Annotated in this window: 105 protein-coding genes, 2 tRNA genes, 1 other RNA gene and 2 pseudogenes (2 of these 110 running past the window's edge); 67 read left to right on the top strand and 43 right to left on the bottom strand. The window is 71.3% G+C overall.

Annotated features, from left to right (window positions below; translation table 11 throughout):
• Positions 1-853, bottom strand: the start of a protein-coding gene (locus tag ACIBSV_RS16425; RefSeq protein WP_395863403.1) for an FHA domain-containing protein. The gene continues 1,778 nt to the left of window position 1, outside the view; 853 of the gene's 2,631 nt are visible here — the first part of the coding sequence; its start codon is at positions 851-853; the stop codon falls past the left edge of the window.
• Between the two features lie 345 nt (positions 854-1,198).
• Here ACIBSV_RS16425 and ACIBSV_RS16420 point away from each other — a divergent pair, with 345 nt between their 5' ends.
• The 3 genes from ACIBSV_RS16420 to prfB all read left to right on the top strand — a co-directional run bounded on the left by ACIBSV_RS16420 (position 1,199) and on the right by prfB (position 6,058).
• On the top strand, positions 1,199-2,692 hold the full coding sequence (locus ACIBSV_RS16420) for a serine/threonine-protein kinase (RefSeq protein WP_395863401.1): 1,494 nt from the start codon (positions 1,199-1,201) through the stop codon (positions 2,690-2,692).
• A 149-nt stretch (positions 2,693-2,841) separates the two neighbouring features.
• Positions 2,842-4,908, top strand: coding sequence for a protein kinase (locus tag ACIBSV_RS16415; RefSeq protein WP_395863399.1), 2,067 nt, complete (start codon positions 2,842-2,844; stop codon positions 4,906-4,908).
• 37 nt (positions 4,909-4,945) lie between these two features.
• Positions 4,946-6,058 (top strand): peptide chain release factor 2, encoded by a 1,113-nt coding sequence (gene prfB / locus ACIBSV_RS16410; RefSeq protein ID WP_395863397.1) that lies wholly within the window; start codon positions 4,946-4,948, stop codon positions 6,056-6,058.
• Between the two features lie 339 nt (positions 6,059-6,397).
• Here prfB and ACIBSV_RS16405 read toward each other — a convergent pair whose 3' ends face one another.
• Together ACIBSV_RS16405 and ACIBSV_RS16400 are read right to left on the bottom strand one after the other, a co-directional pair.
• Positions 6,398-7,285, bottom strand: a complete 888-nt coding sequence (locus tag ACIBSV_RS16405) for a hypothetical protein (protein WP_395863395.1) — start codon at positions 7,283-7,285, stop codon at positions 6,398-6,400.
• 494 nt (positions 7,286-7,779) lie between these two features.
• Positions 7,780-7,968, bottom strand: a complete 189-nt coding sequence (locus tag ACIBSV_RS16400) for a hypothetical protein (protein WP_395863393.1) — start codon at positions 7,966-7,968, stop codon at positions 7,780-7,782.
• A 236-nt stretch (positions 7,969-8,204) separates the two neighbouring features.
• On the opposite strand from ACIBSV_RS16400, the gene ftsE reads away from it, so the two are divergent.
• The 5 genes from ftsE (at position 8,205) to ssrA (ending at position 12,356) form a co-directional block, all read left to right on the top strand.
• Positions 8,205-8,894 carry a cell division ATP-binding protein FtsE gene (ftsE, locus tag ACIBSV_RS16395; protein ID WP_020553326.1) on the top strand — a complete coding sequence of 230 codons (690 nt, stop codon included), beginning with the start codon at positions 8,205-8,207 and terminating at the stop codon, positions 8,892-8,894.
• Between the two features lie 56 nt (positions 8,895-8,950).
• Positions 8,951-9,856, top strand: a complete 906-nt coding sequence (ftsX, locus tag ACIBSV_RS16390) for a permease-like cell division protein FtsX (RefSeq protein ID WP_395863391.1) — start codon at positions 8,951-8,953, stop codon at positions 9,854-9,856.
• A 163-nt stretch (positions 9,857-10,019) separates the two neighbouring features.
• Positions 10,020-11,273, top strand: a complete 1,254-nt coding sequence (locus ACIBSV_RS16385) for a peptidoglycan DD-metalloendopeptidase family protein (protein WP_395863389.1) — start codon at positions 10,020-10,022, stop codon at positions 11,271-11,273.
• A gap of 93 nt (positions 11,274-11,366) precedes the next feature.
• Positions 11,367-11,846 carry an SsrA-binding protein SmpB gene (smpB, locus tag ACIBSV_RS16380; RefSeq protein WP_395863485.1) on the top strand — a complete coding sequence of 160 codons (480 nt, stop codon included), beginning with the start codon at positions 11,367-11,369 and terminating at the stop codon, positions 11,844-11,846.
• Between the two features lie 140 nt (positions 11,847-11,986).
• Positions 11,987-12,356: a transfer-messenger RNA gene (gene ssrA / locus ACIBSV_RS16375) on the top strand.
• 51 nt (positions 12,357-12,407) lie between these two features.
• Here the strand turns inward: ssrA and ACIBSV_RS16370 are convergent.
• Positions 12,408-13,022 carry a TetR/AcrR family transcriptional regulator gene (locus ACIBSV_RS16370; protein WP_395863387.1) on the bottom strand — a complete coding sequence of 205 codons (615 nt, stop codon included), beginning with the start codon at positions 13,020-13,022 and terminating at the stop codon, positions 12,408-12,410.
• A 125-nt stretch (positions 13,023-13,147) separates the two neighbouring features.
• Between ACIBSV_RS16370 and ACIBSV_RS16365 the strand changes: the two genes are divergently transcribed.
• The 3 genes from ACIBSV_RS16365 to ACIBSV_RS16355 all read left to right on the top strand — a co-directional run bounded on the left by ACIBSV_RS16365 (position 13,148) and on the right by ACIBSV_RS16355 (position 16,568).
• On the top strand, positions 13,148-14,206 hold the full coding sequence (locus ACIBSV_RS16365; protein WP_395863385.1) for an ABC transporter permease: 1,059 nt from the start codon (positions 13,148-13,150) through the stop codon (positions 14,204-14,206).
• A gap of 438 nt (positions 14,207-14,644) precedes the next feature.
• A complete protein-coding gene (locus tag ACIBSV_RS16360) occupies positions 14,645-16,051 on the top strand; it encodes an NAD-dependent malic enzyme (protein WP_395863383.1) in 1,407 nt (468 codons plus the stop codon).
• A 235-nt stretch (positions 16,052-16,286) separates the two neighbouring features.
• A complete protein-coding gene (locus ACIBSV_RS16355; RefSeq protein WP_355539945.1) occupies positions 16,287-16,568 on the top strand; it encodes an HU family DNA-binding protein in 282 nt (93 codons plus the stop codon).
• A 158-nt stretch (positions 16,569-16,726) separates the two neighbouring features.
• Here the strand turns inward: ACIBSV_RS16355 and murA are convergent, their stop codons facing one another.
• Complete coding sequence (gene murA / locus ACIBSV_RS16350; protein WP_395863382.1) at positions 16,727-18,070, bottom strand: UDP-N-acetylglucosamine 1-carboxyvinyltransferase; 1,344 nt, start codon at positions 18,068-18,070, stop codon at positions 16,727-16,729.
• Positions 18,071-18,222: 152 nt separating this feature from the next.
• On the opposite strand from murA, the gene ACIBSV_RS16345 reads away from it, so the two are divergent.
• The 12 genes from ACIBSV_RS16345 to ACIBSV_RS16290 all read left to right on the top strand — a co-directional run bounded on the left by ACIBSV_RS16345 (position 18,223) and on the right by ACIBSV_RS16290 (position 33,334).
• On the top strand, positions 18,223-18,597 hold the full coding sequence (locus ACIBSV_RS16345; RefSeq protein ID WP_395863380.1) for a hypothetical protein: 375 nt from the start codon (positions 18,223-18,225) through the stop codon (positions 18,595-18,597).
• Between the two features lie 4 nt (positions 18,598-18,601).
• On the top strand, positions 18,602-19,159 hold the full coding sequence (locus ACIBSV_RS16340) for a YqgE/AlgH family protein (protein WP_395863378.1): 558 nt from the start codon (positions 18,602-18,604) through the stop codon (positions 19,157-19,159).
• 97 nt (positions 19,160-19,256) lie between these two features.
• Positions 19,257-19,571 (top strand): DUF3039 domain-containing protein, encoded by a 315-nt coding sequence (locus ACIBSV_RS16335; RefSeq protein WP_395863376.1) that lies wholly within the window; start codon positions 19,257-19,259, stop codon positions 19,569-19,571.
• 275 nt (positions 19,572-19,846) lie between these two features.
• Positions 19,847-20,680: an FAD binding domain-containing protein gene (locus tag ACIBSV_RS16330; protein ID WP_395863483.1), complete on the top strand. Its 834-nt coding sequence runs from the start codon at positions 19,847-19,849 to the stop codon at positions 20,678-20,680.
• Positions 20,677-21,246: a (2Fe-2S)-binding protein gene (locus ACIBSV_RS16325; protein WP_395863374.1), complete on the top strand. Its 570-nt coding sequence runs from the start codon at positions 20,677-20,679 to the stop codon at positions 21,244-21,246. The genes ACIBSV_RS16330 and ACIBSV_RS16325 overlap by 4 nt, the downstream gene beginning before the upstream one ends.
• A 30-nt stretch (positions 21,247-21,276) precedes the next feature.
• Positions 21,277-23,448 (top strand): xanthine dehydrogenase family protein molybdopterin-binding subunit, encoded by a 2,172-nt coding sequence (locus tag ACIBSV_RS16320; RefSeq protein ID WP_395863372.1) that lies wholly within the window; start codon positions 21,277-21,279, stop codon positions 23,446-23,448.
• Positions 23,449-23,586: 138 nt separating this feature from the next.
• Positions 23,587-24,993, top strand: a complete 1,407-nt coding sequence (locus ACIBSV_RS16315; protein WP_395863371.1) for an MFS transporter — start codon at positions 23,587-23,589, stop codon at positions 24,991-24,993.
• A gap of 253 nt (positions 24,994-25,246) precedes the next feature.
• Positions 25,247-27,616 (top strand): hypothetical protein, encoded by a 2,370-nt coding sequence (locus ACIBSV_RS16310; RefSeq protein WP_395863370.1) that lies wholly within the window; start codon positions 25,247-25,249, stop codon positions 27,614-27,616.
• On the top strand, positions 27,613-28,626 hold the full coding sequence (locus tag ACIBSV_RS16305; protein WP_395863368.1) for a phosphotransferase family protein: 1,014 nt from the start codon (positions 27,613-27,615) through the stop codon (positions 28,624-28,626). Before ACIBSV_RS16310 ends, ACIBSV_RS16305 begins: the two co-directional genes overlap by 4 nt.
• Positions 28,627-29,323: 697 nt before the next feature.
• Positions 29,324-31,105, top strand: coding sequence for a DEAD/DEAH box helicase (locus ACIBSV_RS16300; RefSeq protein ID WP_395863367.1), 1,782 nt, complete (start codon positions 29,324-29,326; stop codon positions 31,103-31,105).
• A 691-nt stretch (positions 31,106-31,796) separates the two neighbouring features.
• Positions 31,797-32,468 carry an IclR family transcriptional regulator gene (locus ACIBSV_RS16295; RefSeq protein WP_395863365.1) on the top strand — a complete coding sequence of 224 codons (672 nt, stop codon included), beginning with the start codon at positions 31,797-31,799 and terminating at the stop codon, positions 32,466-32,468.
• A gap of 86 nt (positions 32,469-32,554) precedes the next feature.
• Positions 32,555-33,334, top strand: a complete 780-nt coding sequence (locus ACIBSV_RS16290) for a PDZ domain-containing protein (protein WP_395863363.1) — start codon at positions 32,555-32,557, stop codon at positions 33,332-33,334.
• A 229-nt stretch (positions 33,335-33,563) separates the two neighbouring features.
• On the opposite strand, the gene ACIBSV_RS16285 is transcribed toward ACIBSV_RS16290, so the two are convergent.
• From ACIBSV_RS16285 to ACIBSV_RS16270, 4 genes and pseudogenes are all read right to left on the bottom strand, one after another.
• The gene (locus tag ACIBSV_RS16285) at positions 33,564-33,722 is read right to left on the bottom strand and encodes a hypothetical protein (protein ID WP_395863487.1); all 159 of its coding nucleotides are present in this window, start codon (positions 33,720-33,722) and stop codon (positions 33,564-33,566) included.
• Positions 33,704-34,498: pseudogene (locus ACIBSV_RS16280) on the bottom strand (ABC transporter ATP-binding protein); the annotation flags it as partial. The gene ACIBSV_RS16285 and the pseudogene ACIBSV_RS16280, both read right to left, overlap by 19 nt.
• The gene (locus ACIBSV_RS16275) at positions 34,491-35,132 is read right to left on the bottom strand and encodes an ABC transporter permease (RefSeq protein WP_395863481.1); all 642 of its coding nucleotides are present in this window, start codon (positions 35,130-35,132) and stop codon (positions 34,491-34,493) included. The gene ACIBSV_RS16275 and the pseudogene ACIBSV_RS16280, both read right to left, overlap by 8 nt.
• 193 nt (positions 35,133-35,325) lie before the next feature.
• Positions 35,326-35,796: an Lrp/AsnC family transcriptional regulator gene (locus tag ACIBSV_RS16270; RefSeq protein WP_395863361.1), complete on the bottom strand. Its 471-nt coding sequence runs from the start codon at positions 35,794-35,796 to the stop codon at positions 35,326-35,328.
• A gap of 72 nt (positions 35,797-35,868) precedes the next feature.
• On the opposite strand from ACIBSV_RS16270, the gene ACIBSV_RS16265 reads away from it, so the two are divergent.
• Both ACIBSV_RS16265 and ACIBSV_RS16260 read left to right on the top strand, forming a co-directional pair.
• Positions 35,869-37,236 carry an FAD-binding oxidoreductase gene (locus ACIBSV_RS16265; protein WP_395863359.1) on the top strand — a complete coding sequence of 456 codons (1,368 nt, stop codon included), beginning with the start codon at positions 35,869-35,871 and terminating at the stop codon, positions 37,234-37,236.
• Positions 37,237-37,990: 754 nt separating this feature from the next.
• The gene (locus tag ACIBSV_RS16260) at positions 37,991-38,881 is read left to right on the top strand and encodes a helix-turn-helix domain-containing protein (protein WP_395863357.1); all 891 of its coding nucleotides are present in this window, start codon (positions 37,991-37,993) and stop codon (positions 38,879-38,881) included.
• Positions 38,882-39,009: 128 nt separating this feature from the next.
• Here ACIBSV_RS16260 and alaS read toward each other — a convergent pair whose 3' ends face one another.
• A complete protein-coding gene (alaS, locus tag ACIBSV_RS16255) occupies positions 39,010-40,302 on the bottom strand; it encodes an alanine--tRNA ligase (RefSeq protein ID WP_395863355.1) in 1,293 nt (430 codons plus the stop codon).
• A gap of 220 nt (positions 40,303-40,522) precedes the next feature.
• Here alaS and ACIBSV_RS16250 point away from each other — a divergent pair, with 220 nt between their 5' ends.
• The 4 genes from ACIBSV_RS16250 to ACIBSV_RS16235 all read left to right on the top strand — a co-directional run bounded on the left by ACIBSV_RS16250 (position 40,523) and on the right by ACIBSV_RS16235 (position 43,888).
• On the top strand, positions 40,523-40,885 hold the full coding sequence (locus tag ACIBSV_RS16250; protein ID WP_395863353.1) for a hypothetical protein: 363 nt from the start codon (positions 40,523-40,525) through the stop codon (positions 40,883-40,885).
• 109 nt (positions 40,886-40,994) lie between these two features.
• Positions 40,995-41,801 (top strand): SDR family NAD(P)-dependent oxidoreductase, encoded by an 807-nt coding sequence (locus ACIBSV_RS16245; RefSeq protein WP_395863351.1) that lies wholly within the window; start codon positions 40,995-40,997, stop codon positions 41,799-41,801.
• 106 nt (positions 41,802-41,907) lie between these two features.
• Positions 41,908-43,212 carry a nicotinate phosphoribosyltransferase gene (locus ACIBSV_RS16240; protein ID WP_395863349.1) on the top strand — a complete coding sequence of 435 codons (1,305 nt, stop codon included), beginning with the start codon at positions 41,908-41,910 and terminating at the stop codon, positions 43,210-43,212.
• 52 nt (positions 43,213-43,264) lie between these two features.
• On the top strand, positions 43,265-43,888 hold the full coding sequence (locus tag ACIBSV_RS16235; protein ID WP_395863347.1) for an isochorismatase family protein: 624 nt from the start codon (positions 43,265-43,267) through the stop codon (positions 43,886-43,888).
• A 312-nt stretch (positions 43,889-44,200) separates the two neighbouring features.
• Here ACIBSV_RS16235 and ACIBSV_RS16230 read toward each other — a convergent pair whose 3' ends face one another.
• Complete coding sequence (locus tag ACIBSV_RS16230) at positions 44,201-45,997, bottom strand: immune inhibitor A domain-containing protein (RefSeq protein ID WP_395863345.1); 1,797 nt, start codon at positions 45,995-45,997, stop codon at positions 44,201-44,203.
• Positions 45,998-46,188: 191 nt separating this feature from the next.
• Between ACIBSV_RS16230 and ACIBSV_RS16225 the strand changes: the two genes are divergently transcribed.
• Positions 46,189-46,392: a hypothetical protein gene (locus ACIBSV_RS16225; RefSeq protein ID WP_395863343.1), complete on the top strand. Its 204-nt coding sequence runs from the start codon at positions 46,189-46,191 to the stop codon at positions 46,390-46,392.
• On the opposite strand, the gene ACIBSV_RS16220 is transcribed toward ACIBSV_RS16225, so the two are convergent.
• Both ACIBSV_RS16220 and ACIBSV_RS16215 read right to left on the bottom strand, forming a co-directional pair.
• Positions 46,376-47,119: an RDD family protein gene (locus ACIBSV_RS16220; RefSeq protein ID WP_395863341.1), complete on the bottom strand. Its 744-nt coding sequence runs from the start codon at positions 47,117-47,119 to the stop codon at positions 46,376-46,378. The two genes, ACIBSV_RS16225 and ACIBSV_RS16220, sit on opposite strands and share 17 nt — an antisense overlap.
• A 119-nt stretch (positions 47,120-47,238) precedes the next feature.
• Positions 47,239-48,177, bottom strand: coding sequence for an RDD family protein (locus tag ACIBSV_RS16215; RefSeq protein ID WP_395863339.1), 939 nt, complete (start codon positions 48,175-48,177; stop codon positions 47,239-47,241).
• Positions 48,178-48,293: 116 nt separating this feature from the next.
• Here ACIBSV_RS16215 and clpS point away from each other — a divergent pair, with 116 nt between their 5' ends.
• The 7 genes from clpS to ACIBSV_RS16180 all read left to right on the top strand — a co-directional run bounded on the left by clpS (position 48,294) and on the right by ACIBSV_RS16180 (position 53,001).
• Positions 48,294-48,584, top strand: coding sequence for an ATP-dependent Clp protease adapter ClpS (clpS, locus tag ACIBSV_RS16210; RefSeq protein ID WP_391588984.1), 291 nt, complete (start codon positions 48,294-48,296; stop codon positions 48,582-48,584).
• Between the two features lie 73 nt (positions 48,585-48,657).
• Complete coding sequence (locus tag ACIBSV_RS16205; RefSeq protein WP_395863337.1) at positions 48,658-49,257, top strand: DUF2017 domain-containing protein; 600 nt, start codon at positions 48,658-48,660, stop codon at positions 49,255-49,257.
• 114 nt (positions 49,258-49,371) lie between these two features.
• Positions 49,372-50,781, top strand: coding sequence for an amino acid permease (locus ACIBSV_RS16200; protein WP_395863335.1), 1,410 nt, complete (start codon positions 49,372-49,374; stop codon positions 50,779-50,781).
• Between the two features lie 84 nt (positions 50,782-50,865).
• Positions 50,866-51,279 carry a Mov34/MPN/PAD-1 family protein gene (locus ACIBSV_RS16195; RefSeq protein WP_395863333.1) on the top strand — a complete coding sequence of 138 codons (414 nt, stop codon included), beginning with the start codon at positions 50,866-50,868 and terminating at the stop codon, positions 51,277-51,279.
• A gap of 204 nt (positions 51,280-51,483) precedes the next feature.
• The gene (locus ACIBSV_RS16190; RefSeq protein WP_395863480.1) at positions 51,484-51,594 is read left to right on the top strand and encodes a putative leader peptide; all 111 of its coding nucleotides are present in this window, start codon (positions 51,484-51,486) and stop codon (positions 51,592-51,594) included.
• A 175-nt stretch (positions 51,595-51,769) separates the two neighbouring features.
• Positions 51,770-52,051 (top strand): MoaD/ThiS family protein, encoded by a 282-nt coding sequence (locus tag ACIBSV_RS16185; protein ID WP_395863331.1) that lies wholly within the window; start codon positions 51,770-51,772, stop codon positions 52,049-52,051.
• Positions 52,051-53,001, top strand: coding sequence for a PLP-dependent cysteine synthase family protein (locus tag ACIBSV_RS16180; RefSeq protein WP_395863329.1), 951 nt, complete (start codon positions 52,051-52,053; stop codon positions 52,999-53,001). Before ACIBSV_RS16185 ends, ACIBSV_RS16180 begins: the two co-directional genes overlap by 1 nt.
• A gap of 536 nt (positions 53,002-53,537) precedes the next feature.
• Here ACIBSV_RS16180 and ACIBSV_RS16175 read toward each other — a convergent pair.
• The gene (locus tag ACIBSV_RS16175; RefSeq protein WP_395863326.1) at positions 53,538-53,987 is read right to left on the bottom strand and encodes a MarR family winged helix-turn-helix transcriptional regulator; all 450 of its coding nucleotides are present in this window, start codon (positions 53,985-53,987) and stop codon (positions 53,538-53,540) included.
• 59 nt (positions 53,988-54,046) lie between these two features.
• Here ACIBSV_RS16175 and ACIBSV_RS16170 point away from each other — a divergent pair, with 59 nt between their 5' ends.
• The 9 genes from ACIBSV_RS16170 (at position 54,047) to ACIBSV_RS16130 (ending at position 61,178) form a co-directional block, all read left to right on the top strand.
• Positions 54,047-54,442 (top strand): hypothetical protein, encoded by a 396-nt coding sequence (locus ACIBSV_RS16170; RefSeq protein ID WP_395863324.1) that lies wholly within the window; start codon positions 54,047-54,049, stop codon positions 54,440-54,442.
• Positions 54,443-54,881: 439 nt separating this feature from the next.
• Positions 54,882-55,697 carry a glutamate racemase gene (gene murI, locus ACIBSV_RS16165; RefSeq protein WP_395863322.1) on the top strand — a complete coding sequence of 272 codons (816 nt, stop codon included), beginning with the start codon at positions 54,882-54,884 and terminating at the stop codon, positions 55,695-55,697.
• Positions 55,694-56,449 (top strand): MBL fold metallo-hydrolase, encoded by a 756-nt coding sequence (locus tag ACIBSV_RS16160; protein ID WP_395863320.1) that lies wholly within the window; start codon positions 55,694-55,696, stop codon positions 56,447-56,449. The genes murI and ACIBSV_RS16160 overlap by 4 nt, the downstream gene beginning before the upstream one ends.
• Before the next feature lie 54 nt (positions 56,450-56,503).
• Positions 56,504-57,229, top strand: coding sequence for a ribonuclease PH (gene rph, locus ACIBSV_RS16155; protein WP_395863318.1), 726 nt, complete (start codon positions 56,504-56,506; stop codon positions 57,227-57,229).
• Between the two features lie 237 nt (positions 57,230-57,466).
• On the top strand, positions 57,467-57,865 hold the full coding sequence (locus tag ACIBSV_RS16150; RefSeq protein ID WP_395863316.1) for a hypothetical protein: 399 nt from the start codon (positions 57,467-57,469) through the stop codon (positions 57,863-57,865).
• A gap of 60 nt (positions 57,866-57,925) precedes the next feature.
• On the top strand, positions 57,926-58,528 hold the full coding sequence (gene rdgB, locus ACIBSV_RS16145; RefSeq protein ID WP_395863314.1) for an RdgB/HAM1 family non-canonical purine NTP pyrophosphatase: 603 nt from the start codon (positions 57,926-57,928) through the stop codon (positions 58,526-58,528).
• 316 nt (positions 58,529-58,844) lie between these two features.
• On the top strand, positions 58,845-59,954 hold the full coding sequence (locus ACIBSV_RS16140; RefSeq protein WP_395863312.1) for a PucR family transcriptional regulator: 1,110 nt from the start codon (positions 58,845-58,847) through the stop codon (positions 59,952-59,954).
• A gap of 124 nt (positions 59,955-60,078) precedes the next feature.
• Positions 60,079-60,732 carry a hypothetical protein gene (locus ACIBSV_RS16135; RefSeq protein ID WP_395863310.1) on the top strand — a complete coding sequence of 218 codons (654 nt, stop codon included), beginning with the start codon at positions 60,079-60,081 and terminating at the stop codon, positions 60,730-60,732.
• A gap of 263 nt (positions 60,733-60,995) precedes the next feature.
• Positions 60,996-61,178 carry a hypothetical protein gene (locus ACIBSV_RS16130; RefSeq protein ID WP_395863307.1) on the top strand — a complete coding sequence of 61 codons (183 nt, stop codon included), beginning with the start codon at positions 60,996-60,998 and terminating at the stop codon, positions 61,176-61,178.
• On the opposite strand, the gene ACIBSV_RS16125 is transcribed toward ACIBSV_RS16130, so the two are convergent.
• Positions 61,157-61,888, bottom strand: a complete 732-nt coding sequence (locus ACIBSV_RS16125) for a GNAT family N-acetyltransferase (protein ID WP_395863305.1) — start codon at positions 61,886-61,888, stop codon at positions 61,157-61,159. The two genes, ACIBSV_RS16130 and ACIBSV_RS16125, sit on opposite strands and share 22 nt — an antisense overlap.
• Before the next feature lie 187 nt (positions 61,889-62,075).
• On the opposite strand from ACIBSV_RS16125, the gene ACIBSV_RS16120 reads away from it, so the two are divergent.
• Entirely contained in the window at positions 62,076-63,638 is a 1,563-nt protein-coding gene (locus ACIBSV_RS16120) for a molybdopterin-dependent oxidoreductase (protein ID WP_395863303.1), read from the top strand.
• Between the two features lie 109 nt (positions 63,639-63,747).
• Here ACIBSV_RS16120 and ACIBSV_RS16115 read toward each other — a convergent pair whose 3' ends face one another.
• Complete coding sequence (locus ACIBSV_RS16115) at positions 63,748-64,788, bottom strand: LLM class flavin-dependent oxidoreductase (protein ID WP_395863478.1); 1,041 nt, start codon at positions 64,786-64,788, stop codon at positions 63,748-63,750.
• Positions 64,789-65,045: 257 nt separating this feature from the next.
• On the opposite strand from ACIBSV_RS16115, the gene ACIBSV_RS16110 reads away from it, so the two are divergent.
• Entirely contained in the window at positions 65,046-66,497 is a 1,452-nt protein-coding gene (locus ACIBSV_RS16110; protein ID WP_395863300.1) for a catalase, read from the top strand.
• Positions 66,498-66,608: 111 nt separating this feature from the next.
• On the opposite strand, the gene ACIBSV_RS16105 is transcribed toward ACIBSV_RS16110, so the two are convergent.
• From ACIBSV_RS16105 to ACIBSV_RS16080, 6 genes and pseudogenes are all read right to left on the bottom strand, one after another.
• The gene (locus ACIBSV_RS16105; protein WP_395863298.1) at positions 66,609-67,274 is read right to left on the bottom strand and encodes an RICIN domain-containing protein; all 666 of its coding nucleotides are present in this window, start codon (positions 67,272-67,274) and stop codon (positions 66,609-66,611) included.
• Between the two features lie 266 nt (positions 67,275-67,540).
• Positions 67,541-67,843 (bottom strand): co-chaperone GroES, encoded by a 303-nt coding sequence (locus ACIBSV_RS16100; RefSeq protein WP_052173837.1) that lies wholly within the window; start codon positions 67,841-67,843, stop codon positions 67,541-67,543.
• A 218-nt stretch (positions 67,844-68,061) separates the two neighbouring features.
• Positions 68,062-68,547: a DUF3618 domain-containing protein gene (locus ACIBSV_RS16095; protein WP_395863296.1), complete on the bottom strand. Its 486-nt coding sequence runs from the start codon at positions 68,545-68,547 to the stop codon at positions 68,062-68,064.
• 109 nt (positions 68,548-68,656) lie between these two features.
• Entirely contained in the window at positions 68,657-69,418 is a 762-nt protein-coding gene (locus ACIBSV_RS16090; RefSeq protein ID WP_395863294.1) for an energy-coupling factor ABC transporter ATP-binding protein, read from the bottom strand.
• Positions 69,419-69,473: 55 nt separating this feature from the next.
• Positions 69,474-70,235 carry a cobalt ECF transporter T component CbiQ gene (gene cbiQ / locus ACIBSV_RS16085; RefSeq protein ID WP_395863292.1) on the bottom strand — a complete coding sequence of 254 codons (762 nt, stop codon included), beginning with the start codon at positions 70,233-70,235 and terminating at the stop codon, positions 69,474-69,476.
• Positions 70,236-70,237: 2 nt separating this feature from the next.
• Positions 70,238-71,277: pseudogene (locus ACIBSV_RS16080) on the bottom strand (energy-coupling factor ABC transporter permease).
• 240 nt (positions 71,278-71,517) lie between these two features.
• Here ACIBSV_RS16080 and bcp point away from each other — a divergent pair.
• Together bcp and proP are read left to right on the top strand one after the other, a co-directional pair.
• Positions 71,518-71,994, top strand: coding sequence for a thioredoxin-dependent thiol peroxidase (gene bcp, locus ACIBSV_RS16075; RefSeq protein ID WP_395863290.1), 477 nt, complete (start codon positions 71,518-71,520; stop codon positions 71,992-71,994).
• Between the two features lie 134 nt (positions 71,995-72,128).
• Positions 72,129-73,544, top strand: a complete 1,416-nt coding sequence (gene proP, locus ACIBSV_RS16070; protein WP_395863288.1) for a glycine betaine/L-proline transporter ProP — start codon at positions 72,129-72,131, stop codon at positions 73,542-73,544.
• 15 nt (positions 73,545-73,559) lie between these two features.
• On the opposite strand, the gene ACIBSV_RS16065 is transcribed toward proP, so the two are convergent.
• Positions 73,560-75,203, bottom strand: a complete 1,644-nt coding sequence (locus ACIBSV_RS16065; protein ID WP_395863286.1) for an amidohydrolase — start codon at positions 75,201-75,203, stop codon at positions 73,560-73,562.
• A 66-nt stretch (positions 75,204-75,269) separates the two neighbouring features.
• The gene (locus ACIBSV_RS16060; RefSeq protein ID WP_395863284.1) at positions 75,270-76,718 is read right to left on the bottom strand and encodes a purine-cytosine permease family protein; all 1,449 of its coding nucleotides are present in this window, start codon (positions 76,716-76,718) and stop codon (positions 75,270-75,272) included.
• Between the two features lie 199 nt (positions 76,719-76,917).
• Here ACIBSV_RS16060 and ACIBSV_RS16055 point away from each other — a divergent pair, with 199 nt between their 5' ends.
• The 3 genes from ACIBSV_RS16055 to ACIBSV_RS16045 all read left to right on the top strand — a co-directional run bounded on the left by ACIBSV_RS16055 (position 76,918) and on the right by ACIBSV_RS16045 (position 78,496).
• On the top strand, positions 76,918-77,553 hold the full coding sequence (locus ACIBSV_RS16055; RefSeq protein WP_395863282.1) for a TetR/AcrR family transcriptional regulator: 636 nt from the start codon (positions 76,918-76,920) through the stop codon (positions 77,551-77,553).
• A gap of 204 nt (positions 77,554-77,757) precedes the next feature.
• Positions 77,758-77,841, top strand: a tRNA-Leu gene (locus ACIBSV_RS16050).
• Between the two features lie 97 nt (positions 77,842-77,938).
• Entirely contained in the window at positions 77,939-78,496 is a 558-nt protein-coding gene (locus tag ACIBSV_RS16045) for a hypothetical protein (RefSeq protein ID WP_395863281.1), read from the top strand.
• A 105-nt stretch (positions 78,497-78,601) separates the two neighbouring features.
• Here the strand turns inward: ACIBSV_RS16045 and gndA are convergent, their stop codons facing one another.
• The gene (gene gndA / locus ACIBSV_RS16040) at positions 78,602-80,038 is read right to left on the bottom strand and encodes an NADP-dependent phosphogluconate dehydrogenase (RefSeq protein ID WP_395863279.1); all 1,437 of its coding nucleotides are present in this window, start codon (positions 80,036-80,038) and stop codon (positions 78,602-78,604) included.
• Between the two features lie 360 nt (positions 80,039-80,398).
• Between gndA and ACIBSV_RS16035 the strand changes: the two genes are divergently transcribed.
• Positions 80,399-81,052, top strand: coding sequence for a hypothetical protein (locus ACIBSV_RS16035; protein ID WP_395863277.1), 654 nt, complete (start codon positions 80,399-80,401; stop codon positions 81,050-81,052).
• 57 nt (positions 81,053-81,109) lie between these two features.
• On the opposite strand, the gene ACIBSV_RS16030 is transcribed toward ACIBSV_RS16035, so the two are convergent.
• The gene (locus ACIBSV_RS16030; RefSeq protein ID WP_395863275.1) at positions 81,110-81,745 is read right to left on the bottom strand and encodes a TetR/AcrR family transcriptional regulator; all 636 of its coding nucleotides are present in this window, start codon (positions 81,743-81,745) and stop codon (positions 81,110-81,112) included.
• A gap of 35 nt (positions 81,746-81,780) precedes the next feature.
• Here ACIBSV_RS16030 and ACIBSV_RS16025 point away from each other — a divergent pair, with 35 nt between their 5' ends.
• A complete protein-coding gene (locus ACIBSV_RS16025) occupies positions 81,781-82,107 on the top strand; it encodes a rhodanese-like domain-containing protein (RefSeq protein WP_395863273.1) in 327 nt (108 codons plus the stop codon).
• A gap of 112 nt (positions 82,108-82,219) precedes the next feature.
• Here the strand turns inward: ACIBSV_RS16025 and ACIBSV_RS16020 are convergent, their stop codons facing one another.
• The 4 genes from ACIBSV_RS16020 to ACIBSV_RS16005 all read right to left on the bottom strand — a co-directional run bounded on the left by ACIBSV_RS16020 (position 82,220) and on the right by ACIBSV_RS16005 (position 86,849).
• The gene (locus tag ACIBSV_RS16020) at positions 82,220-82,681 is read right to left on the bottom strand and encodes a hypothetical protein (RefSeq protein WP_395863271.1); all 462 of its coding nucleotides are present in this window, start codon (positions 82,679-82,681) and stop codon (positions 82,220-82,222) included.
• Positions 82,682-82,885: 204 nt separating this feature from the next.
• Positions 82,886-83,326, bottom strand: a complete 441-nt coding sequence (locus ACIBSV_RS16015; RefSeq protein WP_395863269.1) for a DUF6325 family protein — start codon at positions 83,324-83,326, stop codon at positions 82,886-82,888.
• A 230-nt stretch (positions 83,327-83,556) separates the two neighbouring features.
• Positions 83,557-86,142, bottom strand: a complete 2,586-nt coding sequence (locus ACIBSV_RS16010) for a serine/threonine-protein kinase (RefSeq protein ID WP_395863267.1) — start codon at positions 86,140-86,142, stop codon at positions 83,557-83,559.
• Between the two features lie 65 nt (positions 86,143-86,207).
• Positions 86,208-86,849: a hypothetical protein gene (locus ACIBSV_RS16005; protein WP_395863265.1), complete on the bottom strand. Its 642-nt coding sequence runs from the start codon at positions 86,847-86,849 to the stop codon at positions 86,208-86,210.
• A gap of 781 nt (positions 86,850-87,630) precedes the next feature.
• Here ACIBSV_RS16005 and ACIBSV_RS16000 point away from each other — a divergent pair.
• Positions 87,631-88,161 (top strand): cell division protein SepF, encoded by a 531-nt coding sequence (locus tag ACIBSV_RS16000; RefSeq protein ID WP_395863263.1) that lies wholly within the window; start codon positions 87,631-87,633, stop codon positions 88,159-88,161.
• 61 nt (positions 88,162-88,222) lie between these two features.
• Here ACIBSV_RS16000 and ACIBSV_RS15995 read toward each other — a convergent pair whose 3' ends face one another.
• Together ACIBSV_RS15995 and ACIBSV_RS15990 are read right to left on the bottom strand one after the other, a co-directional pair.
• A complete protein-coding gene (locus tag ACIBSV_RS15995; RefSeq protein ID WP_395863261.1) occupies positions 88,223-88,810 on the bottom strand; it encodes an NTP transferase domain-containing protein in 588 nt (195 codons plus the stop codon).
• Between the two features lie 259 nt (positions 88,811-89,069).
• Positions 89,070-89,143 (bottom strand) — tRNA-Lys (locus tag ACIBSV_RS15990).
• 206 nt (positions 89,144-89,349) lie between these two features.
• On the opposite strand from ACIBSV_RS15990, the gene ACIBSV_RS15985 reads away from it, so the two are divergent.
• From ACIBSV_RS15985 to ACIBSV_RS15950, 8 genes are all read left to right on the top strand, one after another.
• The gene (locus ACIBSV_RS15985) at positions 89,350-90,693 is read left to right on the top strand and encodes a hypothetical protein (protein WP_395863258.1); all 1,344 of its coding nucleotides are present in this window, start codon (positions 89,350-89,352) and stop codon (positions 90,691-90,693) included.
• 44 nt (positions 90,694-90,737) lie between these two features.
• Entirely contained in the window at positions 90,738-92,783 is a 2,046-nt protein-coding gene (locus ACIBSV_RS15980) for an AAA family ATPase (RefSeq protein ID WP_395863256.1), read from the top strand.
• Positions 92,776-94,050 (top strand): hypothetical protein, encoded by a 1,275-nt coding sequence (locus ACIBSV_RS15975; RefSeq protein WP_395863255.1) that lies wholly within the window; start codon positions 92,776-92,778, stop codon positions 94,048-94,050. The genes ACIBSV_RS15980 and ACIBSV_RS15975 overlap by 8 nt, the downstream gene beginning before the upstream one ends.
• Positions 94,051-94,057: 7 nt before the next feature.
• A complete protein-coding gene (locus ACIBSV_RS15970; RefSeq protein ID WP_395863253.1) occupies positions 94,058-94,519 on the top strand; it encodes a hypothetical protein in 462 nt (153 codons plus the stop codon).
• The gene (locus ACIBSV_RS15965) at positions 94,519-95,400 is read left to right on the top strand and encodes a hypothetical protein (protein WP_395863251.1); all 882 of its coding nucleotides are present in this window, start codon (positions 94,519-94,521) and stop codon (positions 95,398-95,400) included. Before ACIBSV_RS15970 ends, ACIBSV_RS15965 begins: the two co-directional genes overlap by 1 nt.
• Positions 95,397-97,964 (top strand): Hsp70 family protein, encoded by a 2,568-nt coding sequence (locus ACIBSV_RS15960; RefSeq protein WP_395863249.1) that lies wholly within the window; start codon positions 95,397-95,399, stop codon positions 97,962-97,964. Before ACIBSV_RS15965 ends, ACIBSV_RS15960 begins: the two co-directional genes overlap by 4 nt.
• A gap of 1 nt (position 97,965) precedes the next feature.
• Complete coding sequence (locus ACIBSV_RS15955; protein WP_395863247.1) at positions 97,966-98,373, top strand: hypothetical protein; 408 nt, start codon at positions 97,966-97,968, stop codon at positions 98,371-98,373.
• A gap of 68 nt (positions 98,374-98,441) precedes the next feature.
• Complete coding sequence (locus ACIBSV_RS15950; RefSeq protein WP_395863246.1) at positions 98,442-99,005, top strand: Uma2 family endonuclease; 564 nt, start codon at positions 98,442-98,444, stop codon at positions 99,003-99,005.
• 14 nt (positions 99,006-99,019) lie between these two features.
• Here the strand turns inward: ACIBSV_RS15950 and ACIBSV_RS15945 are convergent, their stop codons facing one another.
• The 6 genes from ACIBSV_RS15945 to ACIBSV_RS15920 form a co-directional block, all read right to left on the bottom strand.
• The gene (locus ACIBSV_RS15945) at positions 99,020-99,943 is read right to left on the bottom strand and encodes a M56 family metallopeptidase (RefSeq protein ID WP_395863244.1); all 924 of its coding nucleotides are present in this window, start codon (positions 99,941-99,943) and stop codon (positions 99,020-99,022) included.
• Positions 99,944-99,947: 4 nt separating this feature from the next.
• Positions 99,948-100,331, bottom strand: coding sequence for a BlaI/MecI/CopY family transcriptional regulator (locus tag ACIBSV_RS15940; RefSeq protein ID WP_395863242.1), 384 nt, complete (start codon positions 100,329-100,331; stop codon positions 99,948-99,950).
• A 45-nt stretch (positions 100,332-100,376) separates the two neighbouring features.
• Entirely contained in the window at positions 100,377-101,426 is a 1,050-nt protein-coding gene (locus ACIBSV_RS15935) for a cation diffusion facilitator family transporter (RefSeq protein WP_395863476.1), read from the bottom strand.
• Positions 101,427-101,464: 38 nt separating this feature from the next.
• Positions 101,465-101,710: a hypothetical protein gene (locus ACIBSV_RS15930; RefSeq protein WP_395863240.1), complete on the bottom strand. Its 246-nt coding sequence runs from the start codon at positions 101,708-101,710 to the stop codon at positions 101,465-101,467.
• The gene (locus ACIBSV_RS15925; protein ID WP_395863238.1) at positions 101,670-102,059 is read right to left on the bottom strand and encodes a hypothetical protein; all 390 of its coding nucleotides are present in this window, start codon (positions 102,057-102,059) and stop codon (positions 101,670-101,672) included. Before ACIBSV_RS15925 ends, ACIBSV_RS15930 begins: the two co-directional genes overlap by 41 nt.
• A 348-nt stretch (positions 102,060-102,407) precedes the next feature.
• Positions 102,408-103,610, bottom strand: coding sequence for an amidohydrolase family protein (locus tag ACIBSV_RS15920; RefSeq protein WP_395863236.1), 1,203 nt, complete (start codon positions 103,608-103,610; stop codon positions 102,408-102,410).
• A 212-nt stretch (positions 103,611-103,822) separates the two neighbouring features.
• Between ACIBSV_RS15920 and ACIBSV_RS15915 the strand changes: the two genes are divergently transcribed.
• Positions 103,823-104,833 carry an acetamidase/formamidase family protein gene (locus tag ACIBSV_RS15915; RefSeq protein WP_395863234.1) on the top strand — a complete coding sequence of 337 codons (1,011 nt, stop codon included), beginning with the start codon at positions 103,823-103,825 and terminating at the stop codon, positions 104,831-104,833.
• Positions 104,834-104,916: 83 nt separating this feature from the next.
• On the top strand, positions 104,917-105,618 hold the full coding sequence (locus ACIBSV_RS15910; RefSeq protein WP_395863232.1) for an endonuclease V: 702 nt from the start codon (positions 104,917-104,919) through the stop codon (positions 105,616-105,618).
• Between the two features lie 200 nt (positions 105,619-105,818).
• Here the strand turns inward: ACIBSV_RS15910 and ACIBSV_RS15905 are convergent, their stop codons facing one another.
• The 3 genes from ACIBSV_RS15905 to ACIBSV_RS15895 all read right to left on the bottom strand — a co-directional run bounded on the left by ACIBSV_RS15905 (position 105,819) and on the right by ACIBSV_RS15895 (position 110,493).
• Entirely contained in the window at positions 105,819-108,386 is a 2,568-nt protein-coding gene (locus tag ACIBSV_RS15905) for an ABC transporter permease (protein WP_395863230.1), read from the bottom strand.
• Positions 108,387-108,408: 22 nt separating this feature from the next.
• Positions 108,409-109,167, bottom strand: coding sequence for an ABC transporter ATP-binding protein (locus ACIBSV_RS15900; RefSeq protein ID WP_395863474.1), 759 nt, complete (start codon positions 109,165-109,167; stop codon positions 108,409-108,411).
• Positions 109,168-109,500: 333 nt separating this feature from the next.
• Complete coding sequence (locus ACIBSV_RS15895; protein WP_395863228.1) at positions 109,501-110,493, bottom strand: helix-turn-helix transcriptional regulator; 993 nt, start codon at positions 110,491-110,493, stop codon at positions 109,501-109,503.
• 63 nt (positions 110,494-110,556) lie between these two features.
• Between ACIBSV_RS15895 and ACIBSV_RS15890 the strand changes: the two genes are divergently transcribed.
• Entirely contained in the window at positions 110,557-111,054 is a 498-nt protein-coding gene (locus ACIBSV_RS15890; protein ID WP_395863226.1) for a pyridoxamine 5'-phosphate oxidase family protein, read from the top strand.
• Positions 111,055-111,227: 173 nt separating this feature from the next.
• On the opposite strand, the gene ACIBSV_RS15885 is transcribed toward ACIBSV_RS15890, so the two are convergent.
• Together ACIBSV_RS15885 and ACIBSV_RS15880 are read right to left on the bottom strand one after the other, a co-directional pair.
• Positions 111,228-112,871 (bottom strand): ABC-F family ATP-binding cassette domain-containing protein, encoded by a 1,644-nt coding sequence (locus tag ACIBSV_RS15885; protein WP_395863224.1) that lies wholly within the window; start codon positions 112,869-112,871, stop codon positions 111,228-111,230.
• Between the two features lie 231 nt (positions 112,872-113,102).
• Positions 113,103-113,521 carry the 3' portion of a YoaK family protein gene (locus tag ACIBSV_RS15880; RefSeq protein ID WP_395863222.1) on the bottom strand. Its footprint extends 382 nt past the window's final position, so only the last 419 of its 801 coding nucleotides appear in the window; its start codon lies off the right edge, out of view; it ends in the stop codon at positions 113,103-113,105.

Genomic DNA, 113,521 nt, shown 5'->3' with positions numbered 1-113,521 from the left:
GGCCGGGCTCGCCGGTGGCCAGCGCGTCCAGGAGCAGGGTCGCCGGATCGGGCGACTGGTCCCGTCGCCAGCGCACCTCGTCGAGCAGCGCCGAGCGGGCGGCCGCCTCGATCGTCTCCCGCTCGGTCCCGGCGGCCCGGCGGCGCAGCGCGAACGGGCGGCGCCGGCCCGCCGTCTCCTCGGGCAGTTCGAAGCGGGCGCGGGCGGGCACCGGCAGTTGTGCGCGGGCGGTGCGACGCACCTCGATGTGCCCGGTGCCGTCGGCCCGGGCGCGGGCTCCGGAGCCGTCCTCGGGCGAGCCGTAGGGCGGCGGCAGGAAGGTCTGGAGGGTGGATTCGCCGACCCGCAGCAGCGAGCCCGGCGGCAGGTCGACCGGTTCGCGGCCGATCGGCATCCCGTCCACGGTGGTGCCGTTGGTCGAGCCGAGGTCGGCGACGCGGATCCGGCCGGGCTCTATCCACAACTCGGCGTGCAGGCGGGACAGATCGGGGTCGCCCAGGCGCACCTCGGCCTCGGGCGCGCGGCCGATCCGTACCCCGCCCTGGTGCAGCAGGTGCACGCCACCCGCGTCCGGCCCGCCGACCACCCGCAACTGCGGGGATCCGGCGGAGGGCGAGGGGGAGCCGAGCGCGTCGACGGTGACCAGCGCGCCGTCCACCAGCGGCGGTCGGCCCACGGGGGTGTCGTCGCGCAGCCGGATGTCGCCCACCCAGAAGCGTTGGCCCTCGGTCCCGGAGGCGGTCCGCAGCGCGCCCGCGATGCCCGCGAACGTCGTCCCGGACGGCGCGGTGACGAGCACGTCGGCGCCCGGTCCGGTCCGCTGCGGTCCGTGCACGGTGAGCCGGATCTGCATGCGCGCCTCCCTCCTCCGAGCAGAAAACAAGAGGCATCCTCGCACCCGCGACCGTCATGTCGCCTACAGCCGGACAGACGATGGATCTTGTCCGAATTTCGACCGAAAAAGACCGAGTCGCCGGCGAATCGCCCGAACACGATGCCGCCGTCGAGTCGCTCCGCGTCATCGAGTATCCGCCGCGCGGGCCCGGCTTGGATCCGGTCCGGGTTCGGCCCGGGTTCGGCCGGGTTCGGACCGACACCGCCTCGGGTTCGGCCGCGACGTGGCGAACCGTACCTGGGGTCGATGCGTCTGTAGCCGAGTACCACCTAGGGTGGACGGCAACCCGGCACCACCGCCCAGGTGGCGGACAGGACAGTGGGGAGCGTCGTGGACCGGCCGGTCGGCAGCAAGTATCTGCTTCAGGAAACCCTGGGGCGCGGAGCCAGTGGCACCGTCTGGCGCGCGAGCGTGCGCGATTCGGGCGAGACGGTCGCGGTCAAGGTGCTGCGCGAGGAGTTGGGCACCGACCCGGACGTGGTCACCCGCTTCCTGCGCGAGCGCTCGCTGCTGCTCAATCTGCGCCACCCCAACCTCGTGCACGTACGCGACCTCGTCGTCGAGGGCGAGACGCTCGCCCTGGTGATGGACCTGATCGACGGCCCGGACCTGCGCACCTACCTGCGTGACAACGGCCCGCTGCCGCCGGCCGCCGCAGCCCTGACGATGGCTCAGATCTGCGACGCGCTGAGTGTGACGCACGCGGACGGGGTGATCCACCGGGACCTGAAACCGGCCAACATCATGCTCGCCCGCAACGGCGACTCGCTCTACCCGATGCTGACCGACTTCGGCATCGCCCGGCTCGCCGACTCGCCCGCGCTCACCCGCACTCACGAACTCGTCGGCACCCCCAGCTACGTCGCGCCCGAGACCGCCGAGGGCCGACCGCTCACCCCGGCCGTGGACGTCTACGCCGCGGGTGTCGTGCTCTACGAACTCGTGGCCGGGCACCCGCCCTTCCGGGACACCAACCCGATCGCGCTGCTGCACCACCACCTGACCGAGGCGCCGACCCGCCCGGTCGGCATGCCCGACGCGTACTGGCTGATCACCGAGCGCTGCCTGGCCAAGCAGCCCGAGATTCGGCCGGACGCGGCGGGTCTGGGCCGCGCGCTGCGGCTGGCCGCCGACATCGTCGCCGGCGTACGGCCCGACGACGGCTCGCTCGCCCAGGTGCTGGCCGCGAGCGCGTTCGGCGCCCGCCCCGGCGCCGGCGACCCCACCCGGGTCATCCCGCAGGCGCAGAGCGGCTATCCCGCGCCGCCGCCCACACCGCCGAGCACACCGCCGCCGAGCCCGCCCAACGCGACCCGGGTGATGAGCACGCAGCCGCCCGGCTACCCGCAACCACCGCGGCAGTACCCGCCGCAGCCGGCGTACGCCGAGCCGGTGCGACAGGCCGCCGCGCCGCCCGCCCCGCCGCTCGCCGATCCCGGGCCGCCGCCACCCCCGCCGCCGCGCTATCGGCGCGAGGAGGCACCCGAACGCGAGCCGCGCCGCCGGGAACGGCCGGCGCGCGAGCCGAGGGAGCGCGAGCCGGAACCGCGCGAGCGCGAGCCGCGCAGGCGACGCGGGTTCCGGCTGACCAGCATCCCGGGAGTGGGCTGCACCATCGGCTGCCTGCTCCGGCTGGTGATCATGGCCGCGATCCTGTTCGCCATCTACTGGTTCAGCCCGCTGCGCGACTGGGTGAACTCCGCTATCGACTGGTTCGATACCGTTCGAGGCTGGTACGACAACGTCAAGGACTTCGTCTCCGGCAACGACGGCGGCGGCGGTGACACCAAGAACTGACGCATAATCATCCCCCGGTCGCCCGTGTCGAGGACGACCTCGTACACGCCGTCCTGCCCGACGGTCCCCGGATCCGGGGGTCGGCCGCGTAGGGTGCGGTCGGGGAAGTCCGCTGTGAGCACCACGCTCGCTGGGTCCACGGAGCTGCTTTGGCACGCAAGATCGGTAGCCGATACGTCGCCCTGAAGGTGCTCGGGCGCGGCGCCAGCGGGACCGTCTGGCAGGGCGAGGGACCCGAGGGACCCGTCGCGATCAAGCTGCTGCGCGAAGACCTCGCGTCCGACCAGGTGTTGGTCGCGCGCTTCGTGCAGGAGCGCACCGCGCTGACCAGCCTGGACCACCCCAACATCGTGGGGGTGCACGACCTGGTCGTGGACGGTACCGACCTCGCGCTGGTGATGGACCTGGTCATCGGTCCCGACCTGCGGGCCCGGCTGGAGCGCGAACGTGTGCTCACCCCCCGACTGGCGGCCGCGATCGTGGCCGACGTCGCGGACGGGTTGTCCGCCGCGCACGCCGAGGGTGTGATCCACCGCGACGTCAAACCCGAGAACATCCTGATCGACAACTCCGCCGGGGTCTCCCGGGCCCGCCTCACCGACTTCGGCATCGCCCGCCTGGTCGACGCGCCGCGCCGCACCCGGGCCACCCGGATCATCGGCACGCCCGACTACCTGGCGCCCGAGATCATCGAGGGCCTGCAACCCACCGCCGCCGTGGACGTGTACGCGTTGGCCACCGTCCTGTACGAACTGCTCACCGGGTGGACGCCGTTCGGCGGCGGGCACCCCGGCGCGGTGCTGCGTCGACACGTCACCGAACCGGTGCCGGGCATCCCCGGCCTGCCGGATCCGCTGGCCGCGGTGCTGGCGTCCTGCCTGTCCAAGGCGCCCGCCGCCCGGTTGACCGCCCGCGAGTTCGGCGAACGGCTGCGCTCCGCGCTGCCGTCGCTGATCGGCCTGCCCGCGTTCGACGTGCCCGACCCCAACGGGAACGTCGGCCGCCAGGACACCCCCGTACCGCGCCCGGCAGGCGTGGTCCCGCTGGTCTCGGGGACCTCGGAGGCCGCCGACGGCAGCCGGGACACGCACACCAACCTGACCCGCCCGGTGTTCGACGACGCGGCCCCGGTGCAGTCGCACCGCCGGAGCAAACCGGCCCGCCGCGCAGGCGCCGCGCGCCGCCGACTGATCCTGGTGATCTGCGGTGTGCTCGCCATCGCGGCGGTCTGCGCGGTCGCGGTGTGGTTCACCCGGGACAAGGGCACCTCGACCCGACCCGCCGGGCAGACCTCCGGCGTCACGCAGCAGAGCACCCCGGGTCCCGCGGGCGGCTCGGGTGGCCCCGCCCCGCAGCGCGCCGGCGCCGGCTACGCGTGGCCCGCGTTCGTGCCGCTGCCCGCCGCGCCCGTGCTGCTCCAGGGCGGCCCGGCGGCGGCCCGGGCGGACGCCGAACACGCCTGGGTGGTGCAGCGCGACGGCGAGGGCGGGCTCTGGTACATCGGCGGCGAAGGCCCGCGCTGGGGGGAATGGCGCCGGCTGCCCACCTTCCGCACCACCGACGATCCCGCCGCGGTCAGCGCCGCACCCGGACGCCTGGACGTGTTCGCGGTCGGCGCGACCGACAAGTTGCTCTACCGCTCGACCCTGGCCGACGGCCGGTTCGGCGAGTGGACCAGGACGGACGCCAAGACCAAGCTCGGCGGCGCGCCCGCCGCGGTCGCCACCGGCGATCGCATCGACATCGTCGCGCGCACGAGCACCGACGGCCTGGCCGCCGGATCGCTCACCGGGACCTCCTGGAGCGGCTTCACCACGGTGCCCAGCGCGGGCCGGATCGAGGCCGCGCCCGCGCTCACCGCCGGCGCCCCCGGCACGCTGGCCGCGTTCGTGGTGCGCGCCGGCGACCACGCGGTGCTGCACATCCCCTTCCTCGACGGCACCTGGCGCGAGCCCGAGCGGGTCGGCCTGGCCGCGTCCGCCCGCCCGGCCGCCGCCTACACCCAGGGCCGGGGCCTGCTCGTGCTCGCCCGCGACGGCAACGGCCGACTGCTCGGCGCGGTGCCCGGCGAGGGCGGCTGGCGGCCGGTCGACCCGAACACCGCCACCGCCGACGCCCCGGCCGCGACGGCCGCCGGAACCGACCGGGTGGACGTGTACATCCGCGCCGACAACGGCCGGGTCCAGGCCGCCGGGTCGAGTCCGGACCCGGGCTGAGTCCGAGACCGGGCCGCGATCCACTTAGGATGGTGGCGTGGCTGCCGTTGATCCTTCCGAAGAGCTCAAGTCCGTCGAGTCGACCATGACGTCGATCGAGGCCGTCCTCGACCTCGACAAGATGCGGGCCGATGTGGCCGCGCTCAACGAAAAGGCGGCGGCGCCGGATCTTTGGGACGACCCCGAAGCCGCCCAGAAGGTGACCAGCCGGCTCTCCTTCCTGCAGGGTGAGCTGCGCCGCGTCGAGGACCTGCGCCGGCGTCTGGACGACGTCAACGTCCTGTTCGAGCTCGCCGAGGCCGAGGACGACGCGGACACCCGCACCGAGGCCGAAAACGAGCTCGCGGCGGTGCACAAGGCGGTCGGCGAACTGGAAGTGCGCACGCTGCTCTCCGGCGAGTACGACTCGCGCGAGGCGCTGGTGACCATCCGATCCGAGGCCGGTGGCGTGGACGCCGCCGACTTCGCCGAGATGCTCCTGCGGATGTACACCCGCTGGGCCGAGCGGCACGGCTACCCGACCGAGGTCTACGACACCTCCTACGCCGAGGAGGCCGGCATCAAGTCGGCCACCTTCGCGGTCAAGGTGCCGTACGCCTACGGCACGCTGTCCGTCGAGCAGGGCACGCACCGCCTGGTGCGGATCTCGCCGTTCGACAACCAGGGCCGCCGACAGACCTCGTTCGCGGGCGTCGAGGTGCTGCCGGTCGTCGAGCAGAGCGACCGCGTCGACATCGACGAGTCCGAGCTGCGGGTGGACGTCTACCGCTCGTCCGGTCCCGGTGGCCAGGGCGTCAACACCACCGACTCGGCGGTGCGCATCACGCACATCCCGACCGGCATCGTGGTGTCCTGCCAGAACGAGCGCTCCCAGATCCAGAACCGCGCCTCCGCGATGGCGGTGCTCTCGGCCAAGCTGCTCGAGCGCCAGCGCCAGGAGGAGCAGGCCCGGATGAACGCGCTCAAGGGCGAGGGCTCGTCCTGGGGCAACCAGATGCGTTCGTACGTCCTGCACCCGTACCAGATGGTCAAGGACCTGCGCACCGAATTCGAGGTGGGCAACCCGCAGTCGGTGCTCGACGGCGAAATCGACGGCTTCATCGAGGCCGGAATCCGCTGGCGCAAGCAACAGCAGACCGCCGCCGCGTAGTCGCCGCGAACGGCGGGGTCCGCCGAGCGAAAAGCCGGTTCATACCCGATTCACGAGCACGAAGACCCCCACGTATTCGCGGGGGTCTTCGTGTTGTGACGCGTTGCGCTTTCGTGCCGATTTTCGCGGCGAATCGGAATTAACCCCGCAACCCTCTCCGAACGCCCTTGACGCGGCATCCGCCCGGTTACCAGTCTGAACGGCGGCATTGCCGCGACGCATCCGATCGGAGTCCGAGTGCCATCCACGGATGGCACGGGCGCGCGTCGAAGTGATGCCCAACGGCGTTTGGGACCCCACCCGCGCCGGCGCGGATACGGGGATCCCACCAACTGGGGGTTAATTGATGACAACCAAAATGCGCGTCCGGACGGCTCGGATAGCCGCCGCCGCGCTGTTCGCGGCGGGCGCGTCCTTCGCGGTCGCGGGCGTCGCGAGCGCGGCGGACCCGGGTCCGGACGACGGGTGCGAGCAGACGCACACGTGCCCGCCCGGCGAGACCTCCGGCAGCACGACCGGTACGACCACGGGCACCACCACGGGTACGACCACCGGTGGCACCGTCGTCGGCGCAACCACCGGCGGCACGATCGTGGGCGCCACGACCGGCAACACGTCGGGCTCGACCACCGGTACGACCACGTCGGGTTCGACCACGGGTACGACCACGTCGGGTTCGACCACGGGTGAGACCACGTCGGGCTCGACCACCGGTACGACCACGTCGGGTTCGACCACGGGTACGACCACGTCGGGCTCGACCACGGGTGAGACCACGTCGGGCTCGACCACGGGCACCACCACCTCGGGTTCGACCACGGGCACGACCACGTCCGGTTCGACCACCGGTACGACGACGTCGGGTTCGACCACCGGCACTACCAGCTCGGGCAGCTCGAGCGGTACGTCCTCCGGCTCGCAGGGCACTTCGGCCGGATCCACGGGGACCTCGTCCTCGGGCTCCACGAAGGGCAACTCGGGCGGTTCCGGGACCACCACGAAGGGCAACTCGGGCGGCAGCACCGGTGGCGGCAACACGTGTGACGCCACGCACGCCACCGGCGGGCTCGACCTGAACTGCGGCGGCGACGGGAACACCCGGACGAGCAGCGGCAACGGCGACCAGCAGAACGCCCCCGTTCGCGACTTCGGCGGCGGCGACACCGCTCCGGCGGCGCAGCAGCCCGCGAACAAGGAACTGGCCTCGACCGGCTCCGGCGCCAACATGGCGTTCCTGGTCGTCGGCGGCGCCGCGATGGCGGCCGGTGGCTTCACCTTCACCGTGCTGCCGGCGCGGCTCAAGCGCCGTCAGCAGGCCTCCGCGGCCTGAGTCGAAGACTTGTGCCCCGGCGCGGCGGTGCCGGGGCACTGAATCCGCCGTCCAGCCGTTCCGGGCCGGGCGCACCGCGTCATCGCGAGTGCGTCTGTGAAACGGTCGGCTCGGAATCACGGACGGTGGGCGGCACCGCGGTACGACGCCGGGCCCTGTGCCCGGCCTCGACAACGGGGCGCCCGCTCGGTTCGGTCCGCGTCGGACAGCTGCCGACAATGCCCGATCCGGGTTCCGGAAGCCGCGGAATGCCGCTGTACGACGCGAAGGCCCTGGGGGCACCCAGGGCCTTCGTGTCGTTTCGCAGTTGTTCGGGGATGGTGGGGGTCCTGCTCGGGCGAGCGGGGCCGCATCCGGCCCGGCTCCGGCCCGGCGACTCGTGCTCCGCGGCTCAGCCGCCCACGCGGGCCAGCAGCAGCGCGCACACCAGGACCAGCAGTGCGAGTGCCGCGAGCATCGCGGGTTGGAGATTGAATCCACCGGAACGCTGGAGCCGTTCACGACTGGCCCGGCACGTCGGGCAGCGACCCTCCGCGACCAGGCCGGCACAGTTCGCGCACACCAGGCGGTCCAAGGTCATCTCGACGCCTCCGCCTCGATTGCTCCGCTATCACGCATCGACACGCATAACGCTCACGACGCGGTGGGAAGTTCCCGTCCCCTTCCACTGTGCCGCTTACACTCACGGAATGGCCATGCCCGACGACCACTCCGTTCGAGCCTGGGCGCCCGGCTCGCGACGGCGTGGTCCCTTGGCCACACCTGTGCCCCCGGCCGGATGCCCTGCCCCCTACACTGGCGCACCGTGATGCAACCGTGATCCGATTCGACAACGTCAGCAAGACCTACCCGAAGCAGCCGCGCCCCGCGTTGCACGACGTCTCCCTCGAAGTGGAGAAGGGTGAGTTCGTCTTCCTCGTCGGGTCCTCGGGCTCGGGTAAGTCCACCTTTCTGCGGCTGGTCCTCAAAGAGGAGCGGCCGTCCCTAGGCAACATCTTCGTGGCGGGCAAGGACCTCGGCCGGTTGTCCAACTGGAAGGTGCCGGCGCTTCGCCGCCAGGTGGGCACCGTCTTCCAGGACTTCCGCCTGCTGCCCAACAAGACGGTTTATCAGAACGTCGCGTTCGCGCTCGAGGTGATCGGCAAGCCCCGAGGCACGATCCGCAAGGTGGTACCGGAGGTGCTGGACCTGGTGGGGCTGGGCGGCAAGGAAGACCGCATGCCCGGCGAACTGTCCGGTGGTGAGCAGCAGCGTGTGGCGATCGCCCGTGCCTTCGTGAACCGGCCGATGATCCTCATTGCCGACGAGCCGACCGGCAACCTCGACCCGCAGAACAGCGTCGGCATCATGAAGCTGCTCGACCGGATCAACCGGACCGGCACCACGATCCTGATGGCCACACACGACCAGGCGATCGTGGACCAGATGCGCAAGCGCGTGATCGAGCTGGAGCAGGGCCGCCTGGTCCGCGACCAGTCTCGCGGCGTGTACGGCTACCAGCACTGATCCACCGGACCACCACGGCGCGGCAGTCCGGCCGCGCCCCTAGCGACTAGGACATCATGCGCGCCCAGTTCGTCCTCTCGGAGATCGGAGTCGGTCTCCGCCGGAACCTGACCATGACGATCGCGGTGATCGTCAGTGTCGCGCTGTCCCTCACGCTGGCCGGAGCGGGTGCGCTGCTGCGGGTTCAGGTGAACGAGATGAAGGACTACTGGTACGACCGGGTCGAGGTCTCGATCTTCCTGTGCGGCAAGAGCGACCACGACGCCGGATGTGCGGGCGGCGAGGTCTCCAACGAGCAACGCGATGCGATCAAGGCCGAGCTCAGCCGAATGCCGCTCGTGGAGAAGACCTACCAGGAGTCCAAGCAGGAGGCGTTCCAGCACTTCAAGGAGCAGAACAAGGAATCCCCGCTCTCCGGCAGCGTCACCGCCGACCAGTTGCCGGAATCCTTCCGGGTCAAGCTCAAGGACCCGACCAAGTACAACGTCGTGGCGAGCGCGTTCGCCGGCAGACCGGGCGTGCAGTCCGTCCAGGACCAGCGCAAGATCCTGGAGCCGTTCTTCAAGCTGCTGAAGAACGCGCAGTACGCGGCCTACGGCGTGATGGGATTCATGCTCCTGGTGGCGATCCTGCTGATCGTCAACACGGCGCGGGTGTCCGCGTTCAGCCGGCGGCGGGAGACCGGCATCATGCGGCTCGTCGGCGCGTCGAATCTGTACATCCAATTGCCGTTCATCATGGAATCCGCCATCGCCGGCCTGCTGGGCGGTGTGCTGGCCTCCGGCCTGTTGAGCACCGGGTTCTTCTTCGGCGTCGAGAAGGGCCTGGGTCAGCAGTTCAACGCATTCGAGTTGATCGGCTGGGGACCGGTGCTGGCGACCCTGCCGCTCTTGATCCTCTTCGGGGTGCTGATGTCGGCGATCGCGTCGTTCTTCACGCTCCTGAAGTACCTCAAGGTCTGACCCGGGATCCGTTCGCGGAACTCGACCCGACGGCCCCGACGGCCCCGTTCCGCCACCGCGGAACGGGGCCGTCGAACGTTTGTACGCAGCCGGATGGGTTCGTATTACTTCCATACCGGTGTGGGTCGTGGCAATTTCTGGCAATTACGCGTTTCTTGTGATCATGCGCAGAATTCGGACCAGGCGACTCGGCTTCTCCGCGCTCGTGGTGATCACGGCCGCGGTCGGTTTCGTGCCCGCGTACGCCGACGGCGACGGCGGTGACGCGCGGGCCCGTCGGCAGCGCGCCGACGCCGCGGCCCGGGGCATGCGGGCCGACCTGGACGCGTCACTGGCCCGCCTGGCGACCGCGGAGACCGCGTACGCCGAGGCCGAGGCGGCCGGGCCGGGCGCCCGAGCCGCCCTCGAGGCGGCCCGGGCGCGCGTGGCCGAGGCGCGAACCCGGACGGCCGACCTGAGCCACGGCGTGGAGCTGGCGGAGGCCGCGGTGCGCACGGCGGAGGCCGAGCTGCACGACGTGGCGGCCTCGACCCAGGCGGTGCGCGACGACGTGACCCGGCTGGTGGGCCGGGCCTACCGCAACGGCGCGATGGCGCAGTTGTCGATGATCCTGCGCGCGCAGACCCCGGCGGAGCTGCTCAGCAGCCTCCAGAGCTATCGGCAGATGCTTCAGGCGGACCACGAGACGATCGCCCGGCTGGAGCGCACCCGGGACGCGATCGACGCCCGCCGGGCCGAGCTGGAGCGGCGTCGCGCGGAGGCCCGGGTGCGGCACACCGAGGCCACTCGGCAACTCGCCGAGGTGGTCGCCCTGGAGAAGACCGCGACCGACGCGGAGGCGAAGGTGGCCGCGCTGGCGAAGCAGCGCGAGGCCGCGCTGGCGACCGCGCGCGAGGAGAAGGCGGCCGACCAGCAGCGCTACGAGGCGACCCGGTCCGAGCAGAAGCGGTTGACGGAGCTGGCGAACCGGAGCAACGCTCCGGCGGGCGCGGCGGGCAGAGCGTCCTCGTCCGCGAAGCAGGGCGGTGCGCTCTCCTATCCGGTGCGCGGGCCGGTCAGCTCGGGCTTCGGGATGCGCTACCACCCGATCCTGGAGTACACGAAGCTGCACACCGGCACCGACTTCGCGGTCCCGCAGGACACCTCGGTGACCGCCGCCCGCGCGGGCACGGTGGTGCAGACCGGCTACAACGCGGCGTACGGCTACCGCGTGGTGCTCTCGCACGGGCGGGTCGGCGGGGTCGCGCTGACCACGACGTACAACCACCTGTCCCGGATCACCGTGCGCGAGGGGCAGCGGGTGGCCCGCGGCGACCAGGTCGGCCGGTCCGGCAACACCGGCTGGTCCACCGGCGCGCACCTGCATTTCGAGGTGCTCGTGGATGGCGAGTTCGTCGACCCCGCGCTGTGGTTGTGACAGCGGACCCGGGGCCGCGACGGAATCGGATCGGAAAGGCCGGCCACCCGGGCGGGTAATGAGCTTGCGGCCATGCGCGAGAATGCAGGGATCATGGCGAAAGAGACCGGGCGCAAGCTCATCGCGCAGAACAAGAAGGCGCGGCACGACTACCTCATCGAGGACACCCTCGAAGTCGGCCTCGTCCTGACCGGCACCGAGGTCAAGTCGTTGCGAGCCGGCAAGGCGTCCCTGGTGGACGGCTACGCGAGCATCGACGGCGGCGAGGTGTGGCTGCACAACGTGCACATCTCGGAGTACTCGCAGGGCACGTGGACGAACCACGCGGCGCGGCGCAAGCGCAAGCTGCTGCTGCACCGCCACGAGATCGAGAAACTGGTCCAGGCGACCCAGGAAACCGGTCACACCCTCGTGCCGCTGAGCCTGTACTTCAAGGACGGTCGGGCCAAACTCGAACTGGCGCTGGCCAAGGGCAAGAAGAACTACGACAAACGACAGACCCTGCGCGAACAGCAGGACCGGCGCGAGACGGAACGCGTGATGTCGAAGTACGTGCGCGGCCGTCGAGGATGACGCGCCGGGAATGAAGTGGACCGGTCCGACGTTGGACCGTACGATGTGGCTGGTTCGGGCCGAGCAAGTGTGGCGGTTCGGGCCGTCGAGCAGGGCACCAGGGTTCCTCGGAGCCTCGGTGGTTGCTTGAAAACTCAATAGGGGGTGATCGGTTTCGACTGCGGCTGTCGAAGCAGAGGAAGCGAGCCGAGGAAGCGACAATGATCTCGTTAACCACCTGTCGCAAACAAATAATCGCCGATACCAAGCGCGATTCCTTCGCCCTCGCTGCCTAAGCGAGTATCCGAAGGTGTCAGACCGGGTGCGTCCCCGCCCCGGACCCTGGCATAATCTAGGGGACTCCACCGCAAGACCCGGTTACGGGGTCGTGCGGGACAAAAAACAGTAACTGGGCCCGTCGGTGTCTTGTCCACGTGAACACCGGGGCCGAGAAAATCGTTGTGGACTGCGCTCGGAGAAGCTCTGGTTCCGCACCGTAGGACGCGGGTTCAATTCCCGCCACCTCCACCCCTGTTGACGAGAAGGCCCGGTGTGCTCGCACACCGGGCCTTCTCGCGTGTGTCACATGTCGTCGCGCGCGCCGAGCAGCGCGCGGATGCCCGCCTTGAAGTCGGCCTCCGAGGTGTGGCCCAACACCGTGCGCTGGATCGTGAAGCCCTGGAGCAGTGCCATCACGGCCAGTGCGACGACCTTGGGATCCACGGTCGGGGGCAGTGCGCCGGCGTCGAGGTAGAGCGCGCAGACCGCGACGAGGCGATCGAGTACGGCGTCGTACTCGGTCCGCACGTGCGTCCTCAGTCGCGGGTCGCGGATGGCCTCGCCCCAGACCTGGATCGCCACTCGGCCGATGCCCTCCTGGCCGTCGAGTTCGACGACGGCGTCGACGAGCCGATCCAGAGTCGCCGCGAGCGGGGGCGGTCCGACGTCCCCTTGCGCCAGCGTGTGCGGGTCCGGTAGCGCCGCGGCCACCGCCTGTAGTGCGTCGGTGCAGCAGGCGGCGATCAGTTCGTCCTTGCCCTTGAAGTAGCGATAGACCGCGCCCGCGGACAGCCCGGCCTCGGCGAAGACGTCGGGCATCGACGTGCGGTGGAAACCGTTGCGCGCGAAGCAGCGCCGCGCGGCCTCCAGGATCTGGCGGTGGCGGGCGTCGAGGTGTTCCTGGCTGACCTTGGGCATGGCTCGATAATAAAACGAACATTCGTCTTGACAGTACGCCGGCGCGCGCTCAGGATCGGATTCATCGATCGATGAATTGCCCGGATCCCGATCGGGGATCGTGCGCGAGGGAGCGTGGAGTCGCCATGCCGTACAACGCCTCGGAGGAGCGGACTCCGGGAACGGCCGAAGAGATGGCGCCCGCGGAATCGGGGTCGGGCCCCGAGACGGCGCCGCGGAGCGCGCGACCGACGTCGCCGGTGCGGATCGCGGCCGCGGTCGCGGTGGGGCTCGTGGTTCTGCAACTGCTGATGGTGACGCTCTTCGCGTGGCCGGGCGCCCGCAGCGAGCCGCGGGACCTGCCGATCGCCGTGGCGGGTGCGCCGGCCGAGGCGAGCGCGCTGGCCGATCGCCTCGAACGCGCGCATCCGGGCGCGTTCACGGTGCACGCGGTGGCCGACGAGGCGGCGGCGCGGGCCCGGATCGAGGATCGCCGGGACTACGGCGCGATCGTGCTCGGCCCGGCCGGACCGCGCCTGCTGACCGCCTCCGCCGCGAGCGCCACGGTGGCGCAGTCGCTGCCGCGATATGTGGCCGCGGTGCACGAGGGCCGGCCGGTACCCGTGGTCGACGTCGTACCGGCTCCCGCGGACGATCCGCGCGGCGCGGGCCTGGGCGGCGCGGTGCTGCCGCTCGTGATGACCGGGATGTTCAGCGGGATCTTCCTGACCCTGTTCGTGCCCCGGCTGCGGCTGCGACTCGCGGGAGCGGCGCTGTTCGCCGCGCTGGGCGGGCTCGCGGCCACGGGATTGCTCCAGGGGTGGGTCGGTGCGCTGTCGGGCCCCTACGCGGTCGACGCCGGTGCCGTGGCGCTGCTGCTGCTCGCGGTCAACCTGCCGATCATCGGCCTGGCCGCGGTGCTGGGCAGGCCGGGCATCGTGCTCGGCGCGGTCACCATGTTCCTGATCGGCAATCCGCTGTCGGGCGCGACGAGCGCACCGGAACTGCTCCCCCAGCCGTGGGGCACGCTCGGCCGACTGTTGCCGCCCGGCGCGGGCGGCAACCTGCTGCGCTCGACCGCCTTCTTCGACGGCAACGGCGCCGGCGGGCACCTCGTGGTGCTCGGCGCGTGGATCGCCCTGGGCGCCGTGCTCTCGGCCGCGAGCGGCCTCGGCCTCGGCCTCGGGCGAACGCGCGCGGCATGAGCGTCACCGCGGCCGACTCGCCGACGAGCGCCGGACCGCGGCCGGTGAGCGGCGCGAGGCGCGTCGGGCGTCGTGGGGGTGTCGGCGGGACGAGGCCGCGCATACGAAACCGGCGGCCCCTGGGGGCCGCCGGTGTGATGTCGAGGACACCGACCCGCCAATGCTCGCCTCTCGGCAAGTGGTCCCTCGTAGGGACTAATGGTTGGGCCCGGGGGCTTGGATCGAGCCGGTGTCGTAAAACAGCGTAACCGACCGGCCGCCCGGCGCCGGAATGAACGGCGAAGGACGAGGATCACAGTTTGCGGCGGCGCCCGGCCCGGGTAAGGCGGGCGCCCGGGACGGCCCGCGGACCCGCTCGTGTCCACGAAGTGAGACCATCGGGAGCGATGCGGCGCCGTGGCAGACGGGGTGCCGCAGCGATCGGAGGAGAAAGAGTTCATGCCCGCAGCGCCCAGCGCCTCGTACTCGATCACGGCTCGACTGGAGGTCCCCGCGGGGGGCCGATCGGTCAGTCGACTCACCAACACGGTCGAATCCGCCGGGGGGTCGATCACCGCGCTCGACGTCACCGCGTCCGGCCACGAGCGCCTGCGGATCGACGTCACGATCGCCGCGACCTCGACGGAGCACGCCGACCGGCTCGTGGAGGCGGTCCGGGAGATCGAGGGCGTCAGCCTCGGCAAGGTCTCGGACCGAACCTTCCTGATGCACCTCGGCGGCAAGATCGAGATGCAGTCCAAGCATCCGATCCGCAACCGTGACGACCTCTCGATGATCTACACCCCGGGCGTGGCGCGGGTGTGCATGGCGATCGCGGAGAATCCGGACGACGCGCGCCGGCTGACCATCAAGCGCAACACCGTCGCCGTGGTCACCGACGGCTCCGCGGTGCTCGGCCTGGGCAACATCGGCCCCAAGGCCGCGCTGCCGGTGATGGAGGGCAAGGCGGCCCTGTTCAAGCGCTTCGCCGGGATCGACGCGTGGCCGATCTGCCTGGACACCCAGGACCCGGACGAGATCGTGCGGGCCGTCCAGGTGATGGCCCCGGGCTTCGCCGGGATCAACCTGGAGGACATCTCCGCGCCGCGCTGCTTCGAGATCGAGCGCCGGCTGCGCGAGACGCTGGACATTCCGGTCTTCCACGACGACCAGCACGGCACCGCGATCGTGGTGCTCGCCGCGCTCACCAACGCGCTGCGGGTGGTCGGCAAGAAGATCGAGGATGTGCGCATTGTCATGTCCGGCGCGGGCGCGGCGGGCACGGCGATCCTCAAGCTGCTCCTGTCCGCGGGCGCCGGCCACGTGGTGGTCGCGGACGTCCAAGGCGTCGTGCACACCGGTCGCACCGACATGGGCGAGGACCTGCGCTGGATCGCGGAGCACACCAACGAGCAGGGCCTCACCGGCACGCTCAAGGAGGCCGTGGTCGGCGCGGACGTCTTCGTCGGGGTGTCGGCGCCGAACGTACTCGCCGGCACCGACATCGCCGCGATGGCGCCGGACTCGATCGTGTTCGCGCTGGCCAACCCGGATCCCGAGGTGGATCCGGCGACGGCCCTGGAGCACGCCGCGGTGGTCGCCACCGGCCGCAGCGACTTCCCCAACCAGATCAACAACGTGCTGGTCTTTCCGGGTGTCTTCCGCGGTCTGGTGGACGCGCAGAGCCGGCACATCACCAACGACATGCTGCTCGCCGCCGCGCGGGCGCTGGCGTCGGTGGTCTCCGACGACGAAGTCAACCCGAACTACATCATTCCGAGTGTTTTCCACCCGGAGGTGTCCGCCGTGGTGGCCGCGGCGGTGCGGGACGCGGTGTTGGCGGAGCGTCAGAACCCTGCGGGATGATCGTCGTACTGTCCGTACGTATCCCGGTTGCAGGGGCCCCCTAACGGCCCCGTAATCTGCCGGAACCGCGAAATCACGGGGCTTTCCCAGTGATTTGGCGTGTCCTTGATTAGCTTCCGGGCATGGATGAGTGCAGGATTCGTCCCCGGGGCAAGAACAGCGAGTTGGACTGAACCACGTTTGCGACCACGTTCCGTGGTCGTCGGCGGAGGTCAGCAAGACACGGGAGTGACACATGAACCGCAGTGAGCTGGTGGCCGCCCTCGCGGAGCGCGCCGACGTGACCCGCAAGGACGCGGATGCCGTACTGAGCGCGCTCGCCGACGTCGTCGGCGAGATCGTCGCCAAGGGTGACGAGAAGGTCTCCATCCCGGGCTTCCTCACCTTCGAGCGCACCCACCGCGCCGCCCGCACCGCGCGGAACCCGCAGACCGGCGACCCGATCGACATCCCGGCCGGCTTCGGCGTCAAGGTTTCGGCGGGCTCGAAGCTCAAGGCCGCGGCCTCGGGCAAGTAAGTCCGTAGCGCCCCGGTAGAAAACCGGAAGGGCGGCTTCCCCTCGGGGAAGCCGCCCTTCCGGCGTCGTCGGGCCCACCGGGGCCGTTTGCGGGCCTCCTCGGGCCCCTGTGGCCCCGGGAAGAGGGCACTGGGGCCCGCGGAGGCCCGGGAAACGGCTTAGGCGACGCTCTCGGCGACCCTCATCGGCAGCTCCACGCGGGCGCCCAGGGCCTCAAGCTTGGCCTGGAAGTCCTCGTAGCCGCGCTCGATCAGATCGATGCCGGTGACCCGCGAGGTGCCCTCGGCGGCCAGCGCGGCGATCAGGTACGAGAAGCCCGCGCGCAGGTCCGGGATCTCCAGGTCGGTCGCGTGCAGCTTGGCCGGGCCGGAGATGACCGCGGAGTGCTGGAAGTTGCGCTGGCCGAACCGGCACGGCGTGCCGCCCAGGCACTCGCTGTAGAGCTGGATCGTGGCGCCCATCTGGTTGAGCGCGGAGGTGAAGCCCAGCCGCCGCTCGTAGACCGTCTCGTGCACGATGGACAGGCCGGTGGCCTGGGTCAGCGCGACCACCAGCGGTTGTTGCCAGTCGGTCTGGAAGCCCGGGTGCACGTCGGTCTCCAGCGCGATCGCGTTCAGCGGGCCGCCCGGGTGCCAGAAGCGGATGCCCTCGTCGTCGATCGAGAACGCGCCGCCGACCTGACGGAAGACGTTCAGGAAGGTCATCATGTCCAGTTGACGGGCGCCGCGGACGTAGATGTCGCCGTGCGTGGCCAGCGCCGCGCAGCCCCAGGACGCGGCCTCCAGGCGGTCCGGCAGGGCACGGTGGTCGTAACCGCCGAGCTTGGACACGCCGGTGATCCGGATCACCCGGTCGGTGGTCACCGAGATGATCGCGCCCATCTTCTGGAGCACGCAGATGAGGTCTATGATCTCCGGCTCCACCGCCGCGTTGGACAACTCGGTGGTGCCCTCCGCGCGCACCGCCGCGAGCAGCACCTGCTCGGTGGCGCCCACGCTCGGGAACGGCAGGCTCACCTTGGTGCCCTTGAGGCCGTTGGGCGCCTCGATGTAGAGACCCTCGGGACGCTTGGTGATCACCGCGCCGAACTCGCGCAGCACGCTCAGGTGGAAGTCGATCGGCCGGTCGCCGATCATGCAGCCGCCCAGGTCCGGGATGAACGCGCGGCCCAGTCGGTGCAGCAGCGGTCCGCAGAGCAGGATCGGGATCCGGCTCGAACCCGCGTGCGCGTCGATGTCCGCGACGTTGGCCTGCTCGACCTGGGTCGGGTCCATCAGCAACTCGCCCGGCTCGTCGCCCTCGCGCACCGCCACACCGTGCAGTTGCAGCAGGCCCTTGACGATGCGTACGTCGCTGATCTCCGGGACGTTGCGCAGTCGGCTCGGCGCCTCGCCGAGAAGCGCCGCCACCATCGCCTTCGGCACCAGGTTCTTGGCGCCCTTGACGCGAACCTCGCCCTCAAGCGGGGAACCGCCGTGAACCAAGAGCACGTCGTCTTGCATGAATCCTCGCACTTCTGTGGGTACCGAAGCCGACAGGGGAGATGGGCCGACAGCGCTACACGGTAGTCGGACACCCACCGCTCCCGTTGCCGGCTCGCGGCGCCGAAGGGCCCGGGACAAAGGGTCGTTCGGCCCGTGGACGAAGGGTTGGGATGGCCGCCAACAAGCTTGCGTACTGGGCGTTCGCGGGAGCGGTGCTGGTGAACCTGGTACTCCTGTTCAATCCGGGCAGCCCGGGCGACCCGGCGCCGATAGTTCCGCATCGTGACAAGATCGTGCATTTTCTCTCGTTCGCCGCCATTGCCTGGACCGGTCGGCGTGTCGGAATCGGTCCGACCGTGCTGGGTGTGGCGCTCGCGGCACACGCGGTGGAGAGTGAATTGATCCAGCACTTCGTGCTCCCGCATCGCAGCGGCGACCCGTGGGACGTGGTCGCCGACCTGCTCGGTACCTCCTGCGCGCTGCTCCTGGCCGGGCGACTTCCTCGCCGGGTGGCGCACCACGACCCGGCGGTTGCGGGATCATGAGCGCATGACCGAGGTATCGCTCACCGGACGCCTGCTCGTGGCCACGCCCGCGCTGGCCGATCCCAACTTCGACCGGTGTGTGGTCTTCCTCCTGGAGCACGACGAGGACGGCACCCTGGGCGTGGTGATCAACCGCCCCAGCCCGGTGGACGTCAACGACGTGCTCGTGCCGTGGTCCAAGATCGTCAGCGAGCCGCCGGTGGTGTTCCAGGGCGGCCCGGTCGCGATGGACTCGGCGCTGGCCATCGCGTCGGTACCGGGCGGCGCGGAGCCGCTGGGCTGGCGCCGGGTGCACGGCGGGCTGGGTCTGGTCGACCTGGACGTGCCGCCGGAACTGGTCGCCGCCGACTTCGGCTCGATGCGGGTCTTCGCGGGCTACGCGGGCTGGGGACCGGGGCAGTTGGAGACCGAGCTCAAGTCGGGCGCGTGGTACGTGGTCGACTCCGAGCCCGGCGACGCGTTCTCGCCCACGCCGGATCGGCTGTGGCGGGCGGTACTGCGGCGGCAGGTGGGCGAGTTGGCGATGGTCGCCACGTACCCGGAGGATCCGACGCTGAACTGACCTCGGGCCGGCGCCCCGACCGACCTCGGGCGGGCGCCTCGCCGGCACGATCCAACGCGCCGTTCGGCGCCGCCGGTGTCTGGCTATCCTGGTGGGCATGACCACTCCCCAGAGCTTCCCGGAGCCGGAGCACGGGACGGGCACCGGCACGCTGATCGAGGAGACGCCGAAGCTCTCCCACGGCGACGGTGACCACGAGCGCTTCGCGCACTACGTCCAGCGCGACAAGATCATGGAAAGCGCGATGTCCGGGAGCCCGGTCATCGCTTTGTGCGGGAAGGTCTGGGTACCGGGTCGCGACCCGAAGAAGTACCCGGTCTGCCCGATGTGCAAGGAGATCTACGAGACGATGCCGGCCGGCGGGGCCGGTGGGGACAAGGACAAGAGCGGTGGCAAGAGCGGCGGCAAGTAGTCGCTGAGGGTGCGTTGACGGTTGCGGAGGCGTCGGTTGCTTTGGCCGGCGCCTCTTGCGTCGCGTCTTGGCCGGCTCGGGAGTGTTCACCCACTCGCCCACCCGTTTCGTTTTGGTTCGAGGCTGGGGTTTTACGGCTTCGGGGTGGGTCTGTGGGGGCCTGGTGGGCCTCCGGGCGGGGTGGGGTTTCGGGTTGGCTCAAATCTCGGTCCAAGCGGTCCGTTCGCGGGGTGCGTGGCAATAGGGTGGGCGGCGCTGTGGACGCGACGATCTTGATGCCGCTGTCGCTCGACGAGGCCGTTGAGGCCCTCGCGCGCGATCCCCGGGCACTGCCGGTGGCCGGGGGGACCGACCTCATGCCCCGCGTCAACGCCGGAACGGTGCGACCGCCGGCCCTGGTGGGTCTGGCGAAGGTCGCCGACCTGCGGCGGTGGGGTTACGAGGACGGCTTCGCCATGCTCGGTGCCGGGCTCACCTGGGCCCGGCTCGCGGACGCCGACCTGGCCTCGCTCGTGCCCGCACTGGCCGCCGCCGCCAACGAGGTGGGCACCGCGCAGGTGCGCGCGATGGGCACTCTCGGCGGCAACATCCTCAGCCGCGGCGCGGCCGCCGACTCGCTGCCCGTACTCGCGGCCCTGGAGGCCACCGTGTCGTGCCGTTCGCCGGGCGGAGTGCGTGAGGTCGCCCCGCATCTGCTCGCGCCCAAGGAAGGTGCGATCGCCGAACAACTGCTGCGTCCGGGGGAGTTGATCACCGGCGTGCGGGTGCCGCTGCTGCGCGGCGTACAGGAGTTCGTCAAGGCGCCGGTGGGCGGCGGGCGATACCTGACCCTGGCCCTGGTGGCCGGCCCCGTGGTCGGCGACGTGCGCTGCGCGGTCGGCGGGGCGCACCCCGGCCCGGTTCGCGCGTTCGAGGCCGAACAGTGGTTGGCGGGGCGGATGGACGCGCACACGGGGCGGCTCCTGGACGCGCGCGACGCGGCCGACTTCGGCCGGTTGGTCGCGGACGAGGTCCGACCCGAGGCGGAACAGCGCGCCGCCCGGGCCCACCTGCGGCACGTGGTCGCGGTGTGCGCGCGACGCGCGGTACAACGGGCGTTCGGCGGATGAGCGGCCTCGGGTTCGACGCCGACGCGACCCCGACGACGTCGTACGTCCTGCGCGTCAACGGCGAGGCGCGGCTGATCGAGAACGCCTGGATCGGCGAAAACCTGCTGTACGTGCTGCGCGAGCGGCTGGGCCTGCCCGGTGCCAAGGACGGCTGCGGTCAGGGCGTGTGCGGGACCTGCACGGTGCACCTGGACGGAGTCGCGGTGTCCGCCTGTCTGATCGCGGCGGCCACCCTGGGCGACCGCGAGGTGCGCACCATCGAGGACCTGGACAACGACCCGGAGACCGTCGACGTGCAGCGCGCGCTGGTCGAGTCCGGCGCGGTCCAGTGCGGCTACTGCGTGCCGGGAGTGGTCGCGTCCGCGTGCGCGCTGCTGGCCCATGTGGCGGAGCCGGGCGAGGTGGAGATCCGGCGCGCGCTGGACGGACACCCGTGCCGATGCGCCGGACCGCATCCGATGGTGGACGCGGTTCGCTCGGCGGCGCGCAGGCGGGCGCCGCGGGAGACCCACACGACGATGATGTTCAACGTGATCGCGCCGCCGACGGCCGGCGGCAACGAGTGATCGGCGAGAACGAGTGATCGGCGTGAACCGGTGATCGGCGAGTCCGCACCGCGTCCGGACGGGGACGCCAAGGCACGGGGACGTTTCTCCTACACCGGCGACCTGTGGGCGCCGGGCCTGCTGTGGTGCGTGCTGGTGCGCTCGCCGCATCGACACGCGCGGATCCTGGGCGTGGACGCGGCCCCGGCCTACACCGTGCCGGGGGTGCGCGGTGTGGTCACCGCGGCGGACCTGCCGCCGGGCGCGTGCCACGGTGCGATCGTGGCGGACCGGCCGGTGCTCGCGGACGGCGTGGTGCGCTTCGCCGGCGAGGCGGTCGCGGCGGTGGCGGCCGAGACCCTCCAGGCGGCGCGGGCCGGCGCCGCGGCGGTGCTCGTGTCGTACCAGCCGCTGGAGATCGCCTCGGATCCCGAACACGCTTTCGCGGGGCCGCCGTTGCATCCCGACGGCAACGTGCTGCGGCACATCGCGCTGCGCCACGGCCGGCCGGTCAAGCTGCGCCGGGACGGCACGCCGGTGGAGGAGGTGGTGGTCGAGGGGCTGTACGAGGTGCCCGCGCAGTACCAGGCCAACCCGGCCACCGATGCCGCGCTCGCGCTGCCCTCGCCGGACGGCGGGGTCGAGCTGCACGTGGCCTCGCCGTACCCGCACGCGGACCGCGACCAGGTCGCCGAGTGCCTGGGGCTGCCCGCCGGCATGGTCCGGCTGATGCCCACCGGCGCGGGCGGCTCCTCCGGCACGCGCGAGGACATCGGGCTGACCGCGGTGGTCGGGCTGCTGGCGCTGCGCACCGGGCGGCCGGTCAAGGCGGTGCTCGATCGGGACGAGTCGTTGCGGGTCGGCGGGCATCGGCACGCGGCGCGGATGAAGTACACCCACCGGGCGGACCGGGACGGTCGGCTGCTCGCGGTGGAGGCGCAGATCATCCTGGACGGCGGCGCGTACGCGGGTGTCTCGCCGGAGGTGATCGGGCGGCTGATCGGGTGCGCCGCCGGGCCGTACATGGTGCCGTACGCGGTGGTCGACGCGTGGGCGGTGCGCACCAACAACCCGCCTGCGGGGGCGATGCGCGGGCCCGGCGCGGTGCAGGTGTGCTTCGCGCACGAGGCGCAGATGGACAAGCTCGCGGACGCGCTCGGGATGGACCCGGTGGAGCTGCGGCTGCGCAACGCGCTCAGCTCCGGAACGATGTTGACGACGGGTCAGGTGCTGGACGGGCCGGTTCCGGTGGGGGCCGCGCTGCGGGCGGTGGCCGAGGCGGCACCGCCGGCCGCGCCGCCGGCGCCCGGGACGTTGCGCGGGACCGGGTACGCGGTCGGGCTGATGCCGTTGCTCGGGATCGAGGGGGCCGACGAGTCCTCGACGGCGACCGTGCGGCTCGACGGCGGCGTGGTGACGGTGACCTGCGCGGCGGTCGAGGTCGGGCAGGGCTTCGTGACGCTGGTCCGGCAGATCGTGGACGAGGTGCTGGGCGTGCCGGACGCGATCGTGCTCCAGGCGGGCACCGCGTTGCCGACGGCGGGGGCGCCCGGGGTGGGGCGACACACGTGGCTGACGGCGGGGGCGGTGGAACAGGCCGCGCGGGAGATCCGCGAGCGGTTGTTGGCGCCGGTGGCGGCGCGGTACGGGATGACGGCGCGGTTGTTGGATGTGCGGGACGGGCGGATCAGGTCCTACGACGGCTTGATCGACCTGTCGGTGGACGTGATGTACCAGGACACCGCGACGGTGACCACGGCGGGCGCGTGCCGGGCGCCGAGCACCGAGCCGCTGGACGACGCGGGGCAGGGCAACGCGTATCCGGCGGTGGCCTTCTCGGCGTGTCGGGTGGTGGTCGACCTGGATCCGGAGCTGGGCACGATCCGGGTGGTGGACGTGACCGGGGCATACGACGCGGGGCGGGTGCTGGACCCCGCGCAGGCCCGGGTGCGGGTGGAGAGCTCGGTGGCGATGGGGGTCGGGCTCGCGCTGATGGAGGACATCGAGTCGGCGTGGACGCCGCCGGGGACCTGGGACGTGCCGCCGGTGCGGGTGGCCGCGTGGATCGAGGAGCCGCAGCCGGGCGCGCCGTTCGGCGCGAAGGGCCTGGGCGACGCGGCGATCGTGCCGGTCCCGGCGGCGGTCGCGGCGGCGGTCCGGGACGCGACCGGGTTGGAACTGCCGCGATTGCCGCTGCGGCCTCGGGATGTGGTGTTGGACTAGGGCGTGTGCGTTCCGCGGGCCGGCGGGCGGGCGTTCCGCTTGCCTGCCGGGCCTGCGTTCCGTGCCCGCCGGTCGGCCCGAGAGGTGGGCGGATCGTATTGATAAGTACTTCCATATGGCAGGGTCTAGGCTGTCTCGGTGACAGCCCTGGGAGAGTCGAAGTCCGCACGACGCAGTGTTGGGAAATCCGACGACGGGGAGCCCGGTGTACTGACCCGGCCCTATCTCCACCTCACCCTCGGGATCGTGTCGGTCGTCCTGCTGATCGCCTTCGAGGCGATGGCGGTCGGCACCGCGATGCCGGTGGCGGTCGAGGAACTGGACGGCGTGCCGCTGTACGCCCTGGCCTTCTCCGCGTTCTTCACCACGAGCCTGCTCGCCATGGTGGTCTCCGGCGAATGGTGTGACGCGCGTGGACCCCGGCTGCCGCTGTTCGGCGGGATCGGGGCGTTCGCGGCCGGACTCGTGTTGGCCGGCACCGCGCAGTCGATGTGGCCGTTCATCGTGGGCCGGGCCGTGCAGGGCCTCGGCGGCGGGCTCGTGATCGTGTCGCTGTACGTGGTGGTCGGCAAGGCGTACCCGTCCGCGCTGCGCCCCCGCGTGTTCTCGGCGTTCTCGGCGGCGTGGGTGCTGCCCTCGATCGTCGGGCCGCCGGTGTCCGGCCTGGTCACCGATCACCTGGGCTGGCGCTGGGTGTTCCTGGCCATCCCGGTGCTCGTGGCGCTGCCGATCGTGATGATGTTGCCGCAGCTCAAGCGGATGGCGAGCGAGCCCGACCCGGACGCGCGGATGAACCGCCGCCGGATCGGCGCGGCGGTCGGCGCCTCGGTGGGCGCGGGCATGTTGCAGTACGGCGGCCAACACCTGAGCGTGGTGGGCGTGTTGCTGCTGGTCGCGGGTTTGGCGCTGATGGCGGTGACGGTACCCCGGCTGCTGCCGGCGGGCACGCTGCGCGCGGTACGCGGATTGCCGACGGTGATCCTGTCCCGGGGCGTGCTGGCCGGTGCCTTCTTCGCGGTCGAGTCGTTCGTACCACTGATGCTGATCAGCGAACACGGCCTGTCGCCGACCCAGGCGGGACTGACCTTGACCGTGGGCGCGTTGTCCTGGGCGGTCGGCTCCTGGTACCAGGGCCGCTCACCACACGAGCGCCGGCCGCGCCTGGTCCAACTGGGCTTCCTGTTCGTGGCGATCGCGATCGGCGGGGCGCTGCTGGCCCTGATCCCGGGCATGTCCCCGTACACGGTCACCGTGGGCTGGTTCTTCGGCGGCGCGGGCATGGGCATGGCAGTCTCCTCGGTGAGCGTGCTCACCCTCGACCTGTCCACACCCGAGGAGTCCGGCACCAACTCCTCATCGCTCCAGGTCGCCGACTCGCTCGGCACGATCGTCATGGTCGGCCTGGCCGGCGCCATCTTCGCCGCACTCCACGAGGGCACCGGCCAGGACGCGGGCGTCTTCACCCTGATCTTCGCCATCATGCTCACCATCTCCCTCCTCGGCGCCCTCCTGGCCCCCAGAGTCCGCCCCCACACCCCCTCCTGACCGAACCCAAGCCACGCGGGAAGCCGGCGGGGAGGCGTTGATCGAGGGGCGAATTCGTTACGGTTCCCGGACTGCGCGACTACCCTGAGTCCCGGGTGCCTGCTGCGGTGCGGGCTTCGGGGATGGGGACCTCATGCCATTGCAACCGCGATTTCGTAGGTCGGCGGGTTCTCAGCGCCGGTTCGTCGATCGGGAAGAGGCGACGGCGGTCTTCGAGGGCGCGTGGGATGCCCGTGGGGACGGTCTACGGGTCGTGAACGTGACCGGCGTCGGCGGGATCGGGAAGTCGCGGTTCCTGCGCGAGTGTCAGTCACGACTGGAGTCCGAGGCTCGAACGGTGCTGCTCGACCTCCAGATCCCGGCGTTGCGTGAGCAGGACGCGGCGCTCGCGGTGCTGCGCTCCAATCTCGGCGCCCAGGGCGCCTCGTTTCCGCGATACGACCTCGCATATCTCGCCCTGTGGCAGCGCCTGCACCCCCACCTGCAGATTTCCCTCGCCGATGTGGCGGCCCGACAGCAGAGCGAGGTTCTGGCCGATCTCGCGGACGCGGTGGGCGGGCTGCCGATCTTTCGGACCGTGGGCGGACTGCTCCGCGTCGCCGGTCGGTCATCCGAGAGGTTCAGGCGGTGGCGATGGCTCAAGAACGACGAGACCCTGCACCGGCTCGACGAACTCGACCCCGCCGAACTCGCCGACGCCGCCACGTTCCTGTTCGCCGAGGACCTGCGCAGCGCGAGCGCGGAGCGGCCATACCTCGTCTGCGTCGACGCGTACGAGGCGTTGGTGGGCGGGAGCACCCGAGCGGGGCGGACCGCAGGGCTCGACGCCTGGTTGCGGGACCTCGTGTCGCAGTTGGACCGAGGCCTGGTGCTGATCGCGAGCCGAGAGCCGCTGGGCTGGGAGGCGTACGACAGCCAGTGGACCGCGCATCTGATCCCCCTGCCCCTGGACGGGCTGCCCATGACTGCGCGCGTCGAACTACTCGAAGCGCACGGGGTATCCGACGTCCGCGCACGCATCGCCCTGGCCAGGGCCAGTTCCGGTGTGCCGTTCTACCTGAACCTGGCCCTGGACGCGGACACCGGCGCGGATCGGGGCGACAGCGCGTTGACGCCGGCCGTGTCGGGGGAGGAGATCCTCGAACGGTTTCTCCAGCACGTGGACGCGCAAGAGGTCCGGCTGCTCGAAGTCCTCGCCGCGGCGCGCACGATCGACTACGACATCTTCCGCACGGTCGCGGCGGCGTTCGGGCTGTCGGCGGATCGGCGGACCTGGGAGACGTTGACCGCGTACTCCTTCGTCCAGCCGGCGGGTGCCGAGCGGTTCCAGTTGCACCAACTGATGGCGACCGAGCTGAGGGCACGCCAGACGACGGCGACGCGTCAGGCCGTACATCGCGTGTTGCGGGCCCTGTGGCGGGCCCGGGCCGACAACGTGGCGACGGGAGTCGCGAGCACGCGTCGCACGACGGGCGTGCACCTGCGCGAGGTGGCCTTCCACAGCATGTACGCCGGTGAGTTCGGGCCCGGTGATCTGCTCACGCTCGCGGCGGAGATCGCCGCGAGCGGCGGCATTCGGTCCCTGGGCGGAGTCGTCGAGGACGTTCGGCGGTTCTGTGCGGCGGACGACCGACCGCGCGCCGAACTGGAGATGGCCGCGCGCTGCGTCGAGGCCGAGACCGCGATCCTGGTCGGAGACGCCGAGCATGCCGAGGTCTTGACCCGGGGGTTGGCGGGTGTCGAGGGCGGCAGTTCGGCCCAGGTGCGGCTGGCACTGGCCGGCGCGGACGCGTTGCGGATGCTCGGACGGACCTCGGAGGCGCTCACCCGGTACTCGTCGTTGTGGCAGCAGGCCACGGTTCCCGAGGCCCGAAGCGCGGCGTTGTGGGCAGCCGACCTCTACATGGCCGGCGGGCGCTTTCTCGACGCGGAGAACGTGGTCAACGGGCTCACCGCCACACTGCATCGCGACGAGCACCTGTTGCGTGGGGACACGGCGAGGCTGATCCACCTGGGTCGGCGGTTCGCGTTCGACTTCCCGGCCGCCCGCAGCAACCTGGATCAGGCACAACTGCACTACCTGGAAGCCGGATCCGCGGTCCGCCTGGCGAATCTGGTGGTCAATCGCGCCGAGTTCCTGGCCTGGACCGAACCCGAGCACGCCGGTGACGTGGCGGACGAGGCGATCGCGGTGCAGCGCGACATCGGCGCCCTGCACGAGTTGGGCAAGGCGTACACGGCCAAGGCGCTGGCTCTGCTTCGGTGCGGGCGCGTCGTCGAGGCCGAGGCGTCGTCGGACACCGCCCTGGAGGTCCTCGGACGTGCGCGTTACCGTTCGGGCACCGCCCGCGCCCAACTGGTCCGGGCCCTCGTGCTGCTCCGCCGCGGCGAATCCGAGAACGCCCGCGGTACCGCGGAATGGGCGATTCGTGAATTCGAGGGTGCCGAGGTGTATCCGACCCTTGTGCTCGCTTCCTTGCAGGTGCTGCGCAGAGCCGGCCTGGAACGACCGGTTCACGCGGCCTCTCTCGCGCGAGCCCGCGCGGCGATCCGTCCGGTCGACTCCCTGGAGGCGTTGGAGGGAAGAGTCGACGCATGGGTCGCCACCATCCTGGGGGAATGAGCATGAAGCCGGATCCGCTGACGCTCTATCGCACGGCACGTGAATCGGGAATCAGTGCTTCCGGGTTCTACAACGACAACGTGCGATCCGAGACGGACGACGGGCCGGTGATCGTCCGGATCCCGATTCACGGTGCGGACGGCATGGATCTGCGCGTGTGGCCGGAACAGGACGTGATCCGGGCGGTCGCGCCGTGGATCTCGGTGATCCCCGACGTATTGCACGTCTCGGACGATCCGGCGTTCCAGATCCACCGGTTCATCCCGGGTGACGTGCTGGACGTGCTCGCGCCACGCGGGCGGTCGGTGCCCGTGCACCTGGCGGGAGACGTGGTGGGCTTCTTCCGGGACCTGTCCAGGGTGCCGCTCGACGTGCTTCCCGCGTTGCCCGCGGATTGGCCCAAGGACGGGGACACCGCCGGGTTCGGGGCGCGTCTCTCGGCGGTCACCGCCGACGTCTGGCGGCGCTTCCGAACGCCTTATGCGTCGCTGTACGCGGCGTTGGGGGTCCCGGCGGATCCGCTCGCCCGGGTGGAAGCGGACTTGTCCGCCCTGACGTGTCGGCCGTTTCGCGCGTTGCACTGTGACGTCCATCGCAAGAACGTCATCGTGGCCGCTGGTCGGACCTACTTCCTCGACTGGGAACTCGCCCTCTGGGGGGACCCGTTGTACGACCTGGCCGTACACCTGCACAAGATGGACTACTTCCCCGACGAAGCCGACGCGGTGCGGAGCGGCTGGTTCGCGGCGATGCCCGACGACGTACGCACCGAGGCCCTCGCGGATCTTCCCGTGTACATCCGGCACGAACGCGTCAAGTCGGCTCTCGTCGACACGGTGCGGTACTCCAAGTTGATCCTGGCCGCGGTCGACGCGGCGACCGAGGCCCGGCTCGTGGGTTCACTGACCACGAAACTCAACCGGGCCCGGGTCGTGTGGGGCGTGGGCGACCCGCTGGACCCCGGGGAGATCCGGCGCATTCTCGTCGTGCACGGTCCTGTGCGGGAGTGAGCTCGGCGGGCGGCGGAGGTGGTCGGTGAGGAGGAAGCCGACACGGGCTCCGGCGCCGAAGAGGCTGTGGAAGGCGGGGAGGGGCCGGCGATGGTGGCGCCCGAGGCGATCGTGGAGGACACCGCGTTGCCGGTGAGGTGGTCGGTTTTGCGGAGTTGGCGGGCGAGCAGTGGGTGGGTGTCGGGTTGGGCGCGGGAGTGCGGGTCAGGGGCGTCGTGAGCGGGCCGGCGTGCAGGTCGATGGACGGGGGTTTCGTGAGGGGTGTGGGGGATCGTGTCGAGGGGGCGGGCGTGTGAGGAGGGCGTTCCGGAGGGCGAGGCGGGCGGGGGCGCGGCCTCGTGCGGCAGGCGGCCGAGGGCGATCGCGGCGAGTGCGCCGGGCAGGGCAGGCGGGTATGTGGGCGCGCGGTCCTGGGGGCGGAGCGGGCGAAGCGGCCGGGTGGCTCGCGCTCGGGGCGAGGCGGGGCGGGCGTGGGTGAGTGAGTCGTGGTTTGTCGGGGCGTGGTCGGGACGCGCCGGAGATCGGCCGGGAGGGTGGGTTCGAGGGGCCGGTCTGGTCGGTGTTCCCAGTGGAATCGCCGTTCGGTGGCCCGGGTTTCGGGGCGTGGGAGTCGTGGGCGCGCGGAATCGGGCAGGGGCTCGGGTAGCCTGATCGCTTGCCCTCGATCGCCCCCTCGGCCTGGAGCAGACCCGTCGCAGTGAGTACCGCAGCCGCGTCCCATCTGTCCCCGGCCTTCCCGAACCGTGCCTCCTGGGGCACCGCGAACAAGCTGCGCGCATGGCAGCAGGGGGCCCTCGACACCTACCTCGCACGCCAACCGCGCGACTTCCTCGCGGTGGCCACGCCGGGCGCCGGCAAGACCACGTTCGCGCTGCGGATCGCCTCCGAACTGCTGGACGCGCACGTGATCCACCAGATCACCATCGTCGCGCCGACCGAGCACCTCAAGAAGCAGTGGGCCGAGGCCGCCGCGCGCATAGGCCTGCGGATCGACCCGAACTATTCGAGCTCGTCGGGCCCGGTGTCCCGCGAGTACCACGGCATCGCGGTCACCTACGCGGGCGTGGGCGTGCATCCCATGTTGCACCGCCGCCGGGTGGAGAACCGCAAGACGCTGGTGATCCTGGACGAGATCCACCACGCGGGCGACAGCAAGTCGTGGGGCGAGGCGTGCATGGAGGCGTTCGAGCCGGCCACCCGCCGGCTCGCGCTGACCGGCACGCCGTTCCGCTCGGACATCAACCCGATCCCGTTCGTCGCGTACGAGGAGGGCAAGGACGGGATCCGCCGCTCGTCCGCCGACTACACCTACGGCTACGGCCACGCGCTCTCGGACGGCGTGGTGCGCCCGGTCATCTTCCTGTCGTACTCGGGCGACCTGCGCTGGCGGACCAAGGCCGGCGACGAGATCGCGGCCTCGCTCGGCGAGCCGATGACCAAGGACGCGATCAGCCAGGCCTGGCGTACCGCGCTGGATCCGCAGGGCTCGTGGATGCCGCAGGTGTTGCGGGCCGCCGACAAGCGGCTGGGCGAGGTACGCAAGGCCATCCCGGACGCCGGCGGCCTGGTGATCGCCACCGACCACGAGTCGGCTCGGGCGTACGCGCGGATGATCCGCGAGATCACCGGACAGGGCGCCACCCTGGTGTTGTCCGACGACGTCGGCGCGTCGAAGAAGATCGAGGACTTCTCCGCGTCCGAGGACCGCTGGATGGTCGCGGTGCGGATGGTGTCCGAGGGCGTGGACGTACCCCGCCTCTCGGTGGGCGTGTTCGCCACCACGATCTCCACGCCGCTGTTCTTCGCGCAGGCCGTGGGGCGCTTCGTCCGGGCCCGACGCCGGGGCGAGACCGCGTCGGTGTTCCTGCCCTCCGTGCCGACGCTGCTCCAGCACGCGAACGAGATGGAGATCGAGCGCGACCACGTGCTGGACCGCCCGAAGAAGGAGGGCGGGATGTACGACGAGGAGGACGCCCTCCTCGCGCAGGCCAACGCGCAGAAGGACGAGCCGGGGCAGCAGGAGGAGTTCGCGTTCGAGGCGCTGGAGAGCGAGGCGCGCTTCGACCGGGTGTTGTTCGACGGCGCGGAGTTCGGGCTTCAGGCGCACGTGGGCAGCGAGGAGGAAGAGGAGTACCTCGGCCTTCCCGGGCTGCTCGAACCCGACCAGGTCCAGATGCTGCTCCAGTCCCGGCAGGCCAAGCAGGTGGCCAAGAGCCGGCGCAAGCCGGACCACCAGGCCGACCTGTCGGAGAAGCCGGCCGACCAGCGCCCGGTGGTGACGCACCGTCAGATGACGGCGATGCGCAAGGAACTCAACACGATGGTGGCCGCTTGGCACCACCGCACCGGGCAGACCCACGGGCAGATCCACAACGAGCTGCGCCGGGTATGCGGCGGGCCGGCGGTGGCACAGGCGTCGGCCGGACAGTTGGAGGCGCGGATCGGCAAGATCCGCGAGTGGGCCACGTCCGGGCGCTGAGTCGCGCGGGGGCGGGTTGCCGGGTGGCCGGGGTCGTCACGGGGGCGTCGGGTCATGGGTCAATCGGTCGTCGGGTCATGGGCCGCGGTTGAGGGTCGCGGGTCACCGGATCATTGGCCACCGGATCGTTTGTCGCTGGATCATCGGTCACCAGATCATCGGGTCGCGATCTCGGGCTCGATTGTGCTTTGGTGCCCGGGTGTCGGTACGAGTCCGGTCCGGATGCGATCTGGCTGCGGGTTCGGGGCCGATTGCGGTCGATCCGGGTGTTGATCCGGGTGTCGGTCGAGGTGTCGGTCGAGGTGGCTATCTCATTGGTTGGGACGGTGTGTCCGACTGGTGAGTACGGAGTCGTCCGGCCATGCTCTCGGGAGGACGTGGCGAGGATCGCATTTGGCGAATTACACATTACGTGCTATATGTCCCGAAAGATCTGTTATTTTTCCTGTCCGTATCCCGGATATCCGGTGCCAAAAGTGCCCCCTCTGGTTAGCGTGATCCTCCGACGCGCCGAGCAGGAGAAACCGTCCTGCTCGGACGTGGGAATCCGTTCGGCCTGCCCGCCGAGTGGTGACGAGTACGTGTCCTGGCCCCATGACCTGGCGCCGCACAGCCTCGCGAATGTGGCGTTCCGTTCGGGGATCGAGCGCCGCTGGACGTAATGCAACGTCACGCGAAGGGAGGGGGGCCGGTGGTCGCCGAAACGTCACAGACCCTGGACCGAGGGCTCAAGGTCCTCGAACTGCTCGCCGATGCCTCGGACGGATTGTCGGTACACGACATCGCCGCCGCACTCGGCGTCAACCGCACCGTCGTCTATCGCATCCTCGCCACACTCGAACAGCACGGCCTGGTCCGGCGCGACGACAGCGGCCGCACCACACTCGGCCTGGGCGCGCTGCAACTGGCCCGGCGGGCGCATCCGCTGGTCCGCGACGCGGCGGTGCCGTGTCTGCGCCGGCTCGCCGAGGAGACCGGGGCCACCGCGCACCTGACCATCGTGGACGGCATGGAGGCCCTGGTGGTCGCGGTGGCCGAGCCCACCTGGACCGACTATCACGTGGCCTACCGGGTCGGTTCGCGGCATGCGCTGGACGCGGGCGCGGCGGGACTGGCGATCCTGGCCGCGCGCCGGGTGGTGGCGGGGCTGGACGGGCCCAGGTCCTACGTGTACGCGCCCGGCGACGGTCGGCACACGGTGCCCGGGATCGCGGCCCCGGTGCCCGGTCTCGCCGCCGTCGAGTCGAGCGTCGGGATCGTCTCGCTGGGCAACCTGGACACCGAACGACTGGGCCGCCGGGTGGCCGAGGCGGCGGCGGAGCTGTCCAACGAACTGGGCGGAATGCGCGTCTCCGCCGCATAGGTCGGACGGCGCGACGCGGCGGACGGCCCGGGTCGCGGCGCGGGTGGGGCGAGTCCGGTACGGCGCGTCGGGCGGGGCCGTGTTTAATGCCAGGCGTGGCCCGTACCAAGCTCACCCTCCCGGTGTCTCTGCTCCTCGTCGCGATCCTGTTCGGCTTCGCGTTTCTGGTGCCGATGCCGTACGTCCTGATCACTCCGGGATCGGTGGCCGACACGCTCGGCGACGACGCGGGGCGGCCGGTGGTCGAGATCTCCGGCCCCGCCACGGTGTACCCGACGACCGGGCACCTGTTGTTGACCACGATCCACGCGAGCGGACGCGACGAGAAGCACCGGTTGGCGTCGCTGCTCGGTGCGTGGTGGGACACGGAAGAGGCGGTTGTCCCGAGGAAGTCCGTCTACCCGGACGGCAAATCGATCGAGCAGGTCGTCGAGACCAACACCAAGGACATGGTCAAGTCGCAGGACAGCGCGACCGTCGCGGCGCTGAAGTACCTCGGCAAGACGCCGGACCAGGTCAAGGTCACGCTGCATCTGAGCGATGTCGGCGGGCCGAGTGCGGGACTGTTCTTCGCGCTGGGCATCGTGGACAAGCTGACCGAGGGTCAACTGACGGGCGGGCGGACGATCGCCGGCACGGGGTCGATCGACGGCGATGGCAGGGTCGGCGAGATCGGTGGGCTGCCGATGAAGCTGTTGGCGGCAAAGCGGGCGGGGGCGACGGTGTTCGTGCTGCCGAAGGGGGAGTGCGGGGAGGCTGGGCGGGTGGGGTCCGGTGGGCTTCGATTGGTTCCGGTCGAGACGCTCTCGGGGGCGGTCGACGCTCTCAACGCGTTGAACGCGGGGGGCAAGGTTGCCTCGTGTTGATTTTGGCCTCCTGTGACGGCTGGGCTGGATTGGGTTCGGCTGACCTCATGCGGGGGGTGGGCTGGGTTGGCCTCAAGCGCCGGCCGGGCTGAGTGGCCTCAAACGCCGGCCGGGCTGGATTGTGTTCGGCTGACTCGGGCGCCGGTCGGGCTGGGTTGGCCTCAAGCGCCGGTCGGGCTGAGTCGAGCTTGGCTGGGGTGGCCGCGAGTGCCGGTCTGGCTGAGTGGTCTCACGTGGTCGGGTTGGAGCTTGGGCTGGGGGCTGTGTGGCGCCGGTCGTCCAACAGGAGCACCTCGTCGGCCCCGTGCTCGCGCGCGGACGCGCGGATCGTCTCGATGTCGTCGCGCATTCCCGCTGTGGCGAACGGCTTCACCTCGACGTCGCGCACCCGGGACAGGGTCAGCCGCTTCAGCGCGGCGCCCGCCCGACGAAGCCGGCCACGACCTCGTCGGCCGGGTTGGTCAGGATCGCCTCGGGGGTGTCGTACTGGGCGATGTGCGATTGCTCGCGCAGCACCACGATCCTGTCGCCGAGCTTGACCGCCTCGTCGAAGTCGGGCGTGAAGAACACGATCGTCTTGTGCAACTCGTGCTGGATCCGGATGAGTTGGTCCTGGAGGTGGCCGCGTGTGATCGGGTCCACCGCGCCGAACGGCTCGTCCATCAACAACACCGGCGGGTCACCCGCGAGTGCTCGCGCGACGCCGACCCGCTGTTGTTGACCGCCGGAGAGTCGGCGCGGATATCGGTTGCGGAACTCGGCGCTGTCCAGGCCCACGGTCTCCAGGAGTTCGTCCACCCGGGTGGACACCTTCGACCGGCTCCAGCCGAGCATCCTCGGTACCAGCGCGATGTTCTGACCGACCGTCATGTGCGGGAACAGGCCGCTGTTCCGGATCGCGTAGCCGATCTTGCGGCGCAACTTGACCGGATCCAGGCGGGTGACGTCCCGATCGTCGATCGAGATCAGCCCCGAGGTCGGCTCGATCAGCCGGTTGATCATCTTCATCGTGGTGGTCTTGCCGCTGCCGGACGGCCCGACGAACACCACGAGTTGGCCGGCCGGGATCTCCAGGGTGAGCCGATCGACCGCGGCCGTCCGCTGCCCGGGGAAGTGCTTGGTGAGCTCTTCGAGTCGAATCGTCGCGCCGGTGACGTCAGTCACGGATTCCCCCGGAAACGGTCAGCCGGCCGAGGAGCACGTACGCGGCGTCGAAGAGGAGGAGCGGCACGACCACGCCCAGGGTGCCCACCCAGGCCGCGTCGATCGCGTTCTCGCTGCCCAGGCGGGCCAGTCCGGTGAAGATCCCGTTGCCCAGTCCCGGACCCGACACATAGGCGGCGATCGCCGCGATGCCCATGATCATCCGGGTGGACACCCGGATGCCGGTGAGCAGCGCGGGCCACGCGAGCGGCAATTCGACGCGGAGCAGGATCACCGCCCGGTTCATCCCGATTCCGCGTGCGGCGTCCACAAGCTGTGGATCCACGCCGGCCAGACCCACGATGGCGTTGCGCGCGATCGGCAGCAGCGCGACCACTGCGACCACGGTCGGTGCGACACCGAGGCCGAGCAGCGGGATCAGCAGGCCGAGCAGCGCGAACGAGGAAATGGTCAGGATGGTCGCGGTGGTGCCGATCGCGATCCGGGACGCGAGCGCGCTGCGGTAGGCGGCGATCGCCACCACGATCCCGATCAGCGTCGCGATCACCATGCACTGGAGCACGGTGCTCGCGTGCGTCCAGGTCTCGATCCAAAGCTGCTCGCGGCGGCTGGAGACGTAGTCCCAGAAGCTCAACACAGCCCTTCCCGCGAACCCGGTGGTGACCGCGGTCGGTTACCGTCGCCGGACGTGCGGGAAACGCGGGATGGGCCGAGCGGGTCCGATTCGTCACCCGTTCCGGTGCGCTGTCACCCGTCCGGCTCGGTTCCGCCGCCCGTGACCCGCACCCGTCTTCCCGGCCCGGCGTTCACCCGCGCGGGCGCCGCCGTCAGCCGTCCGTCACCGCACATTCCACCAGGGGCAACACCCGGTAGGGCACCGGGTTCTCCAGAGCGATCGTGGTGGACGCGCGGACCACCCCGTCCAGTTCGATGATCTGCTCGATCACCCGTTGCAGGTCCGCGTTCGAGCGCGCGACGATCCGGCACAGCAGGTCGCCCCGACCGGTGATCGCGTGCACTTCGAGCACCTGCGGCACACACTCCAGGTCCTTGCGCAGGTCGCGTCCCTGCCCCTGGCGGATCTCCAGAGTGGCGAACGCGGTCACCGAGAAGCCGAGTGTGGCGGGATCCACGTCCGGCCCGAAGCCCCTGATCACCCCTGCCTCGCGCAGGCGATCGAGGCGCGCCTGCACGGTTCCGCGTGCCACCGCGAGCCGGCGCGAACACTCCACGACACCGATCCGCGGTGTTTCCACCAACAGCCGGATCAGCGCGGCATCCAACCGGTCGATCTGCAAGGTGCCCTCCCTCGGGGGACTGGTTTCCCGGTGCCTACCCTGGGGCCATTCACGGCCACACCGGGAGGCAGCATGACCACCGACCTGATCGAGGCATTGCGGGAGGAGCTACCCGCGCACGCCCTGGTGACGGACGCGGACATCGCCGCATCGTACGCGCGCGACATGGCCGGCCTGTGTGCGGCCGGTAACCCTGCGGTGGTGGTCCTGGCCGAGACCACCGAGCAGGTCCGACACGTCATGCGGGTCGCCACGCGACTGCGGGTACCGGTGGTCCCGCAGGGCGCGCGCACCGGCCTGTCCGGCGGCGCCAACGCCGTCGACGGCTGCATCGTGCTCTCGCTGGTCCGGATGAACCGCATCCTGCGGATCGATCCCGTCGACCGCACGGCTGTGGTCGAGGCGGGTGTGATCAACGCCGATCTGTCCAAGGCGACCGCCGAGTACGGCCTGGTCTACCCCCCGGACCCGTCCAGTTGGGAGACCTGCACGATCGGCGGCAACATCGGCACCGGCGCGGGCGGGCTGTGCTGCGTCAAGTACGGGGTGACCGCCGAGTACGTGCTCGGCCTGGACGTGGTGCTCGCCGACGGGGAACTGCTGCGCACCGGACGGCGGACCGCCAAGGGCGTCGCGGGCTACGACCTGACCCGGCTGTTCGTCGGTGCGGAGGGCACCCTCGGCGTGGTCACCCGGGCCACGCTCGCGCTGCGTCCCACGCCGCCGCCCGCGCTGGTGACCGTGGCCCAGTTCGCGAGCACGGGTTCGGCGGCCCGCGCGGTCTCGGCGATCATGGCGGCCGGGCACACCCCCTCGCTGATGGAGCTGATGGACGGCACCACGCTGCGCGCGGTGAACGCGATGGCCAACATGGGTCTGCCGGAGCACAGCGCCGCGCTGCTGCTGATCGCGGTGGACACCCCGGAGCCCGCGGCCGAGTTGGCCGCGATCGAGGCGATCTGTACCGAGGCCGGCGCGTTCGAGGCGTTCACCGCCGAGGACGCCGAGGACTCGGCGCTGTTCATGCAGGCCCGCCGGCTCGCGCTGCCCGCGCTGGAGCGGCTGGGCACGAGCATGATCGACGACGTCGCGGTGCCGCGCTCGCGGCTGGGGGACATGCTCGACGGGGTGGCCGCGATCGCCGAGCGGCACGACACGGTGATCGGGGTGTGCGCGCACGCGGGGGACGGGAACACCCACCCGATCGTGATCTTCGACGCGACCGACCCGGCGGCGGTCGAGCGGGCCGAGGTGGCGTTCGACGCGATCATGCGCCTGGGCTTGGATCTCGGCGGCACGATCACCGGCGAGCACGGTGTGGGCATGCTCAAGCGGGACTGGCTCGCCGAGGAGCTGGGGCCGGTGGGCGTACGGGTGCATCGGAGCGTCAAGGCGGCGTTCGATCCGCTGGGGATTCTCAACCCGGGGAAGGTGATCTGAGCGGGCGGGGTCGCCGGGACGTGGGGTCGCCGGGACGTGGTGCGCGGGGCTGTGGTGACGTGGGTGGCGAGGCTTGGCCCGGGGTGGGGTCGGGACGGGGCCGGCCCTTGGCTGGGATGCGGTTCGGGCACGCGAGCGGCTGGGGTACGGGCTTGGTAGCGGCCCGGTCGTGGCTCGGACATGGGCTCGGACACGGGCTCGGTCACCGGCCTGGTCGCGGCTCCGTCGGGGCTCGGTGCGGTGGGTCGGGTGCATGGCCGGATGTGGTGGTTCGGGACGGTGTTGGTCCTTTGGAAGCCCCACCATGTACTCCTGAGGGGGCATGCCTCGGGGGTAGCTCGGGGTTCGGGTCGTCCTGGGGTAGTAGGTCCGATCGGCACTCCCGGCCGACGCCCGGATGGGGGTACGGCGCCTAGATTCGTTGGTGTCGCTCCTGTTGGGGCGTACGGTGCCGCCCTCTCGGGCGGGGCGGGTTCGGATGGAGGTGGCGGTCGTGGAGAAGCGGGACAGTCGAGAGGTACGGGTCGCGGCGATCGCGCTGCGCCGGCGTCGACAGGCACGCGCCCAGGCCACCGCCCGACTCGTCACCGCGATCCGCCGCGCCGCCTGATCCCGGACCGGGCCGCGTGATCACGGCGCGTGCATGCGGCCTTCGATCACCGCGTGCGTCCCTGTGGATCGCTCAACCGGGGACTGCCGATCCAGGGACGAGTGGTCCCTGGTTACCGGGCTCGGGAGCGCCGATCCTGAGGGCATGAACGATCGACGCGAACTGGCCGACTTCCTGGTGTGCAGCCGCGGCCGGCTCTCCCCGGCGGATGTGGGGCTGCCCGACGGGGCCCGACGGCGAACCGCCGGGCTGCGGCGCGAGGAGGTCGCGCGACTTGCCGGGATGTCGGTCGACTATTACGCGCGGCTGGAACAGAACCGGGGTCCCAACCCGTCGCCGCAACTTCTCGCCGCGCTGGCCCGCGCGCTGCGGTTGGACCGGGCCGGTCGCGATCATCTCTTCCACCTGGCCGGGCAGGTGCCGCCGGGACGGTCGTCGGGGTGCGACGAGCACGTGTCGCCGGCGCTGCTGCTGATGCTTGACCGGTTGCACGACGTACCGGCGCAGGTGCTGTCGGATCTGGGCGACGTGCTGGCGCAGAACGCGATGGCGATGGCGCTGATGGGGCCGAACGTCGGGCGCAACCTCCTGGTGCGGTGGTTTACCGAGCCGGCTTCGCGGGTGCGCTATCGGGCGGTGGACGTGGAGGGGATGTCCCGGGCTTACGTGGCGGATCTGCGCGCCGCGGGTGAGCTGCGGAGGCACGGCGCTCGGCCGGCGGCGCTGGTGGCGCGATTGCGCTCGGAGTCGGCGGAGTTCGCGGCGCTGTGGGATGCGGGGCGGGCGTGGCCGCCCGGGGCGGATGTGCGTGGGGTGGCTGGGCGGCGTGAGGCGGAGGAGACGATTCGGCATCCGGAGGTCGGGGAGATCGCCTTGCGGTGCCAGGTGCTCGATGCCGTGGAGGCGGCGCAGCGGATGGTCGTGTACACGGCTGCGCCCGGGAGTTCGGCGGCGGATCGGTTGGCGTTGCTGCGGGTGGTGGGCGTGCAGGTCTTGTTCGGGGCGGTGGCCCCGGATGCGAATCGGGTCGAGTGACGCGGTTGGCCTCAAGCGCCGGTGGGACCGGGTGGCCTCATGCGCCGGCCGGGTCGAGTGGCCTCACGCCCCGCCCGGGCCGAGTTGTTCGGTGCCCGGGCGGGCTGAGGTGGGTGCTCGGGGTGGGGTCAGGGGTGGTGCGGGAGGAGGGTGGTCAGGTCGGATCGGTTCACGGTCAGGCCGGATTCCTGGGCTGCTTCGATGCTCAGGTCGGGTGGGAAGCCGTGTGAGTCGTAGAGGGTGAAGATCGTTTCCGCGGGGAGGTCGGGTTCGCCCGCTTCGAGGCGGCGGCGGATCGCCTTGTCGAGGAGGCGGGTGCCTCGGGTGAGGGTGCGGTCGAAGGAATCCTCCTCGCGGGTGGTCTCGGATTCGATCAGGGACGCCGCTTGGCTGAGTTCGGGCCAGGTGGGGCCGAGGTTCGCGACCACGCTCGCGGTGGTCGGCGGCAGGATCGGGCCCTGGATGCCGAGGCGACGGCCGTGTCGGATCGCTCTGCGCATCAGCCGGCGCAGCACGTAGCCGGTGCCCTCCTTGCTCGGTCGGATGCCGTCCGCGAGGAGGAACGCGATCGCCCGGGCGTGGTCGGTGACCACTTCGAAGGACACTCGGCCGGGGTCGTCGCGGTCGAGGCGGGAGTGGTCCCGGCCCGCCAGTTCCTCCACGCTCGTGAGGGTGGGGCGCAGCAGGTCGGTCCCGATGACGCCGTCGACGCCTTGGAGTACGGTCGCGAGTCGATCCAGGCCCAGGCCGGTGTCGACGCCGGTGCGTGGGAGGTCGCCCAGTACCGGGAAGCCGCCGCCGGGCTCGGTCTCGCCGCGCACACTGCGCATGAAGACCAGGCTCCACAGTTCGACGAAGCGCTCGGGGTCGACCGCCGGTCCGCCCTCACGCCCGAACGCCGGGCCCCGGTCGTAGGTGACGTCGGAGCAGGGTCCGCACGGTCCGGGTACGCCCATCGACCAGAAGTTGTCCGCCGCGCCGAGGCGTTGGATCCGCCCGGACGGGACGCCGACCGAGCGCCAGATCCGCGCCGACTCGTCGTCGTCCTCGTACACGGTGATCCACAGCCGGTCCGGGGAGAGGTCGAAGGGTCCGGTCAGCAGGTCGTACGCGAACCCGATCGCCTCCTCCTTGAAGTAGTCGCCGAAGGAGAAGTTGCCGAGCATTTCGAAGAAGGTCGAGTGCCGGCGGGTGTGCCCGATGTTGTCGATGTCCACGGTGCGCACGCACTTTTGTACCGAGGTCGCCCGGGGGAATCCGGGCTCGACGTCGCCCAGGAACCACGGCTTGAACTGGTTCATCCCCGCGTTGGACACGAGCAGGCTCGGATCGGGCGGCAGCAGCGACCCGGACGGTACGAGGCGGTGGCCGCGCGTGGTGAAGAAATCGAGGAAGGTGGAACGGATCTGTGGGGAGAGCATGGCGAATCGGCCTTCGCGAGAGCAGCGGGCGGTGGGGGTACACACACGCCGAGCCGGGCCGAGCCGCGCTATCGCGCTCGGTTTGCCGGCCCGACGCCGGTAGCTCGCTGCCCGTGGATCCGCATGCCTCGACGATAACCGACCCCGCGTCGGAGTCGAGTGGATTTCCACGCCGCGCACCCGCGCCGCGCGCCGGCCGGCATGCCCTACCGTGACGGTCATGAGCGAGCAGCCACGCGGTGAGGTACCGGTCGGCCCGGGCGCCGACCTGCGTCCGGACATGGCCGATCGGCTGCGCTCCTACTGGGGCTTCTCCGCGCAGCGCGAACGCCAGGCGGCGATCGGGCGGGCCGCGCCGCGCAAGCGCCGGCACGTCGAGGTGCAGTGCGGCAAGTGCGGTTCGACCAAGGTGAGCACCGACATCGTCGGTGACTACGTGTGCGGCTCGTGCGCCGCGCGCTGGCGTCCGCCGACCGCCGCGGACGGTCCCACGTGCCCGGAGTGCGGCTCGGGCAAGGTGTCCTCGATGCCGTACGGGGACCGCAAGTGCCGGGACTGTGATCATCAGTGGCGGCCGAGCTGACCTGCGGTTCCACAGGGGAGCCCGGGTCTTGTCGGGCCGGGGAGCCCTTGTTTTCCATGGCTGTTGCGGATACCCACGAGGTCGAACGATCAACGTGGGAGGCAGCGCCATGGCAGGACGTCTTCAGGACCACGTCGCGGTGATCACCGGCTCCGGGGCGGGCATCGGGCGCGGGATCGCCCGGCGGTTCGCGGCCGAGGGGTGCCGGATCCTGGTCAACGACATCAAAGCGGAGTCGGCGGATCGGGTCGCGGCCGAGATCACCGAGGCGTTCGGTGTCGAGACGTTCGCGGTCGTCGCCGATGTCACGGTCAAGGCGGACGCGGTCGGTCTGGTCGAGGCCGCGCTGGCCCGGTGGGGCCGATTGGACACGCTGGTGAACAACGCGTGGGGCGGTGGGCGGATCAACCGCCTGGAGAACAAGACGGACGAGATGTTCCGGCACGGTCTGGACATGGCCCTGTGGGCCGGGTGGTGGACGATGCGCGCGGCGTTCGAGCCGATGCGGGACGCGGGTGGCGGCAGCGTGATCAACATCGCCAGCCTGAACGGGGTCAACGCGCACCGGTTCACCGCCGAGTACAACGTCGGCAAGGAGGCGCTGCGCGCGCTCACCCGCTCGGCCGCGCGCGAGTGGGCGCCGCATCAGATCCGGGCCAACGTCATCTGCCCGGGGGCGAAGACGGAGGCGTTCGCCGCCTTCGCCAGGGTGAACCCGGAGGCCGCCGCGACCGCCGAGGCGGCCAACCCGATGGGTCGGATGGGCGACCCGGAGACCGACATCGGCGGGGCGGCGCTGTTCCTGGCCAGTGACGATGCGCGCTACGTCACCGGCAACACGCTGTTCGTCGGCGGCGGGACGCACATCAACGGGTCGACCTGGGCGCCGACGCCGGAGGAGGATCGGCTCGGCTAGCCGTCGATGTCCTGGATATCCGGTCATAATCGGTCGAAATCCCGTGACGTTCACCACCCTTGCGAGTAATCGTCAAACTGACGAGTAATCGTGTTATGCTGACGACATGGACACCGCAACCACGGCCTTGCTGACGGACCACTACGAGCTGACGATGCTCGAAGCCGCACTGCGCAGCGGTGCGGCGCACCGCCGTTCGGTGTTCGAGGTCTTCGCCCGCCGACTGCCGGACGGCCGGCGCTACGGCGTGACCGCCGGCACCGGGCGGCTGCTCGACGGCATCGAGAACTTCCGCTTCGACGACGAGACGCTGCGCTTCCTCGAGGAGGCCGGCGTGGTCGGCCCGGCGACGCTGGACTGGCTGGCCGGCTACCGCTTCACCGGCAACATCTGGGGCTACGCCGAGGGCGAGTGCTGGTTCCCGGGGTCGCCGCTGATCGTGGTCGAGGGCAGCTTCGCCGAGGCGGTGGTGCTGGAGACGCTGATCCTGTCGGTCCTCAACCACGACGCCGCGGTGGCCGCCGCCGCCTCCCGGATGACCTCGGCCGCCGCCGGGCGGCCGTGCATCGAGATGGGCTCGCGCCGCACCCACGAGGAGGCCGCGGTGGCCGCCGCGCGCGCCGCGTACATCTGCGGGTTCGCGAGCACCTCGAACCTGCGCGCCGGGCAGCGGTACGGCATCCCGACCCGGGGCACCAGCGCGCACGCGTTCACGCTCCTGCACGACGACGAGCGCGAGGCGTTCGCGGCGCAGGTGGCCGCGCTCGGCGCGGACACCACGCTGCTCGTGGACACCTACGACGTGGCGAGCGCGGTACGCACGGCGGTGGAGGTGGCCGGGCACGAACTCGGGGCGGTCCGGCTCGACTCGGGCGACCTGCTGCTGCTCGCCCACCGGGTGCGCGCGCAACTCGACGAGCTCGGCGCGGTCAAAACCCGGATCGTGGTCACCAGCGACCTCGACGAGTACGCGATCGCCTCGCTGCGGGCGGCTCCCGTGGACGCCTACGGGGTTGGCACCCAGTTGGTCACCGGTTCGGGGCAGCCGACCGCGTCGCTGGTGTACAAGCTGGTCGCGCGGGCGATGAGCGACGCGCCGGACGCGCCGCTGGTGCCGGTGGCCAAGAAGTCGCCGGGCAAGCCGAGCCACGGCGGCCGCAAGAGCGCCGTGCGGCGCTACGACGCGGACGGGGTGGCCGAGGCCGAGGTGCTGCGGCCGTTCCGGGCCGACGCGGAAGTCGTACCGGGCGAGCGGGAATTGCTGGTCCCGCTGGTGGTGAACGGGGAGATCGTGGGCCGCGAGCCGCTGTCGGCGGCGCGGGACCGACACGCGCGTTCGCGTGAGGAACTGCCGCTTTCGGCTACGCAGCTCTCGCGCGGGGAACCGGTACTTCCGACCATCTACGAGTAGACGCGAGCGGTTCGTCGGACTCGACGGACTCGCCACGAGGAGGCAGGCGACGATGACCCGGGCATTGATCGTGGTCGACGTACAGAACGACTTCTGCGAGGGAGGCAGCCTCGCGGTCGCGGGCGGGGCGGCGGTCGCCGAGGCGATCCGACACCACATCGCGGCCAACGCGGCCGAGCAGCCGCCGGACCCCGTGCACGCGGAGACACCGGCCTACGCGCACATCGTGGCCACGCGGGACCACCACGTGGATCCCGGGGCGCACTTCTCGGCGACGCCGGACTATGAGGAGACCTGGCCGACGCACTGCGTGGCCGGTACCGAGGGCGCGCGCTTCCACCCGGCGTTCGCGTCGGCGGTCGAGTCGGGGCGGGTCGAGGAGATCTTCTCCAAGGGCGCACACGCGGCCGCGTACAGCGGGTTCGAAGGGGCGGCGGCCGACGGGACGTCGTTGGCCGAGTGGCTGCGGGATCGCGGCGTCACCCAGGTGGACGTGGTGGGGATCGCCACGGACCACTGCGTGCGGGCGACCGCGTTGGACGCGGTGCGGGAGGGGTTTGCGACGCGGGTGTTGTTGGGGCTGACGGCGGGGGTGGCGGCGGGGACGACCTCTTCGGCGCTCGCCGAGCTTCGGGGGGCGGGGGCGGTTCTGGTGGGCGAGCCGGCATTGCCCTGAGGCCGGGCGGGCCGTGGGTGGTTGGGTGGGCTTTTTTTGGCCTCATGCGCCGGCCGGGCTGGTTGCCCTCATGCGCCGGGCGGGCTGGGTGGCCTCAAGCGCCGGCCGGGCTGGTTGCCCTCAAGCGCCGGGCGGGCTGGGTGGCCTTAAGCGCCGGCCGGGCTGGTTGCCCTCATGCGCCGGGCGGGCTGTTGGGTTTGCCTGGTTGGGTTTTGAGGGTGGCGTGGGGGCTGGTTGTGGCGCGGTGGGGGTGTGCCGTATGGGTGGTGGTCGGGGGGTGTGGTGTTTGTTGGGGGTGGCCTGGGGCGGGGGTCAGGGGGTGGTGGGCCCGACTGTTACTCGGGCGGCGGTGCCGGTGCGGGTGGGGCCTTCCGTGGTGATTGTGGTGCCGGTGTGGGGGACTTTTACGCCGGTGTTGGGGGACGCGGCGGACCAGTACTCGGCGCTGTCGGTGAACGTGGGGACGCCTGGGCGGGAGGGGAAGGTGCCCAGGCGGCCCAGGGTGATCGCCGAGGTTTCTTCCGTGGTGGAGGTCAGGGCGGCGTCGGCGGTCTGGAAGCGGGCGGGGAGTGGTTTTCCGGTCCGGTCCAGGAGGGGTTCCGGGTGGATGTCGACGGGCAGGATCAGGCCCTCGCCGGGGTGACGGGAGACGTCGTTGTCGGTGAAGGAGGTGTCCCACAGCCAGATCAGGACGCCCTCGCCGTACGGGAAGTGGGCGGCCACGCGTTTGTTGCCGGTGATTTGGTAGGGGCCGTTCACGAGGGTGGTGTCCGCGCCGACGTATTGCCGGTTCTCCACGATGTACCAGCGTTTGGCGTTGCTTCCGCGGCGTGGTGGCAAGGGGACGAGCAGTGCCTGCGGGTCGCCCGTGGACTGGTTCGGCGCGAGTTGGGCCACGGTCTTGCGGGTCGGGTCCACGATGCGTACGTCCAGCCAGCCCAGTTGCAGCTTGTCCCACGCGGACAGCGAGCCCGGCAGTGAGCCCGCGCCGTCCTCGTCGCCGAGGTAGCCGCCGAGCGCCATCAGCGACCAGAACCCCGGCGGGCCGTCGGTCGAGTTGCCTCGGTCGTACAGGTCCGGAAGGCCCAGGTTGTGACCGAACTCGTGGGCGATCACGCCCAGTCCGCCGTTCTCCGACTGGATCGTGTAGTCCCCGGCCCAGATCCCGGAGTCGCCGATCGGTGTGCCACCCGCGCGGTTGCTCGCCGGCCCGGTGCGACCGACCCGGTCGGCGTACGCGTACCAGCGGTGCGACCACACCGCGCCCCGGCCCTGTTCGCCGCCGCCCTGGGCCTTGTCCACGCCGGCGTGCACGATCTCCAGGTTGTCGAGGTAGCCGTCCGGCTCGTCGAAGTCGCCGTCGCCGTCGAAGTCGTCCCGGTCCCAGCGGTCGAACGACGCGAGCTCGTCGCGGACCTGTGCGGCCGTCAGCCCTCCGGCGATCCGCCCGTCGTACCAGACCTTCATCGCGTCCCGGACCAGAGCCCACACGTCCTGGCACACGTTGCGGCCACACCCGTCGTTGCCGTAGCGCGCCTCGTTGTAGGGCACCCGGACCCACTCGGTGACCTCGCCGTCGAGCGAGTAGCGGCCCGAGGACTGCGCGCGGTAGTACGAGGCCAACGAGGGCGAGTCGGTGCCCGGGCCGAAGAACAGGTCCCGGAAGTGGTCGCGTTCGTAGCTCGATCGCCACAGCGTCGTGGTGTCCTCGGCCCGGTTCGGCGCCGGGATGGTGCCGTGTCGAGGACCCGGCCGCGAGCTGTAGCGATGCCCGTTCGGCGCGTCGAGGCGATCGCCGAACTCGACCAGGACCACGAACACCCGCGCCTCGGCGGGTGGCCGGGTCTCCGCGGCGCCCGCTTCGCCGGCCGGCACCGTGCGCGCCGTCAGCGCCGGGTCCTCGGTCATCGCCCGTACCGCCGCGTCGCGTCGTTGTCTGCGCCGCTCGGTGAAGGGGTGCGTTAGGTCGTCGTCGCGTTCGACGAAGGGGCCGGATTCGGTGCGCTCGCCCGGGACGTCCGCGATCCGGCCCGGCGCGGCCGGGGCGGCGGCCAGCACGAGCAGTGCGCACAACGCGGTGACGACGGGGGTGACGTGCCTGCGGTTCACGTGGACTCTCCGGGGCGGGCGGTCCTGGGGCTGTCTTCATGCGCGGGATCGGTGCTCCGACCGTCGCGGGAGGGTGCCCGGAGCCGGGACCGATAAATCCCGATCGCAATCGACTGGTTACATTGCGCGGCGTGAGCAGTAGCGTGAGAGCGGGGGGCGTGCACAAAGGGGTGCAGGGGAGGTGGTGCGTCGTGGCAAGAGGAGATTTCTTCCGACTCGGCTACGGCGTATTCGTCACGATCGTCTTGACGGTCTCACTATTGGCGGCCTGGGAGCCGCGCACCGTGGCGGGAGCTGCCGTCGCCATGGGCATCGGGGTCGCGCTGGGCACGACGACGGCAGTGCTCGGCATTCGCGCTCGGCATCACCAGCCTCGGGTCACGACCCGCGGATGACGGTGGTCTTGGCCGCCTTGTCGTGCAGACACTGATGCCACGGCTGATCCCAGAACTGCCACAACACGTTGACCAGCCAGAAGATCGTGCCCAGGCACGGCACGATCGGGGGCAGCGTGAACACGCCGGCGCGGGTCCATGCGGGCGATCCGGCGATGGGCCCGCCGTCGGCCACCCGCACCACCCGGATGCGCAGCACTCGCTTGCCGAGCGTGCGACCGTAGCGGTCGAGCTGGAAGCCCTCGTAGAGGAAGTACAGCAGTGAGAAGATCAGACCCGAGGTGAACTGAGAGCCAAAGCTCATGTCGTCGTAGTCGTAGTCGGTGACCGGCCACGAGAGCAGGCCCGCGACCACGCCGACGATGATGCTGTCGATGATCCGCGCGAGCAGCCGCCGCCACGGGCCGCCGAGCTCCGGCCCGGCCCCGTACCCGCCCGTGCCGCCACCCGTGCCGTGGGACGGGTCCTGGCCGTACGGGCCGCCCTGACCGTACGGATACTGCCCGGTCGGGTCCTGCCCGTACGGCGGTTGCCCGGAGGGATTCCCGCCGTACGGAGGTTGCCCCCGTCCGGACGGGTCCGATCCGGGAGGCGGCTGCTGCCCGCCGTACGGCGGCTGCTGTCCGTGGGGCGGCTGACCGGGCGGTGGTTGCTGCCCGTAGGGGTTTCGACCCGAGGGGTCGTCTCCGAACGGGTCGGGCGGCGGAGGCGGTGCACTACCTGTCATAAAGCCGAGTAAACCGGACATAAGGCGACGCGACCGTGACGTGTTCGACCAATCCGGTCGTGTCGCGTCTGTACGGGTGACGGGGTGGTGACCGGGTGGCGGGCGGGCCGCGCCCGGCGTCAGTCGCGGGCGACGAACGTGCGCGCAGCCTTGTCGTGCAGCCCCTGCCGCCACGGCCGATCGAAGAGACCCCACAACGCGCCGAGCACGCCGACCACGAACACGCCCGGTACGTACAGGACCAGCCAGCGTCGCACCGACTGCCACAGCGAGGGGGTGTCGTGGCTGTCCAGGTCCGCGACGCGCAGGCCGAACAGGGTCTTGCCGAGCGAGCGGCCCCACTTCCAGGTGGGCAGCGCCTCGTACAGCAGCGCGGCCACGAGCACGGTGCCGAGCACCATCGCGATCGCGGTCCCGGTGGTGCCGTCGATCAGCCAGACCGTGGTGTCGCGGCCCTCGTAGCGGGCCCGGTCGATCTTGTCCCGGATGTGCTCGACCGCGTCCGGGACGAGCGGGATGCCGACCGCGACGCCGGCCGCGAGCGGCACCAGGGCGTCGGCGATCCGGGCCAGCAGCCGTCGGCCCAGGTTCGCCGGGCGCCGTTCGTTGCTGCCGAAGATGTCGGCCTGGACCGGTCGCCACGGCCCCGGCTCCTCGGCCGCGCGCTGTGGCGGCACCCCGCCCGCCGGTGGCGGCGTCGCGCCGCCCGCCGGGCCGGTGGGGGCGGTCGGGCCGGACCACGACGGGCCCGCGTCGGACGAGCCGGCGGCACCGGGGCCGGGTGAGCCGGCCGGCGGCGCGTACACGCCGGTCGAGGACATGTCGTACGGAGCGCCGATGCGCGCGGACAACACCTCGCCCTGGATCACCCGGCCGCCCTGCTCGATCGCCTCGGGGCCGCCGGACTCTCCGGCCCGGTCCGGTTGTTCGGCGGCGGGCCGGCCGGGTTCCTCGGCCGGTCGGCTGCTGTCCGGCACCCAGGCACCGCCGTCCCAGTAGCGGATGTGGCCGGTGATCTCCGGATCCGGGTACCAACCCGGTGCGGGTGCAGAGGACATGGGCGGGATTTTGCCGTACCGGAGGGGTGACGTGTACGCCCCGGGTCACATCCGGGCCCGAACACCACCGCCGAGCCGGTTCGCCCGGGCCCTGGGCTGATGGCAGCATGGGACCCATGAGTGTCGCTCCCATCGAGGTCGAGAAGCAGAAGCCCGAAGAGGACGTCCGGGCGGAGACCCCGTGGGTGTGCATCGTCTGGAACGACCCGATCAATTTGATGTCGTACGTGACCTACGTCTTCCAGTCCTACTTCGGCTATCCGAAGAAGAAGGCGGAGAAGCTCATGCACGACGTGCACAACAAGGGTCGGGCCGTGGTCTCGTCGGGGACGCGCGAGGAGATGGAGCGCGACACCACCGCGATGCACGGATTCGGCCTGTGGGCCACCATCCAGCACGACAAGTGACACCCACTCGGTTCGCTCGGCCCGGCCGGCCCCTCCGGTTTCCGCCCCATATTCCCCGGGAGTTGCACAGCCTGTGAACGGCCTCTTCATGCGCGGACGCTCGGGACGACCCGAGATCGTCCTGGAGGACATGCACGTGCGAGTGCTGGCCGATCTGTGCGGTCAACTGGTCGAGATGGTCTCGCCCGACGACGAGGCGAGCGACCCGCTGGCCGCCGAGTTGGGCCTGACCGGGCTCGGCTCGACCGACACACCGGTCACCCCGGACGACCCCGCGCTCGCCCGCCTGCTGCCGGACGCCTACGCCGAGGACGCCGAGGCGGCGGCCGAGTTCCGCCGCTACACCGAGACCGACCTGCGGCTGCGCAAGCGCGACAACGCGCGGATCGTGCTGGCCGACCTGGCCGAGTTGGTCGACCTCACCGAACCGCCGGGCGCCGAGGAGTTGCGCGCGCAGGGCGGCGAACACCGCGTGGTGCTCGACGAGCAGGGCATCCAGGCCTGGCTCGGCACGCTCAACGACCTGCGCCTGGTGATCGGTACCCGGCTCGAAGTCACCCAGGACATGGAGGAATTCGAGGCCAAACTGGCCGACGACGATCCGCGACGCTGGTTGTTCGCGGTCTTCCACTGGCTGGGCGGGTTGCAGGACTCGCTGCTCGGGGCGCTGTAGCGCCGTACCGCAGGAGCACATCCGGCGAAAGGGACACGCCGGATCGTTCGGCATTCGGGTTTCCGCTCGTTTTCGTTGGTAATACGGCCTCCGTACCAACGAACGGGAGCGATCATGACGGACATCAAGGCCGAGTCGAGCGCGCGGGCGGTCGAACCGGGTGTCGACGCCGAGGGGTACGAACGGGGACTGAACGGCCGTCAGATCCAGATGATCGCGATCGGCGGCGCGATCGGCACCGGGCTCTTCCTGGGCGCGGGCGGCGCGATCGAGAAGGCCGGGCCGTCGTTGATCGCGGCCTACGCGGTGGCCGGTGTATTGATCTTCTTCGTCATGCGCGCGCTGGGCGAGCTGCTGATGTATCGGCCGGTGGCGGGCAGTTTCGCCGAGTACGCCAGGGAGTTCTTCGGGCCGTTCGCGGGGTTCGTGACCGGGTGGACGTATTGGATCATGTGGGTTGTCACCGGGATGGCCGAGATCACCGCGGCGGGCGTCTACGTGCAGTACTGGTGGTCCTGGATCCCGCAGTGGGTGACCGCGCTGGCTGTCCTGCTGGTGCTGTTCGCCGCCAACCTGATCTCGGTCAAGCTGTTCGGCGAGTTCGAGTTCTGGTTCTCGATGATCAAGGTGACCGCGATCGTCGGGATGATCCTGGTCGGCATCGGGGTGCTGATCTTCGGCTTCGGCGAGGCCGGTGACCAGGCGTCCGTCTCGCATCTGTGGTCGGACGGCGGGTTCGCGCCCAACGGCGTCGGCGAGACGTTGATGGTGCTCCAGATCGTGATGTTCGCGTTCCTGGGCGTCGAGCTGATCGGTGTCACCGCGGGGGAGGCGCAGGACCCGGAGAAGGTGCTGCCGCGCGCGATCAACACCATCCCGTTCCGGATCGGGCTGTTCTACATCGGCGCCCTGGTGATCATCCTCTCGCTCGCGCAGTGGACCGACTTCCATGCCAAGGAGAGCCCGTTCGTGCTCGTCTTCGACCGGGTGGGCATCCCGGCCGCGGCGGCGATCATCAACTTCGTGGTGCTCACCGCCGCGCTGTCCTCGTGCAACTCGGGCCTGTACTCGACCGGCCGGATGTTGCGCACCCTCGCGGTCGAGGGGCAGGCGCCGTCGCAGGTGAGCACCCTCAGTTCGCATCGGGTGCCGGCAATGGCAGTCACCGTGTCGGCGATCGTGATGGGCGTCGGCGTGCTGATCAACGCGCTGGTGCCGGACAAGGCGTTCATGTACATCACCTCGGTGGCCACCGTGGGCGCGCTGTGGACCTGGGGCATGATCGTCGCGTGCCAGATGCGCTACCGGCGCGCGGTGAACCGGGGACGGCTGGCGGGACACGGCTTCCGGATGCCGGGCGCGCCGTACACGGGCTGGGCGGTGTTGGCCTTCCTGCTGATGGTGGTGGTCCTGCTCGGGTTCTCGGCGGACACCAGGATCGCGCTGTACGTGGTGCCGATCTGGGTGGCGTTCCTGGTGGCGGCGTACGTCTCGGCGCGGCGCGGGAAGCCGGTGAGGGTCTGAGCGGCGGACGGGCCGGCCCGGTGCGTGGGGTGGGGCGGGGTGAGGTGTCGCGCGGGTCCCAAAGCCGCTCAGTACGCTCGGGGCATGCTCACCATCACCGCAGCCCTGCGCGATCGGATCGTCGCCCACGCCCGTGCCGACCACCCCGACGAGGCGTGCGGCGTCGTCGCGGGCCCCGAGGGCACCGACCGCCCCGAGCGGTTCATCCCGATGCTCAACGCCGCGCGGTCGCCCACGTTCTACGAGTTCGACTCGGCCGACCTGTTCAAGCTCTACCGCGAGATGGACGACCGGGACGAGGAGCCCGTGATCGTCTACCACTCGCACACCGCGACCGAGGCGTACCCCTCGCGCACGGACGTGTCGTACGCGTCCGAGCCCAACGCGCACTACGTGCTCGTGTCGACGCGGGAGGAGGAGACGTACGAGTTTCGGTCGTACCGGATCGTCGACGGTGTGATCACCGAGGAGGAGGTCAACGTGGTCGAGGCCTATTGATCCGGCCGACGGCCCTTCGCGGGTTGTTCGGCGACTGTTCGAAGGCCGAGGGACGGGTTATTTCGGAGCGAATGCCCGATCCGTCGGGTATTGCCGTCGGGCTGTGTCTCACCTGTCGGTATGGCATGTTCCGGCATGCGAGATCACATCGGAGCCTCTCGATGGAATGGCTAGCATGACCATATGCGTTATGCGGGCGTGAATATGACGGAAGCGGTAGCGGGCGGTGCCCCGGGCGCGCTTCTCGTCGCACGCCTGCACGTCGATCTGTGCCGACTCTCCAGCGCCCTCTGTCGCGCTGCGCGCGTGAGCTGATCCGCTACCGGATCGGCCCACCAGGCACCCCAGGCAGCAGGCACGTCCCGCAGCACCGGCGCACGCGAACGATCCCCGCCCCACGGTCTCCACCGTCCCCGCTGGAGCGTCAAGGGTGCGGCCCGCGTCCGGACTGCGTTCTCTCCGTACGCGTCACCACCAGAGGAGCGCATCCATGGCCATCGAGGTCCGCATCCCGACCATCCTTCGTACCTACACCGACGGCGCCAAGGCGGTGCCCGGCGCGGGTGCCACCCTCGCCGACCTGCTGGTCGACCTGGAGGCCCGGCACCCGGGAGTTCGGGGACGACTGGTGGAGGAGAACGGCGAGTTGCGCCGCTTCGTCAACGTCTACCTCAACGACGAGGACGTGCGCTTCACCGGCGGCCTCGGCACCAAGTTGGACGACGGCGACACGGTCACCATTCTTCCGGCGGTCGCCGGCGGCGCGATCTGATGCGTTACGAATCGTTGCTCGATTCGGTCGGCCGCACCCCGCTGGTCGGCCTGCCGACGCTGTCGCCGTCGCCGACCGTGCGGGTGTGGGCCAAGCTGGAGGACCGCAACCCGACCGGTTCGATCAAGGACCGTCCGGCCCTGCACATGATCGAGGCGGCCGAGCGCGACGGGCTGCTCACCCCCGGTTGCACGATCCTGGAGCCGACCTCGGGCAACACCGGCATCGCGTTGGCGATGGCGGCCAAGCTCAAGGGCTATCAAATCGTCTGCGTGATGCCGGAGAACACCTCCGAGGAGCGCCGCGAACTGCTGCGCATGTGGGGCGCGCGGATCATCGGGTCGCCCGCGGCGGGTGGCTCCAACACGGCGGTCCGGGTGGCCAAGGAACTCGCGGCCGAGAATCCCGACTGGGTGATGTTGTACCAGTACGGCAATCCGGCCAATCCGGACGCGCACTACGCCACGACCGGCCCCGAACTGCTCGAGGACCTGCCCACGATCACCCACTTCGTGGCCGGTCTGGGCACCACCGGCACGCTGATGGGGGTCGGCCGCTACCTGCGCGAGAAGGTCCCGGGAGTGACCATCGTGGCGGCCGAACCGCGCTACGACGACGTCGTGTACGGCCTGCGCAACCTCGACGAGGGCTTCGTGCCGGAGCTGTACGACGCCGACGTGCTGACCACGCGCTATTCGGTGGGCTCCGCCGACGCGGTCCGGCGTACCCGGGAACTGCTGGAGAAGGAAGGCATCTTCGCGGGCATCTCGACCGGCGCGGTGCTGCACGCGGCCCTCGGGATCGCGCGCAAGGCGGTCAAGGCGGGGGAGTCGGCCGACATCGCCTTCGTGATCGCGGACGCGGGTTGGAAGTATCTGTCCACCGGCATCTACACGGCCGAGAGCACGGAGGCCGCGGTGGAGGGTCTTCAGGGTCAGCTTTGGGCTTGAGTAGCGTGGTCCGAGGCTTCGGCTGAGCCTTTGTGCCGGGTCTTCTTCGTGCCGGGTCTTCTTCGATCGCCCCCGGGCCGCCTTCGGGCGCCGGGGGCGTTCGGTTTTTCGGGGGTGTGCCGCGGGTGGGCCGTGGTGGCGCGCTCCGGCGGGCTTGGCTGCGGGGCACGCGCACGTGCGGCTGCCGCTCACGGAGGCGGTTGAGGCGCATCGGGTGGTGGCAGCGACAAAGGGGATCGCTTCGGGTCGTGCGGGGGACGGCTGCTCGCGGCCGATGGGGCATCCGGGACGGGCGGACCCGGGTTCAGGGGGGACGGGCCAGGACGTGCCGGTGGGTGGGCCGTGCCGGACGGTCTGCGCGCCGCCGGTCGTGCGCAAGGTCGTTGCATCGGCGGAGGCCCATACCGGCGTCCCCCGCGTCGCATGCTCATCGATGTCGTCGCGGTTCATCGCCGAGTTTGAAGAACTCGGTGATGTCGGGGGCGGCGACGAACTTGCGCATGGCACTCCTGGGGCGCGAGGCGCTGGGGAATCGGTCAGGTGGGGAGGCCGGATTGGGCGGCGAGGGTGGTCAGGGCCTGCTGTAGGGCCTGGCGGGCGGCGGGGGTCAGGTGGGCGGTGAGGGCCTCGTCGAGGATGTGGGCGGCGGTGGTGCACTCGGCGAGGAGGGTATGGCCGTGGTCGGTGAGGGTCAGGACTTGGCGGCGGCGGTCGGCGGGGTCGCGTTCGCGGCGGATCGCGCCGAGCTCTTCGAGTTGGTCGGCGAGGCTGACCACCAGGCTGGGTGCGACCCCCATCGTGCGGGCGATCTCCTGCTGTGAGTCGGCGGCGCCGGCGGCCAGGACCGCCATCAGGCCGACCTGTTTGGGTTTGAGGCCGTACGCCTGGACCTGTTCGGTGAAGCGCTCGGTGACGATCGCGCCGATGGTGCCCAGGCGGAACGTGACCGTGCTCGTCAGCGGACCCTGACCCTTGACATCTTTCATGGTTTGCATAATAACCTGGGAGAATCATTCAGAGTTCGAATCATTCAAGGAGTGAAGTCATGCGGCGTGCGGTGCTGCTTCTCAATGCGGTGATGGCGTTGGGCTCGGCGGGCTCGGCGGTGCTCGGCATGGTCGACCCGGGGATCCTGTCGGTGCCCGGGACCGAGGTGAGCGACGGAATGCACATGTACGCGCAGGCGTACGGCGTTCGCGCCGTCCCGCTCGCCGCGGGCCTGCTCTACCTCCTCGCCCGGCGCGCCGACCGGGGCCTGACGCCGATCCTGGTCGTGGCCGGCGTCGCGCAACTGGGCGACGCGATGATCGGGATCGAACAGGGCATCACCGGCATGGCGATCGGCGGCAGCCTGGGCGCGACCGTGCACCTCGCTTCCGCGTGGTGGCTCTCCCGTCCGCCCGCCCGCGTATTCGCCGCCGGCGCGATCAACGCCGGCTGAGCCGCTCGCGCGTCGGGGCAACGGGCCGACCCACCGCGGGGTCACCGGTTCGTTCTGGACATCGCGACAACTCGTCCACCGGCCCGCCCCGTTGCCGGCCGGCGACGCCGAAACGACGGGGCGGCCGCCCACACACGCGGCCGCCCCGACCGCGACGCCAACTCGGCACACCCCCCGGCGCGTCAGCGCCGACGACTTGATCGTCGACCGGTGATCGACGAGCCTGCGAGGAGAGCGGCGGGGCCGCCGGTTCGCGCGTAGCGCGTTCATCCGTGCCCACGAGCGGTGGAACCGCCGGTTCGCGCGTAGCGCGTTTGATCAGGCGGCCGGAGGCCGCGTGGCGAAGCCGCCTCGCGCGCAGCGCGGTTGGATATGACGTCGGTCACCCCCATGCCCGTTGTGCACCGGGACGTACCCCTCCTCTGCGTACTCTCAGGGGGTGGCATTCGCATCCAACGACGCGCCGATCGGGATTTTCGACTCGAGCTTTGGTGGCCTGACCGTGGCCAGGGCCGTGCTCGACCAGCTTCCGAACGAGCCGATCCGCTATCTCGGCGACACCGCGCGGCAGCCCTACGGGCCGAGGCCGATCGCGGAGGTTCGTCGGTACGCGCTGGAATGCCTGGACCGGCTCGTGGACGAGGGCGTGAAACTCCTGGTCATAGCCTGCAACAGCGCGTCCGCCGCGATGTTGCGGGACGCGCGCGAGCGGTACGCGGTGCCGGTCGTCGAGGTGATCAAGCCGGCCACCCGGCGTGCCGCGGCGGCAACTCGCAACGGGCGGGTCGGGGTGATCTCGACCCAGGCCACGAAGACCTCGATGGCCTACGAGGACGCGTTCGCCGCCGCACCGCACATCAACCTCACCACCCAGGCGTGCCCGCGCTTCGTCGAGTTCGTCGAGCGCGGGGTGACCAACGGCGACGAACTGCTCAAGGTTGCCCGGGGTTACCTCGACCCGGTCGTGTCCGAGGGCGTGGACACCCTCATCCTCGGCTGCACGCACTACCCGCTGCTCACCGGTGTCATCTCCTACGTCGTGGGGGAGCAGGTCACGCTGATCTCCAGCGCGGAGGAGACCGCGAAGGACGTCTACCGCGCACTCGCGGCCGGCGGCCTGATGCGTGACACCGGACGGGCCGCGCCGGAGCACCAATTCCTCACCACGGGCGATCCCGCCCAGTTCCGCGACGTGGGTCGCCGGTTCCTCGGCCCCGAACTCGCGCACGTCGACGCGCTCGGAGCCCTCACGTGAAACTCACCGTCGTCGGCTGCTCCGGCAGCTTCCCCGGACCGGACAGCCCCTGCTCGTGCTACCTCCTGGAAGCCGACGGGGTCCGCATCCTGATCGACCTCGGCAACGGCGCGCTCGGCGCGCTGCAACGGCACACCACGCTCGGCTCGATCGACGCGGTGCTGCTCAGCCATCTGCACGCGGACCACTGCCTCGACCTCGCCTGCTACTTCGTGGCCCGCAAATACTGCCCGTCCGGCGAACTGCCCCGGCTGTCGGTGTACGGACCGGCCGACACGCACGAGCGGATCGCGCGCGCGTACGACGTCGAGGGCGCCATCGACAACGGGCGGATGGGCGACGTGTTCGACTTCCGCACGGTGGTCACCGGCACCTTCGAGGTCGGCCCGTTCCGGATCACCGCCGACCGCATGCCGCATCCCGTGGAGTCGTACGCCTACCGGATCGAGGCCGGCGGCCGGTCGCTGGTCTACTCCGGCGACACCGGGGTCAGCGACGACCTGGTCCGGATCTCGCGCGGCGCCGACCTGCTGCTGTGCGAGGCGTCGTTCGAGCACGGCCGGGAGAATCTGCCGCATGTGCACCTGAACGGCCGCCAGGCCGGCGAACACGCCGAACGGGCGGGCGTGGGAAGGCTGTTGCTTACCCACATCCCGCCGTGGACGAGCCGCGGGCGCAATCTCGAGGACGCCCGCAAGACCTTCACCGGCGCCGTCGAGCTGGCCCTGCCGGACGCCTCGCACACGGTCTGAGCCCGCCCGGGTGTCCGGTCCGAAGGGGTGTGTGCCACCGCTTAGGCTGGGTCCATGTCACGAGTAGACGGCCGTACCCCCGACCAGCTTCGCCCGGTCACGTTCCAGCGCAAGTGGCTCGACCACGCCGAGGGCTCGGTCCTCGTCGAGTTCGGCCGTACCCGTGTCCTGGTTGCCGCGAGCGTCACCGAAGGCGTGCCGCGCTGGCGCAAGGGCAGTGGGGAGGGCTGGGTCACCGCCGAGTACTCGATGTTGCCGCGCGCCACCCACACGCGCGGTGATCGCGAGTCGGTCAAGGGCCGGATCGGCGGGCGTACGCACGAGATCTCGCGGCTGATCGGCCGTTCGCTGCGCGCGGTGATCGATACCAAGGCGCTCGGCGAGACCACGATCCACCTCGACTGCGACGTGCTCCAGGCGGACGGCGGCACCCGGACCGCGGCGATCACCGGCGCGTACGTCGCGCTGGCCGACGCGGTGACCTGGGCGCGCGAGCACAAGCTCACCCGCAAAGGCGCCAACCCGCTGGTCGGTTCGGTGGCGGCGGTCAGCGTCGGGATCATCGACGGCGTGCCGATGCTCGACCTTCCCTACGAGGAGGACGTTCGGGCCGACACCGACATGAACATCGTGTGCACCGGTGACGGACGCTTCGTCGAGGTGCAGGGCACCGCGGAGAAGGAGCCCTTCGATCGCGCGCTGCTGAACAACCTGCTCGACCTCGGTGCGCGGGGCTGCGAGGAACTGACGGTGCTTCAGCAGCTCGCGCTGGAGTCCTGAGCCGAACCGATACGGCAACCGTCCGGGCGCGACCGCGAATTCGCTTTCCCGGGCATACCACTGCAAATGGTGGTCACGTGCCGGTTGCGAGTGTCACGTACGCGCAACCGGCACGCACCGGGTGTGCCACGGTCGGCCCGGCGCGGGCCCGGTCACCAGTACGGTCATGGCATCTGGTCATCCCGATCAGCACCCGCCACGACCGGGCCGATCAGCCCGTCCCTGACGAGGAGCTCCATGTTCCGCGCCACGTTCCGTCCCCGCCGGGTCCTGCGCACCACGATCGCGGCCACCGCCATGGCGGGCGCGCTGTTCGCCACCGTCGCGTGCGAGCAGGCGCAGCAGGCCATCTCGTGTGCCGAACTGGCCACCAACCTGACCAACGACATCTCCAACCTGAGCAATGTGCTCAACGATCCGGCCGCTGCCCGGAAGTCGCTCGACAACCTGCAGAAGACCTTGGACGACAAGACCAAGGACCTGGACTCGGACGACGCCAAGAACGCCGCGAACAGCCTCGGCGACGTGATCACCCAGCTCAGCACCAAGGCCGCCAACGGTGACAGCCTGGGCGCGAGCGACGTGCAGCCGCTGATCAACGGCGCGAAGAACCTGACCACGATCTGCGTCAAGTAACCGGTCCGCGAGGGCGGCCCGGATTCGATCCGCGGCCGCCGCGAGTCCTAGGCTTGCCGTATGAGCCGTCTCGTACTCGCCACCCGCAACGCCAACAAGGTCGTCGAGCTCCAGCAGATCCTCCGGGACGTCGGGCTCGACGTCGAACTCGTCGGCATGGACGCCTACCCGGACGTCCCCGACGTGCCCGAGACCGGCCTCACCTTCGCGGCCAACGCCCTGCTCAAGGCCCACGCCATCGCGCGGGCCACGGGGCTCCCGGCGATCGCCGACGACTCGGGCCTGTGCGTGGCCGCGCTCAACGGCATGCCCGGTATCTTCTCCGCGCGTTGGGCCGGCACGCACGGCGACGACACGGCCAACCTGCGGTTGCTGCTCGCGCAACTGTCCGACATCGCGGACGAACACCGCGCCGCGTGGTTCGCCTGCGCGGCGGCGCTCGCGCTGCCGGACGGCACCGAGCGGGTGGTCGAGGGCCGGTTCGAAGGCACCTTGACCCGCGAGCCGCGCGGCACCGGCGGCTTCGGATACGACCCGATCCTCCTGGTCGCCGACGACACTCGCACCGCCGCCGAGCTGACCGCCGCCGAGAAGAACGCGATCAGCCACCGGGGCAAGGCGTTTCGTGCCCTGGCGCCGATCGTCTCCGAACTGATCGGCTGACGACCGGGCGGGGGTCGGGCCGACGGGTCGCGCCGAATCCGACCTCTGCGCCGAGGCCGACGCCGACGCCGGCGTCGTGGTCGGGTGGCCTGTCTCGTCGCCCTCTTGTCGCCCGTCTCGGCGACCACTTCGATGTTCGGCCCGCCGCTCCGGAATGCGCGTCGCCCCAGCCGCGCTGTCGAGGCAATCCGCGCGTGGACCGTGTCGGTGCGTGCCCCGCTGCCCCATCGCCATCGCTCTGCCGGGAATCGGCAAGGTTGGTAGCGTTTTCCTGGCTGCTATTCGGCAACGTGGTGGGGCCTCGGGGGGACGCGGCGTGAAGAGCGACGACGGGATACCCGTCGAGTTCGTGGGTGGATGGGCCGAGTTGTTGCGGGAGGTTTCCGCGACCGGACGGCTGCTGCGGCGGGCCGAGTTGCACGCGCTGGCCGAGATGGGGGAGCGGGCCGGGGAGGCCGGGTACGACTGGCGTCCGCTGGTCGGGCTGTATCTGCGCGAGACGCGTCGGGCCTGGGGGACGCTGCCGGGCATCGGTCGGGCGGCGAGTGTGACCGAGGCGGCCCGGGGCGGGGACGCGGCGCTGGCCGCTTTGGACGCGGCGATCGCCGCGCTCGGCGCCGGCCACGAGCACGCGCGACGGCTGGCGGTCCGCCAGGAGGAGGCCGCGCGGCGCGAGTTCATCGACGACCTGCTGTACGGGCGCAGCGACCTGGGTCGGCTGGCCGAGCGTGCCGAACGCTTCGGGCTGCGGCTGGCCCGGACGCACGTGGTCGCGGTCGCCGTGGGTGGGACGGACTATGACGAGGCGCACCCCCTGGTCCGCCGGGTCGAGCGCGAGCTGATCGGGCGGTTCGGCGAACGGGACGTGTTGCTGACCACCAAGGACGGCCGGCTCGTGTGCGTCGCGGCGGACGACGAGCAGTCGGTGCTGACCGCGTTTGCGAAGTACGCGACGGCCGGCGGCGCGGGCCGCGAGGGCGCCGACCGGGTCGCACTGGGCCGGCCGCACGCCGGTGCGGGCGGCGTGGTGCTCTCCTACGAGGAGGCGCTGGGCGCGCTCGACCTGGCCGTGCGGCTGGATCTGCCCGGGACCGTGCTCGACGCGGCCGATCTGCTGGTCTTCCCGGTGTTGATGCGCGACCGCGCGGCGATGTCCGACCTGGTTCGCAGCGCGCTGGGGCCGCTGGTGCAGGCGCGTGGCGGCGCGGTCCCGCTCCTGGAGACGATCACCGCGTGTGCGGCGGCGGGTTACGTCAACGCCGAGGCCGCGCGCCGGTTGCGGATCAGCGTACGCACACTCTCCTACCGGCTGGAGCGGATCAGGACGCTGACCGGATACGACCCCGGCGACGCGATCCAGCGCTACACCCTGGAGACCGCCGCGCTGGGCGCCCGGATCCTGGGCTGGCCCAGTACTCCGCTCTGACCGCTTTTCCCGGAGTCCGTAGCCGGACGTCAAGAAGGCGTCAACACTGCCGGCATCCGGCAATGTGCGGGCGTGCCGGCCGGTGCCACGGTGTCGGCGCACGAGGGGCCGAGGGGGTGGGACGGTGGGGGATTTCGTGCGGGCGGCACTGGCGTTTCCGGCCGTCCTGTTCAGCTTCGCGCTCGTCGTGGTGGCGGCCTACTGGCTGCTGGTGCTGCTCGGCGGTGTCGCCGTGGGTCATGGGGATCACGGGGATGGTCAGTATGGCGGGCCCTGGGCCCACGGGGGTCATGACGGTCACGGTGAGCACGTGGGTCACGGGGACCACGACCCACGCGACACCGCCGGCGTACCGATCACCGTGACGATCTCGCTCGCGATCGCGGTGACCTGGTTCGGCTGTCTGGTCGGTACCGCGCTGACCGACCGCTGGTGGTTGCGCGCCGCGACGCTCCCCGCGGCGCTCGCGCTGGGCCTGCTCACCGCTCGCTCGACACGCGCGCTGGTCCGACGCTTCCTGCCACCCGAACGCCCGGCCCTGCGGGCCGACTTCGTCGGCCGTACCTGCCTGATCCGGACCGGGCGGGTGGGCCACGACTTCGGTCAGGCCGAGGTCCGGGCCTTGGACGGATCGACCGCGATCCTCCAAGTGCGCACGGACGAGCACGGGTTGGTGTCCGGCAGCACCGCGCTGATCTTCGACTACGACGCGGCGGGCGAGTTCTTCCGGGTGACCGGCTACGACAGCGCGCTGGACCCGGACCGAACCGCGAGCTGAACGCGCGCCGTTCGTCGCTTGCGGCCTGCCGCCTGCCGTATCCCGTTCACCGTTCGCCAGTCGCGGCGCCGAAGTCGTCCGCGCGCACACCAACGTCCCGCTCTATCGAGGGATCTCACTGATGGATGCCAGCACCGTGGGTATCGGTGTGCTCGTCGCCGTCGTCCTGCTCGTCGTACTCGTCGTGCTCCTCGCCGTGACCCGGCTCTACCGCAAGGTGTCGCAGGGCCAGGCACAACAGGCTGGCCGAGCGGCTCCTGCCGGTGCTCGACGACGCCGAGGTCGACACACTCGTGGACGACCACTACACGGCGCAGGCACAGACGCTGACCACCGATGCCGAGGCCAACCTGCTCAAGCTGGCCGAACTGCGCGGCCTGCTCGGCCCGGCGGACCGGGAACGCTGGGCCGAGGTGAAGCGGGCCTACCGGGCGGGCCGGGCCTGAACCGGGGAGGACGCGAGGCTCGGCTCGGCGGCGGGTACCCCCGCCTCGGGTGCGATCGCCGGTTCCGGAATCCAGGCCGGGGTGAGCACGCCGTACAGCGTCCAGCCCAGGCGGGTGTACAACGCCCGGCCGGCAGGGGTGGCGACCAGCACCCCGGTGCGGGCGCCGCGCTCGGCGGCGGCGTCGCCGAGCGCGGTCATCAGCACGCTGCCCAGTCCTCGACGCCGGTGCGCCGGGTCGGTCCGGATCTGGTCGGCCACGGCTGTCTCCCCGGTGACCCCGATTCGCCCGCTCGCGGCGACCGCGCCGTCGCCGGCGAGCAACCGCACGAACACGACCGCGCCCACCGGCTCGACCTCGATCGTGTACCCGCTCGGCGGGAGCACCGCGGCCTGCCGCAGGGGCCCGGTCATCACGTACTCCGGATCGCCGATCGTCCACGCGGGCGTCAGTTCGGGGCCGATCCGCTCGGGCGGGCCGAAGCTCTTGATCCAGGTGCCGGGATCGGTCCGGGTCCGGGCCGTCTCGGCCACGTGCCCGACGTCGTGCAACACGTAGCGCACGCGGTGCTCGGGCAATCCGACGTCGAGCCGGAAGCCGCCCGCCGCCTCGACCGGCGCGGGTACCGATCGGGCCGCCGCCCAACCGGTGACCCAGGCCCGGATCAGTTCGGCGGTGGATATGGACCGCTCCCGGTCGATGGTGCTCACGGCTTCTCCCGACGGATCGGCGACTGGAACCCGGAAAGCGTATTGCAAGCGACTTGCAATAAGGCCGGCAGACTCCTGACGCTTCGTCATACAACGGTAAGCAGCGGATTCCCCCGTCCAGGACACGTGCGGGTCAGGATGGAGGAGCTGTTCCGCGAACCGATTTTCCCGAGCGTGAGGTGGCGTCGTGCGGCGTTCTGGATGGCCCGGTGCCGCGTTGGCGGGCGTGCTCTCGGCGGCCGTGGCGGTCGGCGTGGCCGAGGCGATCGCGGCGTTCGTGCGACCGGAGGCCACACCGTTCGTGACGATCAGCGGCGCGGTCACCGACCGGGCGCCGCAGGGGCCGCGCGAATGGGCGATCCGCACCTTCGGGACCGCGGACAAGGCGTTCCTGCTGACCGTGATCACCGTGCTGCTCGCGCTGTTCGCCGCCGGACTCGGTGCGCTCGCCGCCCGGCGGCTGCGCTACGGGATCGTCGGCGTGCTCGCGCTCGGTGCCTTCGTGGCCTGGACCGCCGTCGACCGCCCCTCGTACACACCCGCCGACCTGGCCCCGGTGCTGGTCGGCACGCTGTTCGGGATGCTCGCGCTGATCCTGTCGACCCGGCCCGACCTGGTCGACCGACGCCCGCTCGCCCGCCCGCTGCCGGGCGCGTCCGAGGACGACGTGCGCGAACCGGCCCCGGACACCTCGCGCCGTACGGTGATCCTGGTCGGCGCCGCCGCGGTCGCCGCGGTGACCGGGTTCGGCGGACGGATGCTCCAGCACGCCCGGTTCAACGCGGAGCGGTCCCGCGCGTCCGTCGCGGGGAACCTGCCTGCGCCGATCAGCGCGGCCGCGCCGGCCGGCCCCGGCCTGATCGAGCCCGGCCTGACCCCGTACCTGACCTCGAACGCCGACTTCTACCGGATCGACACCGCGTTCACCGTGCCGCAGCTTCGGGCCGAGGACTGGCAGTTGCGTATCCACGGCCTGGTGGACCGGGAAATCCGGCTGGACTACCCGCAGTTGCGGGCCCGCCTCGCGATCGAGCGGGACATCACGCTGGCCTGCGTGTCCAACGAGGTCGGCGGCGACCTGATCGGCAACGCCCGCTGGCTGGGCACCCCACTGGCCGACCTGCTGCGCGAGGCGGGAATCCGGCCCGGTGCCGATCAGATCGTCTCCAGATCGCCGGACGGCATGACGATCGGCACGCCGCTGCGCGAGGTGCTCGACGGGCGTGACGCGATGCTGGCGTACGCGATGAACGGCGAGCCGCTGCCGATCAAGCACGGCTTCCCGGTCCGGATGGTGGTTCCGGGACTGTACGGCTACGTGTCCGCGTGCAAGTGGATCGTGGACCTGGAGGTGACCCGGTTCGACGCGTTCAGCGCCTACTGGGTCAAGCTCGGCTGGGCCCGGCAGGCCCCGATCAAGACCCAGTCGCGGCTGGACACGCCCAGGGACGAGGGCACCGTGAACGCCGGCCGGGTTCCGGTCGCCGGCGTCGCGTGGGCGCAACACCGGGGCATCGCCGCGGTCGAGATCCAAGTCGACGAGGGCCCGTGGCAGCCCGCCGAGCTCGCGCCGCAGACCACCACCGACACCTGGCGCCAATACCGCTGGATGTGGGACGCGACGCCGGGCAGGCACGTACTGCGGGTGCGGGCCACGGACGGCACCGGCGCGGTACAGACCGCCAAGAACGCCGACGTGGTCCCCGACGGCGCGACCGGCTACCACCGGATCGGCGTCACGGTGCGGTGAACGGCGCGACTTCGGGCCGCCCGACGCGAACCACGCCGCGGCGGGCCGGGCCCTTCGGGGAAGGCCACCGATACCGGCCGGGTCGCCCCCACGACCCGGCCGGTGCCGCTCACTCCTCGATCAGTCCCCACGCCTTTGCGATCAGCTCGTACGAGCGGATCCGCGCGTCGTGGCCGTATACGTTGCTGATCACCATCAACTCGTCCACCTTGGTGCGCTCGCGCAGTTCGCGCATGCCGGCCCGCACCTCGGCCAGGTCGCCCGAGATGTGCTGGCGCCGGTAGTTCGCCACGAACTCCCGCTCGGCGGGCGTCCACGGGTAGGCCTCGGCCTCCTCCGGCGACGGCATCCGACCGGGGTTGCCGCCGCGCAGCCGCAACATCGACAACGCCTGGGACAACGCGAGCCGCTCGGCCTCCTCGTGCGTGTCGGCCGCGATCACCCCGGCCGCGATCATCGAGTACGGCTCCTTGAGCGACTCGGAGGGCTGGAACGACTCGCGGTACAACTCGAGCGCGGGCAGCGTGTGCTGCCCGCTGAAGTGATGCGCGAACGCGAACGGCAGGCCCAGGATCCCGGCCAACTGCGCGCTGTAGCCGCTGGACCCCAGCAGCCACACCGGTGCCTCGGCGGACGCGAACTCGCCTCCCGCCTCGATCCCGGACGCGGGACCGGGCACCGCGTGCATCCGCGCGTACGGGTGGTCCGCCGCGAACGACCCGGTGACGAACCCGATCAGCTCGCCGAGCGCCTGCGGGAACTCCTCGACCGACTCGGCCCCGCCGCCGCGCCGCAGCGCGCGCATGGTGACCTGATCGGTGCCCGGGGCCCGGCCGATGCCGATGTCGATCCGCCCGGGATGCAGCGCTTGGAGCGTGCCGAACTGCTCGGCGACCACGAGCGGCGCGTGGTTGGGCAACATCACGCCGCCCGAGCCCAGCCGCAGGGTCGAGGTGTGCGCGGCCAGGTGGGCGAGCAGCACCGGCGGCGACGAACTGGCGATGCCGGGCATGTTGTGGTGTTCCGCCACCCAGAACCGGTGGAATCCCCATCGCTCGGCCAGCTTCGCCAACTCGGTGCTCGTACGCAGCGCCTCGGTCGCCGAGTACCCGGTTCCCACCGGCGCCACGTCCAGTACCGACAACTTCACAGCGTCCACTCCGCGTCCCTCTTTCTCGCCCGTTTCCCGCCCACCCGATTGCGCTCCGGTGCTTTGAGTTGCAACCCGCGGGCACTGCGCGCTGTTCCAGGGCTCATGCGTGCAGACGATCACACGGGGCATAAAGGACAGTCGGAAAGATCATGGACTGGATGCCATACAGGTCTTGACCCATTCCAATTTCGGACCCAGGTTGGAATCGGCGCTCCAAGACCCGGCACGTGAACCACACGAAAGGGACACTGGCGATGACCGAACGCCCGACCACCACGACCGACGCGGGTATCGCGGCCCCGAGCGACGAGTTCTCGCTCTCCGTCGGACCCGACGGCCCGTTGCTGCTCCAGGACCACTACGTCATCCAGAAGATGGCGCAGTTCAACCGTGAGCGGGTGCCGGAGCGGGTGGTGCACGCGAAGGGGGGCGGCGCCCACGGGATCTTCCAGGTCACCCGGGACGTCAGCCAATTCACCAAGGCGGACCTGTTCCAGCCCGGTCGCGAGACGCCGATGTTCATCCGCTTCTCGACGGTCGCCGGTGAGCTCGGGTTCCCCGACACCGTGCGCGACCCGCGCGGCTTCGCGATCAAGTTCTACACCCGGCACGGGAACTACGACCTGGTCGGCAACAACACGCCGATCTTCTTCATCCGGGATCCGAGCAAGTTCTCCGACTTCATCCACTCGCAGAAGCGCCGGTCGGACACCCACCTGCACGACCACAACATGCAGTGGGACTTCTGGACGCTCTCGCCGGAGTCCGCGCACCAGGTCACCTTCCTGATGTCCGACCGGGGCACCCCAAGGACGTGGCGCAACATGCACGGCTTCGGCAGCCACACCTTCATGTGGGTCAACGCCGGCGGCGAGAAGTTCTGGATCAAGTACCACTTCCTGACCGACCAGGGCATCGAGAACTTCACCGACGCCGAGGCCGCCGCGCAGGCCGGCGAGGACCGCGACTTCCACATCCGCGACCTGCGCGACGCGATCACCGGCGGCGACCACCCGTCCTGGACGCTGCACGTACAGGTGATGCCGTTCGAGGACGCCGCGAACTACCGGTTCAACCCGTTCGACCTGACCAAGGTGTGGCCGCACGGCGACTACCCGCTGATCGAGGTCGGCCGGATGACCTTGAACCGCAACCCCTCGGACTACTTCGCCGAGGTCGAGCAGGCCTCGTTCGAACCGGCCAACCTGGTGCCCGGGATCGGCGCGAGCCCGGACAAGATGCTCCAGGGCCGGTTGTTCAGCTACCCGGACACGCACCGCTACCGGATCGGCCCGAACTACCTCCAGCTGCCGATCAACCGCCCGATCGTGCCGGTCCACTCGTACAACAAGGACGGCGCGATGCGGTTCGAGAACTACGGCGACCCGGTGTACGCGCCGAACAGCTACGGCGGCCCGGTGGCGAATCCGGAGTTGTACACGGACGAGAACTACGCGGTCACCGGCGAGATCATGCGCTCCGCCTACAGGTCGCATGCCGAGGACGACGACTTCGGTCAGCCCGGCACGCTGTGGCGCCACGTGATGTCCGAGACCGACCGGGAGCACCTGGTCGCCAACATCGTCGGGCACATGAAGAGCGATGGGCCGGTGAGCGCCGAGGTGCTGCCCCGGGTGATCGATTACTGGACGAAGGTCGACGCCGACCTGGGCGCGCGTGTATCGAAGGGGTTCAACGGCGGCTGACGCCGTTGGGGCCGGGCGAACCACCCAGGGGCCGCCCGGCGCGGGCGGTCCCTCGGCATGTTCGATCGCCGGCGCGGCTCGGCCGATTCCGGCCTGCCGTCCGGCGCCCGGTCACGCGGCGCCGGCCTGCCAGACCGCTCCCGAGCCGGCCGGCACCAGGGCCAGACTCTGTTGGCCCTTGACCTGGTCGGCCAGCCCCAGCGCGGAGCCGTTGCGGGCGAGCAGCACCACCCCGGAGCCACTGGTCTGCGGCTTCCACAACTGGGTGTCGCCGCGGCCGCAGTCGTCCTGATAGGCCCGGGCCCCTCGACCGTCCGCCACCTCCAGGCACTTGTGCGAGTCCGCCGACTGCAACCGGACGAAACCGCCGCCGGCGTCGCGCACCACCCATTGCTGGTTCGCCTTGCCCGGCCCCGCCGGGTACACGATCACCGGTGCGCGATCCCGGTCGCTGCCGCCGCTCACGTCCATCGCCCGGCCGTCCGCCAGGGTCAGCACGTAGCGCTTGCCCGAGGCCAGGACCGGCTTGGCGGACGCACTCTTGGACGGCGATGGTGACGCCGAGGTCGGCGCGGCGGTGGTCGGCGGCGCCGTGGTTATCTGCGCCGCGACCGCGACGGGCGGGCTCGGGGAGGAGCCGCTCGGGCCGGGGGTGGTCGCCGACGCGCCGGCGGCCTTGCCGTCGCCGCCGCCGAACACCCCGACCAGGCCGCCGCCCAGGAAACCCATCAGCGCGACCGCGCACAGCGCCGCTATCCAGATCCGACGTCGCGGCATCTGTCCCTCTCCTCATGGCCGGCTCTTCGTGCGGATCGGGTCATCCTGGCAGAAGAGTTCATACCAAGGGGTGAGTCGCTCGGTGCGAGTGGGTGCGTTCCGGGCGTGCGAAAGCGCCGCCGGAGGACGAAACCGCCGGGTGGCGAGTCGGCTCACCACCCGGCGGTACGGCTGTTCGGAGATCTCTCGGCGGTCATGCGGCGGTGCTCTCGTGGCGCCCGTGCGGTGGTCGTTCCCAGGGCTGGGGCGGGGTACCGGGCCTTGTTCTAGAGGTAGAGGCCGGTGGCCTCGCCCGAGACCTCGATGCGCTCGGCGGCGACCGCGTGCAGATCGCGTTCGCGGAGCAGGACGTACGGGACGCCGCGCACCTCGACCTCGGCGCGCTCCTCGGGGTCGTACAGGACACGATCGCCCGGTTCGACGGTGCGGACGTTCTGGCCGACCGCGACCACCTCGGCCCACGCCAGCCGCTTGCCGACCTGTGCGGTCGCGGGGATCAGGATGCCGCCGCCGGAGCGGCGCTCACCCTCCGCCGCGTCCTGGCGGACCAGGACACGGTCGTGCAGCATGCGGATGGGCAGCTTCTCGCCGAGATGGTGGGCGGTGTTGCTCGAAGACTGGGACCTGTCGGAACTCACGCTTCGACAAGCTACCCGTCCGACGCCGAACGTGCGTCACCGGGAGGTGTGGTGTTCCGATCCGTTCGGCGTCGATTCGGCCTCGGCCGGGCCCGGGTCCGGTCCCGGACCGGACCCGGCGGACGTGCCCGGGGTCGACGCGGCCGGGCTCAGCGCTTCTTCTTGCCCTTGCCGGGCTTGACGTTCTTGTCCGCCTTGCCCCGGCTCTTCACCAGGACGACCAGCAGGAGCAGCCCCGCCACCCCACCCGCGAGCGGCACGATGCGCTCCTTGCGCGGCGCGCCCGTGTCGCTGTCGATGAACTGGGCCCGCACCTTGTCCTTCGCGCGCGCCGCGACGTTGGCCGGCTTCACCCGGTCGACGATCTCGTCCAGCGTCACCGCCAGGCTGGCCCGGGCCGCCTCGATGTCCCGCTCGATCTGCTGCGGCGAGCGCCGGTCCGGCTGGTCGCCGCCGGTGTGCTTGTCGGCGGCCTTCCCGTCCTTGTGCTCGGCGTTCGAAACGTCAGCCTTGTGCGCACCGTTCACCGACTCCACCCGACTCCGCTCAGCGTGTGCCGTCACCGGACGGCCCAACGCCGCCCGGCCTTCCCGCTCCAACTCCGCCGGAGACAGTTCCCGCCCGTGGTCGCTCACAACCCGTCCTCTCCGGCCCCTGCGCTCGTGTGTTCCCCAAGTCTGTCAGGTACATCCCCGCACCCGTGTCAACCGGGTGTCGTGGCGCCGGCGGGCGGCCCGGGAGCGGTCAGGCCGGGACCGACGACGGGTCGAACCCGTACGGCAGTTCCAGTCGGTGGGCGGCCATCAGGTCGCGATCCAGGAGCAGCTCGCGGGTGCCGCCGTCGGCGACCACGACGCCGCCCGCCAGCACCGTCGCGCGCGGACACAGTTCCAACGCGTAGGGCAGGTCGTGGGTCACCATCAGTACGGTGACATCGAGCGAACGGAGTACCTCGGCCAGTTCGCGCCGGCTCGCCGGGTCCAGGTTCGAGGACGGCTCGTCCAGGACCAGGATCTCCGGCTCCATCGCGAGCACCGTGGCCACCGCGACCCGGCGGCGCTGGCCGTAGCTGAGGTGGTGCGGCGGCCGATCGGCGAAGCCGGCCATGCCCACCCGGGCCAGCGCGTCCTGTACGCGCTCCTCCAGCGCGGCGCCGCGCAGGCCCAGGTTGGCCGGGCCGAACGCGACGTCCTCGCGGACGGTGGGCATGAAGAGCTGGTCGTCCGGGTCCTGGAAGACGATGCCGACCCGGCGGCGGATCTCGCGCAGGTGCTCCTTCGCCACCGGCAGACCGGCCACCTCGACGGTGCCGGCCCCGGCGGTCAGGATGCCGTTGAGGTGCAGCACCAGGGTGGTCTTGCCGGCGCCGTTGGGGCCCAGCAGCGCGACCCGTTCGCCGCGCGCGATGGTCAGGTCGACGCCGTACAGCGCCTGGTGGCCGTCGGGGTAGGCGTAGGCGAGGCCGCGGACGACCAGCGAGGGGGCGGTGGCCGGGGTGTCACTCACCTGGGGACTCCGTTCATCGGGTCGGCGCCGTCGGTCGGCACATCGGGTCGGCGCCTCACAGGGTCAGCGCCGCCGCCCACACCGCGAGCGCCGCCGCCGGCAGTGCCGCGGCGGCGGCCCACTGGGCGCGGGTGGCCCGGGTGTCCAGGAGCACCGGCATGGTCCCGGTGTAACCCCGGCTGAGCATCGCCAGGTGCACCCGTTCGCCGCGCTCGTAGGAGCGGATGAACAGCGCGCCGGCGGACTTGGCCACCACCGGGGTCTGGCGCAGGTCGCGCGCGAGGAAGCCGCGCGATTCGCGGGCGATCCGCATCCGGCCCATCTCGGCGGTGATCACCGCGCCGTAGCGCAGCATGAACGACATGATCTGGATCAGCAGCGGCGGCATCCGCAACTTCTGCAGGCCCAGGAGCAGGGCGCGCAGTTCGGTGGTGGCCGCGAGCAACACGCCCGCGACCACCCCCAGGGTGCCCTTGGCCATGATGTTCCAGGCGCCGAGCAGGCCGTCCCGGCTGAGCGACAGGCCCAGCACCTCGACGTGCGGCCCGTTCGCGACGAACGGCAACAGTACGGCGAAGCCCACGAACGGCAGCTCGACCAGCAGGCGACGCAGCAGGAATCCGGCGGGCACCCGGGCGAGCGCGGCGACCGCGGCGAGCAGCACGGCGTACCCGGCGAAAGCCCAGTAGGCATCCCGGGGTGTGGACACCGTGGCCACCACGAAACCGACCAGCGCGAGGAGCTTGCAGTGCGGCGGCAGCCGGTGGATCGGCGAGTCGCCGGGTCGGTGGAGCCGATGTCCGTGTCCCGCCGCCATGGTCAGGCCCCGGAACCGGCGGCGGAGTCGGCCGTGCGCGCGGTCGCCGGGTCGGTGCCGGTGGAGCGCTTGCGGACCAACCAGAACACGCCGGTGCCCACCAGCAGCGTGGCGCCGACGCCGATCACGCCGGCCAGGCCGCCGGAGAGCCGCTCGTTGTGCACCCCCTTGACGCTGTAGTCGGCCAGTGGGCCGTCCTTGAACTGGTGGTCCCGCTCCTTGGTGTCGATGCCCTTGTCGGCGGACACCTTCTCCAGGCCGTCCGGGCTCTGGCTCGCGTAGTAGCTGACGAAGCCGGCCAGCACCAGGGCGAGCAGGACGCCCGCGATCAGCAACGTGCGGGTACGGACGCGGGTCATCGGGGTCCCCCTGCCGAGCGCAGTTCGAGCGGGCGCGCGAGGCCGCGCGCGCCGTGGACGAGGTCGGGTCGCACCGCGAGCACGCTGGAGACGGTGGCCGCGGTGATGATCGCCTCGCCGATGCCGATCAGGACGTGCACGCCGATCATCGCGCCGGCCACCTTGCCGATCGACACGTCGGTGGTCCCGCCGATCGCGTAGAACGCGGTGAACACGCAGGCGGCGGCCGGTACCGACACCAGCGCGCCGACGAACGCGGCCACGGGTACGGACGAGTGCCGCGCGGGCAGCAGGCCCAGCGCCAGGCGGAAGAGCCCGTAGCCGACCACGACGGTCACGATGCCCATGATGGTGATGTTCAGGCCGAGCGCGGTCAGGCCACCGTCGGCGAAGAACAGACCCTGCATCAGCAGCACCACCGCCACGCACAACATGCCGGTGTACGGGCCGACCAGGATCGCGGCCAGGGTGCCGCCGAGCAGGTGGCCGCTGGTCCCGCCGGCGACCGGAAAGTTGAGCATCTGGACGGCGAAGACGAAGGCCGCGACCAGGCCGGCCAGTGGCGCGGTGCGTTCGTCCAGCTCGCGACGTGCGCCACGCAGGCCGACGGCGATCCCGGCGACCGCGACGACGCCCGCTCCCGCGGATACGGGGCCGTCGATGAACCCGTTGGGTATGTGCATGTGGCCCTCCCGAAATGCCGGATTCGGCTGTGGGATTTTATGGCCTTCGGCCGCAACTGCAAAAGCCTCGCAATTGGGTGATGGTGGCAACAGAGGAGCGCGCGCATGCTTCTTTGCCTCGCGTTGACGGATGACGCGCCGGTGGGACGCGCGTGCGCGCCGAGCGGCTCCGGGCCCGGACGGGTCCGACCGCAGCGCTAGCGTTGCGGCGTACGTGCCGAGCGATCCGAGGAGTTCTTCGTGAGCGACCGTCTTCAGGCGGGCGACACCGCCCCCGCCTTCACCCTGTCCGACGCCGACGGCAAGGACGTCTCGCTGTCCGACTACGCGGGCCGCAAGGTCATCGTGTACTTCTACCCGGCCGCGCTGACCCCGGGCTGCACCAAGCAGGCGTGCGACTTCACCGACAACCTGGACCTGCTCGCGGGCGCGGGCTACGACGTGGTCGGCATCTCGCCGGACAAGCCGGAGAAGCTCGGCAAGTTCCGGGAGAAGGAGAACCTCACGGTGACGCTGGTCGCCGACCCGGACAAGAGCACGCTGGAGGCGTACGGCGCCTTCGGCGAGAAGACCATGTACGGCAAGACGGTCAAGGGCGTGATCCGCTCGACGTTCGTGGTGGACGAGAACGGCAAGGTGGAGCGGGCGCTGTACAACGTCCGCGCGACCGGCCACGTGGCCAAGCTGATCAAGGACCTCAAGCTCGACGCGGCCTGAGGGCACACTCCGCTCCGCTCGGGGGTCCACAAGCCCCGATTCGCCCGATCTTCGGGTGGATCGGGGCTTTTTGCGTGGAAGCCTGTGTCGTGCCCCCTTTCGCGTGACCACCTGCCCCAACCTGGAGCGCGGGGGTGGTTCCAGGACGAGGGAGACAGGTGCGCGAGGAAGACATCACGGTCGTCGACGCCAAGACCGTGGACACCGCGGTCAAGGCGACCATGCTCGGCAATGCCATGGAGTGGTACGACTTCGGCATCTACGCCTACATGGCGGTCACGATCGGAAAGGTGTTCTTCCCTTCGGGGAACGACACCGCGCAGACGTTGTCCTCGTTCGCGACCTTCGCCGCGGCCTTCCTGGTCCGGCCGCTCGGCGGCTTCTTCTTCGGGCCGCTCGGCGACCGGATCGGGCGCAAGAAGGTGCTCGCGATCACGATGCTGATGATGGCGAGCGGCACGTTGTGCATCGGCCTGATCCCCAGCTACGGCACGATCGGCTTCGTCGCGCCGATCCTGCTGGTCCTGTTCCGGATGCTCCAGGGATTCTCGGCGGGCGGCGAGTACGGCGGCGCGAGTACGTTCATCGCCGAGTACGCGCCGGACAAGCGGCGCGGGTTCTACGGCAGCTTCCTGGAGTTCGGCACGCTGATCGGCTACATCCTGGCGGCGAGCCTGGTCACCCTGCTGACGGCGGTGCTCAGCGACCACGAGATGCGCACGTGGGGGTGGCGCATCCCGTTTCTGGTGGCGGGCCCGATCGGGGTGATCGGGCTGTACCTGCGGCTGCGGCTGGAGGAGTCGCCGGCGTTCGCGAAGGTGATGGAGCAGTCGGCCGCGACCGAGGCGGAAGCGGAGGGGGGCGAGCACGGGAACGAGACGGTGCGCGAGTTCAAGCGGATCTTCCTCGGGCAACGGCGGGCGATGGTCATCTGTATCGCGCTGGTCGCGGCGTACAACATCAACGACTACATGCTGCTGTCGTACATGCCGACCTATCTCTCCGACACCCTCGGCTACAACGAGACGCACGGCCTGCTGCAGATCGTCGTGGTGATGATCGTGCTGCTCGCGGTGATCCACCCGCTGGGCGGGCTGACCGACCGGATCGGCCGCAAGCCGGTGATCATCGCCGGGTGCGTGGGCTTCATGGTGCTGCCGATCCCGTGCTTCGTGCTGATCAAGCAGGGCGACCTGGTACCGATCTTCATCGGCCTGCTCATCCTGGGCCTGGTCCTGGTCTGCTTCCTGGCCACCATGTCCGCCGCGTTGCCCGCCCTGTTCCCGACCGAGATCCGCTCCGGGGCGCTGTCCGTCTCGTTCAACATCTCGGTCTCGCTGTTCGGCGGCACCACCCCGTTCGTGGCCGAGGCGCTGGTCGACGGGACGGGCAACGACTACATGCCGGCCTTCTACATGATGCTCGCGGCGGCCGTCGGCCTGGCCGCCGCGCTCACGATGGCCGAGACGGCCCGCAAGCCGCTGATGGGTTCGCCACCGGCGGTGGAGACGGTCGAGGAGGCCCGGGAACTGGTCGCCGCGCAGCGGTGATCCCGACCGACGACGCTATGCGGTGTGCACGACCTCACCGCCGACCGCGACGATCTCGCAGACCGTGCCGGGGATGTCGGCCGGCGCGATGCCCATGATGTCGCGGGAGAGCACGACGAAGTCGGCGAGCTTGCCGACGGTGAGCGAACCGCGCTCATGCTCCAAAAAGTTCGCGTACGCCGAGCCCATCGTGTAGCCGTGCACGGTGGTCTCGATGTCGAGCGTCTCGGTCGGGATCCAGGACGGGCCGCCGGCCAGCGGTGCCCGGGTGAGCGCGGTGTACACGCCGACCATCGGGTCCATCTCGGCCACGTTCCAGTCGCTGGACAGCGCCAGCACGGCGCCCGCGGCATGCAGGCTCCGCATCGGCCACGCCTTGTGCCAGCGCTCCTCGCCGACGTTCTCGGCCCAGTCCTGACCGGGCCCGGCGATCTCCGGCGCACAGTGCCGCGGCTGCATGCACGCGACCACGCCCAGTTCGGCGAAGCGCGACACGTCCGCCGGGTCCAGGCACTCCACGTGCACGACCTGGTGGCGCGCGTCGCGTGCGCCGTTGACCGTACGGGCGTGCTCGACCGCGTCCAGGACGGTGCGGATGCCCCGGTCGCCGGTGGCGTGCACGAAACACTGGAAGCCCCGGCCGTCCAACTCGGCGAGCAGGCCGGCGAACTCCTCGGCCGGGTAGAACGTCTCGCCCCGGTGGTGCGCGCAGCCGCGGTACGGCTCCAGGAGCGCGGCCGTGCGCGGCTCGACCACGTCGTCGATGTACAGCTTGAGCGGGCCCACCCGCAGCCGGTCGTCGTTGTGCGCCCGGGCCGCCTCGGCGAACTCGTCCAGGTCCGCGGCGGTGGTGCCGCGCGGGTGGAACAGCGCCGCCACGATGCGCGAGCGCAGTCGGCCCTCGTGCCGGGCGCGGGTGTACAGCGCGAGGTCGTCGAGCGAGTTCTGCGGCTCGACCACGGTGGTGATGCCGAACCGGATCGCGTCGTCCAGGCTCTTGGCCAGTCGGCCGTACTGCCGGTCCGCCGAGGCCCACGGCAGGCCCAGCTCGCGCAGTGCCCGGTGCCCCTCGCGGGAAAGCCCGCGGATCGCGAAGTCCTTGACGAAGCCGGTCGGCTCGCCCGTCTCCGGGTCCTTGTCCACCCGACCGAACGGCAGCACGTCGCTGTCCCGGGTGATCCCCAGGCGCTTGATCGCCGCGCTGTTCAGCCACGCGGTGTGCACGTCGTAGCTGAGCACGAACGCGGGCACGTCGCCGGTGACCGGGTCCAGGTCGCTCGCGCGCGGCATCCGCCCGTCGGGGATCGCCGAGTAGTCGAACGCCTCGGCCTCGATCCACTCGGCGTCCGGGTTGGCCGCCAGCCACGCACCGATCCGCTCGTGGATGCCGGCGAGCGTGCGCACGCCGGCGAGTTGCACGCACGCGTCGTCCGAGCCGAGCCGGACGTGGTTGTGCGCGTCGATGAAGCCGGGCAGCACCCGCCGCCCGGCGCCGTCGAGCACGGTGGTGTCCGGGCCGATCCAGGCCGCCGCGTCGGCGTCCGCACCCACCCAGGCGATCCGGCCGGCGCGGACGGCGAGCGCCTCGGCTTCGGGCAGGTCGGGGTCGACGGTGTGGATGCGGGCGTTGCGCAGGACCAGATCGGCGGTGTGGGACACGGTGACTCCAGGGTGGTGCGGAAACGTGGTGCGGGGTGGGTCTTCGGGTGGGCCGCGCGCGGTCGGTCAGCGCTTGGCGAATTGTGGTTCGCGGCGGGCGAGTGCCCAGTACAGGACGCCGGAGACGACCGCGCCGAGCAGCGTGAGGTCGCCGTCGAAGGTCTCGACCAGCGCGCCGGTCCACAGCGCGGACTCGGCGGTCAGGCACGCGAAGACGATGCCGGCGGCGAGCGCGATCATCCCGGCGGGATGGAAGCCCCTGGTGTACCAGTACGCGCCGCCGCGCATGTCGTGCAGTCCGGCGTCGTCGTAGCGACAGCGGCGCATCAGCGTGTCCGCGATGAACACGCCGCCCCACGGCGCGAACACCACCACGAGCACGGACAGGAAGCTGGTCAGGTTGTCGGTGAAGTTGCCGTTGAACAGCGCCCACAACGAGCCGACCAGGATGAACGCGGTGCTGACCAGGATGCCCTTGGCACGCGACCACGGGATGCCGAGCACCTGGAGGTTCAGGCTGGAGGAGTACAGGGTCAGGATCGAGTTGGTGATCGAGCCGCCCACCACGAGCAGCAGGAACAGCGCCTCGAACCAGCCGGGCACCAGACCGGCCACGCCGGCCACCGGGTCGGTCATGTCCGCCTGGGTGGCGGCGGCCACGCCGACCACGCCCAGCAGCACCGAGGAGAGCATGCCGCCGGCCGCGCCCCACAGGGTGATCGAGCGCAGCGAGGTGTCCCGGGGCAGATAGCGGGTGTAGTCCGAGGGCATCGGCAGGTAGGAGATCGGGCCGGCGACCAGGACGAGCACGGCGAGCGAGATCGCGTGGAAGTTGTTCGAGGTCTCCGGCGCGGACCCGGTCTCCAGGCCCGGTACGACGAACAGGATCAGCAGGCCGAAGCCGATGCCCAGGACGTAGGCCAGCCAGCGCTCGGCGGCCTGCACGGTGGCATGGCCCCACATCGCGACGGCGAAGGTGAGCGAGAGGGTGATCGCGAGCGCGACCACCCGGGCGAGGTCGCCGCCGGCCCAGCCGAGCTTGCCGAACAGCCCTTCCAGGGCGAAGGTGCCGACCACGGTGTTGAGGATGGTATAGCCGATCCCCACGACCCAGTTGAGCAGGCCGGCCGGGAAATTGCCGTGTACGCCGAACGCGGCGCGCGAGATGACCAGGGTCGCGGTGCCGGTGCGGACGCCCGCGAAGCCGAGCGCGCCGACCGCGAAGAAGGCCAGGCCGGTGATCACGACCACGGCGATGGCGGCCCAGAAGGACAGGCCGAACATCACCGCGAGGGTGCCGTTGATGACGAACGTGAAGGACAGGTTCGAGCCGAACCAGAGCCAGAAGACATCCTTGGCACTGCCGTGTCGTTCGGCGTCCGGGATCGGGTCGATCCCGTGTACCTCCACCTGGAAGAGCTCGTCGGAGGCGACCCCCGTACCGAAGCCGGCCGGGGTGGCGCTGGTGGCGGCGCTCGGAGTGTCGCTCGCGGAGTCCGTGTGGGGCAGGGTCACCGGACCTCCTCTTCGTGGTGTGCGGTTCGGCTTCGAGGGCGTGCGCCGGCCGGACCGGAAGCTTGAATGTCATTCAAGAACTTTGAACGCCACTCAAGGTGCGCTGTGGGTCGGCGAGGTGTCAAGAGTTCGTGACGAATCGGACCGGAATTTGACTGTTGTTCAAGATCGACGCCGCCGGCGGGATAGGGTCGAGCCCTTGCGCGAGCGGGTCGGCCGCGCGGTCGAGAGGCGGGTGTCGGTGGTGGCCACGAGGCGGAGCGACGGTCGGATCGCCCAGGACCGGATGCTCGAGGAGGCCATAGCGGCGATTGCCGAGCACGGCCTGGCCAAGCTGACCATGTCCGGCCTCGCGGAGCGCCTGGGCACCAGCGGCGGGCACATCCTGTACTACTTCGGCAGCAAGGATCAGCTGCTGCTGGCCGCGCTGCGCTGGAGCGAGGACCGGTTGGCCGAGGAGCGCGCGCGACTGCTCGCGCGCCGGGTGCCGGCGGACCGCAAGCTCGATCTGTTCCTGGGCCTGTACCTGCCCGCCGGCCCGCGCGATCCGCGCTGGATGTTGTGGGTGGAGCTGTGGGCGCGGACCGCCGGCAACGCGGAACTGCGGGTCGCGCAGGACGAGATCGACCGGGGGTGGCAGGACGACCTGGTCACCGTCCTGGTCCGGGGCGCGGACAAGGGCGTGTTGGGGATCGACGACCCGGTCGCGGAGGCGTCCGAGCTGCTCGCGTTGTTGGAGGGGCTGAGCACGCGGACGGTGCTCGGGTTGGGCGGGACGACTCGGGACGGCGCGTTGGCGATGGCGCGGCGGGCGACCGGGCGGCTTCTTCGCTGAGGGGGCGTCGCGGGGGATCGCTCGGGGGCGGCCGGGGTCGCCTCGGGCTGGGGGCGGGCTGGGGGTCGGCTCGGGCTCTCGGACTCGGGCTCCGGCTCGGCCGGATGGTTGGTCGCGGGGGGATATGTGCCGGCCGCTCGATGCGGCGGGCACTAGCATGAAGCCTGGTCGACCTCGGGGCGTTGTCGCGCAGGTCGGTCGCGCGCGGCCGTGGCGCAATTGGTTGACGCAGCAGGTTTAGGTCCTGCCGTCCGAGAGGATATGAGGGTTCGAGTCCCTTCGGCCGCACAAGTGGTGATTTTCCGGTGATTTTCGGCCGGTCTTGTGCTGGCGACCCCGACCTCGCGCGCGCTAGCTTGCGGCATGTCGTCCCTGGGGAGGCGCCATGCACTGCGAGTACTGTCCGAAGGTTTCCGGCGGCCGGGCGCAGACGCCCCCCGCGGAGATGATCGTGCCGAAGATCGCCGGTGACTGGGTCGGGTGGGCGCGGGTCGCCGAGGCGCGGGTCGTCACCTCCGGGCGGGCGCTGCCGGCCGAGCCCGGCGCGGACTGCGTGATGAGCTTCGGCCGTCGGGTCTTCGAGGGCTCGCCGAAGCGCGGACTGCACGCCGAGATGGATTGCCTCCAGCAGGCCCGAATGCTCGGACTGCCCTTGGAGACGGGCGAGTTCACCGATGTCGCGAGCGGCTGCTGTCTGCTCTGCACGACCGCCCTCGCCGCGGTCGGCGTGCGTCGGGTGCCGGCTGTGGATCCCGATCCGGACGTGTGTGTGAACTGGCACGCTCCGGCGTTTCTGTTCGAGGATCCGTTGCTGTGTGCGGGGTTGATGGGTGACCGGGCGGCGCACCTGTGGCTGCGGCATCTGGCTCCGCCGGTGCGGCGGCAGTTGCGCGGGGTGTTGACCGGTGCGACGACGCGGTTGTTGGCGGGGCGCTGGGAGTGAGGCGGCGCCGGGCGCGCGTGGGTACGGGGCACCGGGAGTAAGGCGGGCTCGGCCGGTCGGCGGGGACGTGTGTCGTCCCCGCCGGGGGCGGCCTTCGGCTTCGGGTCAGACCGTGTGTTCCTTGCGGTCGCCGGACCACTCGGTGTGGAAGGAGCCCTCGCGGTCCACCCGGCGGTAGGTGTGCGCGCCGAAGAAGTCCCGCTGACCCTGGATCAGCGCGGCCGGCAGCCGCGGCGAGCGCAGGCCGTCGTAGTAGGACAGCGCGGCGGCGAAGCCCGGGGTGGGGATGCCCAGTTCGGCGGCGGTGGCCACCACCCGGCGCCACGCGTCCTGGGCACCGGAGATCGCGTTGCGGAAGTATTCGGCGGTCAGCAGGGAGTCGGGCTTTCGGTCCGCCGCGTACGCCTCGCGGATCCGGTTCAGGAAGCGGGCCCGGATGATGCAGCCGCCGCGCCAGATCTCGGCGACCGTACCCGGGTCGATCGACCAGTCGTATTCGGCACTGCCTGCCTGGATCTGGTGGATGCCCTGCGCGTAGGCCACGATCTTGGACGCGTACAGCGCCTGTTCGACGTCGTCGGCGAAGCGGTCGGCGTCGTCCCCGTCGAGCGTGCTCCGGGTCGGTCCGGGCAGCCCCTGCGCCGCCGCGCGCAGGTCGGCGTGGCCGGAGAGCGATCGCGCGAACACCGCCTCGGCGATACCGCTGACCGGAACTCCCAGGTCGAGGGCGGTCTGCACGGTCCAGCGGCCGGTGCCCTTCTGCTCGGCGCGGTCCTGGACCACCTCGACGAACGGCTTGCCGGTGGCCGCGTCGGTGTGCGCGAGCACCTCGGCGGTGATCTCGATCAGATAGGACTCCAGCCGACCGGAGTTCCAGGTCTTGAACACCTCGGCGATCCGGTCGGGTTGCATCCCCAACGCGCGGTTGAGCAGGTCGTACGCCTCGGCGATGAGCTGCATGTCGGCGTACTCGATGCCGTTGTGCACCATCTTGACGAAGTGGCCGGCGCCGTCCGGGCCCATGTGCGCGCAACACGGTACGCCGTCGACCTTCGCGGCGATGTCCTCCAGGATCGGGCCGAGCGCGGCGTACGACTCGGGGGAGCCGCCGGGCATGATGCTCGGGCCGAGCAGGGCGCCTTCCTCGCCGCCGGAGATCCCGGTGCCGACGAAATGAATGCCGCGCTCGCGCAGTGCGGCCTCGCGACGGCGGGTGTCGGCGAAGTGCGCGTTGCCGCCGTCGACGATCATGTCGCCGGGTTCCAGGAGTGCGGCGAACTCGTCGATCACCGCGTCGGTGGGCGCGCCGGCCTTGACCATGATCACCAGCCGCCGGGGCGGCTCGAGTAGTGCGACGAACTCCTCGGCGGTGTCGGCGGGTAGGAAGGTGCCCTCGCCGCCGAACTCCTCGACCAGCGCGTGGGTCTTGGCCGAGGTTCGGTTGTGTACGGCGACGGTGTGCCCGTGTCGGGCGAAGTTGCGGGCCAGGTTGCGGCCCATCACGGCCAGTCCGGTCACGCCGATGCGAGCTCGCTCCGCCATCTTCTTCGTCAACTCCTGCTGTCGGTCCGGACGTCCGTCCGGAGGGAGGGCGGGATCGGGGCGGTCGTCGAGGCCGCGGGCCGATCCGTGATCGGCGCATGCGATCACTGGGACAACATCGTGCGTGTCCGGCGTTAATCCCCCGCGTACAACACGCCGGCCGTTGGTGGGCGGTACGGCAGGTCGGCAGGTCGGTCGGTCCCGGTCGGGGATCGCGGATGGGCACGGGCGTCCGGCCGGCGGCATCGGTGGACGCCCCGGAATCGGGAAGTCGTGCCGTGCGTGGTCGCCTTCGGCGGCGGTGGTTCGGCCGCGAAATCCGGTTGTCCGGGAGCTGCGGCCACCGGTACCCATGGGGCCATGAAGTCATCGATTCGACGTACCCGGCACGCGCTGCCGCGAGGTGAGGCGGAGCTCTGGGCGCCGGTCTCCGCGCGGTACGGGATACCGCCGTACGGCTGCAAGTATCTGTACACGGCCGGCGTGTTGCGCGAATTCATGGTGTCGGCCGGGTTGTTGGTGGCGCAGGGGCAATACCTCGCCGCCGCGTCCCTGTCCCTCAACGGTGCCGAACTCGTCGGGCGGTGCGTCTCGGAGCGCACCGAGCAGGGCGTCACGCAGCGGTTGCGCAACGGGTTGGGCTATCTGGAGAACCTGGAGCCGGCCGAGGAGGGGCGGTACATCCCCGAGTCCGACGCCCTGGTCAAGCTTCGCGGTTTCACCGCCCATCCCACCCTGGAACCGCCCGCCGGGTCCGAACTCCAGTTCTCCCACGCCACGTTCGAGTACCTCCTCGACCGTCTCGCGCTCGCCGCCGACCGCCTGTGGACGGACGCCGACCCGAGCATCGTCCGCAAGTTCTCCGGCGCGAAGGTCACCCCGATGCGCACGGACGGTGAAAACCTGTACGTCGAAACCCTGCTCGCGCACATCGACGCGGGCCACACGCCGGGTACCCGGATCCCGTACGAGGAGAGTTGGCGGGCACGCTCCGTGCCGGCGGTCGCCCGCTGAGGTCCCATCCTTCGGGCCCGATGCGCGAAGCGCCGGGGTGCGCGCGCCGGGGATCCGTCAGGCGCGGCCGGGGTGCACCTCGGCCAGGGCCGACCGGAGTACACCCGCGCGGATCCGTTCCGGACCCAGTTCCGGAAGCAGCGCGGTGACGTGTTCGGCAGCCAGCGGGGCCAGCAGGGCGTGCGCGGTGTAGTCCGGGTCGGGGGTTGCCGAGCCCAGCAGGATCGCCGCGTGGCGGTGCCAGAAGCGGTAGGCGCCGATGCGGTAGCGGGCGCCGGGGGACGAGGTCTCCGACACGCGAATCAGGTCCAGGTGTTCCAGTAGGTAGTCGAGGTAGGCGTCGAGGAACGCGGTGAGGCGTTCCTCCGCCGGTGCTCCCGGGCCCAGGGGTGGTGGGCCGTGCAGGACCGCCTCTTGCAGGGCGCGCTCTCGGGCGTCGAGGAGCGCTGTGGCCAAGCCGGACTTGTCGCCGAAGCGGCGGAAGAGCGTGCCCTTGCCGACGCCGGCCGCTGCCGCGATCTGGTCCATCGACACGGCCGCGACGCCCTGTTCGGCGAACAGCCCGGCCGCGGCCTCCAGGATGGCGGCTCGATTGCGAGCCGCGTCGGCGCGCTCCTTGGGGGGCGGGGTGCGGAGCAGATCCAGAGGGATTGCAGAAGCGGACTGCGGTCCGTTAATGTCGTCGTGAGCCACAACCGGACTATAGTCCGATTCTCTGGAGGTATGCCATGACCGCACTGATCACCCGGGACGAGCTGCGCGCCGAGATCGCCGCCGGGAGCGTGACCGTCGTCGACGCGCTCGGCGGCGAGTACTGGGCCAAGCAGCACCTGCCGGGCGCACTCGCCCTGGTCCGGGACCAGGTCGACACGCTGGCCCCGACCCTGCTTCCCGACCGCGACGCCGCGATCGTCACGTACTGCTCCAATCCCGCCTGCCCGAACAGCGGCCAGGTCGCCGACCGACTCACCCACCTCGGCTACACCAACGTCCGCAAGTACGCCGAGGGCATCGAGGACTGGACCAACGCCGGCCTCCCCACCGAATCCGCCTGATCCACGACCGCACGACGAGGGCGCCTTCGCCGCGGCGAAGGCGCCCTCGTGACGGTGTGTCGGATCGGTGACCCGCCGGGTGCGCGGTGGGCCTCAGGGCTGTTGGGGCGTGCTACCGGGGGGCGTCGGTCAGGTCGGTGATTCGGCCGCCGGACAGGGGGACCCGGTACCAGACGTCGATGGTGGAGTCGCCGAAGTGTTCGGTGACGACCACCGACGCGCTGCCCGCGCCGCTGCCCTCGTAGCGCACGTCGCGGCTCTGCGGTGTGTTCTGGGCGCGGAAGACCGGGTCGGCCATGTGCTGTTCGGCCCACGCGTCCAGGCGCGCGTTGAGTTCCGGCGTGAGGAACTCGTTCCGGACCTCGGTCGGGTTCATGTCCGGGTTGGTGCCGTTGACGGCGGACAGGTACTGGTCGTAGAAGGCGGTCACCTTCTCCACGACGCCGATCCTGCGGATCTGCTGCTCGCCGGGCGGTGAGCCGTCGGCGGCGAGGGCCGGAGCGGCGGCGCCGGCGGTGACGAGGAGTCCGGCGGCCAGGGTGATGGCGGCCGTACGGCGAATCCTGGTGGTCATGTCGACCTCCGCTTGCTGGGGGGTTGTGCCCTTGCACCGGTGGAGACGCCCAACCGGTAGGGCGGGTTGCCGGACTTTGCCCGGCTTTACCCTTTGGAAATCAAGTCGTTCCTTCGCGGCCGGGACCGGCCGACGCAGGCCGACGGCAGTCGGCGGGGGCGGACGCCGCCGGCACCGGCCGAAGCCACCCGCCCCCACTCGCCCTCAACTGCCGTCCGACGTACCCGCGAGCGCCTCTTCCGCGTCGTCCAGGACGGACTGCGGCAACCGGGTGTACGAGAGCAACCGACCGCCCGAGTCGCGGATTCGACCGGCCACCTCGCGGGCCCAGATGTTCTCCACGAACAGCACCACCACCAGCGAATCCGGCGGCATGACCTGCCCGATCTGCTCGGCGTCCTCGGCCCCGGCCAGGCCCAGCATCTCGCGCGCGGCCAACTCCGCCGCCATGTCGCGCAGCCCCTCGAACTCGCTCACCTCGTGGCTGGTCACCTCACCCGAGATGTCCTTGACCACGATCAGCGCGTCGATCAACCGCACGTCGCCGCGCTCCTCGACCGCCTCGAACGCGTCCAGTACGGACGAGGTCAGCCGCTGGCCCGGAAAGCCCAACACGATGGCGTCGACGGGTCCCAACTCGACCATGCTTCCTCGTCTCGGGGAGTAGGTGCTCTGCGGCGTACGCGTCCGAGGGAGCAGGTGTCTCGCGGAGCACGTGCGTCGGTGGAAACGGGCATATGCCCGCAACCTCGTTCCCGTTCCCGCTGCGCGCGCTTTCATGTGTCACGGATGGAGCGGTCCGTCCCTCGCCCGGCGCTCCGTCCCCGGGTCACGGTGGGGGCCGTCGCTCGGTGACTCGACCCGCCGACCCCGGCTCATGCCTCGTACGCGACCACCGATGCCGCCGGCCTCGCGGAGTTCGAGGACTGCCACTGGCCGAGATAGGCGTTGCCCTTCGCCAACACCACCCGCGACGAGACGGGCGCCGGCAACACGACCTTCCAGGCCGGTTCACCGGTCTTCACCCGCAGCGCGAACAACTGCGCGACATCGTCACCCGTCGCGTCCGCCGCCGTGGCGTCCATCGAGACGTACACCTTGCCGTTCTCCACGACCGGTGTCCCCAGTACGCCGAAGGACGGCAACTCGCGCGACCACACCACCACGCCGGTCCTCGCGTTCAGCGCGTAGACCTTGCTCCTGGTCACCGACGTGGGCGGCTCGCCCGTGGGCGACGCGCTCGCGGTGCTGCTCGGCTTCACCCCCGCCTGGACCTTGGAGGGGTGGTTCGTCACATAGACGACGTCCCCCACCCGGGTGATCTCGCCGACGTTGCGTGCCTCCATCTCGTACTTCCACATCTCGGCGCCGGTCACCGGATCCACCGCCACCACGCCCGACTTGGCCGTGTCGTCGGCGCCGTCGTAGGCGAGGTACGCGATGTCGCCGGCGAGGGTGAAACCGCGGCTCTGCCCGCCCTTGACCGAGATCGGACCCCAGGCCGGCGCGCCGGTGGCCGCGAACCGGGCGTAGCGCTGCCAGGTGTAGACACCGCCGCTGCTTCCGGAGGTCACCACAGTCAGTACCCGCTCGCCGGCCACCACCACGTCGCGGCCCCAGGGACAGTCCTTGAACGGGATCTCCCACTTCGGGTTCCCGTTGCGTTCGTAGGCGCGGATCACCGACGGGTACGAGGAGTACCTCGGCTGGGCGAACACGTACACCATGCTCCCGGTGAACACCGGCGTCGACGGCATTCCGGCGTCGCCGGTCATCTCCGCCCTCCACACCTCCTTGTTCCTGGTCACGTCGATCGCGACGATCCGGCCGGCATCGGGTGAGGTCGAGTTCTCCTCGGAGACGCCCAGGTACAGCACGTCGCCGTCCAGGGCCGCCGGCAGGTTGACCCAGCGAGCGGCGTACTCCTGGCTCCAGCGCTGTTCGCCGTCGCCCAGGGCGAAGGCGTGCACCGTGCAGATCGAGGGCTGGGTCTTCTCCGCCGACGCCGAACCGTCGACCGTCCAGGAGACGACGAACACGTGGTCCTTCGCGGTCAGCGGCGCGGACACCGAGCTGCCCGCGGTGGCCTTGCGCCAGACCTGCTTGCCGGACTCCGCGTCGATCGCGGTGATCTGGCCCTTGGCGCCGCCCACACCGTCCGCGACGTGGTAGACGAGATCGCCCTGCACCTTCAGCGACGAGGCGGCGGCGGCGCCGGCCGCGTACTGCCACACCTGCTTGCCCGGATCGGCCTCGTCGCCCATCAGCAGCCACCCGGCGCCACCGCCCATCGCGGCCACCGCGAGCGCACCGCCGCCGAACAGGAAGGCGCGACGGGCCAACGCCCTTTTCTCGGGCGGGGGTTCCGGCATGCCGACGGTCGGTGGCAGGCTCGGTTGCGGTGGCGGCCTCTTCCGGCCGGCGGGCGGCGCGGACTCCGCGGCCCGGGTCTGCCCGGCGCTCGCGCCGTTCTCCACCCCGACGCCCAGCGCCCGGGTCGGCGGCTCCGTGACCTCGCCCGTCGGCTCGACCGGCGAGAGCGCCGACCCCGACGCCGGTGCCGGTGCCGCCGGGTCTCCCAGGTGCCGCCGCTCCAGTTCGGCCGCGAGCGCAACCGGCAGCCACGACGTCGTGGCCGGCGGCTCGTCGTCGCCCATGAAGCGATTCAGCACGGCGGTCGGCGTGGGTCGCCGGTCCGGGTCCTTGTCCAGGCACTCGGCGAGCAAGTCCCGTACGCCGTCCGGCACTTCCGCCAGTGTCGGTTCGTCGCGCAGCACCCGCATCATCATCTGCAACTGCGGCACCGGCGCGTCCTGGTGGAACGGACCCTGCCCGGTGGCCGCGAACACCAGCACCGAGCCGAGCGAGAAAACGTCGCTCGCCGGTCCCAGTGCTCGACCACCCGCCTGCTCCGGCGACATGAACGCCGGCGACCCCACCACCCGTCCGGTCCCGGTCAGACCTTGGCCGCCTTCGTCCACCGCGCGCGAGATGCCGAAGTCGATCACCCGCAGCCGATCGCGGCCCAGTACGACGTTGGACGGCTTGAGGTCGCGATGGATCAGGCCCGCGCGGTGGATCGCCATCAGCGCCTCGGCCAACTGGGCACCCAGGATGCGCAGCGCGCCCTCGGGCAGTGGGCCGTACCGGTTGATCGCCTCGGACAGCGACAGCCCGGTCAGGAACTCGGTTGCCAGCCACGGGGGTTGCGCGTCCGGGTCGGCCTCGGCGATCGGCGCGGTCCACGCGCTGTCCACCCGCCGGGCGAGGTCGATCTCACGTCGGAACCGGTCCCGGAATCCGTGGTCGGTCGCGAACTCGGGACGGACGGTCTTGACCGCGACCCGCACTCCGCTCGGAGACGTGCCGAGGAACACCTCGCCCATCCCGCCCTCGCCCAACCGGCCGCGCAGCCGATACGGCCCGAGCCGTATCGGATCCCCGTCGCGCAGTTCTTCCATGTCTACCGTTCCCCGTTCCGGCCGTACAGGAGTGGCTACTTTAGCCGCCGCCCGTCGGCCCGAATTCAGCCGCTTCCCCCTCGGAAATACCGTTGCCAGACCTGGGTCTGTCGGGTCTCCGCGTGGTCGGGGCCGAGTACCCGGACGAAGTCGGCGATCAGCGGGTCGTACAGGGCCAGCGCCTCGCCCCGGTAGCCGGCGAGTCCGCGATTGATCGCGTGGCCCGCGCGCGCCACCAGCGACTCCAGGCAGTCGGCGCCCAGGATCCGGATCGAGTCCAGGGCGAGCGCGCCGTACATCCCGGCGGCCCGGAGCGGATCGCCGGACTCGCCGGTGAACCGGGCCAGGAAGCTGCGCGCGGTCAGCGTGCTCTCCGCCTCCGGCCCCAACGCGCGGGTCATGTCGGCGACGATCTGGATGAACAGCGCGACCGCGCGCGGTGCCTCGCCGCCCTCGCCGGTGAACCGGGCGTGACACAGCCGCATGTCGAGGGTGACCCAGTCGCCGGGGCCCAGGTGCTGCGTGGCGACCGGGATCAGGCCGGCCAGCAACTGCGCGGCACGCCGGGGATCGCCGTCCTGGCCGACGAAATGCGCGTACGCCCGGCGGATGTTGAGCGTGTCGCGATCGGTGCTGCCGAGCACCCTGCTCGCGACCTCGCCGAGGTGGTGGTAGAGCCGGATGGCCGCGGCGGGATCCTCACGCATCCCCCAATCCCAGACGACTCCCACCTGTTCGTTGATGCGGGCCCGTGAGGGATACGGCTCTTCGAGCGGACGAGGGGGCCGCACGATGCGGAAAGGCGAATCCATGCTCACCTCCGAAGATGTCGCATCCGAGTGTGCGACCTGCCCCCGGTCCACCGGTAGAGGTGCGCCGGGGCGGACCGCACGGGATTCCCGGGGTCGGGTACGGGGCTTGCCGAGGGCTCGCGCGGGCACGTCGGTGATCCGCAACGGCCCTGCTGGTCAACGGGGTTCGGTCATCCCAACGCTTTGCTGCGGGCCGGGGTTCGGCCGAGCGTCGCGGACCGGGCGTGAGAGGTGGAAAGGCGGTGGGGCGTGCGGTTCCTCGCGTGCTTCCGCGCCCGCCGTCCTTCCGGTGCCGCGCTCGCTTCCTCGTTGGGATCCGCGCCCGCGTTCGCTTCCGCTTCCGCGCCTGCCTCCGCTTCCGTTCTCCGCCCGAATCCTCGCGCGTTTCCTGCGCACGGCGTCGGAATTCCCGACTTTCGTACATCAGTTCGAGTTATTGTGTTCGACCGGCGCGGGTCGGAATTACGATGCGGTTCGATTCGGAATGCACGGATAAAGATCTCAAATGGCGTCAGAAGCCGCACTGGGTACGCCCGTTCGAGGTTGCTTGGATGATCTGTCCGTTTATAGGCGCGTCGTTCGACGCATCAGACCCGGCACTCGCATACAGTTCGGTCGAGTGGAGGATGACGAGATAGCCCGGACGGGGCCGGGACGAGCGGACGCGGAGGTGCCCATGGGCGCATTGCGCAAGGCCGGCTCGTGGCTCGGGATCGGTTCGGGGGACGTGGACGACGACCTGTACCGCACCGGCGCGGGTGCCTACGAGACCGGTACATACGACGCAGACGACGACGACACGGGGTCGCGCTGGGTCTACGACGACGAGCCCGAGGAGTCGCGTTCGCGTGCCCTGGAGGGCAGCGTGGTTCCGGCGTCGGAGGTGTTCGCCGCGCGGGCGGCCGCCACGGAGACGCCGGCTCGGCCGAGCACGCGCATCGCCGTCGTACACCCGAAGAGCTACCACGAGGCAAGGGCGATAGGCGAATACTTCCGGCAGGACATTCCGGTCGTGATCGACCTGACGGCGATGGACGAGTCGGACGCCAAGCGGGTCGTCGACTTCGCCTCCGGGCTGACCTTCGGTCGGCGCGGCGCGATCGAGCGGCTGGCGAAGCGGGTCTTCCTGCTGATGCCGGCCGACGCACGGCTGCTGACGGGCGACCCGTCCCAGCAGAACCACGACGGGTTCTTCAACCAGGCGTGACCCGCGCCGCACACAACGCCTCGCGCGGACCCGGGCCCCGCCGGCCCGGGTTCGCGCCCCGTCAGGAGTCGAGCCGGTCCAGGTCGGCGGGGGTGTCGATGTCGTACGGGTCGGCGATATCGGCGCACTCGATCAGACGTACCCGGGCGCGCTGCGCGGCCAGCAGGGCCCGGGCGCCGGCGTCGCCCTCGGCGGTACGGATCAACTCGGGCCACCAGGCGCGGCCGAGCAGGACGGGGTGGCCGCGGGTGCCGGCGTAGCCCGCCGCGATCAGGTCCTCGGGGTCGCCGGCCGCGGCGATCAGGCGCGCGACGGCCGGGGCGCCGACGCCGGGCATGTCCACGAGGGTGACCACGACCGCGTCGGCGTCGGTGGGCAGGGCGGCCACTCCGGCGGCGAGCGAGGAGCCCATACCGCTCGCCCACTCGTCGTTGCGCACCACGACACAGCCGGTCAGATCCGCCTCGGCCAGTACGGCGTCGGCCTCGGCGCCGAGCACCACGACGACCCGCTCACACCCGCCGCGCACCAGTTCGCCCACTCCGAACTCGACCAACGGCCGGCCCCGATGCGTCAACCGTGCCTTGGCCCGCCCCCCGAGCCGTCGCCCACCACCGGCCGCCAACAACAACCCGACCACAGCAACCACGGAATGCTCCCGTCCTTGTCCCCACCGATACCCAGACCGTCACCCGAACCGCCCCGACGCACGGCGGCGGGCCCGAGCGCGCCGCGCCGGAGCGCGGTGCACCCGCGGGCTCGGTGCGTGACGCGACGGGCGGAGCGGGCGGGCACACCCTACGAATCCCCAGCGTGCAGCGTCAGCTCCGCGAGTGCCCCGCCCTAGAGGGTGTGGACGACGAGAAGGGCCCGCCGAAATCGGCGGGCCCTTCTCGATGTTGCCGCTGTGCGCCGCCAGGGACTCGAACCCCGGACCCGCTGATTAAGAGTCAGCTGCTCTAACCAACTGAGCTAGCGGCGCTTGCTGCGAGAGAAATACTACCCGATGTTCGGGACCGTTCTCACCCGGGTTTCCCGGCACGAGGGGCCTCACCGCCGGTGACGATCACGTTACGGGGACGGGTTCACCGGGTGCGCTCCCTGGTGTTGGTGTGGCCGAGTACCGTGCTGCTTGTACGTCGTCGCGATCGGTCCCGTCGGGCTGGTCGTGCTCGCGGGGGAGACGCCATGTCGGATGCCGGGGCGGTACGGGCGTTCCGGACGGCCACGCATCGGGAGGGCGAGGTGGAGCCTCGACTCGTCGCGATGCGCGACTTTCTGGCCAACGCCTCCGACGCCGAGGTGGCCCGCAACCGGGGCCTGATCGAAAGTCAGATCGAGGCGGTGGCCGCACAGCAGTCGGAGACCGCCGCGCGCATGCTCGCGGAGGTGCTCGGGCGCGACCCGCAGGGTCGCTATCCGCGCGCGGTGGACGCGGTGCTGCGCTGGTGGGTGGTACAGCCGGGCGACGGCTTCACCGAGACCTGGAACACGCTGGAGCGGGCGTTGGCGAACGGCCCGCGCCCGCTGGAGCGGGCACTTTTGGACGTTCTCGGCGGCCTGGACCCGCGCGCGCCGGTCCGGCACTGGCGGGTCGCCGCGACCACGCGCGTGCTCGAACGCCTGGAGGAGCGCTTCGAGCAGCCCTCGCGACACCCCGACCACGACCTGTGGCGGCTGCTGCCGGTGGTCGCGCCACCCGGTGCGCCGACCGGGCGCGGCGACTGGGCGTGCGTGCTGGGAGATCGGGCGGCGGCGCGCGGCGACGAGGCCGAGGCGCGGACCTGCTACCGGCTCGCCTTCGAGCAGGGCTACGCCGCCGCGGCGCCGCGACTGGCCCACCGGCTCGCCGTCGAGGGACATCGTGAGCTGTCCGCCGGCGACCCGGCCCGCGCGGTCCGGTTCCTGTACGAGGCGGCGATGCTGGACCCGGACCACGCGGAGTACCGCGAGTTGCACCGTGCCGCCGTCGCGGCCCGGGACGGCGGGCCGGCCGCCGGCGCTCGGCCCGGCTCGGCGGCGGCCCTGTTCACCGAGGCGGTCGACCTGCTGGAGCGCGGTGACGACATGGGCGCGGTACGGCTGCTGCGGCGCGGTCTGCCCGACGCGGAGGCCGACGCCCGGGCCGCGGCCGGAAGCGCGAAGGGAAGCGGCGCCGCCGACCGGCCGCACCCGGACACCTGGCCCGTCCGGCTGTTGCTCGGCGCGCTGGAGGACCACGACACGATGGTGGCCGGCGCCGCGCGCGACCTGTTCGAGCGGTACGGCGCGGCCTGGTCGCGGCGCACGCCACTGGGCCCGGGCCTGGTGCTGCACCGGGTCACCCGCGCCGACCCCGAACTGGCCGCCGCGCTGGTCGAGTCGCTGCCGCCGGAACTGCGCGCCGGCCGGCTGGGCCAGGCCGTCTCGACCGCCGCCGCGTACCGAATACTGGCCCTGGGCGTGCGGGCCCTGGGCGCGGGCCGACCGGAATCGGCCCGGGCTCGGGCGGAGCTGGCCGAGCGACTGCTGACCGGCGGCGACGAGGCGTGAACCGACGCGACGTGGACGGCCGGCGAGGCGGGGGAGAAGGCGACGTGGACACGGACATCCTGGGAGTGCCGGAGCGGGTGTTCGACAGCGGCCTGCTCGCGGCCACGCGTCGGTTCGGCACCGCCGCGGCGGTGACGCGCGAACTGGGCGCGGACACCGTCGAGGTCGCGCACGCGCTGATCGCGCTGGCCCGGATCGACGGCGGTCGAGCCGCGGGGCTGTTCGACCGCCAGGGCATCCCGCCCGACGTGCTCGCGGCCGGCCTGCTCGGCTCCGGCGGGCTCGGCGGCGGATCCGCCGGTGCCCTCGTCGCCGATCGAGTCGGTCTCGATCCGGGCCGCAACGGCCGGGCCCCGGCCGGCGTGCTCGGCGGCCTGCCGGTCACCGCCGACCTGCGTGCCGCCTTCACGGCCGCCGCCGATGCCGGGCTCATCGACGAACGGGCGCTGCTCGTCGAGTTGTTGCCCCGCCTCGAGGCGGGCGCGGTGGACCTGCTCGTCGGCTACGGCCGGGTCGACCTGGCCGCGTGGCAGGCCGAGGTGGCCACACCGCGCCGGGTGGTCGAGGTGTTCCGGCCCGACGGGTCGATCGATCCCGCCGCGTTCGGTCCCGGCGCCCGCCGCGTGCTCGCGATGATGGCGACCGAGGCGGCCGGCCTCGGCCACGAGCGGTACGGCATCGCGATGCTCCTGCACGCGCTGGCCACCACCCCGGGTGGCCTGCTCGAACAGGCATTCCTGTTCCTGCGTCGGGACGTACGGGCGCTGCGCGAACAGACCATCACGCTCACCGGTACCCGAGGACACGGCGCGGCGGGCGCCGGTCCGGCCGAGCCGGACGAGTCGCTGCGGTCGACCCTGCGCCGGGCGGCGACCTTCGCCGCGACCGGAGCCGGCCCGGGCGGGGAACCGGGCGCCGACCCCGACGTGGGCACCCCGATCACCGAACGCGACCTGCTCGCCGCGCTCCTGGACACCCCCAGCGGCCTGGCGGCCGGCTTCTTCCGCGACATCGGCCTGGACCTGGACCGACTGCGCCGATTCGCCGACACCTACTACCGCGAGCCGGCCGAGCCCGAGCCGAGCCGGACCGCCGAACCGCTCTCCCCGGAGGAGGCGGTGCGCTGGGTGCGATCGCGGCTGATCGGTCAGGAGAGCGTGGTCGAGCGGCTGGCCTTCCACATCGAGCTGATCAAGCGCTCGCTGACCCGGGGCTTTCGGCCGGACGACCGGCCGCGCGCCGCGCTGCTGCTGTGCGGGCCCAGCGGCTCGGGCAAGACGATGACCGCGCGCCTGCTCGCACAGGTCGTCTACGGCTCGGAGGAGGACGTACTGGTCTTCGAGATGGGCCAGTTCAGCGCGCGCGAGTCGATCAACAACTTCATCGGCGCGCCGCCCGGCTATGTCGGCTTCGGCGAGGGCAAGTTGACCAACGGACTGCGCGACAACCCGCGCCGGGTCTTCCTGTTCGACGAGGTGGAGAAGGCCGACGCGCGGGTGCTCGACGCGCTGCTGCGACTGCTCGACGAGGGCCGGATCAGCGATCCGGCGGGCCCGGTCCGCGAGGCGCACGACGCGGTGGTGATCCTGACCACCAACCTGGGCGCGACCCACTCGGCGGCCGAGGCGGTCGAGGACGACGTGGACAGCGTGGAGAACCTGATCGGCTCGATCCTGGCCGAGGGCTCGACCGGCGGCAGCGCCGCGAGCGCCCGGCTGCGGCGCACCATGGAGGGCTTCTTCCGGCCCGAGTTCCTCAACCGGGTGGACGAGGTGATCCTGTACTCGCCGTTCGGCCCCACCGAACTGCGCGGCATCGCCGAGAACGGCCTGGCCCGGCTGGCCGCGCGGCTGCGCGAGCAGCTGGGCGTCGAGTTGGGCTGGACCGACGAGGCCGCCGACCACATCGCCACCGTGGCCTGGCGCGGCCGACCGGAGGAGGCCGCGCGCGGCGTCAACCGCTGCGTCAACGCGGTCGTGCCGGGCGTCCTGCGGCTGCTCGACGAGGGCGACGCGGCCGGCAGGCCGATCACCTCGGTCCGGGTCCGCGTCGTGGCGGACACGCTCGCGGTGGGGAGCGACGATGACTGACCGAGCCACGCTGCGCGCGTTCGCCGCCCGCCTGCGCGAGTACGGCGCCGACGCCGACGCGGTGGACGGCGAGGCGTACGAGAGCCTGGGCGAGGGGGCGGAGGCGCAGCCGTGGAGCGCGCGGGCCGAGGAGTTGTGGACCGCCGGCGGCGGCTTGTGGCGCACCCACCACCTCGCGGTCGCGCTGCACGCGCGCGCCTACGACCTCGAACTGGCCGCCGACCACGAGGCGGCCTTCCCGTACTGGAAGCGGGCGTTGGCGCACTGGGCCGAGCTCTACCACGACAGCGCGTTCTGGGACCGGATGCACGAGCACCTGGAGACGGTCGGCGGCGCGCCGGTCCCGGCCGGGACCGTGCAGGAGGTGCGCGAGCGGCTGCCCCGGGACCTGCTCGCGCCGCACCTGACGCTGGCCGCCGAACACCGGGTCGGCGATCCGCCGCGCGCGCGGGCCCATCTGGACCTGGTCCGCGAGTCCGGCTTCCCGCGCTCGGCGATCCTCGGCGCCCGGGGCGACCTGGTGCGCGAGGTGTTGGCCGAGGTGTCCCGGGACGTCGAGGAGGGCCGTTTCGACGACGTCGTCGAACAGCTCGCCTCCTGGCTCGCGGTGGATCCCGGCAACCTCGGACTGGCCCGGGCCCTGCTGTACGCGACCCGGCGGCACATCGAGATCGTGGTCGCCGCGCCCGGCTGGGCGCGCAAGATCGAGGCGCTGGTCGAGCGGGTGGCCCGCCTGGTGCTTCCGGCCTGGGACGAGGTGGGCACGCCCGAGGGCTCGTTCGCGGTCGAGCTGGCCCGGCACGAGTACTGGCGCGGGATCGTGGTGCGCGAACTCGAATCCGGCCCGGCCACCGAACCCGCCACCCTCGAACAGGCCGCGCTGCGCTCGGGTCGGCACCTGCTGCGCGCGCTCGAACTTGACCGCGATCTCGCGGTCAAGAGCATGTACCGCGACGTGGAACAGCTCGCCGCCGAGGAATGGGCGCTGGCCGCCACCGCCCGACAGCGTCAGGGCCTGCCGGACGGTCACGTCCGCGACGCGCTGCGCCGGGCGTTGGCGATGTCCGCGCCGGGGCCGTGGGGACGGCTTTTCATGGCACGGGTGTTGATCAACCTGGACACCGTGTCGCCCGACGATCTGGCCACCGCCCGCCGGCTCGCGGACGAGGTGGCCGCCGATCCGGACGCGAACCATCCCGACATCGCCAACGCGCTCCGAGGGGTCGTCCTGTCCCTGGCCTCGGCGCGTGGGCCCGAATGGAGTTGAGCGCCCCATGAGCAGCGCCGTCAACGAGCCCGCCCGGGAGAACCCCTGGGCCTGGCAGGCCGGCCGAAATCCCTATCGGGGCACCGCCTTCCAGATCCTGGACCTGGCTCCGGACCTGGCCGGCCGGGCGGCGATCAAGGCGCGGGTGCGCAAGCGCAGACAGCGGATCGCGCGCGGCGCGGAGCGGTTCCCGGTGCACGGTCGGGTGCTCGCCCCGGCCGACGTGAACGCGGCGGAGGAGACACTGGCGGATCCGGCCGGGCGGCTGTCGGCCGAACTGCTCACCCACCGGCCCGAGCGGCCCGGCGCGGATCCGGCCGAACTGGCCGAGGAGTTCGCCGAGTTCGATCCGCCGGAGGCGTCCGGCCCGGTGCGGATCGGGATCGATCGACGCGTGCTCGCGGGTCTGGTGCCGGCGCCCGCGCCGCGCGAGTTCGTACCGTTGTGGACGGAAGAAGGGGCGCACTGATGGCAGCGACACCGGAGCGGGCCCCCCTCGTGGCGGACCCGCCGGCGGATCCCGAGGCGGACCCGATGGCGATCACCGAGAGCGAACGGCCGGTGCCCGAGCGCCCGCTCGACCCGCCGTTCGCGCTCGTGTACGACGTGGTGCGCGGCGCGGCGCGCGAACGCGAGGCGGGCCGCGAGGAGATGCGCAAGCGGCTGGAGTCGACGCACGAGCGCTACACCGGTCTGGCCGCGGACGCCGCGGTCGCGCTGCACGAACTGCGCGGCAGCCTGGAGGGTGAGCCGGTACCGGCCGTACTGGCCTCGATCGCCCGGCGGTTCGCCACCGCGCTGGACCGCGCGGGCGTTCGCTTCGACGACCCGGTGGGCGAGGCGTACGCGGCGGTGGGCCGTCGGGTGGACGTCGCGCACGCGCCCGACAGCGGCGACGAGAGCGCGATGATCGTGGCCAGGACGCTGCGGCCGGGCGTGCTGCTCGACGACGGCGAGGTCATCAGGCGCGCGCAGGTCGTGCTCGGCTTCGTGCCCACCGCGGCCCAACGCGAGGACGCAGCGCGTGCGGAGCGGGGACCCGCCGATTCCGGTATTCCGGCCGAGCCCGATGCGCGGGTGGAGCCCGACGCGCCGGTGGAGCCCGAGGCACCGACCAAGTCCACCGCGTCGACCGAGCCCGAGACTACGGCCGAGCCCGAGACCCCCGCCGAGCCCGAGACCCCGGTCGCACCCGAGACCCGGGCCGAGACCGACGCGCCGGGCGAGCCCGAGCCGAGAGCCGGCAGCGCCCGGTCGACCGCCGAAGAACCCCCGGCCGGGTCGGATCCGACCCCGCCGAATCCCGACACCTCGAACGACGCGAACCACGAAGGCGGTACCACCGGATGAGCATCGTGGTCGGCATCGACCTGGGCACCACCAACTCGTGCATCGCCATACCGGCCGACGCCGAGATCCCCGGAAAGGCCGAGTTGATCGCGGCCCGCCGGCTGCGGCCGGTCGGCGACTCGCTGATCGTGGCCAATCCGGACCGTTCGCCGACCACACCCTCGGCGGTGTGGATCGATCCGAGCGGCAAGGCGATCGTCGGCCAGTTGGCCAAGAACAAGGCCCGCCTGCCGGGCGCCCCGCCCGCGATGTTCTTCAAGCGGAACATGGGCACCGACCAGGTGGTCACCGCCGGACACGCGCGCCTGACCCCGCTGGAGGCGTCGACGCACATCCTGCGTCACCTCAAGCAGGTGGCCGAGGAGGCCCTGGGCGTGCCGGTGGAGCGGGCCGTGGTGACCGTCCCGGCGTTCTTCGAGACCCGGGCCAAGAACGAGACCACGCGCGCGGGACAGGCGGCCGGCCTGGAGGTGGTCGAGACGCTGATCGAGCCGGTGGCCGCGGCCCTCGCGTACACCCACGAGCGGGCCCGCGAGCTGACCGAGCCGCAGACCTTCCTGGTCTACGACCTCGGCGGCGGCACGTTCGACACCTCGGTGGTCACCTGGGATCCCGAGGTGGGCTTCGAGAACCGCTCGTTCAGCGGCGACCGCTATCTGGGCGGGTTCGACTTCGACCGGCGGATCGTGTCCTGGATCGCGGCCCAACTGCCCGAGTACGACCTGGCGATCGACAGCGAGAACCCCGCCGACGGCAAGGTCGAGGCACAACTCCTGTCGGTCGCCGAGGGGGCCAAGCACGACCTGTCCCGCTACCCCGAGACGGAGATCGTCAGCCAGTACTGCGAGGACCGGCGCGGTACCCCGATGAACATCGGACTGCCGATCCGCCGCGAGGAGTTCGAGGAGATGATCGCGGACCGGATCCGCGGCACGCTGGACGACTGCGACCGGGCGCTGGCGCGGGCCGGGATGACCGCGGCCGACCTGGACGAGATCGTCATGGTCGGCGGCTCGTCCCGGATCCCGCTGGTGGCCACGATGCTCACCGAGCACTTCGGGCGCGGCCCTCGGCTGCTCAACCCCGACCTGTGCGTCGCGCTGGGCGCCGCGCTCAAGGCCGCGAACGTGCCCAGCCGCAGTGGGCACCTGGAGTTGGACCGCCCCGAGGCGCTGCCGCCGGAGACCGACATCGGCGGCCGGGTGCTGGCCGGACCCGCGCTGGCCTCGCCGGCGGGTGCTCAGGTGCTGCTCAGCTCGGACGACGGGCGGGTGTACCTGACCGAGACGGCCGACGCGGAGGGCCGCTTCCTGTTCGCCGACGTGCCGTTGCGCGACGGCGAGAACGGCTTCACCGTGCAGGTGTTGGCGCACGGACGGGAGATCGAGTCGCGGCAGTTGACGATCGAGTCCGACGGCAAGCCCCGTTCGGACGCGACCGGCGATGTGCTCGCGCACGACTTCTCGGTCGAGTTGGTGGACGGGCTGCACGTGGTGGTCCGGGCCGGGACGATGGTGCCCTACCGCACCGACTTCCGCCTGGAGACCGCCTCGCAGGGGTCCAGTCTGCGGGTCGGTCTGGTCGAGGGTCTGGTGCCGATCGGCGAGGTCTCGATCCGGGACCTGCCCACCGACGTGTCGGTCGGCTCGACCGTCGAGGTGACGCTCGAGTTCGAGGCGGGCTGGACGATCCGGGCCGAGGCGCGGCTGCCGCAGGTGGGCGCCGAGGGCAGCGCGGTGATCGACATCCCGCGTCGGGAGATCCCGGGCTGGCCGGAACTGGCCGAGCGGCACCGGCAGGTGCTCACCGGCTGGGCGGAGAAGCGGGACGCGATCCCGCCGGCGGACGCGATCCGGGTCGGCCCGGCGCTGGATCGACTGCTGGCCGAGATCGCCGAACTGGTCCGGGACCGGATCGACGCGGGCAAGACGCACCACAAGATCCTGGAGGCGGAGACGCTGGTCCAGGGCCTGCGGGTGGCCACCACGGCGGGCAGCGCGCTGAACCCGGCGATCGGTGAGTTCGAGGACAACCTCGCCTTCCTGGCCCGGCTGGCCGACCGGCTGGTCGACCACGACCCGGTCGAGGCGGAGCGCTTCCGGGGCGCGGTCCCGGGTCTGCGCGCGACCGGGCGGGCCGCGTACGCGGCGGGCAACAAGATGGACTGGCACCTGGCCAACGAGGCGGTGCGGGACCGGATCAACGCGGCCGAGCGGATGTTGCACGGGGGGCGCTCGCCGCAGCAGTTCACCGCCGCCGAGTTCCAGGTCGCGGTGCTTCAGGAGGTCGAGTACCTGCGCCGCTCGATCCAGGAGATGGACCAGGCCTCCGCCGGCCGGCACCGGGCCGACGCGGATGGCTATCTGCGCGAGTTGGACACCATCGCCGAGGACGCTGCCGAGGTGGACGTGCGGGACGAGGCGGCGGGCAACCGCCGGTTGGTGGAGATCTATCGAGGTCGGATCATGCCGCTGCGGGCCCGGGCGGACCGCTGGATGGAACAGATCCGGGAGGGCTCCCCGCACATCGGGTTGCGGCTCCCGAAGAGCTCCCTGGAGAAATGACATGGCGTTCGCGATCACCTGCCCCCTGTGCCGCCGCCGGATCGCCGACCTGACCGAGCGCTGCCCGGCGTGCGGCGGCGACCTGGGCGCACTCGCGGGCCTCGTCGAGTTGGCCGACAGGCACTTCAACGACGCGGTCCGGTCGGCCCGGCGTGGCCGCTGGAACACCGCGGCCGAACACCTGGCGGTCACCCTCGCGCTCAACCCGGCCGACGCCGAGGCCCGCCAACTGCTCACCAAGGTCCGCTACCACCAGGACCCGAGGACCCTCCCGGACCGCCTGTGGCGCAAGGCCCGCACCCGCCTGCCGTACGGCGAACGGCTCCCGGCGCAACTCCCCCGCGAAGCGGACCTGCGCCGCCTCCTCGACGTCGCGAGCAAACGCCTCGCGGCGCGGAAACCGGGGTGACGAGCCGGGTGCTCGGTGGCGCACGGACGGACCATGGTCGCGAAGCCCGGCGACCTACCATGGGGGACATGGACCGCGAGGAGTTCGACCGGCTGACGGCCATCGCCAATTCTGTCCGCACGCCGTCCAACTACAAGATCGAGATCAGCGACGGCACGCTCGTGATGATGACCGGCCCGTCCGGCATCCACGAGTTCATCGTGCGCCGGCTGCGGATGCGCATCGAGCGCGGTATCGCCGGACGCGAGGAGTGGGCCGGGATGGCGGTTCACGGGGGGATGGACGTCTTGGACGACGCCAACCTGATAAGGCGCAATCCCGATGTCTGCGTCTTTCCGGAGGATGATCTCCTCACCGTCGAGAATCATGTGCCGGCCGCCGACGTGCGGCTTGCCGTCGAGGTCGTCTCACGGTCGAACCCGGAGAACGACTGGGAGGCCAAGTTGCGCGACTACCCGCGCATGGGCATCCCGGTCTACCTGATCATCGACCCTCGTCAGGGCACGATCGCGGTGTACTCCGAGCCGAAGGGCGGTCGCTACACCGCGCGAGCCGCCTACGCGTTCGGCCAGGACGTACCGCTGCCGCGGTTCGGCTTCGCGATCGCGACGGCGGACTTTCCCATGTACTGATCGCGCGGCCGGCCTCACAACACGTGGTCGGCCGTGCGCAGGATGGCGTGCAGGTCGATGGCGGCGTCCCAGGTGGCCCAGGTGGAGAGGGCGGCGCCGCCGAGGGCGATCAGGGTGGCCGCGCCGGGGCGGCTCCACGGGGTGGGCCAGCGGTCGGTCGGAGACGGGCCCAGCAGCGCGGCCACCCGGCGCGGGACCGGGCCGCCGGTCGCGGCCATCGCGCCACGCGGTGCGGCCGGTCCGGCCAGCGCCGCCTTGCCCACCGCGCGGGCCACCACCCGACGGTCACCCACCACGCGCGCGGCGTCCTCGTCCGCGCAGCGCTCCAGCGCGTAGCCGATCGCCGTGCGCATCGGCCGCAGCAGCGGATGCGCGCACATCGCCAGTGTCGCGACCAGCAGCACCCGATCGTGCCGGCCGCTCAGATGCGCCCGCTCGTGGGCCAGCAGCGCTCGCCGCTCGTCCGCGTCCAAGCGCGCGAGCAGTGACGCCGAGACCACGATCCGCGGCCGCCTGCCCGGCAGCGCGAACGCGGTCGGCGGTCCGGTGGGCAACACGGTCAACTCGGTGCCGCCGGCCGTCGGCACCCCCGCGCGCAGCAGTGTCAGCGCGCGTCGGCGGCGGCCCAGGACGACCGCCGCGCACAGCAGCGCCGAGGTCAGCGCCGCGCTCGCCAGGGAGCCGATCACCTGGACGTTCGGAATCGAGGCCCGCACCTGCGGATCGGACCAGTGATCGGGCAGCGGTACCCCCGGGAGCTGGGCCGTGCCCACCACGGTAAGCAGGCCCAGGCTGATGGTCGCGCACAGGGCCAGGACCGAGGTCAGCGCGGTGAGCAGGACCACCACCCGGCGCGGCGCGAGGTGGTCGGCCGCGAGCCGGGCCACGGGCACCGAGGTTATCGGCAGCAGCAACGGCAGGTAGACGATCCAACGCACGCGGCTACGACCCGCTCTCGTCCAGCAGTCGGCGCAGCAGCGCCTCGTCGTCGGTGGACAGGTCCGAGACGAACCGCGCGAGGACCGCCTGCCGGTCGCCCTCCTTGTCCAGCACCTGCCGCATGCGTCGCGCCGCCAGCCCGGCCTCGTCGTACACCGGCGCGTACACGTACGAGCGGCCCGACCGGGTGCGCTGGAGCACGCCCTTGTCGTGCAGGCGGGACAGGATGGTCACCACCGTCGTGTACGCCAACTCGCCGGACAACTGCTCCTGTACCGCGCCCGCGCCCATCGCCGTCGGCGACGTCCACAGCAGCGACAGGATCTCGGACTCCAACTCGCCGGGGCCACGTCGCGCGGGTGATCCGCCTGCTCTGCTTTCGGTCACTTCGGCCTCCGGTGGATGGGCACAACGCCCCGGCAGCCTAAACGGTCACCCTTCGCGATCGGCGACGCGTACCTGTTCCTCCAGCTCACGGCGCCGCGCCGCGGCCCGGTCCCGATCGTGCTCGCCCGCGTCGGTGATGTCCAGAAACAGTTGCTCGATCTCGGGCCATCGCTCGCGGATGGCGGCCTTGATCCGCACCGCGGCGATCTCGACGTCCTCGCTGTCCACGCCCTCGGTCAGGTCCACGCGTGCCGCGAGCAGCACCTGTCCCATCCCGATCCGCATCGTGTACACCTTGGTGACCGTGTCCACCTCGGGCTGCTCGTCGAGGAAGCGCTGTACCTCCAGTTGCAGCGCCGGGTCGGCGGCCTCGCCGATGAGTTGGTCGCGGGAGGCGATGCCGAGCCGATAGGCGACGTAGACCAGGAGCAGACCGATCCCGATCGACGCGCCGCCCTCCCACACCACGTTGCCGGTGAGTTCGTGCAGCGCCATCCCGATCAGCGCGAGCGTGACGCCGAGCACCGCGGTGGCGTCCTCGGCGAGCACCGTGCGCAACGCCGGGTCCTGGATCGCCCGCGCCTTCGCCAGCGGCCCGCGCGCACCGCTCGGCGCGTCCCGGTACATCTGCCGCACCGCCCTGACCAGCGACGCGCCCTCGGCGATCAGCGCCACCAGCAGCACCGCGTAGCCGACCAGGTAGCCGGTCGGGCTCTCCTCGCCGGACTCCCGCATCGCGTGCAGCCCCTGGTAGAAGGAGAAGCAGCCGCCCATCACGAAGATGCCGACGGCGGCGAGCAGCGACCAGAAGTAACGCTCCTTGCCATAGCCGAACGGGTGTCGTGCGTCGGGCGCGCGCTTGCTGCGGCGGATCGCGGCGAGCAGGAAGATCTCGTTGCAGCTGTCCGCGACCGAATGCGCGGCCTCGGAGAGCAGCGCGGGCGACGCGGTGATCAGTCCGCCGACGACCTTGGCCAGCGCGATCGCCAGGTTCGCACCGAGCGCGACCAGGACCGTGCCCTTGGTGTCGCTGTCGTCGCCGGGCAGCCCGGCGCTCCCGCTCGTGCCGGGCCCGGGCCCTTCTCGTTCGTCCACTTCGTTCACGAGGCGGCGTCTACCCGTCGGGCGCGGGCTCAGGCTTGGTAGCCGCGCATCGGGACGTCGAGCAGCACCTCGAAGTCCATCGGCGGATCGGCCGGGAAGCGTCCGCCCTCCTCGATCGCGGACCAGCCCAGTACGGCGGCGGCGAACACGTACCGGTATTGCCTGGCCCGCTCGGGGTCCGTGCCGCCGAGCGTGAACGCGGCGACCGCGTCGTCCTGGATCCGCAGGCCGACGTCAGGCGGCGGTGACCACCGGATCCCGGGAGACGAGGGCACGCGCCTCGGCGCGGTCCACCCGGATCGCACAACCCTCGGCGCGCAACGACTCGACCAGGACGTCGTGCCGCCGGTCGCGCGTGCGAACCGGCTCGGCGCGTGCCGGGAACAACACCGCCACCCGCCGCTCCGGCAACCCTCGGACGATGCCGGCCGGCGCCTCGACGAGCCGATCGTGCTCGTCGAAGACCACGCTCAACGGCGCGTCCACCCCGGACGCCTCCCGCGTGGCCACCAACGCCTCCCGCGCGACCCGCTCACCGGCGTGCGTGACGTGCACGGCGATCGCCCGCCCGGCCGTCCCGCGCGCGGCGGTCAGCTCCGCGACGGCGGCGTCGTCCATCCGCATGATCGGCACCATGACGACCCGAGGACCGCCCTCGGGAGCGCGGCACCGGCCCGACGGATCGAGGCGGTGCGGCGGATCCCGTCGACCCGACGAATTGCGGCGAACATGGCGGCCTCCTTTCGACCACCCCCAGCCTTCCCCCGGATCCGCCCGCCCGGCCCACCCGTTGACGCGCTCATGGCGCTGCCGGCGGCAATCCGAGCGCGTCCCTGACCCGACCAAGCCGGCGATCGTGTTCGATGTCCGTCGGGGCCCTGCCGCGCCGGTCGGGCGACGGTGTTCCCGGGTCGGCGGCAACGGCTCGCCCGGCGGCGTGCGGGCCCGCGTTCGGCGCCGGTCCGGGTCGAGCTACGCGGCCTCCGGCACCGCGCGGCCCGTTCGCCCGGGTCGCGCGGTGCCGGCGAGACGGGCGAGGCGGGTGCTGCCGGCGACCACCCGGCCGGCACGGATGGCGACGCGGTCCTGCGGGCGGGTGCGCAGCGCCTCGGGCAGGGAGTGCGCCCGGACCGCGAACAGGTCGGCGCGGGCCCCCGGTTCCAGACCGCCGGCCTCCACGCCCAGTACGCCCCGCGCGTGCCCGGCCACCGCGGCCCAGGCCCGGGCCGGCGCCAACCCCGTGGCGGCGGCGGTGGCCAGCGGGTCGGCCAGACCCATCGGGTGCCCGGCGTCGCGCAGATGGTCGCCGCCAGCCGCGACCGTGACGCCCGCCGCGACCAGTTCGCGGATCGGCAGCCCACAACCGCGCTCCGACGGCAACGCCACGACGCGCATCCCGGACGCGGCGATCGTCTCGCCGACCCGACCCAGCGCGGACGGCGAGAGCCGGTTCAGGCCGGCCAGATGACTGGCCGTGACCGGCCGGTCGAAGCCCGACGCGCGCAACAGCCGGGCCAGGTCGCCGACCACGAGCAGGCGCGGATCGAAACCGTCGTCCAGGTGCAGGTCGAGCCCGACCTCGACACGATCCGCGAGCCGCAGCAGCCGGCGGATCTCCTGCCGGCAGTCCGGCGCGAACCTGGGTCGTCCGCCGATCACCCGCGCGCCCGCGCCCACCGCGTCCACGATCGTGCGATCACTCGTCCCCGGGGTCGGGACGGCGACGATCTGGAGGTCGAGGAGCCGATGGAACTCGGCGCGCAGTTCGGCCATCACCTCGACCGAGCGCAGCGGCGTGCGGCCCTCGCCGATGTCCAGGTGCGTGCGCACGGCGGTCACCCCGCGGACGACCAGCGTTCGCAACACCTCGCGCGAGCGCCGGCGCAGATCGCCGGGTCGATAGCGGGCGGGCCGCACCTGCCAGGACCGCCACGCGCCGTCGCGTCCGTCCGGATCCGAGCCCACCGGCTCCCAGGTCAGCGCGCGATCGAGGTGCACGTGCGGCTCGGCGGGAGCTGGCAGCAGCAGATAGCCGGTCAGATCCAGCCCGGAGCCGGCCCGCGAGTACGGTCGACCCGGCTCGCGCAGCACCCCGATCCGACCGTTGCGCAGCACCACGTCACGCGTACGCCCATCCGGCAGCGTGGCGCCGAACAGGGTGATCGTGTCGCTCATCGCTACCCCCTGGGACTCGAATCCGCGACCCCGATCCGACGCGGGGTCGAGGAAACGCCCCGATACCGCGTCGCCGCGCCGCCCGACCCACTGTGACCGGGCGCTGTTGCGGCGGCGTTTCGGCGCCGTTAAGGACCACCCCTTCGGGGGCGAAACGGGCACGTAACGTGCGCGACGCCGACCGGCAACGGCGAACCCGTACAACCGACCCCATGACCATCACCGAGGCGCGCCCCGTCGCCGTACCGGGTCCCCGACGGCACCGGCAACATTTGTCGTCCAGGCCCGGCACCGTCCTGTGGGGTTGGCTGCCCGGTGCCCGGGACCGGCCGGTGGCGTTCGTCGAATCCGGCGAGACGCTCACCGCGGACACCGTCTCGCACGAGGGCCTGCTCGGCGACCAGGGCCGCGACCCGGTGGCCTTCTTCGGCCGGCACCACATCCGGGCCGATCGTGTCCCGGAGGACCACCGCGCACTGGCCGCCTCCGACCTCGCGCACGACCGCGCCGTGGACGGTCCGCACGTGATCACCGGCCCGATCTCGGTGGCCGGCGCCCGCCCGGGCGACGTCCTCGCGGTGCACCTGCTCGAACTGCGCCCGCGGACCTCCTACGGCGTACTCACCGAGCGGCACGGTCGCGGGCGCGGCGCGCCGCCGGTCACGGTGTGTGCGATCCGGGACGGTCGGGCCCGGATCCCGACCGCGACCGGCGACCTGACACTGCGACTGCGGCCGAGTCTGGCGGTACTGGGTGTGGCCACCTCCGACGGCCTGCGCCGGTTGTCCACCCGGGTGGGCTCACACGGCGGCAATCTCGACCTGCCGATCCTGGGCGCGGGCAGCACGCTCCACCTGCCGGTGCAAACCGCCGGCGCGCTGCTCTACCTCGGCGGCCCCCGCCTGGCACACGGCCACGGCGCGGCGCTGGAGGGAGCGCTCAAGGTCACTCTGCGCGTCGAGGTGATCCCGTACGAGCGGGCCCGCGCGCGATTCGGCAACCCGCGCGGCCCGTTCGTGAGCACGGCGGACGCGCTGATCCCGCTGGGCATCGGCGCCGATCCGGCCCTCGCGCTGCGTCGATGCGCCGCCCAGGGCGAGGAACTGCTGTGCTGCGGCCACGGCCTGACGCGCGATCAGGCCCGCGCCTACCTGGGTGCCGCCGCCGAGTTCGGCACGAGCCGCACCGGCGTGCACGCCCGGGTCCCGCTGCCGGGGCGGTGAGCGTCGAGCGCGACCCTCGGTGGTGCGGTCGGGGATATCGGCCGCACCACCGAGGGTCGCGCGCGGGCGGTAGCGTTTCGCGGATGAGCACCTCTTTCGCGATCGACGCGAGCGAGCCCTGGCCGAGCACGGCTGCCGAGGGGTTGGCCGTGCAGGATCGATTGCGGCCGCTGGTGGACACGGTCGGGCCCGGGCCGGGGCCCGCGCAGGTGCGGTTCGTGGCCGGGCTGGATGTGGCCTACGCCGAGGACTCGGACGAACTCGCCGCCGCCGTGGTGGTGTTGGACGCCTCGACGCACGCCGTGGTGGAGCGGTCGGTGGTGCATGGCGTGGCGACGTTTCCGTATCTGCCCGGGCTGTTCGCGTTCCGGGAGATCCCGGCGTTGTCGGTCGCGCTCGAACGGCTGGACACCACACCGGACCTGCTCGTGTGCGACGGTCAGGGGCTGGCCCATCCGCGCCGGTTCGGGTTGGCCTGCCACCTCGGCGTGCTGACCGGGCTGCCGACCGTCGGGGTCGGCAAGACGCACTTCGTCGGCACCTACGAGACGCCGGGGGACAAGCGCGGCGACGCCGCCGACGTCCTGTACGAAGGAGACGTGGTGGGGCGGGTGTTGCGCACCCGCGACGCGATCAAGCCGGTGTTCGTCTCGATCGGCCACGGTGTCGACCTGGACACGGCCTGCGCGCACGTGTTGGCCCTGACCCCGCGCTATCGCCTCCCGGAGACCACCCGCCAGGCCGACCAGGCCTGCCGCCAGGCGCTGAAGAGCACCCGGCCGTAAACCGCCGGCCGGCCCGCGCACCTGCCCGCGCCCACCCGACGGTGCTCCGCCGGGACGATGCCGCCGCCACCACCGCGACGGCATGGAAGAGCCCCCCGAACCACCTGCGCAAGGTGGTTCGGGGGGCTCTTCGGTCACCGGCTCCCCAAGGGGGGAGGATGGGGAGCCGGCTGCTTCATGGGTGGAACACCCGATTCGGGTCAGTCCGTCGCGATCGCCCGCAGGACGTTCATCCGCGCCGCCCGGAAGGCCGGCATCACGGCGGCCAGCAGGCCGACCACCGCCGCGGCGATCACGATCCCGATCACCGTGCCCCACGGGATCTCCAGGACGTCCAGGCCCTGCTTGGCGAGCAGGCGCTGGGCCCCGATACCCCACGCCATACCGAGCGCGAGCCCGACCAGGGCGCCGAAGGTCGCGATGACCATGGACTCCAGGCGGATCATTCGGCGGATCTGCCGGCGCGAGGCGCCGATCGCCCGCATCAGGCCGATCTCCCTGGTGCGCTCGACCACCGACAGCGCCAGCGTGTTGATCACACCCAGGATCGAGATGATGATCGCCAGGCCGAGCAGACCGTAGATCAGATACAGGAACGTGTCGATCTGCTTGCCGATCAGTTCCTTGTAGTCGCTCTGGTCACGGGCCTTGACCTGCGGGAAGGGATCGAGCGCCGACTTGAGCGCCGCGCCGACCTTCGACGCGTCCTGACCGGAGGCCGCGTTGACCATCATGATCTGGTACTGCACGTTCGGGACGAACTGCTTCATCACCGTGTTCGGGATGATCGTCGTGTCGCCCGCGCCGATGTCGGCGCCCTCGGACTTCTTGCGGATCGCGCCGACCTCGACCGTGGTCTTCTGCCCGTTCGGGAAGGCGATCTCGATCTTGCCGCCGATGCCGAGGTTGTGATCCTTGGCGAAGTTCTCGCCGATGGCCGCCTTGCCCGCCGAGATGGCCGCGTTGCCGCTGCCCTGGAGGTAGGTGGTCTTGAGCGTGTCGTCCATGCCCGGGTCCGAACCGACGACGAAGTCCTTCTTGCTCTTGCCGTCGGCGGTGAGCGTAGCGTTGCTGAGCGTCTGGCTGACCACCTCGCCCACGCCGGGGGTCTTCTTCGCCGCCTGGACGACGTCCTCCGGGAAGGTACCGACCAGCGACTGGATCGTGTAGTCGGCGCCCAGGGACTTCTCGATCTGCTTGTCGAACGAGGCCGACATCGACGAGGCCGCGACCGCCATGCCGCTGACCAGGGCGACGCCGATCATGATCGCCGACGCGGTGGCGCCGGTGCGGCGCGGGTTGCGCAGCGCGTTCTCCCGGCTGAGCCGGCCCATCGAACCGAACACCTTCGGGTACCAGGACGCCAGCGCCGGGACCACCGTGCGGGCCAGCAGCGGCGCCAGCACGATGAAGCCGAGCAGGGTGAACATCACGCCCAGGCCGAGGAATCCGCCGCCCTGGCTGCCGCTGTCCGCAGTGGCGCCGGCGACCAGTGCGAGCGCGCCCAGGGCGAACAGCACCAGGCCGATGATCGAGCGGGTCTTGATCGACTTCTGCGGCGGGGCGCCGGCCTCGCGCAGGGCCGCCATCGGGGCGACCTTGCCCGCGCGGCGGGCCGGCACGTACGCGGCGATCACGGTGACGATCACGCCGACCAGGTAGGCCACGATCGGGGTCGAGGTCTTGATCACCAGGGACGTGCCCTTGAGGTTGATCCCGACCGCGCTGATCAGCGCCTTGAGCCCGACGGCCAGACCGAGACCGGCCAACAGGCCGAGCGTCGAGCCGACCACACCGAGCAGGACCGCCTCCACCAGCACCGAGCGGTTCACGTCCGCCCGGCTCGCGCCGATGGCCCGCATCAGACCCAGTTCACGGGTGCGCTGGGCGACCAGCATCGAGAAGGTGTTGAAGATCAGGAAGATCCCGACCAGTACGGCGACACCGGCGAAGCCGAGCATCGCGTACTTCATCACGTTCAGGAAGCCGCTCAGCGAGTCGCCGGCGTCCTTGGCGGACTCCGCGGCCGTCTTGACCTCGAAGTTCGTGGTGTCGCCGAGCGCCTGCTCGACGCGCTGCTTGAGGACCTTGTCGGAGACGCCGTCGGCGGCGGAGACCGAGATCGAGGTGATCAGGTTCGGGTCGCCGAGCAGCCGCTGCGAAGCGGTCGCCGAGTCGAAGGAGAGCAGGGCCGCACCGGGGTTGGTGGTGGTGAAGGTCATGATGCCGGTGACCTTGACCGGGAACTGCCCGATCGGTGCGATCACCCGCAGCTCGTCACCGATCTTCACCTTCTTCTTGTCGGCCGTGTCGGCGTCGATCATCACCTCGGCCGGGCCCTTGGGCAGGTTGCCGCTGGTGACCTTGACCGGGGTGCGGTCGGTCTCGTACCAGTTCGTGGCGATGGTCGGGGCGCCCGAGGACGGGCCCACGGACTTGTTGTTCTTGTCGACGACGGTGACCGACTCGAGGTTGACGTCGCCGTGCGCTTCCTTGACGCCGTCGACCTTGGCGACCTTGTCGATGACCGAGCGCTGCAGCGTGGGCGTCTGCCCGGTGAGCGCGAGGTCGTCCTTGTCGAACTCGGACTTCGGGTTGACCGAGACGTCCGAGGCGGTGGATTTGAACAGCTCGTCGAACGTCTTGGTGATCGTGTCGGTGAATACCAGGGTGCCGGAGACGAACGCGACCGACAGGAGTACTGCCAGGGCGGACAGCACCATTCGCCCCTTGTGGGCGAGGAAGCTGCGGAACGTGGCTTTCAACATGGTGGGGGACTCTCCGCCTGTTTCAGCTGGTCCGGGCGCCGTCGAAACGCTTCATGCGCTCCAGTACGGCGTCGGACGTGGGACGCAGCATCTCGTCGACGATTCGACCGTCTGCCAGGAACAGGACCCGGTCCGCGTAGGACGCCGCGTTCGGGTCGTGGGTGACCATCACGATGGTCTGACCGAGCTCGTTGACACTGCGCCGCAGGAAGCCCAGCACCTCGGCGCCGGAGCGCGAGTCGAGGTTTCCGGTCGGCTCGTCACCGAAGATGATCTCGGGCCGGCTGGCCAGCGCGCGGGCGCACGCGACACGCTGCTGCTGACCGCCGGAGAGTTCGCTCGGGCGGTGCTTGAGCCGGTCGCGCAGGCCGACGGTCTCGATCACGGTGTCCAGCCAGGCCTTGTCCGGCTTGCGACCCGCGATGTCCATCGGCAGCGTGATGTTCTCCAGCGCGGTCAGCGTCGGGAGCAGGTTGAACGCCTGGAAGATGAAGCCGATGTTGTCGCGGCGGAGCTTGGTGAGCGCCTTGTCCTTCAGGCTCGTGATCTCCGTGTCGCCGATCCAGCTCTTGCCGCCGCTCACCGAGTCGAGACCGGCGAGGCAGTGCATCAGGGTCGACTTGCCGGAGCCGGAGGGGCCCATGATCGCGGTGAACTGACCGCGACCGATCTGGACGTCCACGCTGTCGAGAGCGACGACTCGGGTCTCGCCTTCGCCGTACGCCTTGGTGAGCTGCTGCGCGCGGGCGGCGATGGTGCCCCTGGAGTCCGCGTCGGTCATGGCAGCCGTGGCCGTGGTCACGAGTCTGTCCCCCAGATGAGGTGAAAGGGTGGCGCGCTCCGCGGTTTGCAGTGCACAGGATCACCGTAGGGGGGATGGGGCTCCGGCGAATCCTCTCCAAGGACAGATCCGGCCGTCCTACGCAGGGAGGACCCCGGGTACGCCGAACGACCCTTCCCCTAAGGGGAGCCCCGTACCGGTGGGGTACGTCCCGGGGAAGAGTCGACGATCCGTCACGCTGTGTGGACCTCGCCCGTACCAACGATCCGCATCCGACCCGGGGTTCCCCAAATGTCGGGTCCGGGTTCGCCGCGCTCCCCGAGGTGGGTGGCGTCAGTCTTGCGAGGGACCTTCCGGCGTCCGATGGTGGGCCACGATCGCGGCGCCGATCCCGGCCACCGCGCGGCGCAGGCTCGGCGGCGACACGGCTTCCATATGCGTGCCCAGACCGATCAGTTGGCCCAGTGCGACCTCCTCGGACTCGGTGCGCAGCCGCAGTTCGCGCCACCCGTCCGGGTCGGGCGGCCCCGCCGAGGCGAGCGCGTCCGCGGCGACCACGGGGCCGAAGATCCGCGGCAATCGGCCCAGCGCGGACGGCGACACCCGGACCACGCAGGCGAACTGCATCAGCGATCGGGCGAAGTCCTCGTTGCTGTGTGCCCACCACGTGCCGAGGTCGAAGCCGTCCGGGCGCTCGAAACGTTCCGGCCGACTGCTCGCGGCCACCACCCGTGACACCCGGTAGCTGCGGATGTCGGTGCGATGGCGGGCGACCAGGTACCAGACGCCGGCCTTGAGGACGAGACCGAACGGGTCCAGCCGGCGGGACACCTCGCGGTCGCGGCGGGCGTACCGCAGATCCAGCCGGCGGCCGGTCCACACCGCGCTCGCGATCTCGGTGAGGTACGGGACGTCCTCGTCGCGGTGGAACCAGCCCGGTGCGTCCAGGTGGAAGCGCTGCCGGACTCGGCCCGCGCGGGTGCGCAGGTCGGCGGGCAGGGTGGCCATCACCTTGGTCTGCGCCGCGACGAGCACGGTGTCCAGGCCCAGCGCGTCGGCGGCGTGCGGCGCGCCGGACAGGAACAGCGCGGCCGCCTCGTCGCCGGTGAGTCCGTCCAGCCTGGTCCGCCAGCCCTCCACGAGCCGGATCCCGCCGCGTGGTCCGGTCTCGGTCCACAGCGGTACGCCGGATGCCTGGAGCGCGGCGACGTCGCGGTACACGGTGCGGACCGACACCTCCAACTCGTCGGCCAGCTCGGCGGCGGTGGCCCCGCCGGGTCGGTTCTGCAGGTGGAGCAGGAGTGCCACCAGTCGGCCGGATCGCATGACTCGAAACTAACCCGGAATCCTTGCCAAAGGTTGTCAGGGATGGCGGTGCACGATGTGCGTATGACGAGTTGGGCGGAGTTCGAGAAGGCCGAGCCGGAGTTCGCGACGACGGTGCGCGAGCGCTTCGGGATGTACAAGCACCATGTGCTGGGCACGGTGCGGCGGGACGGTTCGCCTCGGCTGAGCGGGTTGGAGGTGGATTTCCGGTCCGAGCAGATGTGGCTCGGCATGATGCCCGGTTCGTTGAAGGCGCGGGATCTGCTGCGTGATCCGCGGTTCTCGATCTTCGCGAACCCGGGGGCGGGGGCCGAACTGGCGCACGGTGACGTGCGGGTGAGTGGGCGGGCGGTCGAGGTCGTGGACGACGCGGTGAAGGGGCCGTACGCGGGCGAGACGGGGGCGCCGGTGCCATTTCATCTGTTTCGGGTCGAGCTCGACGAGGTGAGTGGGGTGGGGGTGGACGGCGAGGAGATCGTCCTGCGGGTTTGGCGGCCTGGCGCGCGGGTTCGGACGATTCGGCGGGGGAACGACGATGGGTCTGCGCGGGATGTGGGTTGAGTTGGGTTGGCCTCATGCGCCGGCCGGGCTGGGTTGGCCTCATGCGCCGGCCGGGCTGGGTTGGCCTCATGCGCCGGCCGGGCTGGGTTGGCCTCATGCGCCGGCCGGGCTGGGTTGCCCTCAAGCGCCGGCCGGGCTGGGTTGGCCTCATGCGCCGGCCCGGCTGGGTGGTGTCATGCGTCGGTTGGGGTTTCGGTGGGGGGATTGAGGCCGTGGCCTCGGTGGAGGGGGAGTTCTCGGGTGATGGCGATGTTGGTGAGGAAGGGGCGGTCGTGGGTGGCTACCAGTAGGGCTCCTTGGTAGGCGTTGAGGGCCTGTTCGAGTTGGTGGACCGAGGCGAGGTCCAGGTTGTTGGTGGGCTCGTCGAGGATCAGTAGTTGTGGGGGCGGGTCGGCGGACAGGAGCGCGGCCAGGACCGCGCGGAAACGTTCGCCGCCGGAGAGGGTGCCGACTCGCTGTTCGGGGCGATTGCCCTTGAAGAGGAAGCGGGCGAGCCGGCCGCGCAGTTCGGAGTCCGACGCCGTGGGCGCGAAGCGGCGGAGGTTGGCCAGGACGCTCGCGTCCTCGTCGAGGATGTCCAGCCGCTGCGGCAGATGCCGCACCCCGTCGACGCCGATCCGCACGCTGCCCCAGGCCGGTTGCTCCGCCCCGGTCAGCAGCCGCAGCAAGGTGGTCTTGCCCGATCCGTTGTCGCCGGTCAGCGCGATCCGTTCGGGACCGCGCACGTTCAGGTCCAGGCCGTCCGGCCCGTACAGCAGATCCGCGGTGTTCAGACCCTCGGCGACGAGCACCGTGCGCCCGGCGGGCACCTCGGTCCCGGGCAACTCGATGCGGATCTCCTTGTCGTCGCGCACCGCGTCCCTGGCCTCGGACAGCCGCGTTCGGGCGTCGTCGAGCCGACCCTCCTGCGTGCCCCTGAGCTTGCCGGCGGAGACCTCGGCGGCCCGCTTGAGGTTGCCCGCGACGATCCTGGGCACGCCCCCTTCCAGTTGGGCCTTGCGGCCGGTCCGGACCCGGCGGGCCAATCGCACCTGGGCCTCGGCCAGTTCCCGCTTCTGTTTGCGCAGATCGGTCTGCGCGGTGCGGACCAGGCGCTCGGCGGTCGCCCGCTCCTGTGCCAGGACCTCCAGATACGCGCTCAGATTGCCACCGTAGGTGCGGGCCCGGTCCGGGAGCAGTTCGACGATCCGGTCCACCAGATCCAGAAGCACGCGGTCGTGGCTGACCACGACGAGCACACCCGGATAGCCCCGCACCGCGTCGTACAACCGCTCGCGCGCGGAGCCGTCGAGGTTGTTGGTCGGCTCGTCCAGGAGCAGTACGTCGGGCCGGCGCAGCAGCAGCGCGGCCAGCCCGAGCAGCACCGACTCGCCGCCGGACAACGTGCCGACCGTGCGATCGAGGTCGACGTGCGGCAGTCCGAGCCGGTCGAGTTCGGCGCGGGCCCGCTCCTCGACGTCCCAGTCGTCGCCGACGGCGTCGAAGTGCCGCACGTCGGCGTCACCGCCCTCGATCGCAAGCAGCGCTGCGCGCGTGCCGGCGATGCCCAGCACGTCGTCGACCCGACGGTCCGCGTCGAGCGGCAGATGCTGGGGGAGGTAGCCGAGGTCGCCGCCGGCCGTGATCGATCCGGAGGTGGGCGACAGGACGCCGGCGATCAGTTTGAGCAGGGTCGACTTGCCCGCGCCGTTGACCCCGACCAGGCCGGTTCGGCCGCCGCCGATGGCGAGATCGAGGCCCGCGACGACGGGGGTGCCGTCGGGCCAGGCGAAGGACAGGTCGGAACATACGATCGCCGGTGCGGTCGGAAATGACATGGAGTGGCTCCCATGGACGCGTGGTGAACGGATCGCGTGGGACACCGCGCGGCGGGATCGGGAGGGGGCCGGACGTGAAAGATCGTCCGGGACGGCCACACCGAGGTCGAGACGCGACCGCGAGCACACAGGGGCTCGAGCGGCGCGATGTCCGGACCTCAGATGCGCAACGGACCATCCAGACGGACGACAATGTGACCGGTCCAGGCTAACCCTCGGACGCCGAGGACCTCAAATGTTTTTCCCGTCCGGCGCGACGAGTGGCCCGGAACCGGTATCCGGGGCGGCGTCGTCCGGAGCCGGATCCGCGGAGGCGGCCGGACCGGCGCGGCGGTCCAGGACGTACCCGGCCACTGCCGCGCCGAAGAGCAGGATCAGGGGTGCGGCGAAGGCGACGAGGATGTGTACGTGCAGTACCAGCGTCGCGCCGGTGAACGCGCCGAGCGCCATCGCGAACGCGGAGAGCGTTCGACGGCCCGCGCGCGAGCCGGGTCCGCCGAAGCGGCGCAGGTCGGCGGCCAGCCCGGTGAGCGTCTGGGACAACACCGTGGTGGTCAGGTCCGGTACGGCCAGCCGCCGGGCCACCGCGTTCTGTAGCCCCATGGCCAAGCCGAGGAGCAGGATCAGCGAGTACCGCGCGCCGGTGCCGA

This window comes from Embleya sp. NPDC050154 (genome assembly GCF_044460165.1).
Taxonomy (GTDB): Bacteria; Actinomycetota; Actinomycetes; order Streptomycetales; family Streptomycetaceae; genus Embleya.
Note: the sequence above shows the minus strand (reverse complement) of the source record. Positions and strands in the feature narration are given on the sequence as shown.

Coding starts and splice junctions, on each gene's coding strand:
- ACIBSV_RS16405 (WP_395863395.1), bottom strand. CDS start 7,285: ATGTTGGCGCCGGAGCCGGTCGAGGCCAGTTCCTTGTTCGCGGGCTGC.
- ACIBSV_RS16400 (WP_395863393.1), bottom strand. CDS start 7,968: ATGACCTTGGACCGCCTGGTGTGCGCGAACTGTGCCGGCCTGGTCGCG.
- ftsX (WP_395863391.1), top strand. CDS start 8,951: ATGCGCGCCCAGTTCGTCCTCTCGGAGATCGGAGTCGGTCTCCGCCGG.
- ACIBSV_RS16385 (WP_395863389.1), top strand. CDS start 10,020: ATGCGCAGAATTCGGACCAGGCGACTCGGCTTCTCCGCGCTCGTGGTG.
- smpB (WP_395863485.1), top strand. CDS start 11,367: ATGGCGAAAGAGACCGGGCGCAAGCTCATCGCGCAGAACAAGAAGGCG.
- ACIBSV_RS16370 (WP_395863387.1), bottom strand. CDS start 13,022: ATGCCCAAGGTCAGCCAGGAACACCTCGACGCCCGCCACCGCCAGATC.
- ACIBSV_RS16365 (WP_395863385.1), top strand. CDS start 13,148: ATGCCGTACAACGCCTCGGAGGAGCGGACTCCGGGAACGGCCGAAGAG.
- ACIBSV_RS16360 (WP_395863383.1), top strand. CDS start 14,645: ATGCCCGCAGCGCCCAGCGCCTCGTACTCGATCACGGCTCGACTGGAG.
- ACIBSV_RS16355 (WP_355539945.1), top strand. CDS start 16,287: ATGAACCGCAGTGAGCTGGTGGCCGCCCTCGCGGAGCGCGCCGACGTG.
- murA (WP_395863382.1), bottom strand. CDS start 18,070: ATGCAAGACGACGTGCTCTTGGTTCACGGCGGTTCCCCGCTTGAGGGC.
- ACIBSV_RS16345 (WP_395863380.1), top strand. CDS start 18,223: ATGGCCGCCAACAAGCTTGCGTACTGGGCGTTCGCGGGAGCGGTGCTG.
- ACIBSV_RS16340 (WP_395863378.1), top strand. CDS start 18,602: ATGACCGAGGTATCGCTCACCGGACGCCTGCTCGTGGCCACGCCCGCG.
- ACIBSV_RS16335 (WP_395863376.1), top strand. CDS start 19,257: ATGACCACTCCCCAGAGCTTCCCGGAGCCGGAGCACGGGACGGGCACC.
- ACIBSV_RS16330 (WP_395863483.1), top strand. CDS start 19,847: ATGCCGCTGTCGCTCGACGAGGCCGTTGAGGCCCTCGCGCGCGATCCC.
- ACIBSV_RS16325 (WP_395863374.1), top strand. CDS start 20,677: ATGAGCGGCCTCGGGTTCGACGCCGACGCGACCCCGACGACGTCGTAC.
- ACIBSV_RS16305 (WP_395863368.1), top strand. CDS start 27,613: ATGAGCATGAAGCCGGATCCGCTGACGCTCTATCGCACGGCACGTGAA.
- ACIBSV_RS16290 (WP_395863363.1), top strand. CDS start 32,555: ATGCCAGGCGTGGCCCGTACCAAGCTCACCCTCCCGGTGTCTCTGCTC.
- ACIBSV_RS16265 (WP_395863359.1), top strand. CDS start 35,869: ATGACCACCGACCTGATCGAGGCATTGCGGGAGGAGCTACCCGCGCAC.
- ACIBSV_RS16260 (WP_395863357.1), top strand. CDS start 37,991: ATGAACGATCGACGCGAACTGGCCGACTTCCTGGTGTGCAGCCGCGGC.
- alaS (WP_395863355.1), bottom strand. CDS start 40,302: ATGCTCTCCCCACAGATCCGTTCCACCTTCCTCGATTTCTTCACCACG.
- ACIBSV_RS16250 (WP_395863353.1), top strand. CDS start 40,523: ATGAGCGAGCAGCCACGCGGTGAGGTACCGGTCGGCCCGGGCGCCGAC.
- ACIBSV_RS16245 (WP_395863351.1), top strand. CDS start 40,995: ATGGCAGGACGTCTTCAGGACCACGTCGCGGTGATCACCGGCTCCGGG.
- ACIBSV_RS16240 (WP_395863349.1), top strand. CDS start 41,908: ATGGACACCGCAACCACGGCCTTGCTGACGGACCACTACGAGCTGACG.
- ACIBSV_RS16235 (WP_395863347.1), top strand. CDS start 43,265: ATGACCCGGGCATTGATCGTGGTCGACGTACAGAACGACTTCTGCGAG.
- ACIBSV_RS16220 (WP_395863341.1), bottom strand. CDS start 47,119: ATGACAGGTAGTGCACCGCCTCCGCCGCCCGACCCGTTCGGAGACGAC.
- ACIBSV_RS16215 (WP_395863339.1), bottom strand. CDS start 48,177: ATGTCCTCTGCACCCGCACCGGGTTGGTACCCGGATCCGGAGATCACC.
- clpS (WP_391588984.1), top strand. CDS start 48,294: ATGAGTGTCGCTCCCATCGAGGTCGAGAAGCAGAAGCCCGAAGAGGAC.
- ACIBSV_RS16200 (WP_395863335.1), top strand. CDS start 49,372: ATGACGGACATCAAGGCCGAGTCGAGCGCGCGGGCGGTCGAACCGGGT.
- ACIBSV_RS16195 (WP_395863333.1), top strand. CDS start 50,866: ATGCTCACCATCACCGCAGCCCTGCGCGATCGGATCGTCGCCCACGCC.
- ACIBSV_RS16190 (WP_395863480.1), top strand. CDS start 51,484: ATGACGGAAGCGGTAGCGGGCGGTGCCCCGGGCGCGCTTCTCGTCGCA.
- ACIBSV_RS16185 (WP_395863331.1), top strand. CDS start 51,770: ATGGCCATCGAGGTCCGCATCCCGACCATCCTTCGTACCTACACCGAC.
- ACIBSV_RS16180 (WP_395863329.1), top strand. CDS start 52,051: ATGCGTTACGAATCGTTGCTCGATTCGGTCGGCCGCACCCCGCTGGTC.
- ACIBSV_RS16175 (WP_395863326.1), bottom strand. CDS start 53,987: ATGAAAGATGTCAAGGGTCAGGGTCCGCTGACGAGCACGGTCACGTTC.
- ACIBSV_RS16170 (WP_395863324.1), top strand. CDS start 54,047: ATGCGGCGTGCGGTGCTGCTTCTCAATGCGGTGATGGCGTTGGGCTCG.
- rph (WP_395863318.1), top strand. CDS start 56,504: ATGTCACGAGTAGACGGCCGTACCCCCGACCAGCTTCGCCCGGTCACG.
- ACIBSV_RS16150 (WP_395863316.1), top strand. CDS start 57,467: ATGTTCCGCGCCACGTTCCGTCCCCGCCGGGTCCTGCGCACCACGATC.
- rdgB (WP_395863314.1), top strand. CDS start 57,926: ATGAGCCGTCTCGTACTCGCCACCCGCAACGCCAACAAGGTCGTCGAG.
- ACIBSV_RS16110 (WP_395863300.1), top strand. CDS start 65,046: ATGACCGAACGCCCGACCACCACGACCGACGCGGGTATCGCGGCCCCG.
- ACIBSV_RS16105 (WP_395863298.1), bottom strand. CDS start 67,274: ATGCCGCGACGTCGGATCTGGATAGCGGCGCTGTGCGCGGTCGCGCTG.
- ACIBSV_RS16100 (WP_052173837.1), bottom strand. CDS start 67,843: ATGCTGCACGACCGTGTCCTGGTCCGCCAGGACGCGGCGGAGGGTGAG.
- cbiQ (WP_395863292.1), bottom strand. CDS start 70,235: ATGGCGGCGGGACACGGACATCGGCTCCACCGACCCGGCGACTCGCCG.
- ACIBSV_RS16045 (WP_395863281.1), top strand. CDS start 77,939: ATGCACTGCGAGTACTGTCCGAAGGTTTCCGGCGGCCGGGCGCAGACG.
- gndA (WP_395863279.1), bottom strand. CDS start 80,038: ATGGCGGAGCGAGCTCGCATCGGCGTGACCGGACTGGCCGTGATGGGC.
- ACIBSV_RS16035 (WP_395863277.1), top strand. CDS start 80,399: ATGAAGTCATCGATTCGACGTACCCGGCACGCGCTGCCGCGAGGTGAG.
- ACIBSV_RS16025 (WP_395863273.1), top strand. CDS start 81,781: ATGACCGCACTGATCACCCGGGACGAGCTGCGCGCCGAGATCGCCGCC.
- ACIBSV_RS16020 (WP_395863271.1), bottom strand. CDS start 82,681: ATGACCACCAGGATTCGCCGTACGGCCGCCATCACCCTGGCCGCCGGA.
- ACIBSV_RS16015 (WP_395863269.1), bottom strand. CDS start 83,326: ATGGTCGAGTTGGGACCCGTCGACGCCATCGTGTTGGGCTTTCCGGGC.
- ACIBSV_RS16010 (WP_395863267.1), bottom strand. CDS start 86,142: ATGGAAGAACTGCGCGACGGGGATCCGATACGGCTCGGGCCGTATCGG.
- ACIBSV_RS16005 (WP_395863265.1), bottom strand. CDS start 86,849: ATGCGTGAGGATCCCGCCGCGGCCATCCGGCTCTACCACCACCTCGGC.
- ACIBSV_RS16000 (WP_395863263.1), top strand. CDS start 87,631: ATGGGCGCATTGCGCAAGGCCGGCTCGTGGCTCGGGATCGGTTCGGGG.
- ACIBSV_RS15985 (WP_395863258.1), top strand. CDS start 89,350: ATGTCGGATGCCGGGGCGGTACGGGCGTTCCGGACGGCCACGCATCGG.
- ACIBSV_RS15975 (WP_395863255.1), top strand. CDS start 92,776: ATGACTGACCGAGCCACGCTGCGCGCGTTCGCCGCCCGCCTGCGCGAG.
- ACIBSV_RS15970 (WP_395863253.1), top strand. CDS start 94,058: ATGAGCAGCGCCGTCAACGAGCCCGCCCGGGAGAACCCCTGGGCCTGG.
- ACIBSV_RS15965 (WP_395863251.1), top strand. CDS start 94,519: ATGGCAGCGACACCGGAGCGGGCCCCCCTCGTGGCGGACCCGCCGGCG.
- ACIBSV_RS15960 (WP_395863249.1), top strand. CDS start 95,397: ATGAGCATCGTGGTCGGCATCGACCTGGGCACCACCAACTCGTGCATC.
- ACIBSV_RS15955 (WP_395863247.1), top strand. CDS start 97,966: ATGGCGTTCGCGATCACCTGCCCCCTGTGCCGCCGCCGGATCGCCGAC.
- ACIBSV_RS15950 (WP_395863246.1), top strand. CDS start 98,442: ATGGACCGCGAGGAGTTCGACCGGCTGACGGCCATCGCCAATTCTGTC.
- ACIBSV_RS15925 (WP_395863238.1), bottom strand. CDS start 102,059: ATGCGGATGGACGACGCCGCCGTCGCGGAGCTGACCGCCGCGCGCGGG.
- ACIBSV_RS15920 (WP_395863236.1), bottom strand. CDS start 103,610: ATGAGCGACACGATCACCCTGTTCGGCGCCACGCTGCCGGATGGGCGT.
- ACIBSV_RS15915 (WP_395863234.1), top strand. CDS start 103,823: ATGACCATCACCGAGGCGCGCCCCGTCGCCGTACCGGGTCCCCGACGG.
- ACIBSV_RS15910 (WP_395863232.1), top strand. CDS start 104,917: ATGAGCACCTCTTTCGCGATCGACGCGAGCGAGCCCTGGCCGAGCACG.
- ACIBSV_RS15905 (WP_395863230.1), bottom strand. CDS start 108,386: ATGTTGAAAGCCACGTTCCGCAGCTTCCTCGCCCACAAGGGGCGAATG.
- ACIBSV_RS15900 (WP_395863474.1), bottom strand. CDS start 109,167: ATGACCGACGCGGACTCCAGGGGCACCATCGCCGCCCGCGCGCAGCAG.
- ACIBSV_RS15895 (WP_395863228.1), bottom strand. CDS start 110,493: ATGCGATCCGGCCGACTGGTGGCACTCCTGCTCCACCTGCAGAACCGA.
- ACIBSV_RS15890 (WP_395863226.1), top strand. CDS start 110,557: ATGACGAGTTGGGCGGAGTTCGAGAAGGCCGAGCCGGAGTTCGCGACG.
- ACIBSV_RS15885 (WP_395863224.1), bottom strand. CDS start 112,871: ATGTCATTTCCGACCGCACCGGCGATCGTATGTTCCGACCTGTCCTTC.